Raw genomic sequence first — 115,343 nt, forward strand, 5'->3', positions numbered from 1 at the left:
CAGATAACCGGTATGAAGATGGGAATGGGCAGGAGATGGATGATCATGGCCCGCCGGATCGCGCCATGCCGGTGGCGCATCGGCTCGCCAATCATCACCCGGTAGGATGTGGCATCCGGCACCGCGACATAGACGCGAAAGTGCTGCGTATCGGCAAATCCTGCCTGCGCGGGCCATACAAAAGCTTGCACCGGCGCATTTTGCGAGCGCAGCACCACATGGCCCTCAGGGTCCACGATCTGATAGGCCAGCGCCCATGCCCCTGCCCCCGGCACCACCGCAACCGTGCCAGTGGGGGCGGCATGAAGCTGGGTTACGATCGCACTCTGCAACCGCTCGGATACCTCCTGCAGCGAGTTGTCCAGCCGCTCGATCATTTCATGATGCGTAAAAAACCCGATGGCAACGCCAAGTGCGAGCAGGCTGATGATGACAACAGCCAGCACGCTGCTGATGATACGGTTGGCGAGGCTCCAGCTTTTCATGCCCCGGCCCCGGCAGCCAGGCAGTATCCGCGCCCGCGCACGGTGCGGATGACCGCGTTGCCCACCTTCTTGCGCAGGCGGCTGATGAAGACCTCGATCGTGTTGCTCTCCACATCATCTCCGAACGCATACAGGGCGGTTTCGATCTGGCTGCGCGAATGGATCATGCCCGGCCTGCGCGACAGCAGTTCCATGATGGCCCATTCCCGCGCCGTCAGCTCAAGCGGCGCGCCATTGCGCCGCACCACGCGGTTCTGCCGGTCAATCGCAACATCCCCCACGCACACCGGCGCTGCGTGCCGGCGCGGTGCGAAACGCCGGGCCACGGCGGTGATCCGGGCCACGAGTTCATCAAGGTCGTAAGGTTTGACAATATAGTCATCCGCCCCGTCAGACAGACCGGCGATGCGGTCGCTGATCTGGTCCTCGGCCGTGGTGATGAGCACGGCAATGTCGAGGCCGCGCGCCCTGACACCGCGCAGCAGGTCGCGCCCGCTGCCATCCGGCAGGCCAAGATCGAGCAGCATGAAGTCATAGGCCACCGTTGCCAGGGCGGCGCGGGCCTCCTCGATGGTGGTAAACCAGTCCACCGCATGGCCCGCCTGCCGCACGCGCTCGAGCACCGCCGCCCCCAGATCGGTTTCATCTTCAACAATGAGGATACGCATCAGCCCTGCTCCCTCTCGCGCATGACCCGCGCGTATAGTGATGGCAGCACCAGCAGGGTCAGCAACGTGGAGGACACCAGCCCGCCAATGACCACGCTGGCAAGGGGACGCTCCACCTCCGCCCCCGCACTTTCGGAGAAGGCCATGGGAAAGAACCCGAGGCTCGCCACAAGGGCCGTGGCCATGACAGGACGAAAACGCGACTGCGCGGCAGCAAAGGCCGCAGCAGCCACCGTCATGCCCTGCCGGCTCAGCGCCCCGATGCTGCTGACCAGCACCACCCCGTTCAGGATCGCCACCCCGAACAGCGCAATGAAGCCGATCCCCGCCGAGATGCTGAAGGGCAGTCCGCGCACTGTCAGCGCCACGATACCGCCGGTTGCCGCCACCGGCAGGTTGACAAAGACCAGCAGGGCAGGCCTGACCGCGCCAAACGCCACAACCAGCAGGGCAAAGATCAGCCCCAGCGCCACCGGCAGCACGATTTCAAGCCGCAGCACCGCCGATTGCAGGTTACGGAACTGGCCATCCCACTCAATGGTGTAGCCTTCGGGCAGCCTGACATCACGGGCCACGCGGGCCTGCGCTTCCGCCACGAAGGAGGACAGGTCGCGCCCGCGCACATTGGCCTGCACCACCATGCGCCGGCGCACCCGGTCGCGGCTGATGCGCGGCGGCCCGTCAACGAGGTGCAGATGGGCCACCTGCCCCAGCAGGACACGGCCCTGCCCATCAAGCCGCGGCACCCGCAATGCCGCAATAGTGGCGGGTGAGGCAACCTGCCGGGGGTCAAGGCGCACCTGCGTGCTGATCATCGCATTATCAACCATGACCGCGCGGCCGATATGTCCGCCCACGGCTTCCACCGTGTCGAGAATATCCTGCGTGGCCACATTGCGGCCTGCTGCCTGGGCACGGTCGATGTCGATCACGACCAGCGGCACGGTGCCATCGCCCGCGGGCGCCACGTCCGCCGCCCCCTTTACCGATGACATGACCCCCGCCACCCGGTCGCCCAGAGCGGAAAGCTGGCCCAGGTCATCACCATAGATCGAGACGGCAATCTGGGTGCGCACGCCCGAAAGCAGGTCGTCCATGCGCATCTGCACGGGCTGGCTCCATGAATACAGGGCATCGGGCAGTTCACGCCGCATCGTGTCATCCATCGCGGCCACAAGCCCCGCCTGCGTGCGGGCGGTTTTCCATGTGGCGGGATCATTGAGGAAAATGAAGCTATCCGTCTCGTTAACGCCCATCGGGTCGGTGGGAATGGCGGATGTGCCGGTATTGCTGATCACCGCCCTTACTTCAGGAAAGCGGCGCAGGATCCGCTCCTGTTCTGTTACCGAGGCCAGCACGGTATCGAGCGAGGCCGAGGGCAGCCGCGTGGTGGTGACCGCCAGCGCCCCTTCATCAAGTTGCGGAATGAACTCGCCTCCCAGCCGGGTTGCCAGCAGCACCGATAGCGCGAAAACCGCCAGCGTGCCGCCAAACAAAATGCGTGGATGTGCCTCGCCCCACCCTACCATGGCCGCGTAAGGCCTGCGCAGCCACCCGATCAGCTGCGTATCCCCCCGTGGCCGGACCGGCCCGAGCGCAAGGGCGGCAAGCACCGGCACGCAGGTAAAGCAGTAAACCAGCGAGGCCAGCAGCCCCATGATGACGGTCTGCGCCATGGGGCGGAACATGTGGCCCTCGACGCCCTGCAGCGTCAGCACGGGCAGGTAGACCATGATGATGACAAGGATGGCGAAGCTGACCGGCCGCATGACCTCGCGCACGGCACTGACCACAAGTGCTGCAAAATCCGCTTCTGGTTCGCTTTCGCGCCGCGCGAGGATATGCTCGACCACCACCAGCGAGCCATCGACGATCATGCCGAAATCGATCGCGCCCAGACTGAGCAGGTTGGCCGAGATGCCAAACTGCCGCATGCCCGCCATGGCGCAGACAAGGGCCAGCGGAATGACCGAGGCAATGACCACCGCCGCCCGCCAGCTCCCGATCACCACCACCAGCACGCCCACCACCAGCACGGCACCCGCCAGCAGGTTGTCGCGCACGGTGGCGATGGTCCGGCCCGTAAGCGTGGCGCGGGTATAATATGGATCGAGCGTGACCCCCGCAGGCAGTGCGCGGCGAATGGCGGGCAGCGCGTGGTCGATGGCGGCAAGGGTGGCGTTGGAACTAGCCCCGCTTTCCATCATGACCACGCCAATCACGATCTCGCCTTGTCCATCACGCGTTACGGCGCCCAGCCGGGTGCGTGCGCCCAGACCCACGCGCCCGAGGTCGCGCAGCCGCAGCACCGAGCCATCGGCATTGCTGCGCACGGGAATGGCGCCAAAATCCTCCACGCTGCGCACAAGCCCCCGCCCGACCACGATCTGCTGCTCGGCATGACGGGTGATCCATCCGCCGCCTGCCGCCGCATTATTCGCATCCACCGCGCGATAGACTTCCCCTACCGACAGATTGGCCGCGATCAGGCGCGCCTCGTCCAGTGTTACCGCATAGGTCTCTTCCGCCCCGCCATTGACATTGACATCCACCACCCCAGGCACGAGGCGCATCTGCGGCACCACGGTCCAGTTCATGATGCGGTTCAGGTCCATCAGCGTGCGGCCCGGCCCCTTTATCTGGAACTGCATGATCTCGCCCATCCCCGTGGTCAGCGGCCCCATGCCCAGACTCACGCCAGGCACCGAAATGGCGCCACGGGCCTGCTGCAGGCGTTCATTCACGCGGGTGCGGTCAAGGTTGATATCCGTTTCATCATCGAACTGAACATACACCACCGACACCCCGCCGCGCGAGACGGAACGCAGGTCGGTCACGCCGGGAATGCCGGTCAGGCTGGCCTCGACGGGAAAGGTGATGAGCTTTTCCACCTCCTCGGTGGCAAGGCCCGGGGCCACGACCGAGACCAGCACCTGCCGGGGCGAAATGTCGGGCACCGCCTCTACCGGCAGGTCCATGACCGCAAGCCCCCCTGCCGCAAGCACGAGGCCAAGCACGCCCAGCACCACCATGCGCGCGCGCAACAGGGCTTCAAGAAACCGGGTGCCCATCAGTCGGCATCCATTCCGGCCAGACCGATGATGGATCTGAGCGCGAAACTCCCCTGCCCCACAATGGGCTCACCGCCTTGCAGTCCGCCCTGAACTACAGCCTGACCGCCTTCTTCCAGCACCACCATGACCACGACCGGCGCGTAGGTTGCGCTGTCAAGGCGCCTGAAGACGACACTCTGGCCATTGATCTCCTGCACCGCTGCCGCTGGCACCACGATGCCGCCTGCATCCTCATGCGTCTGCAACGTGGCATCGAGCACGGTGCCGGGCATGAGCCGCCGCGCGGGGTCCGGCACGGCACTGATGACGCGCACCAGCCCGGTCAGGGGGCTGGCCACGCCATCGACCGTCTCGATCTGCGAGGTCACGCTGCCCTGCGCCGTCTGTGTCACCTGCGTGCCGCCGGGCTGCACCCGCACCGCCTGTTCCGGCGGCAGGTCGGACACCAGCCAGACGCGCGAGAGATCGGCAATGCTGGCCACATCCATTGCAGGCGTAAGGTCACCGGCCAGCGATGTATCGAGCGTCATGACCGTTCCATCAAACGGGGCGATGAGGGTGGATATCTCGTCGGTGCCGTCATGCTCGGAGGATGAATTGAATTCCTCGGCAAAGCGGTGACCCAGCGTATCCACATCCGCCTGCCGGGCGCGCACGGTGGCCTGGGCCTGCGCCAGCGCATCCTGCCTGCGGCGCAGTTCGGCCACTGATACGGTCTGCCCGGCCAGAAGACGCCCGCGCGCGCAGGCGCTTGCAGCATCATCACGCGCGGCGATGGCGGCAGAAAGTGCTGCACGCAGCTGTATGGCCTGCAGGCGGGCGACATGCAGGGAATGGTCCTGATAGCGCAGCAGCCCGTCGCCACGCCGCACCACCTGCCCCGGCTGCACGAGCACCTGCACCACCTTGCCCGTGCCTGCGGGGTGGATATGCACGACCCGCACCGCATCGGGCATGACCCGCGTCATGACCGGCAGGCTCGCGACAAGGTGGCCGGGTTTTGCAACCGTGATGGCAAGCCCTTCGTTCACGGCAGCCTTTTCATCCATATGAACAACTGGCGGCAGGGCGGGCGGCCCGTCCTGCGCCCAGGCCGTGAGGGGCGCGAGCATGAGGAACATCGCGCGGCAGGCGGGGGCGAGCCTCATGGCACCACGCCCGTGGCAATCAGCACTCGGATGCTGGCCACATGCCATTCCACCTCGGCCCGCAAGCTGGCCAGAAGCGTGTTGCATGCCGCCTGCCTTGCCTGCAGTGCGGTATCGAGGCTGGCCTCGCCCACGCGCCAGGCGTGCTCCTGCGCCACGGCGCGCTGCTCCATGCTGGCCGCCGCCGCCGCACTGGCCTGGCGGGTGGCGGTGGCAGTGATCAGCCGCTCGCGCACGCGCATCATTTCCAGATGGACCATGCGCCGCGCCTGCACCTGCTGGCTGGTGGCGGCGGCAAGGCGGTTACGGGCCTCGGCCATCAGCGGGGCATTGCGCACCTCGCTGGGCAGCGGAATGCTGAAGTTCAGGCCCACGCGGTCATCCCACGGGCTGCCGAACTGTTTTTCATGAATGGCGTCGACCCCGATTTCCGGATTGGGCATGAAGGATCGGCGCGCCAGCTTCATGTTGGCCTCGGCAGCCTCCACCGTATGCTGCGCGGCGCGGACACGGGGGTCATTATCCTCGATATCGCGCGGCGCGGTAAAACGCGCGCGGCTGACATCGCTGCCGCCATATTGCGTAATATCGGGCATGGCAGGCTGGCCGAGCAGCACGTCCAGCCCCGTGCGGGCGTTCTCCTCCTCCTCCTGCGCAAGGGCCAGTTCGTTGCGGGCGTTTTGCGTGCCGGCTTCGGCCAGTTGCCGGTCGGCGGCGGAGAGTTCACCCGCGCGGCTGGCCCGGCCAACGCTGGCGCCCATGCGGCTCATGGCCTCGTACAGGTCGCGGGCAGTGGCAAGGCGGGCCATGGCCATGCGTTCAACTGCCGCTGCATCAAGCACACGGATGGCAAGCGCCATATGCGCCACATTGAGCTGCTCCGCCAGCGTGGCGGCTTCCATGCTGGCTACCTTGCGCGTCGCACTCCGCTGCCCCGGCAGCCATAACGGCACCGACACCCCGCCCTGATAGGTGGTGTAGCCCAGATTGCTGCCCAGGGCATGATCATCCATGTATTCACCCGAAACGGTCGGCCCACCCGCAAACCACGACCCTGCCGCACTGGCCCGCTGCGCGGCTCCGTGCTGGCCCACCTGCAGTTCGGTCCGGGTCGGGTCAATGGCCCATGCCATGCCCACGGCATCATGAAAGGACAGGGACCGGGCAGGCCGGGCCGCTCCCTGCCCGCTCGTGGCAATCACCATCACAGCGGTCAGGCACACAAGTGAGGCCGGGCGCATGCGGGGCCAGCCTTCATGGAACAACGGGGCCTCCTGCCTTTATGCGGGCGGCCAGATCATCCCACATGCGCTGGGTGGCGAGATTGATGTCGTTAGAGACCGCAAAGGGCGACTGGCTGCGCGACAGGATGGACAGGCCCATCCGCTCCCCGATCACGAACTGCCCACGCGAGAACAGCATGACCGAAATCGACCCCTGCTGCCCCTGCCCGATGGGGCGGATGACCGACACCCGCAGGTGCGGGGCAGGCTGCGCGATGTTGAGAAAGGCCGCATGCACATCCGGCGCCGTGGGGCAGGCCACGCTGCGCAGCACCGCCTGACGCAGAACGGAATGGGGATAGCCGCCATACAACCCATCGACATGCAACCTGATGCCTGCCGCCTGCCCTGCGCAGATCAGGTCCGTCTTCGCTGCCGCAGGCGCGGTCCATCCCCACGCCATGAAGGACGCAAGCAGAACCGGAAGATAACGTAGCTTTACGCGCATGATGGCCTGTCAGGCTCCCTCTGTCGGTCAACGGTGCCGGGCACCGGGCAGGACAGGTTTAGGGCGCGAAGCTGACGTGAACCTGAACGCGGACTGACAGAAGCACAATGCGGGGCCAGCCCTGCCGCGCCCCTGAAAGCAGCGGTCAAGGCGGTTGCTACTTTCATTAAAGGCAGGCAGAAGCCTGTAATCGTGGCGGACAGGCAGGTGCCGGTCGCAGGCAGCGTTTCCTTTTAGGGCAGATTACAGCCCCAGAGCGGACAGCCCCGGATGATCATCAGGGCGGCAACCGTGAGGCCAGTGAAACAGCCGGTCCTGTGATGTAATCGGCAGGTCGTTGATGGATGCGAAGCGGGACTGCATCAGCCCCTCCGCATCGAATTCCCACAACTCGTTGCCATAGGACCGGAACCACGCGCCCGTGCCATCATGCCACTCATAGGCAAAGCGGACGGCCATGCGATTGTTCCGAAAACCCCAGAGTTCCTTGATCAGGCGGTAATCGTGTTCCCGGTTCCATTTGCGGCTCAGGAACGAGATGATGGCCTCGCGCCCATGAATGAATTCCGTGCGGTTGCGCCACTGGCTGTCTGGTGTATAGGCCTGCGCCACCTGCGTGGGGTTCTGGCTGTTCCAGGCATCTTCAGCAAGCCGGACCTTGAGGGCCGCGGTCTGCGCGTCGAATGGCGGCAAGGGGGGACGTGACATGCAGAAACTCCTTATATGCAATACAAAAACAGGCGTGTGAGAGGAGTGTGGTTCCTGAACCGCATTGACGAAATGACAATGATCCCTCATTTCAGGCCATGACCCGTGCCATCGGCTTTGTGCTCTATCCCGATTTCCAGTTGCTTGACCTGTCCGGGCCCGCCACGGCGTTCGAGCTTGCCGGGCGTATCAGCGGGCAGGAACATGAGCTCAAAATGCTCTCAAGCCATGGTGGGCTGGTGCAGTCATCTGCCAAAATTGCCGTGCAGACTTTGCCGCTCGATGCTGCAGGCATGTTTGACACCCTCATCACCGTTGGCGGCGAAGGACACGGCACGGCCATGCACTGCCCTGCCCTGCGCGCCTTCCTTCAACGCCACAGCAGCCGCACGCGCCGCATGTGCAGTGTGTGCTCCGGGGCGTTCGTGCTGGCTGCCGCAGGCCTGCTGCAGGGCCGGCGCGTGACCACGCATTGGCAGCAGGCGCAGAAATTCAGCCAAATGTTTGCCGATATCAGGCTCGAGCCTGATGCCATTTTCATCCATGACGGGCCTGTGTGGACCTCGGCTGGCATCAGTGCAGGCATTGACCTTGCCCTGGCACTGATAACGCAGGACCATGGGGAAGATATCGCCCGCCAGACCGCCCGGCAGATGGTTGTGTTCCATCGCCGCCCCGGCGGGCAATCACAGTTTTCGGCCCTGCTGGAAATGGGAGGAGGTGCGGCGCGCTTTGATGCCCTGCTGGGCTGGATACGCGCCCATCTGTCGCAACGCCTGACCATAGAGGTGCTGGCAGAGCGGATGGCCATGAGCCCGCGCCATTTTTCCCGCGCCTTTCAGGCCTCTGTCGGAACCAGCCCGGCAAAGGCGGTTGAACGGCTGCGTGTAGAGGCGGCGCATGAACGGATCGTGCATTCCGCAATGCCCATCGAGGCTGTTGCGACCATCACGGGATTTCATGACCCCGAGCGCATGCGGCGGGCGTTCGTGCGTGTGTTCGGGTTGCCGCCACAGGCCATCCGTCGCGCGGCACGATGACCGGGTTCAGGCAGATGGGCACCCTGCCTGCGCCAGTAATGGCATGACCGCCACCTCGACCAGCACGACCGGGAAACCTGATGCGACACGTCCCCCAACTCATGATCGTGATGCTCTCGTGTCTCGCACTTCTGCCAGTCGTGGCGCGCGCGCATGACCGTTCCCCTCAGGACATGCCAGCCGTCAGCACGGACAAGGGCCGGAGCGAGCGGATTTTCAGCCTGCCGCTGAGTGATGGGGCGCAATTACGGGTGCTGTTTGCCACCCCGGCCAGACCGCGGGGAGTGATCATCATGCTACCCGGCGGGGCGGGTGATCTCGGCCTTGAAGCAGATGGCCGCATCCGGCACGGCGACAATTTTGTCGTGCGCACGCGCGGCCTGTGGAACCAGCGAGGCTATGCCGTGCTCATTCCCGATACGCATGAGCATGCCAGCCTCAGGGGCCAGCGTAGTTCTCCCGCCTATGCCCGCATTGTTGCGGATCTCATCGCCTTCGCGCACCAGCAGGGGTCTCAAGCTGTTTTTGTGCTTGGCACGAGCCAGGGCAGCATCGCGGCCGTCAATGGCGCGGCCCATGCGCCAGCAGGCAGTATTGCCGGTGTCGTGCTGACGGAATCCGTGTCCGTCATGGGGGGCAGCAGGGAAACGGTTGTCAGCGCTGATCCGCAAAACATACACGCACCCGTTCTTGTCGTGGCCAACCGCAATGACCGGTGCAACGTGGCGCCCCCCCAGGCCGCCCGGCAGATTGCAGATGCCATGACGGCCAGCCGGGACATACATGTGCTGATGGTGGCGGGTGGCACCACCCGATTAAAAAAAGCCTGCGGCTCACTTACCCCACATGGTTATTACGGTATTGAAGCGCAGGTAATTGACGCCATCAGCCAATGGCTCGATACCCACGCCTGATGCGCCATCCTGGCACTGTAAGTGCTGCCTTTGGAGCAGCCTGAAAATCATCGGGCCATTTTGGGTTAGGCCTTGATTTCAGGGCGGAATTAACTACTCGAAAAAATGCAGTGCGTCATATGAAATCAGATGCAGAAAATGCATGACTGGATTTACCGACAAGCGCTGGTCTTTCATTCTCCAAATCCATATTTGCGCCTGAATAATTTTTTCGTGAGCAATGCGGATGAAAAATACCGGTCTTTCGGCAGGCATGATGCTGGCGTTTGCGGCATACGCTTCGTTTTCGATCAGTGATGCCTATTCCAAGCTGCTGGCAGGCCGGATCGACCCGTTTGAGGTCGCGTTTTTTGGCGGTGTCTTTGGCCTGCTGCTCATCCCCTTCATCCGGGGGAAAAACGACTCCTACCGCGACCTGTTCGTGGTCCCTAATCCCATGATGTGGCTGGTACGGGCGCTCTCGACCTTTGCCGCCACGGCGGCGAGCGTCGAGGCCTTCATGCTCCTGCCCATGCCGGAAGCCTTTTCGCTCATTTTCCTCATGCCGCTTTTCGTGACCGTCCTCTCGGTCGTGCTGCTGCGCGAGAAAGTGTCCACGCTGGGGTGGCTATCGGTCATCGTGGGCTTTATCGGCGTGCTGATCGTGCTGCGGCCCGGCCTGCGCGCATTGCAGTTCGGGCATCTGTGCGCCCTGATCGCGGCAGCCGCCAATGCCGTGGGCGTCATTGCCTACCGCCTGTCGGGTCGCAACACGCCGCGCCTGTCCATGTTCAGTTCCAGCCTGTGCGGCCCCCTGCTGGGTAACGGCATGCTGATGCTGGCCCATGCAAGCTGGCCGCAGGGCAGCACAATCTGGATGTTCCTGTTCGGCTATGGCTTCCTGGCCGCACTGGGGCAGTTGCTGATGATGATGTCCGCTACCCGTGCCACGGCCAGCGCAATCGCCCTGCCGCAATACAGCCAGATGCTGTGGGCCGTGGCCTTCAGTTTCTATGTCTTCCATGAACCGCTTGATAACTGGACCTTTGTGGGCATTGCGGTCATTACCGCGTCAGGTCTGTTCAAATGGGCCTATCCACGTCTGATCGGCAGGATGGTACCCATGCGGCACCAGCAGGCTGCATAAAAACTGTTTGCAAACCACGCATTGATAAAAGCATTTTGAATGCCGCCTTTTCTGAGAAAAGGCGGCATTTTTCATGATGGCGTGCCAGCCGGGATGCCAGTAAAAAACGGTTGGCGTGGCAGATGAAGAGGCGCTGGACCTGTGGGCATCTGTGCTTCGGGCAGCCAAGGAGCGGATCGTGCTCCTGTTTACGCAAAAACGTGTCGCAGCTTCTGCGTGTGCTTTCCCCGATGTCCTGATTGATGACCATGAACCGCGCAGGCCGGGATGATAGCGTGCGAAATTACCCGGCCCGTGACGGCAACAGATGCTTTCTGGTCATGGGCAATCGGATACCGATGTCTTTCGTGATGTATTAATGTTATTTTATTATGAATTACAGGTTATGAACATAATAATTATGTTAATTCCATACCATTTTCATGGACAGTATCAGTAATGAAAAATATATTATCTAAAGTTATTTTTCAGGTGTTTTTAGATGACAAGATATTTTCCGTTTGCTCTGGTTTCAGTTCTATGTGGCATCTGGCACACATCCGCATGGGCAGGTGAGTGCTATAATCTGGCCAATCACGAACCATCAAAACTGACCGGAACGCTTGAATACGTCATGTTTCCCGGGCCGCCAAATTATGAAGACATACAAAAGGGCGATACACCTGAACCCGAATATATATTAAAGCTTCAGGACCCCATATGCATTACTGGCGATGATTCTGCTGATCCGAGCAACCATTTTCAGGCCGTACAACTGTCTTCTGAAAAAGAAGAACCATTTCGTGCATTCCTCCATAAAAATGTGACGGTGCAACTCACAAACCAGATGGCTGCAGAAACCGGGCACCACCATGAACCACTCGTTGCAACGGTAACTTCCATTGCACCGGCACAGGCAAAGCCCATGGATTTTACGGATGAATACGGAACGGCGGCCACGACCATACGGGCCTTCTATACAGCATTGCACGATGCGCAGGGGGCTGATGCCGCAGCCATGGTCATTCCCGAAAAACGCACTACGGCGGCTTTTTCACCATCAAATCTTACCAGATTTTATGGGAGCCTGACCGACCCGATAAGCGTGCTGGATATTGCACAGGAAAATGACAGCACTTTTATTGTGCATTATCATTACGTAATAAAGTCCCGGGTTTGCGATGGCAGGGCAACAGTCACAACGACCATGCGCAACGGACAGAATTTTATCCAGGGCATCCGGGCCATGAATGGCTGCTAGAGCAGATCCTGCTTGAATGCGTGCATTCAAGCAGGTGAAGATGCTCGTAAAAGCAATAAACCAGTGCATTTCCACCGAACCGGTTTTCGGTGGAAATGCTCTAGGCTCAGGACTTATTCTTTGAAACAGAAGATGAATTTTGCTGCGATCTGGATGGCGGACAGGCAGGCTCTGGTCATCACACACGGCATGCAGCTTCGCGTTAAGACTACTTTTCTTGAGCAGCAAAGGCGCTTTCTTTGATCGACCCGCCTGTTCACTCAAAGCCGCAAAGATCCGGTCAAAAATGCCCGAGCCGCTCCAGCGGATGAACCAGTTGCGAACCATATGCTCCCGGCACATCCTTCCACTAAAGCCCGTTACGGATCACAGACATGATCCCACTGAACATGAGGCGATCATCCACGAGAACCTGTGAATTACAGAACACCGCACAATGCAATACACCAATATGGCCTGATCCTGGTTCAGGCCATATGGTTATTTCTTTTCAGCCTGACCGGAGACCGCCTGTTCTTCGCATGCCCTGCGCATTGCGGGCATGATCTTGCGGGGCTGCCTGAACCATGTTTCCAGATCCTTGGGTGCCATGGGTTTGGCGAACAGGTAGCCCTGCATGACATCACAGTGCAGGCTTTCCAGAAGCGCGTATTGTGCTTCCGTCTCCACCCCTTCGGTCACGACAGTCATGCCCAGACGGTTACCGATGCCGATCACCGCTGTTGTCACGGCCTGCGCATTGGCATCGTGCTCAAGATTCATGATGAAGCTGCGGTCAATCTTGATTTCCGTCAGCGGCAGGCGGGTCAGCCGTGACAGCGATGAGTAGCCCGTGCCAAAATCATCCATGGACAGGCCGACATTCAGGGCACGGATGGCGTGCAGGACATCCATCGTATCCTTGTTTTCATCCATCATCACGCTTTCGGTAATCTCCACCGTCAGCCGTGCCGGGGCAATGCCAAACCGGGTCAGCAGGTTCGAGATCATTTCGGGCAACTGACGTTTACGAAAATGACCGGCTGACAGGTTGACCGATACGGCCGGAATCATGATCCCATCGCGGTCCCATGCCACGATCTGGCGGCAGGCTTCTTCCAGGCACCATGCGCCAATCGCCTCGATCTGTCCGGTATCCTCCGCAACTGCAATGAAACGGGATGGGAAAATATTGCCCAGATGCGGATGATGCCAGCGCGATAGCGCCTCCACGCCATAGAGCGCGCCAGTTTTGGCCTCGATCTGTGGCTGGTAATGCAGGTTGAGCAGTCCCTTCGCCAGGGAATCACGCAAGGCGGAACCAAGGACAAGGCGGTCCTGTGCCGCGGCATGGTCCTCTGGCGTGGCAACGCGGAATGTACCGCGGGCATCTTTCTTGGCAAGGCGCATCGCGGCTTCGGCATGACCGATCAGGGATTCACTGTCGGGCCCGTTTTCGGGGAACATGCTGATGCCCGCACTGATCGACGCGGTAATGAAGTTGCCCCCGATTTCAATGGGTTCTTCCATGCCCGCGATCAGCCTCTCGGCAAATGCCGTGGCCGGAGCCGCCTGTGTATCGGGCAATATGATGACGAACTCATCCCCGCCTGCGCGGCTGAGGATATAATGGCTCCGGCACAGGCTCTTGATCCGTGCCGCCACTGCCTTGAGGAAGTCATCGCCATTGGAGTGACCAAGCGCATCGTTGATATCGCGAAAGCGGTCAAGGTTGAGCATCAGCACGGCAAAATGATTGTCACCCGGTTTGCCGACAAGGTTCCTGAGGATTTTATGGATGGCGGTCCGGTTCAGGAAGCCGGTCAGCGGGTCATAATTGGCCAGCTGGGAAATATGGTGACGTGCCTCATACTGCTCGATCAGCACACTGCAGAAGGGAACACAGCCCGCCACGATTTTCTGCGGCCAGTTACTGACCGTGCTGGTATTGCGTGAAAACAGCGCGAATATGCCCGATATCTTGCCACTGCAGGCCTTGATGGCGGAGGCCCAGCAATTATGCAGACCCAGAGAAACCCCCAGCGAGCGGTAGCTTTCCCATACAACGGTGGCCGCCTCGTCAAGGTCATTGGACAGGGCCATGATGTCCGCATCAGAGAGCGTGACGTTTTCGAGTGCTGCGGCATAGCGCCGTGGCAGGCCGGGGCCCGACAGCACATGAAGCCGGTGGTCTTCATCGATCAGGACAAGGATGGCGACCGTGTTGGGGATGAAATTTTCCACCTCCCGGCACACAAGGTCAGCCACGTCCTGGATCTGCATATCGGTTGAAAGGGACTGGAACACTGTATTCTGCAGGTCCAGCAGTTTCTTGCGATGGTTTTCTTCCGTTACCGCCTTGATGGAGGCGAGGTAGTATTTTTTGCCTTTCGGGCCAGCCTTGCTTGCAGAGAGCGTCAGTTCCCCGGTGATGTAATCACCGTGCCTGTTCTCGAAGATGATTTCGCGCGTTGTGCCGACACTAGCGTCAAGATCTGCCGTGCTGTTACTGGCGGCGGGGGCATCGTGTTCATGGCAGCCGAAATCCGGCACCAGTTTCCGCACGTTCTGGCCACGGACTTCATCCTGCGCATAACCCCAGAGTTTTTCCGCCCCTTTATTAAAAAAGATGACGTCATTCCGGTCGTCCGTCACGATGATCGCTTCGGTCGCGTCAATCAGCAGGGTCAGGGCGGCATCACCCGATAATGCCGGCTTTGGAGAAGGCGGGGGAAGGAGCAACTTGTTCATGATGATAGGCCACAGTTCACAATTTGAAAGGCAGGGTGCCTGCCTGCATGAGGTAGAAAAGGCATACGGGGCGCTCTGACATCAGGCCGGTTGCAGCCCCAGTGTTTCCGCGCAGGCAGGGCGGCCGATCAGGAATCCCTGCCCTGCCACGCAGCCCTCGCCACGGAGCACTTCAAGCTGCCGGGGCGTTTCGATCCCTTCCGCCAGCACGGCGATGTTCATGGTACGGCCAAGCGCCAGGACCGAGCGGACAATGGCGGCGGCATCGGAATTGGTTTCGATCCCCTGCATGAAACTGCCATCAAGCTTGATCCGGTCGAACGGGAAGGAGCGCAGCGTATCAATGGACGAATAACCCGTGCCAAAATCATCCAGCGCGATTGAAACACCGAGTTCCTTGATCCGGCGTACGATTTCAAGCGCACGCTGCTTGTCATCAATGATTGAAGTTTCCGTTAACTCCAGCTCGAGCCGAGCGGGAGCAAGGCCGGTTTTTTCCAGCGTTTCCTTGACCAGCCGATACAGATCAGGATGAAAGAACTGCACCGGAGACAGGTTGACCGCCAGCTTGAACGGAACCTCCCACTTCGCGGCCTGTGCGCAGGCAGTCTGCAAAACCCATTCACCCAGCGGGATAATGAGGCCGTTTTCCTCGGCAACCGGAATAAACCGGGCTGGCGGCACGTCTCCGCGTTCGGGGCTGGTCCAGCGCAGCAGGGCCTCGTAGCCAAAGACCTCGCCCGTCGCAATGGCGGTCTGGACCTGATAGTGCAGGCTCAGTTCGCCTTTTTCCATTGCCGTCTTCAGGTCCGCCGCAAGCGCGCGCGCTTCGCGAACCGTTTCATCCATGGCAGGCTCGTAATAGGCAACGGTGCGCAGCGGGTCCGCCTTGGCGCGATACATGGCAAGATCGGCACGGGTTACAAGCGTTTCCTTGTCGGTCGCGTCTTTGGGGAACAGGGCCAGCCCTACGCTGCCGCCGGTTGTGACTTCGTAATCCTCGATCGGGATGGGCAGGTTGATGGCTTCCTCGATGCGGGCAACAAAGGCCTTGAGTTCATCGGGGTCGCTCGTCAGGTGGACTGCTGCAAATTCATCCCCGCCCAGACGGGCCACGAACTCACCTTCGCCCAGCATCTCGGTAAAACGGCTGGCAATGGTGACCAGAACGACATCACCTGCGGCATGTCCACGCACATCATTGATTTCCTTAAACTTGTTAAGGTCAATTCCGATCAGCGCGAACTGTGTTCCCTTTTCTTTTGCATCCTCGATCACCTGATCGAGATGATCGTTGAAGCTGACACGGTTGGGGAGCGATGTCAGGGCATCATGCAGCGCCATCTGCCGCATGCGTTCATAAGATTCCGCGCGCGTTGCATCATCAATCGAAAAACTGTTGCCGCCTGTCGCCACTAACAGAAGGGTCGTAATAGCCAGAGCCACGCCAAGCACGACAGGGGCATTGCCAGTCGCCATAAGCTCGGCGGACATCATATGCGTGCGCATGGCGGACACGCCGATAAAATGCAGCCCCGCGATAGCCGCGACAAACAGGACCGTAGCCAGGAATTCACGATGCCGGTTCGTGCTACGCAGCAGGCATTGCAGGGAAAGTGTACCAAAAGCAATGCCCAGCAACAGGGACAGCGCGATTGTTGGCAGGCTCCATGCCATATGCTCGCCAAATTCCACGGCATACATGCCTGAATTTCCACGGCATACATGCCTGAATAATGCATTCCGGCAATAGCAAGGCCGAGCACGGCGCCGCCGAGGGCTGGCCCCATCCGGCTCCTGCTGGTGGTGGCGATGACGGTGGCCGCCAGCACGCCCGCCGCAGCAGCCACAAACGAAAACAGCGTAAGCGGAATATTCAGCAGGCCCGCAACACCCGGCATATACGCCAGCAGCGCCAGAAAGTGGGTGCACCATATGGTCGTGGCACCTGCGGCCGCACATTGCAGGTACCATGAATGATTCTGCCGCCCTGGGGTCGCGGCAATGCGCGCCATGATGCGAACAGTAATCCACGAACCCGCGATACACACAATAAGGGCGGAAATAAGAAGGGGCATGTTGGAATCCATCACTATTTTATACAATTGCAACACGGCATCATTCCATTGGGGAGCGCATGGTTAAGTATAGATACCGCCCGCATGGCGGCATAAATTCCCGTCACGCCAGATGGTATTTATTTACATAACTGATATATTATTGCTTATTTTTATTTTCTTATATTTTGGAACGGGTCTTTTTCATGATCTATATCATCTATTCCTGATATAAATAAATTGCTGTACGCGGTCTGCCTCTTTTCCGATCGCCGATCCGGGCATCTTCATACAAATCAAAAAAAAGTGATGTAATATTTATTCAATGTAGTATAATTAGTTTTATTGATTTTAAACCGTGTATTTTTATTTCTTTTATGTTGTTACGTAACAAACCAGTCATCCATATCCCTTGTTTTTCCAGTATATTCCTTCTTCCTGATTGTTTCCATGCAGGAGAACGGGCAGCAACCGTTTGCAAAGCACACAGTTCCATCACCAATTTTTTTAATATGTTTTTTGCAGGTGGCGGGCCTGCATACCCCCCCCGGGGGGTCATACCCATTCACGACATTGATGAACGACATGCCCTGTCAGATTCGAGCCATCTGGACAAAGCTGGCAGGATGACTGCCTTCATACGAGCTCGCAATCTGGAACACTCGATGAACCAGCGTAGTAATTGCCACGACAATGCCGTGTTGGAGAGTTTCTTCTCACCGCTCAGGCGCAAACCCAGCCGGCGTCGAACCTACAAAACACGTCAGGAAGCCGGGCAGGCAGGATTGGACAGGGACCTGTCGACTATGGCGCCCTGTGGTTCATGGAATATCCGGCTTGAGATAACGGCTGCAGCGCTGCCCGGTTTGTGGCACGTGGTAGACAATGTTGCATCAGGGCGCGGTATCAGGCGGTGTGCGCGGGTTTTGCGCAGTGGAAGATAACGTATCACCTACCGGGAAATTGGTGCGTGTAAAACTGTCCAGGCTGCCCAGCGCAAGCAGGATGGACAGCCAGAACAGACCACCAATGGCAAAAATAAAAGCCAGCGCCGGGGCCCGCGTAATACGCATGAAGCCGTAGGCAACCAGCAGCGCCATCAACCCGGCACAGGCGCCAATGCCTCCGTTCACACCTGCTGCGGTCAGGAACAGTTCCACCGCCAGCAGCACGAGCAGCGCCACCCAGCATGACAGGATGCGGACCATCACACCCGCCCGATCAGGTAAAGAACGGGGAAAAGCAGGACCCAGACCAGATCGACAAAGCTCCAGTAAAGACCGACAACCTCCACTGGCATGACCCGGAGCGGCCTGCCCCTACCCCGGTAAATTTGTAGACAGACCCAGGCGATCAGCCCGATCCCCACCAGCATGTGCAGACCATGCAGTGCGGTAGAGAGGAAATAGAAGCTGTAGAAAAGCTGCGCCCCACCGGCCTGTGGCCCGCCAATGGCAAATCCGGGTCCGGGGAACAGGTGCTCACCAAGTTCCGTATGCCATTCCCATCCTTTCAGGCACAGAAAGGTCACACCCAGCGCGGCCGCACCCAGCCCGGCTCGGATGATACCACCCGCGTTTTCGTTGCGTGCGGCTTCCACACCAAGGGTGTAGAGCATGCTACTGGTCAGCAGGAGTGCAGTGTTGATGCCGCCAATCGTAAGGCTGGTATGCCTGACCCCCAGCGCCCAGCCTGCGGCATGGGTGTGGGAATAGACCACAAAAATCAGGAACAGGCCGCCAAACAGCAGTATTTCACTGGCAAGGAACAGCCACATGCCAGCTATTGCCGTTTCATCGCGGTGCTGCGGGCTGTCATAGGGTTCAAGGTGGTCAGACATGCGGGGTCTCCACACGCGGGGCGGCATCCGGGTGGTCCAGCGTGGCGTAATCATAGGCCTCACTGGTGACAGCGGGGGGCGTGATAAAGTTCTCCACAGGCGGGGGGGAAGATGTTCGCCATTCCAGCCCGGTTGCCTGCCATGGATTATCTGTTGCACGCGCACCGCGGAACAGCGCCCAGGTGAAGTAGATCAGCGGCAGGATATAGGCCAGTGCGAGAATGCTGGCTCCGGCGGAGGACAGGACATTCAACACCTGAAACTGCGCAGGATAGGTCGCATACCGGCGCGGCATGCCCTCATAGCCCAGAATGAACTGGGGGAAGAATGTCAGGTTGAAGCCAAAGAACAGCAGCGCCGCCGCCGTGCGCCCCCACATTTCGGGGTACATACGCCCTGTTATCTTGGGCCACCAGTAATGCAGCCCGGCAAAATAGGCCGATACCATGCCGCCGACCATGATGTAGTGAAAATGCGCCACCACGAAATATGTCTGGGTCAGATGCACGTCACTGGCAAGGGAAGCCAGAAACAGCCCCGTCAGACCGCCAACCGTAAAAAGCCCGATGAACCCCATGGCGTAAAGCATGGGCGCATCGAGCCTTATGGCCCCCCCATGCATGGTGCCCAGCCAGTTGAAGACCTTGATGGCCGAAGGCACTGATACCAGAAAGCTCAGCATGGAAAATACAACCGCTGCATAGAGCGACGTTCCAGCCACGAACATGTGGTGCCCCCAGACCAGAAAGCCAATGGCTGCAATGGATATGGAAGACCACGCCACGAACCGGTAGCCAAAAACCGGCTTGTGGCAGAATGTGCTTACGACTTCGCTGATCACGCCCATGCCCGGCAGGATCATGATGTAGACCGCCGGGTGGGAGTAGAACCAGAACAGGTGCTGGAACAGGAGCGGATCGCCCCCCAGCGCGGGGTCAAATACACCGACATGAAAGAAATGCTCGAATGCCAGCAGGAGCAGCGTGATGCTCAGCACCGGGGTTGCCAGCACAAAAATGACGCTGGTGGCATAAAGCGCCCAGAGCATGAGCGGCAGCCGGTACCATGTCAGCCCCGGCGCACGGAGCTGGTGAATGCTGATGATGAAGTTCACCCCCGTGGCAATGGAGGAAAACCCGCTCAGGAACACCCCCGCCACGACCGGCAGCACGCGGCCTTGCGTATAATCGGTGGAAAGCGGGGTATAGAAAGTCCATCCCGTTTCCAGCCCGCCACGGAACAGCCCGTAAACCACCAGCCCGCCCGCCATGATGAACAGATACCAGCTGATCAGGTTCAGGCGCGGAAAGGCCAGGTCCTTTGCCCCCAGCATGAGGGGCACGAGAAAATTGCCAAGCGTGACCGGTATGGACGGCACAAGGAACAGCCAGACCATGACAATGCCATGCATGGTAAACATGCGGCTATAGGTCTCATCGGACAGGATGGCCCCGGTGGGGGAAATCAGGTGCAGCCGGATCAGGGCCGCACCAACGCTGCCAAGTATGAAAAACGCGGTGATCGAGGCCATGTATAACAGCGCGATCCGTTTATGGTCGGTTGTCAGCAACCATGAGCGCACCGTGCCATCCTGCCATAGATAGCTGCGCTGCGTGGTATCCGGGCCAGATATGGGTGCCATGTGTCAGTCCCCTTTGCGCGCGCTGACGGCCGATACCCCCATGCCCGACGACCGGGATGGCGAGAGGGTCTGGATATAGGCAATCAGGGCCGCTACATCCTCCTCCCCCAGCACGCCGCGATAGGATGGCATCCGGGTAGCATAGGTTGCCGCCTGCCTGCGCGCGGGCCCAGTGTGAAGGATGGCATCGTGCAGGAACGCGTTATCCACCCGCATGCGCTGGCCATCCGCGCCGGTAACCTCGCTGCCATACAGCCCCACCATGGACGGCGCGCGACTGGTATCATCTGCACCGGGGGCATAAAGCTGTGATACATGGCAGCCGCTGCATCCGTTGTGGATGAACAGGGCTTCCCCCTTTGTCGCAAGGCTGCCGCTGGCAGGGGTCTGGCCCAGCCAGTTGGCATAATCGGTCGGGGTCAGGACAATCAGGGTGCCGGTCATGCGCGAATGCCCGATGCCACAGAACTGCGTGCAGTAAAAACGGAATGCCCCTGCCTGTGTCGCGGTGAACCACAGGCTCTGGTACCGGCCGGGCAGCACGTCATGCTTGATGCGCAGCACCGGAATCGAGAAATCATGAATAACATCTTCCGACGTGAGCAGAAGTTGCACCGGCCGCCCCAGAGGCACATGCAGCGCATTGATTTCACGCTGGCCACCGGGATACTGGACCTTCCACATCCACTGCTTGCCCGTCACATAAATCTGGATGGCACCCTGTGGCGGCTGAAACCCCACCACGTAAAGCCGTGCCGCCCACAGGAACAGTGCGAAGAAAACAGCCAGCGTGGTTGCGGTCCAGCCAATCTCGAAACGCCAGCTTTTATGGGCCACCGTCTCCGCCGACACGGGCACCCTGCTGCCAACGCGGAAGCGGATGATGTTGAGCATCATCAGCCCGAATACCAGCCCGAGTACCGCCAGGCTGATGAGCAGCAGCCCCGCCAGCAGGATATCGACCCGGCTGGCATGGGCCGATGCTTCGGGCAGCCAGTTCATCGCCGCCCCCGCCAGTGCGCCATGCCCAGCAGGGTAGCCAGCATCAGCACGGTCAGCACGCCACCAAGTTTCAGCAGTTTTTCCACTGCCAGCGTATAACGTCCGGTCGTTTCATCGTAATGAAAACACAGAAGCAGGATGGGAGAGGCACTGGCCTGCTCGCCGCGCGCGGCGTGGACCACGGCCTGCCTTACGTCACCCGGCCGGTAACCGATACCCAGCACATACCCCGATACAATGCCTGCCGGGGTTATGAACACCAGCCCCATGGGGTGCAGGTACTGGTGCAGTTTTTCGTCATAGCGCGCGTGAAACCCCACCGCGCGCGACAGGCGCCGGATGCTGGCGGGCGCACCGGTCACGAAATGCCATCCCTGCCCCGCCCCCGGGTCGGGAAAACGCGCCAGATCTTCCGCCAGCGCCTGCCGCGCCGTAAAGCGTGTTTCCGCCGGGTCGATGCTGACAACCAGCAGCGTGTAATCCGCTGGCGTTTTCAGCCCTCCTCGCGCCAGCGCGTCCAGCAGGTCGGTGCGTTCAAGCTCACACATGTTGGGACAGGCATAATATCCCATTGATACAATGGTCGCCCCACGGCCCAGAAAGGCCCTGAGTGGCCGGGTCTGGCCAGACGTATCGGTAAAGGTCGCATCAAGCGGCAGTACTGTGCCCTGCCGTGGGGTAAAAGCCAGTGCCTGCAATGTATCCTGCGCCGCGGCAGGCTGTATCCACCATGCCGTTACGGCACAGGCCAGCACGACTGCCAGCACCATGCCATGGCGCAACAGGGGCGCATGGTACCCCATCATGGTGCAGCCTGCGTGTCTGCCGGCCAGCCGGGAATGCCCTCGCGGGCAATTTCCTGCATGGCCTGATCAATCGGAATATGGCCGATACCCCCGTCCGTGTCCGTCCAGCCGAAACTGTTCAGGGCGTGTTCCTCACGTGCTGCAAACGCCGCCATGTCCGCTACCGGATCGGATTGCAGCCGGGGTTCGGCAACGACCGGGAAAGGCGGCTTGAGCAGGCGATCAAGTGATTTTTGCGGAAACAGCATATCCGCCGCCACCACAAGCCCGCCCACCGCCAGACCGATGGCCAGCCCCCCGATCATGACTGCGCGGAAGGAAACATCGCGTGTTTCATGCCCGGATGGCGGTGCGCCAGATTGGGATTTCTGCTCAGGCATGGACATCTTTCCCCTCGGGTCTGCGCGCTGAGAAAGGCACCTGTATCGTGGGGCGGAAAGCCAGAAAAATGCTCGCACTGCCAAAGAAGGCAAGCGACAGCAGCACGGGCAGAACCACGTATGCGGATGACAGGCCAGGCAGCACCAGCCAGAAATTACGCACTACCTCTATGCCCACCAGCAACCCGGCCACTGCAATAACGACAGGCCGCAGCGCCTGTAATCGCGGCAGGGCCAGCAGCACAAACGGCAGGATAAAGTGCAGCCCCACGATACACAGTGCCACCAGCCCCCACCCGCCGCGCAGCCGCGGGCCATACCATGCGGCCTCCACCGGCAGGTTGGACTGCCACACAATCAGGAACTGCATGAAATCCAGATAGGCCCATAGCACCGTAAGCCCCAGCAGCAGGCGCGCCAGATCCCGCAATTCCGCCGTGTTGGCCTGCGCTGCATCCAGCACGATCCCGATCGCGAACGCCAGAAGCACGGCCCCCGCAGAGGCCACCAGTCCGTAAGCGCTGGAGCAGAAATGCGGATCAAGCGATTCCGTAAGGTCGATTGCCGCGAAGCCTGATGTAAAACCCAGCACGATCAGCCCGGCAGGTGCCACCCGCTCCAGATCCCGCCCACGCAGGCAGATCACCCCCAGTGTGCCCCACGCAACCACATAGATTGCCACCCGTGCCAGCGCGGCAGGCATGTTGAGATAGAAGCCGTTTGCCAGCGGCATGGCCCTGTCCGGGTGCAGCCACGGGTACAGGTAGCGTGCGCCCAGCATCACGCCCCCCAGCGCGGGCAGGCCCAGCGGGAGCGTCGCAGTTCCGGCGCGCAGGGCAGGATGCAGGATTTCCCCCCAGCGCCCGCCCGTAAGGGCATGCACCAGCATGAGCGCCATGCTGCCCAGCGGCCAGCCAAGCCACGCCGCCCCGACGGCAAGCCATGCGGGAAATGCGGCGGCTGGCATCCAGATGGCAGCAACCACTACGCCAGCCAGCGCAACAGGTGCCACCACAAGTGTGCTGTACCGGGCGCGGTTCATGGCCGGGTAGCCCGCTGGGCAGGGGTCATGTCGGCCAGCATGGCCTGCTGGCTGCGGCGCAGCGCGTACAGATAGGCCACGATGGCCCAGCGGTCATCGGGCATGATCCGCTGGGCAAAGCCATACATCACGCCCTGCCCCGATGTGATGATGGCATAAAGCTGCTCCGGTGTGGCGCTGCGTGTCGGGGCGGCAGCAAGGGGCAGCGGTGCGGGAAAACCCCGCTGCACCACCATGCCGTCGCCCTGCCCCGTCTGTGCATGGCACGGTGCGCAGAAGGCGTGGTATTCACTACGCCCGCGCTGCAGCAGGGCCAGGGTCAGGGCTGGCGCAGGATGTGGAGCGTCGTGATATTCTACACTGTCCTGCACCACATCCGCCGGCGCGCTGCGGGCGCTGGCATAAGGGTTTTCCTTGTGCTGTTTTGACATGTCATCGCACCCGGCAGCCAGCAGCAGCAGCGCACCGGGAATCATGTGCAGCGGCCACGGGCGCTTCATGGGCCGATTTCCTCAATTCTCAGCGCACCGTGGCGGGCGAGCGTATCGCGCACCTGCCCGTTATCGGCCCCGCGCACCACAGCCACATGGCCGCCTGTCATAACATCCTGCATGCTCCCGGCCTCATCCACAGGGTCGTAAAGACGTGGCAGGCGCACGGCTATGAAGTAACCGATAATTCCCGCCAGGATGGCCCCCATGACCGCGAGTTCAAAACTGGCCGGGATGTAGGAAGGCCATGAAAAATCTGGCCTGCCGCCAATATCCTGCGGATAGGCCAGTGTCGTGGCATAGACCTGCATGCCAAAGCCCCCCACGCCGCCCACCATACCTCCACCCAGCATGACCAGCGGCAGGATGGAGGATGTGCCCATCCCGGATGGTGGGGCCGCCCCATAGGTTTCAACCCTGCAGGCCCGGTCGCGCCGCAGTTCGACCGCAGCCTCATGCAGCGCGCTTTCGGTAGCGAAGGCCGCGATGATCATGGCCGGTTACCGAGCATGGTGCGCATCTCGGCCATGGCAAGCATGGGCATGAAGCGCACGAGCAGGAGAAAGGTTGTCAGGAACAGCCCGATACTGCCAGCCAGCAGGCTCCATTCCCACACGGTGGGCGTGTACTGCCCCCAAGCGGAAAGAAGCTGCGTGCGTGCAAGACTGCTCACGATGATCTGGAAGCGTTCAAGCCACATGCCGATGAGCACGCCCAGACAGATCAGCCATATCACTGGCTGGTTAAGCCTGACCGTTCGCCACCATAACAGTTGCGGGAACACTATATTGAGCACGATCGTGCCCCAGTAGATGGGTGCGTACAGGCCATGAAGCCGGAAGGCGAACATGACCCTGTCTGCCGAGTCTGGCCCGTAATATGTTGAAAACACATCCATCACATAGGCGTAGGCCACGCACAGGCTGCTGGTGAGCAGCAGGCACCCCAGTATGTTGATGTGCCGCGACGTGATGTAGGGCTGCAGCCCCATGGCCGGGCGGAGTGGTATGACCGCCATCAGCACGATGGCAAAACCCGACAGGGCGGCCCCGAATACAAAGAACGGCGGAAACTGGGTTGAATGCCACCCCGGCGTGGCACCCCCCGCAAAATCCATGCCGACAATACTGTGAACAGAGACAACCAGCGGCGCCATCAGTGCGGCCATGACCCCATAAACAGGCTGGTAATGCCGCCACTGCTGCCCCGAGCCACGAAACCCCAGCGCCAGCACCCCGTAGAACACGCGCTGCCAGCGCTTTTGCGCCCGGTCGCGCAGGGTGGCCAGATCAGGCAGCAGCCCGAAATACCAGAACACGATCGAGCACAGCACATAGGCCAGGATGGCAAAGAAATCCCATACCAGCGGACTGCGGAACTGGGCCCACAGCCCCATGGTATTGGGATAGGGAAACAGCCAGTAGAAAAAACGTGGCCGCCCCAGATGCAGGATGGGAAATATGGCCGCGCACAGGGCAGCACACAGGGTCAGGCTTTCGGCCAGACGGTTGAGCGAGGTACGCCACGGTGCGCGCAGCAGGAAGAACAGGGCCGAAATGAACGTCCCGCCCGAGGCAATGGCGATCCACCAGACGTAATTGAGGATGTCAAACCCCCACGCCACGGGCCAGTCGATGCCCCATATGCCCAGGCCCGCATAAAACAGCCACGCAACGGAGATGACACCCATGCCCAGCAGCGACAGGGCAAAGCCAAGGCCCAGCCACCACCATAGCGGCGTCCAGCCCGCCTCGCCCTCATGCAGGGTGGTGGCGCAGATATGTTCCGTCAGGGAGTGTGGTGTCTCGTTGGGGAAGATGAACGGATCATCTTCCATCCCGGCACCGGCTTCCCCTTTCATGACGGGATGGCCGGATTGCGGTTGAGGATACGCCCCTCATAGGTCACGCGCGGGTGCGTGCCCTGTTCGGGCAGGGCGGCATAGGTAAGCGGGCTGGCCTTGCGGCGTGTCACTTCGGCTGCGGGGTCGTTGATATCCCCGAAGCTTATGGCCTGTGTGGGGCATGCGGCCTGACAGGCGGTGACCACATGCTCGCCTGTTCCATCGCGATCGGCGGCAATGCGGGCCTGGGCAATGCGCTGCACGCAGAAGGTACATTTTTCCATAACACCCCGCGCCCTGACCGAAACATCGGGGTTGCGGCTGATAGCGGGCCTGCTTTCGGTTGCAGCAAAAGCGAAATAATTGAACCGCCTGACCTTGTAGGGGCAGTTGTTGGAGCAGAATTTCGTGCCGATACACCGATTATAGACCATGACATTCAGGCCTTCAGAATCATGCGTCGTGGCTCCCACCGGACAGACGGTCTCGCACGGAGCCTGTTCGCAATGCATGCAGAGCATCGGCTGGAAGAACGTATCGGGCGCCTGCTCCGTTCCTTCATAGAAACGGTCAATCCGCAGCCAGTGCATCTCGCGCTGGCGCAGCACCTCGTCACGGCCGACCACGGGGATGTTGTTTTCCACCTGGCAGGCGGTTACACACGCGTTGCAGCCAATACAGGCATTGAGGTCAATACTCATGCCCCAGGCCACCGGCGCATCGGGTTCACGGCGGTACAGCGTGTCCTGTGCCTCTGGCGTGCCTGCAAGGAAATCCGGGCGATCATGAAACTGTGCCAGCGTGCCACGCCGCGCCACGTCGGATGGGGCGGCATCAATAAGCGTGGCGTGATGTTCCGTGCTCGCAACAGCCACGCTGCCCCCGCGCGCTGCCTCGATCCGCACAGGACCAGTTGCATCACGGAACGGATAAAGATCGCAGCCCACGTTGCTGCCCGTCTCGCCTGCATGGCGGCGGCCCCACCCCAGCAGCCCGACCACACAGCCTGTCGCCTGCCCCGGCTGTATCCATACGGGTAGCTGCGCGCGGGTTGTGCCGCAGGTCAGGGTGACCCTGTCGCCATTATGCAGGTTCATGGCCTGCGCCATATCTGGCGGGATCAGCAGCGGGTTGTCCCATACCACCTTGCTCAGAGGGCGCGGAAGTTCCTGCAGCCATGGGTTGCTGGCCCCGCGCCCATCCCACAGGTAAGGATCAGGTCGCAGCAGCAGCACAGGCCCTGCGGGCGTGCGGGGAAAAGCAGGCGACGCCACGCGTATCGCAGCCTGCCGCAGGGGGGCATCCACCCGTCGTGAGGCCGTTCCCGTAATGATCCCGGCCGCAAGGGCATCATGCCAGTCACGCGATGACGGAAACTGGTCGCGCCATGTACCGCGCACCATGTCCATGGCCGGGCGCAAGGGCTGGCCCAGGCAGGCATGGAGCGCGCTGAGTGCGTTCATCCCGCCATAAAGTGGCATGGCCTGCGGCTGGATAAGGGCAACGGTGCCATCATGCCCGCGTGCGTCGCCCCATTCCTCCATCGCATGCGCAAGGGGCACATGCCAGTGTGCGGCCAGTGAAGTCTCATGCGGGCGGTCTGACAGGGCAATGCTGGTGGGCACATGCTTCAGTGCCGCGGCAAAGCGGGGTGACTGGCAGGCCGGGTTTACGTCCAGCATCAGCAACGCCTGAACCGCACCACGTTCCATATCATCCATCAACGTCTTCAGGGAGCCAGTAGGAACGGCGGGCTGGTACAGGGAGGATTCGGCAACATTGAACACCTGCCCCCGTCCGCCCAGTGCTTCGTTCATGGCCAGTACGGCAGCCTGTGCTTCGGGCGGGTAATCGGGGCCGAGGTGCACGAAAGCCCGGCCGGGGTGGGCACGCAGGTCAGCCACCACGGGAGCAAGCCAGTCAGGCCCGCCCGATGGCGCGTCATTCTGTAAAATCCGGGCCGACAGGCGCCCGATCACCTCATTCATCATGGCGGGTGCTGCAATGAAGCGATGGTCCGCCGCAACGCCTGTCAGTGACGGTGTGGGCTCCACCGCATAAAGCCGGTTCATGGTGCTGTTGACCGGATTGCGGCGCGCGGCAAAGGCGCGGGCATGGCTCAGGTGCCCCGGTGCGCTATCGAGCAGGTCACTATCCAGTGCGAGCAGCACATCCGCCTGCGCCGGATCGACAATAACCGAGGTCGGCAGGCCATAAGCCAGACCAAGGCCCCGTGTTACGTTCTCACGCCCGATCGCATCCCATTCATGCCATACCGCGCCGGGAAAAGCGGCAAGAACCTGCTCGATCGTCCGGCCCAGCGTGGGAGAGGTGACTGTTCCGGTCAGGATACGCAGGCCCTCGCCCGCCTGTGTGCCATCAGGGCGCCGGGTCATGGCAGTTGCGCGCATCTTCTGCATGGCAGCGGCCAGATCCGGCCATGAGGTCGGCATGCCTTTGTGGAGCGGGCCCGTGGCGCGGTCGGGATCATAAAAATCGTACACAAGCGCCTGGGCCATCACATCAGTGGCACCCAGGCTGCTGGGGTGGCCGGGATTGCCCTCTACCTTGATCGGCCGCCCCATCTGGTGTGTGACCAGAATTCCCTCCGCATAACCATCACGCACATGAGCCGTGGCGTAAACATTGGGCAGACCGGGCACCACACCTTCCGCCGCGCGCACGGCCGAGACGAAACCCCGGTCAGGCGTGCCGGGGTCACAGCCAGCCACCCCGCCACTGGCCAGCGCAAGCCCCAGCAGCCTGAGCATGCGCCGCCGGTCCAGCGTGTGCGACAGCACGGATTCAAGCTGGGGAAAATGGCGGATGAGCGCCCTGTCCGACATTTCGATAGCGCTGCGTGGCGCTTTCCCTACCGGTGGCATATCGAGCATTCCGTAAGGTTGCGCCTGCCAAGATGGTACCGTGCCATCAGGGCGGCTGGACCCGGTGTACCGGGATCGCGATGCCAGTCCATGTCGAATATGTTTTCCGCCGGGCGCAGGTTGGGACCGGGGTTGCGATGGCAGTCCACACAGAACTGCATCGTGAGTGTCCTGGCCTTGTAGGTCAGTGGCATGGCAGCAACATTGCCGTGACAGCTTTCGCAGCCTACCCCTTTGGCGACATGAATGCTGTGATTGAAATAGACATAGTCCGGCACATTGGTCACGCGCTGCCAGGTCATGGGAGTGTTCCTTAGCAAACTGTCGCGAACAGCCGCGAGCACTGCGGCATTCGTCCAGATCTGTGAATGGCACGTCATGCAGGTAAAGGTTGGTGGCAGGCTGGCCTGCGCGCTGCGTTCAACGCTGCTGTGGCAGAAGCGGCAATCAAGCCCCAGGCCTGCCACATGATGCTGGTGGCTGAAGGGAACCGGCTGTTCGACAGCCCAGCCCACATGCCGCTCATAATCGGAATACGGCCATGCAAACCACAGCAGGCACACACTTGTAACTACACAGGCAATGGCGGCGAGGCATGCCGTCATGATGATATTGGCGCGGGGGGTAAACGGTGCTCCCATCAGTCTGCGTTCCATCTGTGATGGCGACCTTCCGGACCTGGCTTTATCTGGTCACAGGCGGGCACGCTGCACGCTCGGGGTATCCCCCGGACAGAACGTCACTGCCGAAAAAAACGATCCCATCACAAGGCGGTGAATACTGCGCATATTCCGTCATGGGCAAAGCATACATCTGAAAATACAGCCTGTATGGCAATGCTACCCCGGTTACGAGGTATGATTATAAATTGTCTTTCTGCGGCAACTTGCGGACAGCAGGCCACGTTCACAGGCATGATTCCGATACCAATACAGGAGCGGATCATGAGCCTTAATGACAGGTCGCAGGGCGAGCCACCACCGCTGGCTGACAGAAGCCTCAAGCCCCCGTTCGCTACCCCTACGGAACGAAAACATGGGCTGCTGACGACGCTCATGGTGATTATTTTTCTGGGAGGGATAGCACTCGGGTGTCTGTTCTCACCGCATATTCCACTACCTAAATTCTAGCGCCTGTCAGACCTTGAATGACAGGACAGGCTGTATGACTATGTGCAATGAGCATGATGCCGTCTGTCTTTTCTGATTAATCCCGGAACCGCTGATCGAGAAGGTCTGCCCGGAAAGAACGATCCTGAAGTCGTCTGCCCGGATTAGGCTTACAGGTTCCGGCATCTGGTCGAAAACCTGTGAGCAAGGCACGGAGAGTGGCGGGCTGTGGCAACCCGATACGAGAAAACAGCCGCATCCTTCCTCTCCGTCCTTCTCATCGCTGCTACAGCAGACCATATCAGGACCTGACATCCGGTACGAATGACATGAGGCAACTGTAACCAGTTGCCCCTTCTTCCCGACAGGATGGATGCGCTGTTTCATATATACCCGATATCAGGCAGCGGCATGCTGGTTTACACTCATCCCGGCAATGTCCGTCAACTTCTGATCGGCGGATTTTTCTTCTTTAAGTGTCTGTTCCAGAACAGCCGCGCAGTCGGTGCGGCCAAGTTGCCGGGCATAGGCAATGAGGCTTCCGTAACGGGTTATTTCATAATGCTCGACAGCCTGGGCAGCCGAGAGCATGGCGGCGTCACGGACCTCGGGATCATCGCAATCGCTGATGATGTCCTTCGCCTCGGCAATGATTCCATCCATTGCCTGACAGGTCACACCTTTGACGGACTGGCCATGCATCTCGAAAACCTGCTCGAGCCTGCGTACGTGTTCGCGTGTTTCCGTCAGATGATGCTGGAACGCGGCCTTCAGTTCCGGTTCAGTGGCCTCTTCCGCCATGGTGGGCAGGTTTTTCACGATCTGGTTTTCGGCGTAATAGATGTCCTGAAGGGTATGCACGAACAGGTCATCAAGGGTTTTGATCGGTTTTGAGAACAGGCCCATTGATTTTCTCCATTCTCGAAAAGATGCTGCTCGCCTGATCGGCGCACGATCGTCGATGCATTGAGCGGAGCATTCAGATTCCGGGGGACGGCAGCAGATCGCTGACGTCCCCGGTATTCAACACCATGTCAGGTGTTCTTGTGGCTCTGCTGACCAGCTTTCACATGCTGTTCATGCGTGCCGCCCCGGGTGCCGGTGCCGTGTTCACCCTCGCCCTTCTCACCGTGCGATGTGCCGGTGTTCTTGTGGCTCTGTTCGCCGGCCTTGACGTGCTGTTCATGCGTGCCGCCGCGGGTGCCGGTGCTGTGGGTACCCTCGTTTTTCTCACCTTGCGACGTGCCGGCATTCTTGTGGCTCTGCTCGCCGGCCTTGACGTGCTGTTCATGGCTGCCGCCCTGATTTGCCATTTGTCCATTCCTTTTTTGCTGATAGGGAACGGTCGTTCAGCCGACCGTCGAACCACAAACTATCCGGCCTGAATTCAGTTTCAAAAATTCAGCAAAAAAATATTATTAAAAATAAAAACAAACGAAACCGGCTATATATACTGAAATTACATTCTTATTGCGAAATATTTAAATTGATGATTATTTCCCATAAATGCACGATAGAGTCACAAGCGGTCTGATGCAGGCTGATAGAGATGACATCCGCAGGAGGGTGGCGGGAGATTACTTTCAGTGCGCGGCATCGGCCTTTACCTGTAGAGCGCAAGCCTATACCCACGCCTGCCGGGTGGATCGCTCCTGGCATGCTTGCAATATCATTGCCGAAAGTTTTTTATGTCACAGTTCCAATATTCATCTGATGTATATTGATATGGGTTCATTCTCCCTACATCGAAACAAAGAATTACCGGTTATGGTGATGCCCGCCAGCCAGACGTCGCGCCAGTAAAAATTTCATGCATCCCTTTTCACGCATGAAGGCGCAACCGACACCCCCCTGATGCCTTAAACCCTTTACTGACCCAGACAAAACCAGATACCCACCGGAGCGATCTCCCATGACCCGTGAGTCTGTCGCCGTCCCGTGTCGCCTCCAGATCAATGGCCAGAACTCCTCTGCGGACCTGCCGCCATCCGTCACGTTACTTGACCTGCTGCGTGAGCGGCTTGACCTGACCGGCACAAAAAAAGGGGGGCGATCACGGCCAATGTGGCGCATGGCGTCGTATCGCATGACCGGAACTGCCCGATATCTGGCTCCAGCCCCATAAAACCGACCGATTTCCATTGCCCGGCCTGCACGCCGGGATGCCGCGCCAGGTCGCGACAGGAAGACTGGTGGGCCCACATAATGCAGCCGTCCCCGCCATCTCAGTTCAAAATGCATTTCCGCTTTTTTACCCTGTTCGGAATAGGCTATGGTCAGGAGGACGGTCTTGCCGCTTCGTATCCTTTACATCACTGCATGGCAGGTAGCAGCATGCACGGGCAGAAAGAACGGAACCAATATTCCCTTTCATGGCTTTTTATCCGAGCAAATGCACTGCATGCGGCCCGGTAATGGCCCCCTGCCCCGTTAATACCGACAGTTCGAGAAAAGGGATGGAACGATGGTGTCCACCGCGACAGCCCTCCTGCTAGCCAGATTTCAGTTTGCCTTTACGGTAGGGTTTCATATCGTTTTCCCCGCTTTTTCCATCGGGCTTGCAGCCTATCTGGCCGTGCTGGAAGGCACATGGCTGAAAACAGGCCGGCAGGTCTATCTCGATCTCTATCAATACTGGCTCAAGGTCTTTTCCATCGTCTTTGCCATGGGCGTCGTATCCGGGTTGGTCATGTCGTATGAATTCGGCACGAACTGGTCGGTCTTTTCACGCAAGGCCGGGCCAATTACCGGTGTGCTCCTGTCATACGAGGTGATGACGGCCTTTTTCCTCGAGGCCGGTTTTCTGGGTGTCATGCTGTTCGGCATGAACAAGGTGGGGCGCGGGCTGCATTTTGCGGCAACGTGCCTTGTCTCGCTTGGCACACTCATTTCCATGACATGGATCCTCGCCTCCAATTCATGGATGCAGACCCCGCGCGGCTATACGATCGAGCCGGGCACGGGCCGTTTCCTGCCGGCGGACTGGCTTGCCATCATCTTCAATCCCTCCTTCCCCTTCCGGCTGCTGCACATGGGGCTTGCGGCCTTCCTGTCGGTGGCCTTTGTGGTGGGTGCAACGGCTGCGGGGCATATGCTTGCCGCCCGCAGGCGGGGCGAGCAGGCCAGCGAGCCGGTGCGGGTCATGTTTTCCATGGCAATGTGGATGGCGACCATCATAGCCCCCCTGCAACTTGTTGCAGGCGACATGCATGGCCTGAACACCCTTGAGCACCAGCCCGCCAAAATCGCTGCTATGGAGGGGGACTGGACATCGGAAGACCATGCGCCAGAACTGCTGCTCGGCATTCCCAACATGAAGACGGAACATACGGATTATGCCGTGGGCATTCCGCTGCTCGGCTCCCTCATCCTGACCCACAGCCTTGATGGCAAAGTGCCGGGAATGAAGGATTTCCCGGCACAGGACCGGCCGCCTTCCTATATCATCTTCTTTACCTTCCGCATCATGGTGGCCCTTGGCATGGCCATGATCGGCATGGGGCTGTGGTCGCTCATCCTGCGGCGGCGGGGGCGGATCTATGACAGTGCAGCCCTGCACCGTGCGGCTGTCGTCATGGCGCCGGTGGGTTTTGTGGCGCTGCTGTGCGGCTGGGTTACGACCGAGGTCGGGCGGCAGCCCTGGACTGTCTATGGCCTGCTGCGCACAGAGAACAGTGTCTCCCCCCTTATGCTGCCCAGCATGGCCCTGACCATGACGGCATTCGTGGTGGTGTATTTCTTTGTATTCGGCTCCGGGCTGATCCTGCTTGTGCGCATGCTGCGCCATGCACCGCAGACCGGCGAGCAGGGCCCCACTACGGAAAATTCAGCCTCCGTGCTGGGTGCGCGCTCCCACCCGCACGAACTGCCGGGCCACGATACGCCACATGGTTCCGGCCCGGCCTGACACCCCCGTAAACCGCTATCAGGAGATGGAGCATGGACGGCGCAGCATACTGGCTACCTGTAATCTGGGGCGTGATCCTGGCGGCCGCGATCATGATCTATATCGTGCTCGACGGGTTTGACCTTGGCATCGGCATCCTGTTTGCCTTTGAGCGCAGGCGCGACAGCCGTGACATCATGGTCAACACCATTGCCCCGGTATGGGATGGGAACGAAACCTGGATGGTTTTTGGGGGAGCCGTGCTGTACGGGGTCTTTCCGGGGGCCTATTCCACCCTGCTGCCTGCCCTTTACCTGCCGGTCGTGACCATGCTGCTGGCCCTTATCTTCAGGGGGGTCGCGTTTGAATTCCGCGTCCTGACCCGTATCGGCGCAGGTAGCCGCTCAGCCTTCTGGGACTTCGGGTTCATGGCGGGTTCGGTCATTGCCGCGTTCTGTCAGGGGGCGATCGTGGGGGGCGTGATACAGGGCGTATCCACCACCGAAGGTTCTTTTTCCGGTGGCCCGGTAGACTGGCTGACCCCGTTCAGCGTGCTGTGCGGCATGTCAGTCGTGCTGGGCTATGCGCTGCTGGGGGCCTGCTGGCTGATCTGGCGCACGGAAGGCGCACTGCAGCAGCATTGCCGCGTTTGGGCGTTTCCCCTGGCACTGGCGCTACTGGCCTGTATCGTGGCCGTAAGCATATGGACCACACAACTGCACGCCCCTTACCTGCGGCGCTGGATTGCGTGGCCCAATATCCTGATCGTGGCGCCGGTGCCCATTCTGGTTGGTGTGCTGACAGCCATTTTCATGTGGGGATTACGCAACCGGCACCACATCACGCCCTTTTTGTGCACGCTGGGGCTGTTCTTCCTGTCGTTTTCCGGGCTGGGCATTACGGTATGGCCCCATGCCGTGCCGCCGGGGCTGACATTGTGGGATGTGTCCTCTCCGCCATCGAGCCAGGCATTTGAACTGGTGGGAACAGCCATCCTGCTGCCTGTCATCCTTGCCTACACGGTTTATTCCTACCGGGTGTTCCGTGGCAAGGTCACGGCAGATGACAGCTATCACTGAGGCAGGCACCGTGCGCGATCTCCCCTCGCCCGCAAAAAAGCAGACCACGCCCGGCCCGCTTGGCAGGCTGGGGTGGTTCGTCCTGATCTGGGCCACCAGCACGGCTGTTGTCATGCTGGTGGCCGAGGGGCTGCATGCCATGATCCCGCATTGAAAGGATGGAGCCATTTTCCGTACCCCGGTCAGATCACAGGCGTCCGTTCCAGCGATGTGGCATGACAGGACATGCTCCTCATCCGGAACAGAAGGATTTTTGCGGAACATGCCATGCCTTGCGCCATATCGCGGATGGTCACATGGCTGGTGAACGTCATATAGGATGACTGGACGATGTGTCCGGTTCGTTACCGGCAGGACCGCCTGCCCCCATACTGCCTCCGCCCATGTTTGCGCCTTCCATGCCGCCTGCGCCGCCGCCTTTTGCGCCACCATCCTTACCCCCTTCCCCCTTGTCACGACCGCCTGAAGCCGACGGACGGCTCGGCCCCTGCCGCGGAAGCTCCAGATCAGACGGGATGCGTTCAATATCCAGGGCCTTACGGATGAAGTTGCGCAGGGATACAACCAGATCATGTGTATGGACATTGCGGCCCTGCACCAGTTCGGATGCCGCCCTTACCGCCAGACGGACATGCTCCTCAGTGCCCAGCAGGATGATGTCGGACAGAGCGGCCTCGACAGCATCGCGAATGCGCCGGGCACGTTCTGAATTTCCTGACAGTTCGAGCGGCGCCATCTCCTGGCCACTGGCTTCACGAGATTTTATTTCTTTCAGATGGATCGGGCTGACACTCAGGTCTCCTGTAAATGAGCCCCCCAATGTTTTGTAAGCCGCAATCAATGTTCTGATACGCTCGTTGATCTGTCGGTTCAGGCGCTCCCTGCGCTGCTGGATTGTCAGCATCATGACCAGGCGGATGCCCACCCCGAGCAGGGTCAGTAATACGAGCCCGATAACCGTTATCAGGGCACTATGCCATGAACTGAAATCTACATTCCGCAAGGTGGTCTCCTTCTGGTTTGCCCTGATATACCCAAAGCGGCTGTTCCCCTGCCCTATTCGCTCCCCGTCCTGTTCCGCGAAGCGGCCTGACGCACCATTAACCCGACAACCAGCACGAACGCGAGGAACATGAAGCTGCTGCTCACGCTCAGGCTGGCACTGATCGCGCCTTTGTAGGCCTGCGTTACGTCTCCATGCGTGGCGGGGGAAAGCGTCTGGATCGCGGCCATGCCTTTTTCCAGAAATTCGGGCACGTCGATTTTTTCTGGCAGGACCTGAAGCCGGTTCTGCAGGGTCAGCGCCATCACGCCGCCCGAAAGCGCCACGCCAAGCGAGCCGCCAAGCGCACGGATGAAGGACATCATGGCCGTGGCGATACCGAGTGAACCCGTGGGCACGGCATTCTGGATCATGACCGTCGCATTGGGCATGCCAATTCCCATGCCCACGCCAAGACATCCCAGACTGAGCAGGAAGAACAAGGCAGGCGCGCCATGATGGGCACAGACCGCAATCAGGGTAAGTGCCGTGAATTCGATACCAACACCAACACAGAGCAGGAGCGTGTAGCGTTGCGTTCTGGATGAAACATATCCGCCCAGCACCGAACTGATCATCATCGTGCCCACCTGCGGCAGCATCATCAGTCCCGATGCCGCTGGCGTCTCACCAAGAACAAGCTGATAATAAAGGGGCAGGAAGATCATTGACCCCATCATGGCAAAAGACATTATCCCGGTCGCGGCGACGCATATGGAAAAAGTCGGAATACGCAGCAGGTCCAGACTGATGAGCGGCTCGGGCGCCCGTCGCTCCTGCCAGATGAACGCAACAAACAGAAGCGTCGCGCCCCCGAGAAGGAGAAATGTGAGCGGCGATGTCCATGCCAGAGTGGTGCCAAGGGCGTTGAACAGCAGCAGGAATCCTGCCGTGGCCATGCTCAGAAGGGCCGCGCCGGGATAATCGATGCGGGGCCTTGCCTCGGTCCGGCCAGCAGGCAGGCTCAGCATGATCAGCCCGAACGCGAGAAGCCCGATCGGCAGATTGACAAGAAAGACCCATCGCCAGGACAGCGCACCTGTCAGCACACCGCCCAGAAAGGGCCCCGCGACACTGCTGACCGCAAAGGCTCCGGTAAACAGCCCCTGATAACGCCCGCGCTGCTGGGGGGATACCATGTCGCCAATCACTGTCTGCGACAGTGTCATCAGGCCGCCTGCGCCCACGCCCTGAAGGCCGCGGAACACAATCAGCTGCCACATGTCCTGCGCAATGCCGCAGAGCAGCGAGGCGCCAAGAAACGAGCCTATGCTGAACGCCAGCAACGGTCGCCTGCCGAACATGTCGGACAGTTTGCCATACATTGGCGTAGCGATTGTGGAGGTGAGCATGAACGCCGTAACAACCCACGACATATGCGCCAGGCCACCAAGGTCGCTGACAATCGTGGGTAACGCAGTCGAGACGATGCTCTGGTCGAGCGCGCCCATGATCATGGTCAGGATAAGGCCGATGAAAACCAGCCGGCGTGTCGAAGGGCTATAGGCAGATGCCGTCTCTGCCACGGAAGATGACTGCACGAAAAAATCCTGTGATGACAAAAATGGGCTGCATGTCGCTGATGACGAACGCATGCACTCCCGGTTGCTTCAGTTATCGTAGCAAAGCAGGTTTGGCGCGATTCAAAATATGGCTTGAGGCGACTGATCCCGGACCGCACTGGCAGTGCGCCATAATAACCACATCTTCCGCAACGGGCAGCGCTGGGGCACGCATTTCTTTCAGGCTGACCCGGTCATTCTCCATGAATCAGCGCCAGAACAATTTATAATTATGTTAAGAGCGATAATGACAAAGCGGTTTATGGGACCCTGAAAGGTACCTTGCAACCCCTGCATTACCCTCCCCACTTCAATGCTTTATTTTCCGATACCGCCAGCGCAGGCTTTCATGAGTTCAAACCCGTTCTGCACGGCGGCCCCATATGCGGTGTTGTCATAAATCGTCCAGACCTCGGTGCCACGTGCGGCAAGTGCGGCAATGACTTCTGCATGGGCCTTTACGGCTGCCTGCGTATAACGTGACTTATAGATGTCCGGGGTGCCATGCAGCCGGAAATAGGCAAGCCCGCTCCAGCCGCCCGGTTGTGCCGCTGGGGCCGGGCGGGCGGGATCCGCTGCGACGCGTGATATCTGCAGCCCTGCCAGCATATGGTCTATCGCTGGCTGGAACCAGCTTTCATGTCTGGGTTCCACAACGATGGGCCCGGAAAACCTGCCCCGCAGATCATGGAAGAAACGCACGGCAATATCCCCGGAATAGGCAAAACTGGGGGGAAACTGAACCAGAACGGGGCCGCGTTTTTCACCAAGGCCATCCGTTTCCTCGGCAAAGCGGTCGATCAGCGCCTGACAGTCAACCAGACGGCGCTCATGCGTGATGGTTCGGGGCAATTTAACCGAGAAGCGGAACGCAGGCGGCACGCTGGCTGCCCAGCGCATATAAGTCGTGCGGCGGTGCGGGCGATAGAAGCTGGTATTGATCTCGACTGTCGAGAAATAAGAAGCATACCGTTCAAGTTGTGTGCCGGTAACGGGTAGCTGCAACGCTTTAGCCATCGGTGAAAAGGACGACCAGCCCGCAATACCGACCCGAATGGACATGACCTCTTCCTTCCCCATCAAGGCAATAACGGATTATCATAACCGGGTTTACAGCAATAAAGCATGTGAACGTGACGATATGAGGACGAGCAGGAGTCGAAGCATAACACGCGTCATCCCTCACACCCCTGCGCGGCACAAACCCGATCGGCATACGGATGCCATGTTCACTCACGCAGCCATTTTGTCATCCTGAAGTTCGTAAATGGCACATCGTGCTTAATCTACGGTTTAACCCCATCGCTCAAAAAAGAGGATGCCTCTGCGGTCAGGCGGGCTGCGGGACTCCTGATGTATTCAGCATCAAAACGCGTTTAACAACAGGAATATCCGTGTCACAGCAGGCGACGTATATTTTGCACCACATCATGGCGGACACGCTCGGCAAGGGCAGAGGGCAACAGGTCGAAGCCATGCACCGCATTTGCATAGACAATGAGGTCGGTCGGCACGCCCGCCTGCCACAGGCGATGGGCAAAGGCCACATCTTCATCACGAAACAGGTCCAGCGCGCCAGTAACGATGAACGTTGCTGGCAACCCGGACAGGTCGCGCATGAAAGCAGGCGACAGATAACCAAATCGCGGATCATCAGCCGCCAGCTCTCCCCGCACGGCAGACCATGCGTGCTGGTTCTGGGCGCGCGTCCATACGAATTCCCCTGTCATGGGATCATCGCAAGGGGCATCCACCCCGCCTGTACGCAGGTCCAGCATCGGGTAGATCAGGACCTGCGCGCGCAGTCTTACCTTGCCACGATCACGGGCCAGAAGGGCCGTGGCAGCCGCCAGGCACCCTCCTCCACTATCGCCCATGACCATGACGCGATCAGGATCAATACCCAGTGTGGCTGCATGGCCGTGCAGCCACACCAGAGCGGCATAGACATCTTCCAGCCCACCGGGGAAAGGCGTCTCGGGTGCAAGCCGGTAATCAACCGAGACGATCAGGGCCTCTGTCTGCGCTGCCAGCCGGGCGAGCATGCCGGCCTGCATGTCGGGCGTGCCCGCAATCATGCCACCGCCATGGACATAGAGAATGGCCGGCATCGCTCCCCTATTTTCTGACGGCCGGAACATGATGACCCGAACATCGGGCGCCCCATCCGGCCCCGGAACCAATCGTGCCTCGTAATCGACCGATCCGGATTTCAGGAGAGCCGTTGTTCCCTTCACCAGATCATGGCGGAATGCCTCAAGATCGCCCCGCCCGGGACCAAAGGATGGAAACAAAGCCACCTTGTCACGCTGCTCTGCGTCGACCAGACCAAGGGTAGTCATAAGGCGAACTCTCCATCTCTCTTACCAATAAAGGCGATCATAGAGAGCCATTTCCCAGGGCGACAGTGGTCCTTGCAACACATTGAATTGTCCACAGCCCGGCACAAACCCGCTACAGGTTCAAAATGGTTGCAGGCACCATTATTGCCGGATTTTTCCAATCGCCCTCAAACCAAGGCCACAGATAAACATCATAATGACACCCAGCGGAACCAGCCACGTAAAAGCGATTGTCGCGCCATAAGGGTGCCAGAACATCATGAGGCCGCAGACCGTAACAACAGTCATGACGAAAGCAGGCAGAACCTCCCGCGTGAGCGCGTGCCTGCTGAACATGGCAAACACAAAAGCCCCCAGCATCGCCCCGTAAGAGCATGACGCCACCGACAGCCCGAATACAACCGCAGGCCCATGACTATGGGCAAATGCCAGTGCGGCAAGAACGAGCACCGCAGCCCACAGCAGGGTCACCAGACGGGCGAACGCCAGCGCCGACAGGCCTATCCGGCGCGCCAGTGCGCGGCAGGGCGTGGCAAAATCCAGCACTGTCGCGCTGGTCATGGCATTGAGCGTGGCGGACAGCGAACCCATGGTCGCGCTCAGCAGGCCTGCAATCAGCAACCCGGCCAGTCCCGGTGGCAGGTCATGCACGATAAAGGCAGGGAACAGCGCATCCGATGTCTGCAGCCCCATTGCAGAGAGCGGTTTTTCATCATTGCGCGCCCAGAGCAGCATGCCCACGAGCGACAGCATGGCAAACAGGCACCCGACCATGACGCCACTGCCAACCAGCGCCTTTCTGGCATCACGCAGGTTGCGGGCGGCCAGCACGCGCTGGACCAGCAACTGATCCGTGCCATGCGATGCCATGGCCATGATCGCTCCCCCGATCATGGCCGCACAAGGGGTATAGGGATCAAGGAAATAGCGGGGAGATTTGTGGAACAGGTGGAACCTGTTGGAATGGCGCAGCGCATGGATCTGCAGGTCTGTGGCATGATGGTACAGCAACCCCAGACAGACCGCCGTTCCCACTCCGTAGACGGCAAGCTGTATGGCATCGGACCACACAACGGCCCGCAGCCCGCCAGACAGCGTGTAAAACAGCGTGAGGCCCATAATGAGCAGCATGATCACCCATTGCGGCAGGGGAAAATTCATGGATGCCAGGATGGCTGCAACCGGCAGCATGCCTGCAAACAGCCTGATCCCCTCCGCCAGCACGCGCATGACCAGAAACGTGGCCGATACGGTACGCTCCATCGCCTCCCCGAACCGATGGCCCAGATACTGGTAGACACTGCTGACCTGACCGGAAAAATAACGTGGCAGAAACAGCCATGCGACAAGCGCGCGGCCAATGACATACCCCACCGCCAGCCCCACGAACACCATGCCGCTACCATAAGCGATGCCGGGTATGCTGATGATGGTGAGGGTCGAGGTTTCGGTTGCGACAAGAGACAGGCAGATCACCCACCACGACAGGTTATGGCCACCGCCAACATAGGTGGAAACGGAATTCTGCCGCCCCGACAGGGCGAATGCAATGAATGGCAGGGTCAGGCAATAGATGCAGATAATAGCGATGTCGATTGCGGACATACCGGTTCCATCGTGTCAGAAAGGCCGATCATATGACCGGATTAATACCATATGAAAGCCAGAAAATATTCGGTATCGAAACATATTTCTGTATCCATGCGACTAAAATCTACAATCTGGCATGTTTTTTTCACTGAATTTGAAAGATATTTTGCATTTCTCCCCCGTCACACGCGCCTCCACGCCGGTCTTTATCAAAACGGATCGTTGTCACTGCAGGGGCGTAATGGTATTATTCCTGTATCAGGCATCTGGCATGCCGTCTGTTAACGGACCCTTTGCACATGCATGTTTTTCCGGTCGGCACCCGGCTGAAGCGCCGCCATGTCCTGATGCTGGCCGGTGCCGCAACGGTTACGGCCTGCGCGCCCCATGCGCGTGGCGCCCGCCACACCGGCCCCGACATGAGCGGCGTGGACCGCAGGCTGCAGCAGGCCGTGACCCAGGGCGAAACGCCAGGGGTTGTCTGCGCCATCGGTCACGATCGGCAGATCGTGCATCGGGCCGTATATGGCAGGCGCGCTGTCACTCCCGCGGCCGAACCCATGACGTGGGATACGGTATTCGACATGGCATCCCTGACCAAGGCGGTCATCACCGCGCCCAGCGTCATGCAGTTGTGGGAACAGGGTCGGTTCAGGCTGGATGATCCTGTCTCGCGTTATCTGCCGCAATTCGCGGCGGCTGGCAAAGCCACCATTACCATCCGGCACCTGCTGACCCATTATTCCGGCCTGCCGCCCGATCTGGACCTCAAGCATCCATGGCAGGGGCGCGATGCCGCGTTCCGCCTGACCATGGCTGCTGCCCCTTCACAGCCGCCCGGCAGGAGCTTCATCTACAGCGACATCAATTTCATCACGCTGGGTTTTCTGGTTGAAAAACTCTCGGGCATGACGCTCGATGCCTATGCCACGCGTTTCATCCTGACCCCGCTGGGCATGCGGCAGTCACGTTTCCTGCCGCCTGAAACATGGCTGCCACGCATTGCCCCCACCCAGCCGGATGAAAACGGCCAGATGCTGCGCGGGCAGGTGCATGATCCCTCCGCCCGCCGTATGGGGGGCGTGGCCGGGCATGCGGGCCTGTTTTCCAACGCGGATGACATGTGCCTTTATGCGCAGGCGCTGCTCGACCGGCGCGCAGGCAGGCCCTCAGCCTACCCGCTGCAACCCCGAACCCTCATGCTCATGACAACCGCGCAGCAGCCGGAGGGAAAATCCGACCTGCGCGGGCTGGGATGGGACATTTCCACGCATTATTCCTCCGTCCGGGGGGACAGGTTTCCCCTCGGCTCCTTCGGGCATACCGGCTTTACCGGCACCTCGCTGTGGCTTGACCCCGGCAGTGACAGCTATGTCCTGATCCTGACCAGCCGCCTGCACCCTGCAGGCCACGGCAATGTCGTGCGCCTGCGCCACGATGTGGCCACCGCAGCAGCCCTTGCCCTCATCCCGCAGCAGGGGTGAGCCACTTCGCATCCCCCTTCCCTCCCGGAGTTGATGGTATATGACACAACACAGCCGCGCCCCCATCCTGCCCATCACCACAGAAGGGCAGGACCCACGCTATGCGGATGTAGATGTGTGGCCCGTGGCGTCCGTGCTGGATGCGCTGGTGGAATCACAGTTGAGCGCCATTGCCGCCGTGCGCGCCGCGACACCGGAACTTGAGCGCGCCGTCAATACCGCCCTGCCGCGCCTGCTGGCGGGGGGGCGACTGTTCTATGTGGGTGCCGGCACATCAGGGCGGATCGGCATGCAGGACGGGGTGGAACTGCTGCCCACCTTCGGCTGGGCGCCAGAACGGCTCGTGCTGCTGCTGGCGGGTGGAAATGATGCCATCTATCAGGCAGCGGAAGGGGCTGAAGACCGCGAGGACATGGCGCGGACAGACATCCTTGCCCACAATCCCGGCCCTGATGATGTGGTACTGGGCATCGCGGCAAGCGGTTCTACGCCCTATACCTGCGCGGCTGTTGCGGCCGCGCGCGCGGCGGGCAGCCTGACCATTGGCATCGCCTGCAATCGTGGCAGCAGGCTAACAGATGTCGCGGATCTGGGCATTACCGTGGTGACAGGGCCGGAAGTCATTTCCGGGTCCACCCGGCTCAAGGCGGGCACGGCGCAGAAAGCCACCCTCAATCTGATTTCCACCACGCTCATGATCCGCATGGGCCATGCCTATCGGGGGCAGATGGTGGATATGCGGGTGGTCAACGCCAAGCTGCGCCAGCGGGCCTGCCGCATGGTTTGCAACCTGAGCGGCAGCACCGAACAGCAGGCCCTGAGCGCGCTTGAGGCCACGCGGTTCAATGTCAAACGTGCTGTCATGATCTGTTCCGGCATTCCCACTGACCAGATCGAACCACTGCTTGTAGCCCATGATGGCAACCTGCGTTCGATCCTTGGGCAGGTGCATGGGCCCGATGAAGGGTAGCATGACACCGGAACAGCTTTTTACGGCACTGACCCCCAGCCCGCATGACAGGAAGCCCCTTTACCTGCAGGTAGGCGACCGGTTGCGTGACATCATTGCCAGCGGCGCGCTCAAACGCGGTGATGCCATGCCCCCCGAGCGTGAACTGGCAGAGCGGACCGGAGTCTCGCGCGTGACCATCCGCAAGGCATTTGCCGAACTGGTCGGCGCAGGGTTTCTGAGCCAGAAGCCCGGGGCGGGTACGTTCGTATCAGGCCGGAACGAACAGCCCCTTTCCGTCCTCCAGGGCTTTTCGGAAGATATGCACGCGCGCGGGTATGAACCCGGCTCGATCTGGCTGGACCGGCATGTAGCACGTACAAGCCCGGATGAGGCCATGGCACTGGGTATAGCGCCCACAGCCCGTGTCATGCGCCTCAAACGGATCCGGACGGCCAATGGTCGGCCCCTGGCGGTCGAGACAGCCGTCATTCCGGCGCATTATCTGGATGACCCCGACAGCGTGGGAAGCTGCTTTTATGCCGTGCTCAGGGAACGTCATCTTCTGCCGGTCAGGGCGCTGCAGCGCATCCGTTCACGTCTGGCTCTGGTTCATGAAGCCGAACTGCTGCATCTCGAGCCCTCCAGCGCCATACTGGATATTGAAAGGCGATCCTTCCTGCCCGACGGGCGGGTGCTTGACGTCACATTCTCATCCTATCGTGCCGACCTTTATGATGTCGTGATGGAACTCAGAACTGCGGAAATACAGGCATGAATCGTATGCTCACGGTCATTGGCCTTATGAGCGGCACGTCGCTTGATGGGGTAGATGCTGCTGTCATCCGCACGGATGGTGAGCGGATTGAAGGATTTGGGCCGGATCTGAGCCTGCCCTATCCGGCCGCCCTGCGCCAGCGTGCCCGAAAAATTCTGGATGCAGCCCCTGCTCTCTCCCCGCACGACCCGGAACTGAAAGCCGTAGAGCACGAGATAACCCGGCACCATGTTGATGCGGTACTGCAGCTTCAGGCTCTTGTGCCAAAGGTCGATCTGATCGGTTTTCATGGCCAGACCATCCTGCATGACCCTGCTCACCACCGCACATGGCAGATCGGGGATGCGCAGTTTCTGTCACACGCAACGGGGCTGGCTGTCATCCATGATTTCCGCAGCGCTGATATCGCAGCCGGTGGCGAAGGCGCGCCGCTGGTGCCATGGTTTCACGCTGCCCTGCTGCAAGGCGTGCCCCGACCGGTCGCGGTGCTGAATATCGGGGGGGTTGCGAATGTAACGCTGGTTGATGCGGACGGCACGATCCATGCCTGTGATACCGGCCCGGGCAACGCCCTGCTTGATGACTGGGCCCTGCGCCATACCGGCACGGCATGTGACGTGGATGGAAGACTGGCCGCGATGGGCACGGTCAGCCAGACGATTGTGGAAGACCTGCTGGCTGATCCCTATTTTGCCCGCCCTGCCCCGAAATCGCTGGACCGGCAGACATTCGCTGCGGCACTCGACCGGGTAGCGGGCTGCACGCCAGCGGATGGGGCGGCCACGCTTGCCGCTTTTAGCGTTGAAGCCATTCGGCGCACGCCCCTGCCCACGCGGCCGGCGCACTGGTATGTCTGTGGTGGCGGGCGGCATAATCCCGTTCTCATGCACGCAATGCGGACAACGCTCGGGGCTCCGGTCGAACCCGTTGACAGCCTTGGCTGGAACGGGGACGCGCTTGAGGCGCAATGTTTCGGTTTTCTTGCCGCACGCAGCGTGCGCAGCCTGCCGCTATCAGCGCCCACCATTACGGGGGGGCCCGATAACCTGCCCGGCGGCCGCCTGACCTGCGCGGGCCTTATGCCCGTGCCCTCATGGATATGTAAAACCGGGGCAGCGTAACCTGAACAGCCCCGGCTCTACCGGTCAGAGCAATCCCGATACCGCAGCCTGAGCGCTGAACAGATCTTTCTCCGGTAAGTCCGGGAGCTGTTCAATTATCAACATGAAAGCAGCGGCCGCTGTCGTTATTGAGCTTGTCCGGTCGAAAGTGGACGGGTCGGGCAGGCTTGGCTCATGCCGAGGCCCTTTAGGGATTGTTATATTATAACGTAACATATAGGTTTGGCGGATCGCAACCGAATGAATGGTATCCGTCATGCGCGAAAGACTTCCGGTAACAGTTCTTTCCGGCTTTCTGGGAGCTGGAAAGACGACGCTTCTCAACCACGTGCTCAATAACCGCGAGGGCCGGAAAGTCGCGGTGATCGTCAATGACATGAGCGATGTGAACATTGATGCGGACCTGGTGCGCGAGGGCAGCGATCTGTCCCGAACGAACGAAACGCTTGTGGAGATGAGCAATGGCTGCATCTGCTGCACGCTGCGTGATGATCTGCTGCTGGAAGTAAGGCGCCTCGCGGAAGAAGGCCGCTTCGATTACCTGCTGATTGAATCGACAGGAATTGCGGAACCCCTTCCGGTTGCGGCGACATTCGAGTTCCGTGACGAGGCGGGCGAAAGCCTGTCTGACATCGCGCGGCTGGATACGATGGTAACGGTGGTCGATGCCGTCAACCTGCTGAAAGATTACGCTTCAACGGATTTCCTGCGCGATCGGGGCGAGACGGCAGGCGATGGGGACGACAGGGCGCTGGTTGACCTGCTGGTCGAGCAGATCGAGTTTGCCGATGTCGTGGTGCTGAACAAGGTCTCGAGTGCAACTGCGGCGCAGCGCAAGGCTACACGGCAGGTTATCCAGGCCCTGAACGCCGATGCGGATATTATCGAAACGGACCAGGGCGTCGTGCCCTGCACGCGCATTCTGGATACGCACCGCTTCGATTACGATCGGGCCCATAAACACCCGCTGTGGTACAAAGAGCTTTTCGAATTTCGGAATCATGTTCCCGAGACCGAGGAATATGGCATTCACACCTTTGTCTGGCGCGCCCGCCGCCCGCTGGTACCAGAACGGTTCAAGGCTTTTATCGACCCTGCGTGGCCGGGCGTGATCCGGGCGAAGGGCCATTTCTGGCTGGCGACCCGCCCGCAATGGGTGGGTGACCTGGGGCAGGCCGGTGCACTCGTGCGCACGCAGGCCATGGGGCGCTGGTGGGTGACAATACCCAAAAACCAGTGGCCGGAGAGTGATGAATGGCGGGACCTGATCCTGTCGAAATGGCACGCGGTTTATGGGGACCGCCGGCAGGAAATCGTGTTTATCGGCACACCGGAGATGGACGATACTGCCCTTCGCGCGGCTCTGGATGCCTGCCTTGTACCGGAGCTTGATCTGGAGCGGTTTGACCCGCTGCTGTTTGCCCATCTGCCTGACCCATTCCCGGCCTGGGGGAACGGAGAAATGGCGGATGCGTAGGCTGGCGGATAACGAGCGGACCTTACGGCACGAGATGTGGCGGCGGTATGAGGGTAATGACTGGGCAGCCTTTGACGCGCTTCCCGCAGCAATCCGCAAACGGGTGGCAGCGCATGCCTATGATGCCTGGTCGGTCAATGTGATGATGCTGTGGCAGCATTATAAAAGGCTCTATGGCCGCACGACGCGCGCCGAGCGGGCACTGATCCGGTATCTTGACTATTGCGAGAGGTTGGAACGGGAAGCTTTTGCGTCACGCTACAGCGAAGCCTACGGCATGGACCTGCCTCATGATGCAGCACGTGTGACAGTTCTGAGATCAAATTGACATCTCACCACCATATGCGGCTTTGATCCATTTCTGTGTGTGTCTCCATCATATCCGGCGCGTGGTCCGCTTTCCGGCGTTGAGCGTATGGTCCGGCTGTCGGGAATGGCTGTTGTTGATTCTGCCTTACGGCCAGCGAGCATTATTTTTTTGATACATCAGGGGGATCTGGCCTGCGCGCAGATGTCATCCCTCATGGCTGCACCAATCAGGGGCTATCTCGGCAACTTTCCATCCTCGTTTACACAGTACGGAATACCGTCCTTTCGGGCAGGGCTACATACTGTCACAGGTCGCTTTCTCCACTGAAAAAACTTGCCTGATCACACCGCAACTTTCCCTTTACACACGCGTATAAGCGACTGGCAGCGTATCGCGGCATTCCATGCATCCGGCCGCAATATAGCAGGGGGCCTGCATGCCCCCTCATGAAGCCGCGACCGGTTATGACCTGTCAATGCGAACAGCATAATACAAATTGCCTCCGTTCAAAATAAAACGAAAAGAAACGGAATAGCCAGTTATGGAAAACATTTCCAACATATGGTCCATCTTTTCGTATGCCATGGTCATAGGAATACTGCTGGCTGGCATGCTTGGACTGTCCTCCATCACCGGCACAAGGCGAAACGGCAGGAGCATGGGCCGTTCCATGTCCCAGCCCTTTGAATCCGGCATCGTGCCCACGGGGTCGGCGCATCTGCGCCTGCCTGTACAGTATTATCTGGTGGCCATGTTCTTTGTTATCTTTGATGTCGAAACGGCCATTCTGCTGACATGGGCAACAGTTGTAACAGAAACGGGGTGGATCGGTTATGCCGCGGCCCTCGTCTTTACTGTCTTTTTGCTCATTTCTCTTGTCTATCTATGGCGTGCCGGAGCACTGGACTGGGGACCACGGGTCCATCTGCGCCAGGCAACGGATACGCAAAAGGATCATGCATGATGAACTGGTCCCTTTCCTCCCCCCATGCTGCCGGTAACACCCAACCGGCGCCCAGCTTCAGTGAGACTGTCCGCCGCAATCTTGTCATGGGCCGTTTGCAGGATTTTGTGGCATGGGGGCAGAAAAACTCCATCTGGCCGCTGAATTTCGGCCTGTCATGCTGTTATGTGGAAATGGCGACGGCGTTCACCAGCCGGTTCGATATTGCCCGCTTCGGTTCCGAAGTCCTGCGGGCCACGCCACGTGAAGCCGACCTGATCGTCATTTCCGGCACCGTGTTCGTCAAGATGGCTCCGGTCATCCAGCATCTGTACAACCAGATGCTGGAGCCACGATGGGTCATCTCCATGGGTTCATGCGCCAATTCCGGCGGCATGTATGATATTTACAGTGTCGTGCAGGGCGTGGACAGTTTCCTGCCGGTAGATGTGTACGTGCCCGGCTGCCCGCCCCGGCCCGAAGCATTGCTGGAAGGCCTGCTGCTGCTGCAGAAATCCATCGGCACGCAGCGCAGGCCCCTTAGCTGGCTGGTGGGCCCTCAGGGGGCTCAACCTGTAACACCCCCCAGCCTGCGCGATGAAAAACGCGCCGGGCGCCAGGCCATGCGCGACCTGCGCACGCCCGACGGGATCTGACGCCATGGCCACCCTTCTCTCTCCTGCGCGCGAACAGGGCCTTGCGGATATGATTTCGCATCATCTCCCCAATGGTTTACTGGCTACCCAGACTGCGCATGATGGCGTGCCCACCCTCTGGATTACGGCTGCTGACCTGCGCCCCGTCCTTGGCGCACTGAAGGCATCGGCCGCCGCATCCCTCATGCTGCTCGACCTGACCGCCATAGATGAACGTCAGCGCACCCACCGTAACGGACAGCCACAGGCCGCATTCACGGTCGTCTATCATCTGATCTCGCTTGCCACCCGCACGGATGAGGTACGGATCAAGGTGCCCCTTGGTGCAACTGCCCCTGCCCTTTCCAGCATCTGTGACCTGTGGCCGGGCGCCAACTGGTATGAACGCGAGGTCTGGGATCTGTTTGGCATTCACTTTCACAACCATCCCGACCTGCGCCGCATCCTGACCCCGCCCACATGGACCGGGCACCCCCTGCGCAAGGACCACCACGCCCGCGCCACAGAAATGCCGCCCTACAGCCTGACGGAAGAACACGAGGCACGCGAACAGGACGCCATGCGCTTTGACCCCGCCGCCTGGGGCATGCGGCGGCATAGTGACCACAGCGATTTCATGTTCCTCAACCTCGGCCCCAACCACCCCAGCGTGCATGGGGTCTTCCGCATCATGCTGCAGCTTGAAGGCGAGCGGATTGTCGATGCCGTGCCCGATATCGGCTTTCACCACCGCGGCGCGGAAAAAATGGGCGAACGCCAGTCCTGGCACACCTACATCCCCTATACCGACCGGGTGGACTACCTCGGCGGGGTGATGAACAATTTCCCTTACGTGATGGCGGTCGAGACACTGGCCGGGATTACCGTGCCGCCACGCGCGCAGATGATCCGCGTCATGCTGGCGGAACTGTTCCGCATTGCCAGCCATCTCGTCTTTTACGGCACTATGGCGCAGGATGTGGGGCAGCTTTCGCCGGTGTTCTACATGTTTACCGACCGCGAGCGCGTATTCGGCATCATCGAGGCGATCTGTGGCTTTCGCATGCATCCGGCATGGTTCCGCATCGGGGGCGTGGCCATGGACCTGCCCGATGGCTGGCAGGGCCTGATCCGCGCCTTTGTGCACGACCTGCCGGGGCGGCTGGATGAATACGACGCGATGGTCATGCGCAACCCCATCTTCCGCGCCCGGACGAAGGGAATTGGCGCCTACAGCACGGCGGAAGCCATTGAATGGGGTGTTACCGGCCCGGGCCTGCGCGCCACAGGGCTGGCATGGGATTACCGCATGCATGCGCCCTATGCCTGTTACGACCAGCTTGAATTCGACATTCCCACCGGCACCCATGGCGACTGTTACGACCGGATCGCCGTGCATGTGGAAGAAATACGCCAGAGCCTGCGTATCATCCGCCAGTGCGTGGACAACATGCCCGCAGGCCCGGTCAAGGCGGATCACCCGCTGACAACGCCGCCACCCAAGGCGCGGACGATGCATGACATCGAAACGCTGATCCACCATTTCCTCAGCGTAAGCTGGGGGCCAGTCATTCCACCGGGGGAGGCACGGGCCAGCATCGAAGCCACGAAAGGCGTAAACACCTATACGCTTGTCAGCGATGGCGGCACCACGTCATACCGCACCCGCATCCGCACGCCATCCTTTGCCCACCTGCAGATGATCCCGCTGCTCAGCCGCGGCATCATGATCGCGGACCTGATCGCGATCCTGGGCAGCATTGATTTCGTCATGGCCGATGTTGACCGTTGAAAATCCCCTCCCCGTCCCCATGCGGAGGGAAATCCTTGCTCTCGCGGCGCAGGAACTGCACCCGCGTGGGGCGGGTGTCGCGGCACTCAGGCTGGTGCAGGCCCGCTTTGGCTGGGTCAGCACCACGCATCTGCGCGAGGTGGCTGTCCTGCTGGGCATGTCGGCCGATGATCTGGATGGTGTCGCCACCTATTTCAACCTGCTGTTCCGCAGGCCGGTCGGGCGGCATGTCATCATGCTGTGTGACAGCGTTTCATGCTGGATCATGGGGCGCGAACCCCTATGCGCCCATCTGTGCCGGAAACTGAACATAAGGCCCGGCGAAACCACGGCGGATAACGCCATTACCCTGCTGCCCACGGTCTGTATCGGGCATTGCGACCACGCCCCGGCCATGCTGGTGGACAACACCCTGCATGGAGACGTGGACACGACCACCCTCGACCACCTGATCGACACGCTGAGGGACACGCCATGACACCCCCTTCCGAACGGCCCCTGACCGCCATGATCGACCCTGCCGCAGGGCCACCGGACTGTACAGCGTATGAACACAATGGCGGCTGGCAGGCCACGCGCAAGGCATTGAGCAGCCTTGCCCCGGCCGAGATCATTGACATGGTAACACGCTCAAAACTGCGCGGGCGGGGGGGCGCAGGCTTCGGGACCGGGCAGAAATGGAGCTTCGTGCCGAAGGAACCCGCAACGGATCGCCGCAAATACCTGATCGCCAATGCCGATGAGATGGAGCCGGGAACCTTCAAGGACCGCTGGCTGCTCGAAGGTAATCCCCTGCAACTGATCGAGGGCATGATCCTTGCGGCCTACGGCGTGCAGGCTAGGCATGGCATCGTTTTCCTGCGTGGGGAATATGATCTGGCCCGCACCCGCCTGCACCGCGCGATCGGGGAAGCACGGCAGCAGGGCTGGCTGGGCGAGAATATCCTGGGCTCCGGCTTCAGTTTCGACATCCACGTCCATTCCAGCGCCGGGCGCTACATATGCGGCGAGGAAACCGCCCTGCTGACCGCGCTGGAAGGCCGCCGGGCCACACCGCGCAGCAAGCCGCCCTTTCCCCAGACCGGCGGCCTGTGGGGCGCGCCAAGCGTGGTGAACAATGTCGAGACACTGTGCAACCTGCCCCACATCATCGCCAACGGGCCGGAATGGTTCGCGGGCCTCGGGCTGGGAGAGGATGGTGGCACCAAGATCTATGGTGTCAGCGGCCGGGTGGCGAAACCGGGCGCATGGGAGCTGCCCATCGGCACGCCGCTGCGCCAGATCATTGAGGAGCATGCGGGCGGCATGCGCGCGGGCTACCGGCTGCGCGCCCTGTTGCCCGGCGGGGCATCCACCGCTTTTCTCGACGCAGACGCCATCGATGTTGCGATGGATTACGGGTCGGTGGAAAAGGCCGGCAGCAGGCTTGGCACCGGCATGGCCATCATTCTCGATGACCGGACCTGTCCCATCGGCATGATCCGCAACCTCGAACATTTCTTTGCACAGGAATCATGCGGGTGGTGCACCCCGTGCCGTGACGGGTTGCCATGGGTGGAGCGCCTGCTCGATGCGATAGAGGACGGAACAGGACAGGAGGAGGACATGGACCAGCTTGGCCGCCATGCCCGCATGCTCGGCGCTCCGGGCCGGACCTTCTGCGCCCATGCGCCGGGGGCTATGGCGCCTCTTGCCAGCGGGCTCAAGCTTTTTGCCGCCGATTTTGCAGCCCATATACAGCAGGGCCGCTGCCCGCAGCGGGAGGGAGCGCGACCATGACCTCCATCCGCATTGATGGCAGGGACTGCCCCACCCGCACCGGCATCAACCTGCTGCAGGCCTGCCTGGAAGCGGGGGCCAACCTGCCCTATTTCTGCTGGCATCCCGAACTCGGCTCCGTAGGCGCGTGCCGCCAGTGCGCCATCAAACAGTTCAGCGGGCCCGATGACACGAAGGGCCGCATCGTGATGGCCTGCATGACCCCCGTCAGCGAAAACACCATCATATCCATCGACGACCCGGAGGCCCGCGACTTCCGCGCCAGCATCATCGAATGGATGATGGTCAACCATCCCCATGACTGCCCGGTGTGCGAGGAAGGCGGCGAGTGCCACCTGCAGGACATGACGGTCATGACCGGGCACAACACCCGCCGCTACCGCTTCACGAAACGGACCCACCGCAACCAGGACCTCGGGCCATTCGTGAAGCACGAAATGAACCGCTGCATCGCCTGCTACCGCTGCGTGCGCTTCTACCGTGATTACGCGGGCGGGGACGATCTGGCGGTCTTTGCATCACATGACAACGTATATTTCGGCCGTGCCGAAGATGGCACGCTGCAGAACGCCTTCAGCGGCAACCTGGTGGAAATCTGCCCGACCGGCGTATTTACCGACAAACCCTTTTCCACCACCTACACCCGCAAATGGGACATGCGTGGCGCGCCCTCGGTCTGTGTTCATTGCGCGGTGGGCTGCAACACCATTGTCAATGCACGCGAGGAAACCCTGCGCCGCGTTCTCAACCGCTACAATACGGATGTCAACCGCTACCTGCTGTGCGACCGGGGCCGGTTCGGCCACGGTTTTGTCAACGCGCCGACACGTATCCGCACGCCCCTGCGCGGCATGGGCGGACAGCAGGTGTCCATTCCCGTGACGGATGCCCTGACAGCCTTCGCACGTATGGCGGCACAGGGGCGGATCGTGGGGATCGCCTCCTCGCGCGCTGCACTCGAGACCTGTTTCAGCCTGCATGCGCTGGTGGGGCCGCAGCATTTTTCTACCGGCCAGACGCAGCACGAACAGGACTGTGCGGAACTGGCCCATACCCTGCTCACCCGGCATCCCGGCGCCCTTCCCACCTTGCATGAAATGGAAAGTGCCGATGCCGTTGTGGTGCTGGGCGAGGATGTATGCACCACCGCTCCCCGACTTGGCCTGTCGCTGCGGCAGTCGGGGCGGCAGGCTTCCCTCCATACGGCGGATGATGCAAAAGTGCCGCGCTGGATGGATGCGGCGGTGCGCACGCTGGGGGCCGAATGCCCATCCGCCCTGCATGTGCTGACACCCGCGCCAACCGGCCTGGACGATGTGGCCGCACAGGCCCTTCGCGCCGCGCCAGATGATATCGCCCGGCTGGGCTTTGCCATCGCCCACGCGATCGATCCTGCCGCCCCGCCGGTTACGGACCTGTCGCAGGACGACACGCAGCTTGCCGCGCGCATTGCGCATGCGCTCATGTCAGCGCGCAGGCCGCTGGTCGTATCGGGCATGCAGTATGGCTCTCGCCCGCTTATGCAGGCCGCCGCCGGCATTGCCGCAGCCCTTGCGCGCACCACGCCTGAAGCAGGCCTGTCGCTGGTGCTGCCTGACTGCAACAGCATGGGACTGGCCATGATGGGAGGGCTGCCGCTGGAAACGGTGATGGAACAGGCACGGGCGGGCGAAATTTCCACCCTGATCATTGCGGAAAATGACCTGACCCGCCACCTCTGCCCATCGGATGTAGCGGCACTGGTAGCGGCAGTTCCCGATATTGTCGTGATCGACCATACCGCAACACCGCTATGCGAGCAGGCCAGTCTTGTGCTGCCCGCCAGTGCCTTCAGCGAATGCAGCGGCACGCTGGTCAGCCAGGAAGGCCGGGCGCAACGCTTTTTTCAGGCGGTTTTTCCTCCAGCCCCCATCCAGACCGGCTGGCGCTGGATGCAGGCGCTGGCCCGCAGCCTTGACCCGTCCACGCTCCATATAACGGGGCTGACTGGCTGGCGGGATCTCGATGATGTCCTTGCTGCACTCGGGGAGGCATTCCCCCCTCTTGCCCCTGCGGCACAGGCCGCACCGGGGGCGGATTACCGTATGGATGGCCAGAAACTGCGCAGCCAGACCTACCGCGCCAGCGGGCGGACCGTCATCCGTTCCTTCATTAACGTGCGCGACCAGCCACCACCCCTCAGCCCGGACACCCCGTTCAGCAGTTCCATGGAAGGGGCCTTTGGGCCGGACATGCCTGGCCCGCTGGTTTCGGGCTATCAGGCGCCCGGATGGAACTCGGTTCAGGCGCTCAACCGTTTCCAGCATGAAATCGGCGGCCCGCTGCGTGGGGGCGCAGTTGGCATCCGCCTGTTACCCTGCGCCAGCCGTGATGACACAAACCCGCCGCCCTATGCCTGCGTCACGGATATTCCCGCCCCCTATGCGGCACGGGTGGATAGCGTTCTGGTGCTGCCCGATACGCGTCTGTTTGGCAGTGAGGAACTGAGCCTGCTCTCTCCGCCCGTCATGGCGCGCGCAACCGCGCCAGCGCTGGGCCTGCCTGCCAGCATGGCGACGTCAGGCCGCATGGTGCTGCATCTGGATGACGGACCACACGTTCTGCCCGTGGAACCCGTGCCCGGATTGCCCGCGGGCCTTGCCCTGTGCCCGGCGCACATGGTGGCACGCGCGTTGCATTTCCCCCGCATGGCCCGGCTGGACATGGTGCCCGATGAGGGAGAGCGGTCATGACATATGCAGCCATTTTCACCATCATTCTCACGCCAGTTATCATTCTTGGGCTCGCCACCGTGCTGACATGGGTCGAACGCCGCCTGCTGGGGTTGTGGCAGGACCGGTATGGCCCCAACCGTGTGGGGCCGGGCGGCATGTTCCAGGCCGTGGCGGATGGCACCAAGATCCTGTTCAAGCAGGACTGGATACCCCCTTTTGCCGATCGGAGCATATTTGTCGCGGCACCTGCCATCGGCATGATGACGGTCCTGCTGTCCTTTGCCGTCATTCCGGTCACGATGGGCATGGGCATTGCGGGCGACATGAATGTCGGGCTGCTGTTCGTTCTCGGCATGATGGGGCTCGGAGTCTATGCGGTGGTGCTGGCCGGGTGGTCATCCAACAGCAAGTATGCGCTGCTGGGTGGCATGCGGGCGGCAGCGCAGATGATCAGCTATGAAGTCTTCATGGGACTTTCCCTGCTGGGCGTGGTCATGATGGCCGGGTCGTTCAACCTGCGCGCCATCGTGGCAGCACAGGCGGGGCTGTGGTTCATCATTCCGCAATGTCTGGGCTTTGGCGTGTTCATGCTGGCCGGTATTGCGGAAACACACCGCCTGCCCTTTGACCTGCCCGAAGGGGAAAACGAACTCGGCGCGGGGTTCCATACCGAATATTCGGGCATGAAGTTCGGCATGTTCTTCATTGCCGAATATGCCGGCATCGTTCTGGTCTCAAGCCTTGTTACCACGCTTTACCTTGGTGGCTGGCGCGGGCCGTTCCTGCCCCCTGCCATGTGGTTCACGCTCAAGACCGGGGTCATGGTGATATTTTTCATTCTGCTGCGTGCAGGCCTGCCCCGCCCGCGTTACGACCAGTTGATGGCGCTGGGCTGGAAGGTCCTGCTGCCGCTTTCCCTGTTCAATGTCATGGCAACCGGAACCATCCTCATGCTGCGCGCGTCTTGATGACACGCCTGATGCAAAGGCATCTCCCATGCTTGATACCCTGCGCACCCTGTTCCTGACGGCGCTGCATGCTTTCCACCGGCGTGCGACCGTGCAGTATCCCGAACAGCAGCCCTACCTGCCGCCACGCTATCGCGGGCGGATCATCCTGTCACGCGAGCCCGATGGGGCGGAGCGGTGTGTTGCGTGCAACCTGTGCGCCGTAGCCTGCCCGGTGGACTGCATAAGCCTGCAGAAAACCGAAGCCGACGGGCGGTGGTACCCGGAATATTTCCGCATCAACTTCTCACGCTGCATTTTCTGCGGTTTTTGCGAGGAAGCCTGCCCCACCTATGCCATACAGCTCACGCCCGATTTTGAAATGAGCGAATACGCGCGCCCCAACCTCGTTTATGAAAAGGAAGACCTGCTGATAAGCGGGACCGGCAAATATCCCGATTACAGTTTCTACCATGTTGCAGGCATTCCCGTTCCCGGCAAGCCGCGTGGCGCGTCCGAACACGAACGCCCGCCGGTCGATCTCCACTCCCTGCTGCCGTAACCCCCATGCATACCCTGGCCCTTCTCGCCGCTGGCGTGGCCCTTGTGGGGGCGATCATGGTCATTACCCGGCGGGTTGCCGTGCATGCGGTGCTGTACCTGGTCGTGACGCTGCTCGCGCTGGCGGCGGTGCTGGTCATGCTGGGGGCGTCCTTCGCCGCAATGCTGGAGATCATCATCTATGCCGGCGCGATCATGGTGCTGTTTGTATTCGTGATCATGATGCTCAACCTGGGCCAGACAGACAGCGCGCGTGAAAAGCAATGGCTGCGCCCGCGCGCATGGTGCGGACCGGGAATTCTGGCCACCATCGTGTGTGCGGAACTGCTTTATTGCCTCAGCCCGCTATCCGGGCCTGAGCCCGCTCTCACACCCGTTACGGCGCATGATGTGGGGCTGAGCCTGTTCGGTCGTTACGTGCTGGTGGTCGAACTGGTGTCGTTCCTGCTGCTGGCCGGTCTGGTCTCGGCCTTTTACATCGGGCGCAACCGGGCGGGAGGGCACTGACATGCCTGTCTTTTCCTTCAACGATACCCTGCTGCTGGCCACAGCCCTGTTTTCGGTCGGGCTGGCAGGCGTTCTGGTCCGGCGCAACATGGTGTTCATGCTGATGTCGCTGGACATCATGCTCAATGCCACAGCCCTCGTATTCGTGGGCGCAGGCGCGCGGTGGCATGATGCGACAGGACAGGTGATGTTCGTGCTGATCCTGGCCCTCGCCGCGGTGGAAACGGCGGTGGGGCTTGCCATCATCGTGTGCCTGCATGGCCGGGGGCGCCCCACTCTGGATGCCGATACTGGCAACCTTATGGAGGGATAGGACCATGGCACCCTTCCTGATCTCCCTCCTTATCCTCTGTCCGCTTGCTGCGTCCCTGCTTGCATTCATGTCGGCCCGGCGCATGGGCGCGCGCGGTATCGGGCTGGTTGCCTGCACCGGGGTGGGAAGTTCCGCCGTCGTCAGCATCATCCTGTCCGTCATGCTCCTGTCCGGGCCGGTGACAGGCGTATTGCAGGTGACGCTGTGGCCATGGATGCATATGCCCGGATTTTCAGCGGATATCGCCTTCATGCTGGACCGGGTTTCCATGATCATGATCCTGATCGTCACGGTCGTGGGATTGCTGATCCATATCTATGCTGCCCGTTACATGCGCGACGACCCCGGAATTGCACGCTTTTTTGGCTGCATGACCCTGTTCGTGGCGTTCATGCTGGTGGTGGTGCTTGCATCCGACCTGCTGTGCCTGTTTATCGGGTGGGAAGGCGTGGGGCTGTGCTCCTATCTGCTCATCGGGTTCTGGTATGACGATGCTGCCAATACCGCCGCCGCCCGCAAGGCCTTTTACATGACACGCATGGGAGATGTGGCATTGCTGTGCGGCCTGCTGCTGCTGGCAACCGCAACGGGGGGTTCCCTGCGCATCGGAACCGTGCTGGTGGCAGTTGCGAACGGGCAGCTTGCCCCGTCTGGCGTCAACATGGCGGCACTTTTCATACTGGTGGCGGCTCTTGCCAAATCGGCGCAGATCCCTTTCCAGACATGGCTGCCAGATGCCATGGCAGGGCCGACACCAACCTCCGCCCTGATCCATGCCGCCACGATGGTGACGGCCGGTATCTATCTGATCGCACGGCTGCATGATCTGTTTGCCATGGCGGTACCCGTCATGGCGCTGACGGCCGTGCTCGGGGCGCTGACACTGCTCATGGGGGCATGCACGGCGCTGGTGCAGTCCGATCTCAAGCGTATCCTTGCCTGGTCCACGATCAGCCAGCTTGGTTACATGTTTCTTGCCCTTGGGTGCGGGGCATGGCAGGCGGCGCTGTTTCATCTGATGACCCATGCCTTCTTCAAGGCGCTGCTTTTCCTGACGGCGGGCGCCATCATCATGCGCGCCCATCATGAACAGGATATTTTCCGTCTCGGCGGCCTGCGCCACACCATGCCGGGACTGACCACAGCCTTTGTTGCAGGCGCATCCTCGCTGGCTGGTCTGCCACTGGTCACGGCCGGGTTCTACAGCAAGGAAATGATCCTGTCGGGTGTATGGCCCGCCCATTTCAACCTGACGCATGGATGGACCCTGAGCGGGCCCCCATTATGGGGGATGGCCCTGCTGGGGGCCTTCCTGACCGCGCTTTATATTTTCCGCTGCGTATTCATCGTCTTTTGCGGGAAAGCGGGAACCGGGACTGCGGGCCGGACATCACGTCTCATGAGCATTCCGCTGGGCTGTCTCTGCGTTCTCTCCCTGTGCGGCGGCGTTATTGAAATGCCCGATACACTGCCTTCCCTGCACCTGTTGCGTGCCCTGCTGGATCCGACAGCAGTGCTGTCGCATGCGCATCAGCCTGGCTGGCTTGTGCTGGCAGGCGCAGGGGTGCCGCTTGCCGGGCTTGGGGTTGCATGGGTGTTGTGGGGGCGTTCTTCGCCTGTCATGCGCGAAATACCCGGGCAGGCACCCGTTATCCGTCCTGGCCGCACGGGCCGGGGCATGGATGCGCTGTATCACTATGTGTTCGTGCAGCCCTTTTGCCTGCTGGCATGGCTGACGCGGCTTGATATCCTCAATCATGCCGTTACCGGAACAGGGCTGTTAATACAGGCGGCCAGCGCCCGAATGTTCAGGGTACGGGCCGATTTTCTGGGCATGCTGGCCATACAGGCAACCCGCCTGATCAGATGGGCGGGTCATCTGCCGGGGCTGCTCCACAATGGCCGCGTGCGATGGTATGCGGCATGGATCGCAGGCGGCCTGTGCGCGGGTCTTGCCATGGCGGTGCTGTCATGAACCCCCTGCCCGCCCTTGTACTGCTGCCTCTCATGGGTGGGGTTCTGGCCTGGGTGGCCGGGCGCATGCGGCACCCTGTCAACCCCTCCACGCACCATGCATCATGGTGGGTGGTGCTTGCGACCCTGAGCGTGGAAACACTGATACTCGTCATGGTCACATTCGCCCATCGTGCCCATGCGGGGCCATGGCTGGAGCATTTTTCCATGCCATGGATCCCGGCCATGGGCATTGCGGTCAGGCTGGACATGGACGGTCTTTCCCTATCGCTGATCTGGCTTTCGCTTATCCTGTGCTTTGTGTGCCTGTTCCTTGCCACACGTCAGGTCACGGCCCATGTCGGGGCATTCCATTTCCTGTTCCTTGCAACCCTTGCGGGCATTATCGGAACCTTCCTGGCGACCGACCTGTTTGTGTTCTTCTTTTTCTGGGAACTGATGCTGGTGCCGATGTTCGTGCTGATTGCCGCATGGGGGCATGAGGACAGGCAGCGCGCCGCCATGAAGTTTTTCATGTTCACGCAGGGCAGCGGACTGCTCATGCTGCTTTCCATACTGGGTCTGGTCATTGCGCATGACCGGCAGACCGGCGTGCTGACATTCGACATCTTCGCGCTGGCCCGGACTCCGCTCTCTCCTGCCCTTTCCATGCTGCTCATGCTGGGGTTCTTCACCGCCTTCGCCGTCAAGCTCCCGGTCGTGCCGGTGCATGTCTGGCTGCCCGATGCCCACACGCAGGCACCCACGGCAGCCAGCGTGCTGCTTGCGGGTATCCTGCTCAAGACCGGGGGGTATGGCATGATCCGCTTCAATGTCATGCTGTTTCCCGATGCAGCCAGCCATTTCGCGCCCATTGCCATGGGGCTTGGCGTTGCCGGCATCCTGTACGGGGCGTGGCTGTCATGTGCGCAGGATGATGTCAAACGCCTGATCGCCTACAGCAGCATCAGCCATATGGGCTTCGTGCTGCTTGGCATCTTTAGCGGTTCAGCCATGGGCATGCAGGGAGCGATCATGCAGATGCTGGCCCACGGATTGGGCACGGCAGCCCTTTTTGTGATTGCAGGCGCCATTCAGGACCGGCTGCATACACGCGACATGAATCGGATTGGCGGGTTGTGGGCAGCCATGCCGCGCCTGTCCGGCACGGGACTGTTCTTTGCCGTGGCATCACTTGGCATGCCGGGACTGGGTAATTTTACCGGCGAGTTCCTTGTCCTGCTGGCGACATGGCATGTCAGCCCGGCCACCGCGACGCTGGCGGCCATAGGGCTTGTTCCTGCCGCCATTTATGCGCTGCGCATGGTCAACCGCATATTTCTGGCAGCCCCCCGGGCAGGCCTGCCTTCGCTGGAGGACTTTCCGCTCCGGCATATGGCGGTTCTGGCCTGCGTCATGACCTTCCTGATCATGCTGGGCCTGTATCCACAGCTTTTCAGGACATTTTCCGCCCCATCCCCCCTGTCCGTTACGGCCAGCCAGGAGGATCACGCGCCATGACCGGGCATGATGTTTTCCTGCCAATGCCACTGATGGTGGTTTCTTTAGGCATCATGATCATGCTTGCTGCTACGGCGTGGCGGCGTTCGGTAGAGCGCAGCTTTGTGGGTGGCATGGTGTCACTGCTGCTGGCCCTTGCGGTCATGGGGCACCATACGGGCAGAATGCCTGATACGGGTGGCAGCCTGTTCATTCAGGACCGGTGGACAGGCTATACAGCCATCCTGATCATATTTTCCAGCCTGTGCATCCTGCTCATGGCATGGCGGGATGCGGGGCATGACCGAACCACGCTGGTGGATGAATATCCCCTGCTGTTCATGCTGGGCACGCTTGGCGCGCTGGCCATGGTATTCAGCGCAAATTACATGTCCTTTTTCCTGGGGCTGGAAATACAGGGCATCTCTCTCATAGGGCTTGCGGCCTTCCGGCACCGCTCCTTCATGCAGGGGTGCGAAGCGGCGATGAAATACCTGATCCTGTCCGGGGTTTCTTCCGCCATTCTCCTGTTCGGTATCGGTCTGGCCTATAGCATTACGGGATCACTGCGGTTCATGGCCCCTATCGTGGCCGGGGATCTGCCTGCCGCCCTGCCCGTTGCCGCCACGGTCATGATCCTTGTCGGCATGTTCTTCAAACTTTCTGCCGTGCCCTTCCATATGTGGCTGCCTGACGTAATGGAGGGCGCACCCGTTCCTGTAGCGACGTTTTTGGCCGTGGTCTCTAAAATTGCAATATTCTCGTCGCTTGTGCGCTATTTCGGCACGGGAGACCAGCCGCCCTTTTTCGATGACATCCTGTCTGTCGTCATTACCCTGACCATTCTGGGCGGCAACCTGCTTGCATTGCGCCAGACCAGCCTCATACGCCTTCTGGCCTGTTCATCCATTGCGCATGTGGGGTATCTCCTGATTGCTTTTCTCTGCCCCGGCCACCTGCAATCGGGGGCCATCACCTTTTATCTTCTGGCCTATACCGCCAGTACATTGGGCGTTTTTGCCACCATCACCGCCTTTGCCATACATGAAGGACCGGATGGCACGGCTATCATGCAGTGGAAGGGACTGTTTTTCAGGCGCCCGTTTCTGGCTTCGGCCATGTCGCTCATGCTGCTTTCGCTTGCGGGTATTCCGCCAGGCATCGGCTTTTTTGCCAAGTTCGAAATCGCGGCAACCGGCGTTGAATACCCGCGTGGCCTGCTGCTGTGCGTACTCATGATCGGCAGTATTATCGGGTTGTATTATTACCTGAACATCATCCGTATGATGATGGCAGCCCCCTCTTTACCATCCCCCCGCCTCAACCGGCACGCCCGCCCGGAACTGACGGCGCTTGTCATCGTTCTGAGCATGATCGTGGTCATCGGAGGGCTTTTACCCGCCCGTGCCATCCATTCGCTTCTGCCTGCCCCCACCGTCCCGCCTGCAGTGCAGGACAGGATGGCGCCTTGACGGACCTGCTTTCGATTACCCAAAACATGGAAAGGGTTCTCCCATGTCTTCTCGTGTCTTTCACATTCTGGCGCAAAAAGGCAGTACGGTCATTACCGTCAGGGCAGATGACCCCATTCTCGGTGTCGCCACCACGCTGGCGCAGCATAATATTGGCGGAGCCCCCGTTCTTGATCCTGATGGACAACTCCTTGGCCTTGTATCGGAAAAAGGGATTGTCAACGCGCTCTCCCGGCACGGTGCGGACATACTCACCCTGACAGCAAGGGATATCATGACAAAGGATATGCCGACCGCAACACCCGAAGACAGTATTTATGATCTTGCCTGCCGCATGACATATTCCCGCAACCGGCATGTGCCCGTTCTGGAAAACGGCAAACTCGTCGGGCTGGTCAGGCATTGGCGATATTGTTAAGCTGCGTGCCGAAACTGCAGAACATGAAGCTCAGGAACTGCAGGACTACGTAACAGGCAGCGACCATGGGGCTGTCCAGCCACCTGCTGACACGCCCCTCCACCAGTGCGGGGAAAAGAAAAACTGATCCCTATACTGCCCTTTGGGGCCACAGGTCAGCCATTCACTGCTCCAAGTGGTCGTCGCGCGGCATGAAAATCCGCCCATGGGTCCGTACGCTGCGAGGCAAGCCGTTCCATGGTATTGCCCAATGTGAACTGGGCCGGGCCGGTAAGGGTGTCCAGTTCCGCCCAGCTTACCGGCATCGAGACCGGGGCGCCGGGACGTGCACGGGTTGAATAGGGTGCCACCGATGTCGCCCCGCGCTGGTTGCGCAGGTAATCAAGCAGGATCCTGCCATGGCGCTTTACCTTGGAAACAGTCGTAATAAAACGCTCAGGGCTGTCAGCCGCCATATCCTGCGCCAGAGTATGGGTAAAGGTCTTTACACCTGCCCAGTCGGCCACGGGCTCAAGCGGGGCGATAACATGCAGCCCCTTGCCGCCAGAGGTCTTGACGAAGGCCGCAAGCCCGGAGGCTTCAAGCCGCACGCGCATTTCCCGTGCGGCTGCAATGACAGATGCCCATCCCACGCCCTCCCCCGGATCAAGATCCATGACCAGTTGGTCGGGTTGCTCCCAGTCGCGGCATGAGGCCTCCCATGGATGAATTTCCAGTGCGGCTCCCTGCACCAGCCCCATAAGGCCATCAAGATCATGGATACCGATCAGATGGCCGTGCTGCGCGTTCTGCGGATCATCAAGCGCTACGATATGGGCGTTCATGCCCTTCCATACGTTTTTCTGAAAAAAGCATGGCCCCTCGATCCCTTCCGGGCAGCGCAGCAGCGCCAGTGGCCGGTCAATAATGAACGGAGCCATGCGTGGCCATACAGCTTCATAATAATCGGCCAGCCCTGCCTTGGTTACACCGCCGTCCGGCCAGTAAATCCGGTCCGGATGGGTCAGCGTAACAGCATGCGCGGTTCGGGGCGCAGGTGTTTGCATGCCAGGCCTCCTGCGTTCGTTCTTCTGTGCGGAACTGTTGTTGCGCATGGCAGGGCAGGCTGTTGGCATCCCTGTCAGAGGATAAGATTTTTTACGGGCATTTCCACAAGCTGTAACTGTGGTGTCTTGCCGCCCTGCCATGTGTTGGCACCCGGCACGATCTGCGGCGTCGGGATATCGGCACGGTTCTCTTTTTCGCTCCGGGTGGAAATATCGAAACGCCTGTCCCGATCATCGAGAAAGGACTGACGGATCTGGCCGTCTTTGGTAAAGCCCATCATCAACTGGGGAATACCCAGAGGCAGGTCATGGTCCCGGTCGATCTGCCAGGTGTGCCATGTCTTGCCATACGTGGTTACGAGATCGGCCATGAACGCATGCTCGCCGATATCGGGCACGCCGGGGGCGACAAGCATGCCGGATTTCACCTCGTAGTGATGGCTATGCCATAATTTCTTTTCTTCTTCGGGGAGTGTCCTGAATATTTTTTCACTCACGATATATTCAATGCCAATCAACCGGGCATTTTTCTGGTTGGCTTCATAAATCACGCATTGATGGAAGCCCTCGCTCAGATGCGTGCAGAAATGGTTGGCCTCCACCTGCCGGCCCATATCATCGGCATAGAAATGAAAACCGTTCAGATACGCGCTCATCGCATCAATCGGTTTCTTGGCCTGCAATGTGTCCGCCGCCGCATCGAGCGCATCGCTGCGCAGCGATGTGGGGCCGCCGGGAACGGGAGCCAGCTTTTTGTCCGCCGCACCGGCCCTGCGCCCCGCAATTGCCGAAAGGGGTGCCGCGACAAGGGTTGCGGCCAGCGTGCGATTGAAACATCGGCGGCAGGTAAAGTTATGAAGGAACGACATGGTCTGTCCTTTCATGCAACAGGAAGCATGTGCCGCTATAAAGCACCCCCATCTGCTGAAGTTTCGTGTCAGATATCGTGCGCATTATAAAGAACGTTCCAGTGAAGATTTAAAAAAAAAGGCGACACCCGGAAATTTTTATCAACGCATTATTTTCAGACAGTGCTTCATGAATGCCCGGTGCATGCCCCAAAACGGCACGAACATACAGGCAAGGGGATCTATTTCCCTTTCAGCCCGGCATGGTCGCCCCAGTCACCTCCCATGGCCCGTACAAGGTCGATGCCACTCATGAGGCGACGCGTATTGACTGTAATCAGGTCTTCACGCGCCTGTAACGCCGCCGTCTGGGCGATGACAACCTGCAGGTAGTCAACGGCGCCTTCGCGGTACTGCACACCTGCCAGATGGTCGGTGCGCGTTGCCGCCACGACGCCCTCCTCCTGCCGCGTGGCGGCATCGGCCAGATGGTTGAGCAGCGCAAGCTGGTCTTCCACCTCACGGAAAGCCGTCAGGGCGGTCTGCCGGTAACTGGCTGCAGCCTGTGCATATTGCGCATGCGTGAGTGCCAGATTGGCAAACCGCCGCCCGCCATCAAATATGGCCAGCGTGGCCAGCGCCGGGCCAAACGCCCATACGCCACTCCCGGCCGAGGCCAGCATGCTGGTCGTGGTTTCCGAACCACCCGTCGCCCCCAGCGTGATGTTGGGAAAGAAAGCAGCCCGCGCCACGCCGATCCGGGCATTGGCCGCCGCCATATGCCGCTCCGCCGATGCGACATCGGGCCTGCGTTCCAGCAGGTGGGCGGGTGCGGTTATGGGAATGAGCGGCACGGGCGGCAGACCGTCTGCTGGCGGGATTGAAAAGGTGGAAGGCTGCTCACCGATCAGCACCGCAATGGCGTGTTCCGCCAGCGCGCGGTCGGCCAGCTGCTGTTCAAGCTGGGATTGTGTCGTGGTCAGCTGTGTGCGCGCACGGCCGACATCGAGCTCATTCGCGGCCCCTCCCACAAAACGTTTCGTGGTCAGGTCCAGTGCTGCGGAATAGGCTGCGATGGTCTTTTGCAGCAGGCTGATGCGGGCATCCAGACCGCGTAACTGGAAATAGTCATCGCCCAGTTCGCCCTCCAGGCTGAGGCGGATCGATGCAAGATCAGTCGCACTGGCCTGCGCGCTGGCCCGCGCCGCCCTGACCAGATTGCGGATGCGCCCCCAGATATCGGGCTCCCATGAAACGGTGCCACCGGATTCATAGTCATGATATTCGTAATAATTGCCGGTGGCCGGAAAGAGTGCGCGTTCATGCTGCGCGCTGGCGGTTGCATCAATCTGGGGAAAGAAATCGGCCCGCGCCCGCCTGACCAGCGCCCGCGCCTGATCATATCGCGCCACGGCGGCGGCCAGTTGCGGGCTGCCGTGTTCGATCCTGTCTTCCAGCCGGTCCAGAACCTCATCGCCCATGACCGACCACCACGCCCCGCGCTGCACGGTATCGGCGGGCCGTGCCGGGGTCCATATGCCAGCTTCCCTGAATGTGGCGGGTGTGTTGGGCAGCGTGGGCCTGTGGTAACGGGGGGCGAGATTACAGCCGCACAGCAGGACCGCGAGAAGCAGGACCGCCCTGCCCCGCTCACGCGCCATGCCTGCCCTCACGCGGTTTGACGGGATCCCCATTATCAATATCATCTGGCGGGTTGGTGATGACCCTGTCCTGTGGCGCAAGCCCCGTAACCTCAAGCTCGGTCCCGAAATCGATCAGGATCGCAACCGGCTGTATCCTGACATGGTCATGTTCATCCACCACCGCCACGGTTGTACCGTCCCGGCGAAAGAGCAGGCTGCTTGCGGGTATACGCACGCTCGGCGGCGCCTGTGGTGCGGGCGCGTGAAACGTAAAGGCAATCTGGGCGTAAGCCCCCGGTTTGAGAAGATTTTCCCCATTATCATAGACAAGCTGGACCAGCATCGTGCCCGACTGTGAGTCAACCGCATCCGAAGAATGCAGCAGACGGGCATCAAACTGCCGGTTGCGGTAATCGGGCACCGTAAAATGCGCGACAAAGCCCTCATGCATCCGCGCGGCATAGGCCTGTGGCACACGTACATAAAGCCGCAGGCGGGTCACGTCCGATACGGTAAAAAGTGGCTGGCTGGCAGCCGTTCCCGCCACGATCAGCGCACCGATATCGGTCGCACGGCTGGTGACCACACCGGTAAAAGGGGCGATGATGCGCTTGAAGGCCGAGAGCGTTTCAAGCCGTTCAACTTCTGCCGCGGCTTCATGGCGCGTGGCCTCGCTGGCGGCCAGATTGCCCCGCCGCTCATCCGTTTCCTGCTGGGATACGGCATTCTGGGCATTAAGCCGGTCCCACCGGCGTGATGTGATCTGGGCCAGATCGCGCTGCGCGGTCCGGGTGCCCAGCGCGGCCCGTGCGCCTGCAAGCTGCAGATCGACATCAGGCGTGTCAATTTCCGCCAGAAGCTGGCCTGCTTCCACCTTCTGCCCGATATCGACATACCATTGCCGCAGGTAGCCGCTGGTCCGTGCATAGACCGGCGCGCTGTACCACGCCTGCAGGATGCCGGGCAGGACCAGCGTATCAACAGCCTGACCACCCGGATGCACGATGTTCACGCTGGGCACGAGTGCTGCAACATTGGTGGCATGCAGATGGTGGCGTTCATGGATGCGCGTAATCGTGCCCGCCACAAGGATGAGCCCGAAAATGCACGCCCCGCCAAGAATGATCCAGCGCAGGCGGGGTCCGGGCCCGGCATGCATGGCCGTATGGGTCTCAGCCATGGGCACGTGCCCCGTCATGGCCGTGGCGTGCACGCCGGTCATAGATAATGGCGAAAAGCGTCGGCACAAAAAACAGGGAGGCACAGGTGGCGAATAGCAGGCCGCCAATGACAGCCCGCCCCAGCGGCGCATTCTGCTCGCCTCCCTCGCCCAGCCCCAGCGCCATGGGCAGCATGCCGATCACCATGGCCAGCGCCGTCATGATGACGGGCCGCAGGCGGGTACTGCCCGCCGTCAGGGCCGCCCTGAGCGCATCCCCATGTTCCGCCAGTTGCTCGCGGCAGAAGGTGATGACAAGGATGGAGTTGGCCGTCGCCACCCCCATGCACATGATCGCCCCCGTCAGCGCGGGCACGGAAAGCGGCGTATGCGTTGCAAACAGCATCCAGCATATCCCCGCAAGCGCTCCCGGCAATGCAAGGACAACAATGCACGGATCGGTCCAGCTCTGGAAATTGATGACAATAAGCAGATAGATCAGCACGATCGCGCCAAGCAGGCCAAACCCCATGCCCGAGAAGGCGGTTGTCATGGCCTGGTACTGGCCGCGCAGCGTAACCGTAACTGTATCGGGCCGGTCGTGTTCAAGCCGGTGCAGGGCTGCCTGCACGTCCGTGGCAATGGCGCCGAGGTCGCGCCCGTCCCCACCGGCAAAAACATCGACCAGCGAACGGATGTCATACTGCGCCTCGACCGGTGAGGTCGTGCCGCGCGTAATCGTGCCAAGGGCACCGAGCACCTGCACCTGGGCAGCTGAAACCCCGGTTACCGGCAGGCCGATGATATCCGCCAGCGAACTGATCCGGTATTCGGGCATCTGCACCGCAATGGGGTATGTGACCATGCTGTGCGGGTCCAGCCAGTAAAGCGGGGCGGTCTGCACGGTTCCGGCAATGGAGGTGGCAATGGCGGTGGTGACATCACCCTCCGTCAGGCCAAGCTGGTTGATGCGGGTACGGTCGGCATCAAAACGCAGTTCGGGGTAATGGCCGGGCTGCTGGATGCGCGCATCGACCAGGCCGTCAATGCGGCGTATGGCGCGCAATATGCGGCCTGCGAACTGTCGCGTCTCATCGGGGTTGGGGCCGGAGACCTGAATGTCGATCGGTGCCGGCACGCCAAAATTGAGGATCTGGGTCGTGATATCCGATGGCAGGAAGGCGAAGCTGGCCTCGGGGAATTCCCGAGGCAGTTCGCGGCGCAGGATACGGATATACCGCTCGGTCGGGTGATGATTTTCCTTCAGCGCGACAAGGATGTCCCCATCCTGCGGCCCGATGGTGCCTGATGCATTATAGGCGGTGTTGATGGCGCTGGTGGGCAGGCCGATATTGTCGGCGATGGAATCAATCTCACCTGCCGGAATCCGCTGGCGGATCTGCTTCTCGATACGCTGGAACAGGGCCGATGTCTCTTCTATGCGCATGCCTGTGGGGCCGCGCACATGCAGGGTCATCGTGCCTGCATCGACCTGCGGAAAAAAGTTGCGGCCAAGGAACGGGAACAACCCCATGCTCAGCACGGCAAAGCACAGGAAACCGGCCACAAACCAGCCACGATGGTCCAGAATGCTTTGCAAAAGCGCACTGTAGCGGACACGCAGCGCCTCGAAATACCGCTCGAAACCATGCTGGAAGCGTGTGACGATATTCTCCTTATGCTGCCTTGCATCCTCATGCGGGCGCAGCAGGAACATGGCCATGGTCGGCACGAGCGTGCGCGACAGGATGAAGGACATGACCATGGCGAACATGACCGACAGCGCCATCGGCACGAACAGGAAACCCGCGACCCCCGGCAGGTAGAACATCGGCACGAACACGATGCAGATGCAGATGAGCGAAAGAAAGGCCGGGACAATGATCTCCCCCGATCCATCAATGATGGCGGCATGTACGTCCTTGCCCATTTCCAGATGGCGCTCGATATTCTCGATCGTGACCGTCGCCTCATCCACCAGAATGCCGACAGCCAGCGCAAGGCCGCCAAGTGTCATGACATTCAGCGTCTCGCCCAGCGCGGACAGGGCTGCAATCGCCCCCATGACCGATAGCGGGATGGATGTCGCCACAATCAGCGTGGACCGCCACGACCCCAGAAAAAGCAGGATCATGAGGCTGGTCAGCCCCGCCGCAATCGCCCCCTCGCGCATCACCCCGTTGACGGCGGCCCGGACAAACAGCGACTGATCGTTGACGGGGCGGAGTTTGAGCTGCTTTGGCAGGCCGCGTGTCGCGTCAGGGATCATCGCCTTGATCCCCGCCACGATGGCGATGGTGGAGGTGGCGCCCGATTTCAGTACGGTCATGAGGGCAGAACGCTGGCCATCGACATGCACCACGTTCTGCTGGGGGGTGGCCCCATCACGCACATGGGCGACATCGCGCACGCGCACCACGGCGCCATTGACCGTGCGCACGGGCAGCATGTTGAGCAGGTCAACCGAAAGGGGCGCGTTGTTCAGCCTGAAATTATACTGATATTCTCCAATCTTTACAAAACCTGCGGGGGTGATCTGTGTCTGTGTGGTCAGAGCGTTGCCTACGTCCTGTGCCGATACGCCACGGGACTGCAGCTTGCCGGGGTCGAGATCCATCTGGATCTGGCGCACGCGGCCGCCATAGGGGTATGGCAGGGCAGCGCCCGGCACCGTTACCAGCCGGTTACGGATGAAGTTGAAGCCGTAATCATAAAGCTGCTGTTCGGTCATGCCTTCGCCCGACAGGGCAAGCTGGACGATCGGCACGGTGGAGGCATTGTAGTTCAGGATCAGCGGCGGGGTGGTGCCAATGGGCAACTGGCGCAGGATGGTCTGGGCAATGGCGGTGACCTGCGTATTGGCAATGCGGATATCGGTGCCGGGCTGAAAGAATATCTTTATCACCCCGATGCCCGTCAGCGACTGTCCCTCGATATGTTCGATATTGTTGACCGTGGTGGTCAGCGTGCGCTGGAACGGCAGCACGATGCGCCCGGACATGTCCTGTGGTGAAAGATTGCTGTAGGTCCACGCCACGGCAATGACGGGAATGCCGATATCGGGAAAGATGTCCTCCGGCGTGCGGATGGCGGAAAGCACGCCGGCCATGGCGATCAGGATGGCCATCACGATAAATGTATAGGGACGGGCAAGTGCCAGTTGAACAATTGCATTCATGCCACCTGCCTGCCCCCCTGTCTGCCATGAGGCCCTGTAATCCATATGCCGTCCGGCTTCAGATAACGCCCGCGGTACCGGCCGGTTTGTGGTGGAATACAGATAATTTTTCATCAGGGCGGGGGATGAAGACCGGATGGCCTGATAAAATGAAAGCTTTGAGGTGCCGCATTTTTTTAAGCGACACTGCTCATGATAGCAGGACTTTGCGGGCAGCCATCGGGCGAAAGCATGCCCTTCGCACCGATACAGTAACGGTTGCTCCATGAAATTAATTTTATTGTAATAATATAAACAACAGTTCATTAAATATTGAAAATAAACAAGAGCCTGATTTGTAATGAAAATTATTTTAAATCTTATCTGTTCATACTTTGTAAAAAAACGCTGTATCTGTCGTTCAGGCACAGCCCGCGGATTCAGGCGGGCCCGTCCATCACCCATCATGCTGGAGTGTCCCTGTCATGCCCCCTGTGCTGCCTGAATATTCCTGACCCGCGCCTGCCCGCTGGAGCGATCCGGCGGGACAAACTGCGCCATTAATCTGGCCTGCATGAAGCCGTCATGCGCCCATTCCCGGCGCATATGACAGTCAAGAATGCCATAAACGCAATAAAACCGCATGCGAACACTTATGCGGTTGTTCGTGATACAGGGAATTACCCATCCCATGAATGCCATCGTAGTCACTGCACTGCGTCGGCCCTATACCTTTGTGGTGCTTTCGATCCTGATCGTGGTCTTTGGCATCATGTCGGTATGGCGTACGCCGACGGATGTGTTCCCCAATATCCGTATTCCGGTCGTGTCCGTCGTCTGGACCTATGGCGGCATGCTGCCTGAGGAATTCGCAGGCCGGATCATCTATAATTACGAACTCATGGTGACCTCGACTGTCGAGGGCATCGAACATATGGAAAGCAGTTCGTATTACGGGCGCGGCATCGTAAACATATACTTCCAGCCCGGCACCGATATTGGCAAGGCCGAGGCTGAAGTCACCGCCATTTCCCAGACGGTGATCAAGCAGCTGCCCGAGAACATCCCCTCACCCATGGTCATGAGCCTTGATGCCTCATCCGTGCCGGTGCTCACGCTTCAGGTCACGTCGGATAAACAGACCCCGTCCGACCTGTTCAAGCTGGCCATGATCCGCGTACGGCCGCTGCTCGTTACCGTGCCGGGTGCGGTGGTGCCTCAGGCCTATGGCGGCATGGACAGTTTTGTGATGGTGGCGCTGAACCAGCAGCAACTCCAGGCGCATCACCTCTCGGCCATGGATGTACAGAACGCCTTGCGCGGGCAGAATATCGTGCTGCCCGCAGGCGACCAGAAAATCTCGTCTACCGACTGGATGGTGCAGACCAACGCCACCCCGCGCTCGATGAAGGAACTGGGTGATATCCCGGTCAAGCGCGTGGGCAATGCCGTGATCTATGTGCATGACGTGGCCGAGGTCTATCGCGGCGGCCACCCGCAGACCAACCTCGTGCTGGTCAAGGGCAAGCAGGGTGTCGAGATCGTGGTCATGAAAAGCGGCGATGCCTCGACGCTGGATGTGGTCGCGGGCGCCAAGGCCCTGCTGCCACGCATCCAGAAACTGCTGCCGCCCGATGTAAAGGTGAGCATTCTGGGCGATGCCTCGGTGTTTGTTAAGGATTCCATTTTTGATGTGGTGCGCGAGATGCTCACCGCCGCCTTCCTGACCGGCATGGTGGTGCTGCTGTTCCTGGGTTCATGGCGGCCCACGGTCATCATAGCCACCTCCATTCCGCTGGCCATACTGTGCGCCATCATCGGGCTGCACTGGGCGGGGCAGACCATCAATGTCATGACGCTGGGCGGGCTTGCGCTGGCGGTAGGCATTCTGGTCGATGACGCCACGGTGATGATCGAGAACATCGACGCGCATCTGGAAATGGGCAAGACGCTGGAACCGGCCATCATCGATGCCGCCAACCAGATTGTCATCCCCACCTTTGTCGCCACCACCTGCATCTGCATTGTCTGGCTGCCGCTGTTTGGCCTGAGCGGGGTTGCCGGCTGGCTGTTCATGCCCATGGCGGAGGCCATCATCTTCGCCATGATTGCGTCGTTCATCCTCTCGCGCACACTGGTACCGACCATGGCCAAATACCTGCTGGCCGGCCACAGCGTGGCAGGGCATGGGGATTCCCACCACTGCCAGCCACAGGTCCATAACCTGCAATACCCCAAGCGGCTGCCCGAGCGCTTCCAGCAGGCGTTCGAGCGCGGGTTCAATACCTTTCGTGAACGCTACGGCGCCCTGCTTGAACGCGCCATCGCGCGGCGGGGGCGGTTCGTGGCGGTCTTTCTGGGTGTGTCGGTCTGCTCGCTGGGGCTGTACCTGATCGCGGGGCGCGACTTCTTCCCCGAGACCAGATCCGGCACGCTGCAGATGCACATGCGCGCACCTTTAGGCACCCGTATCGAGGTGGCGGGCCGCGAGGCCTCCCTGGTGGAGGACCGGGTCAACGCGCTCTTCCCCGGCAAGGTGGAGAGCATGATCGAAAACTGCGGCCTGCCCGAAGGCGCGCATAACCAGGCCTTCATCCCCACGCCAACCATCGGCACACAGGACTGCGACATCACCATTGCGCTCAAGAATGAGGAAACCCCGGTCTGGGATGACCGCGCCATCCTGCGCCGCGACCTCTCGGCGCGTTTTCCCGGCACGGTGTTCACCTTCCAGCCCGCCGACCTGACGGCCAAGATCCTGAATTTCGGCTCCCCTGCCCCCATCGACGTGCAGATTTCCGGCCCCGACCTGCGCGATAACTACGACTACGCCCGCCTGCTCGTAAACCGCCTGCGCGGGGTGCCGGGTGCTGCCGATGTCGTGATCCAGCAGACCATGAAGACGCCAACCCTGTTCGTGCAGGGCAACCGCACCTTCGGCCAGGCCACCGGCATGACGGAAGCGGACCTTGCCAATAACGAACTCATGACCCTGTCAGGCAGCCAGACGGTGGACCCGCAATACTGGCTCGACCCGGCCACGGGCATCACCTTCCCGCTCAATGTCTATGTCTCGCAGGATCAACTGACGCATTTCAACAACCTCATGACCATTCCGGTCGACAAGGGCGATGGCGACCCGCAGGGGCGGCACATGCAGCTTCTGGGCGGCATCAGCGATGTCAGCGCCACCGGCACGCCGGGGCAGGTCTCGCACTTCAATTCCATGCCTGAGGTGGACATCTATGTTTCCGCCGAGGGGGCGGATCTGGGGCAGGTCACTACCGGCGTGCAGCACGTGCTGGACCAGACGCGCGACAGGGTACCCTCCACCGCCGCTGTGGTGGTGCGCGGCCAGACCGAAACCATGCGCCATGCCTATATCGAGCTTGTGTTCGGGCTGGTGGTGTCGGTGCTGCTGATCTACCTGCTCATCGTGGTCAACTTCCAGTCCTGGCTGGACCCGTTCATCATCATCTCGGCCCTGCCCGCAGCTCTTGCAGGCATCGCCTGGGCGCTGTTCCTGACCCATACGCGCCTGTCGGTGCCGGCATTGACGGGCGCCATCATGTGCATGGGCACCGCCACCGCCAATTCCATCCTTGTGGTGTCCTTCGCGCGTGAGCGGATCGAGGAGCATGGCGATGCGCTGCGTGCAGCACTCGAGGCGGGCTATGGCCGCATCCGCCCCGTGCTGATGACGGCACTCGCCATGGTGATCGGCATGGTGCCCATGGCCATGAGCAACTCCCAGAACGCGCCGCTGGGCCGCGCCGTGATTGGCGGACTGCTGGTGGCCACCGTGTCCACACTCCTGTTCGTGCCCTGTGTTTACGCAATCCTGCATAACCGCGCCCCCCGCAACCGCGAGGAACTGAACTGATGTCCACCCGGGAAACCCGTAAGATGCTGATGCTGGCCGGTGCCACGATCCTTGTGGGCTGGTGCGGTTACCTGCTGGTCGGGCGCATCCACCATGCCACCGTCCTGCGCCATGATGCGGCAGAGGCCTCCGTGCCCGATGTAATGGTCATAGCACCACGCAGGGAGGCCCGCCATGTCAGCCTCGACCTGCCCGGCACGATCGAGGCCTGGTACCAGGCCCCCATTTACCCACAGGCCTCGGGCTATGTGCATATGTGGTACAAGGACTACGGCGCCCGCGTGGCGGCAGGCGACGTGCTGGCCGAGATCAACACCCCCGGCCTTGATGCCCAGTTTGCGCAGGCGCAGGCCGATCTTCAGTCCTCACAGGCCAAATATGACCTTGCGGTGGTCACCGCCCAGCGCTGGCGGCTGATGGGCCGGTCACAGGCGGTATCGGGCCAGTCGGTCTCGGTGCAGGACGCCAATGAGAAATCGGCCTCGGCTGATCTCGAAGCCGCACGCCACAACCTTGACCGCTATGCCGCCCTTGAGCGCTTCAAGGTCATTGTCGCCCCCTTTGATGGCGTGGTGACGGAGCGCGACATCAACGTGGGCGACTACGTGCATGAAGGTGGCGGCAACCTGAACGCCACGGGCGCGGCCAGCGAGCTGTTCAGCGTAGCGGATACGCACCAGATGCGGCTGTTCGTCTCGATACCGGAGAACATGTCCTACATTCTCCAGCCCGGCCTGCACGCAAGCGTGCGGGTGCCGCAGTTCCCCGATCGTACGTTCGAGGCAAAATTCCTGACCGTATCGGGCGGCTACGACCCTGACACCCGCACCAGCGTGAGTGAATTCGTGATTGATAATTCCGACCACGCCCTGTGGCCCGGCACCTTCGCCGCCGTGACCCTGAGCGCGCCCGAGCAGGCGGCCCATCAGGCCATTCCCACCGGCGCGCTGGTGTTTCAGGAGCATGGCATGCAGGTGGCCGTGGTGGATGGGCAGGGCCGCGCGCATTTCCATGACATAACGGTGGGCCGCATGGGCGATGGGGCAACGCAGGTGCTCTCGGGTATAAACCCTGATGACCGGATCATCGACAACCCGCCCGCCGACCTGCTGGAAGGCGAGCGCGTGCATGTGGTCCAGCCCGCTGCCGGATACAGCAACGACACCGATGAAAAGGACGATGAATGATGGCCCCTACCATTCACCGCGCCACGTTTATGGGGGCGGCCTGCGCCGTATCGCTGCTGTCACTGGCGGGGTGCGACCTTGCGCCCGCCTATCATGCGCCGCATTACGTCATTCCGGCTACATGGCAGGGCCAGGCCCCGTTTGGCGTGGCCCATCCGATGGATGACACCATTCCAGCGCAGTGGTGGCAGAGTTTTGCCGACCCCGAGCTTGATACGCTGGAGGAAACGGCCATGGCCCATAACGGCGACCTGCAGGCCGCCAGCGAGCGCTTTTTGCAGGCGCGTGCGATCGTGAGCGAGGCGCGGGCCGACCTGCTGCCGCATTTTGGCGTGGCCTTTGGCGGCAGCAACAACAAAAGTTCGGCCGAGCGGCTGTTCCGCTACAAGGGGCCGATTACGGATTCCGATGAGTTCTATGGTGGCATGGCCTCATGGGAGCCGGATTTCTGGTCCTCCATCCGCAACCGCGTGCGCCTGCAGAAGGATTATGCCCAGGAACAGGCCGCGCAATACGCCGCCGCACGGCTGAGCCTGCAGGCCGAACTGGCCAGCGATTACTTTACCCTGCGCGGGCTGGATGCGCAGGCGGCGATCTATACCCAATCGATCCGCTATTATGAGGAATCCCTGCGCGTTACCCAGACCCGGCTGGTGGATCAGGCGGCCTCCCGGCTTGATGTGGCGCGTGCGCAGAACCAGCTTTACACCACGCAGGCCCGCCTGCTCGACATTCAGGCCCAGCGCGAGGTGATGGAGCATGCAGTGGCGGTTCTGGTCAATGTCGCGCCCTCATCCTTCCATCTGGCACCCGATGCCCACCTCAATGCCACCCGCTTCGCGCTATCCGCCCCCCTGCCCTCAGACCTGTTGCAGCGCAGGCCCGACATTGCCATGAGCGAGCGCCAGATGGCGCAGGCCAACCGGGCCATCGGCATTGCGCGCGCGGCGTTCTACCCACACGTATCCTTCCAGATGAACGGAGGCTTTGATGATAACGGCTTTAACCTCGCCAACCTGGCCAACAGCATGTGGTCATATGGCGCCACCGTGACCATGCCGGTGTTTGAAGGCGGGCTGCGGCGCGCGCAGTTGCAGCAGAGCTGGTCCGCCTACCGCGAAACGCGCGACCATTACCGCGTGACAATTCTCAACGCCTTTCGCGATGTGGAGGATGGCCTGTCACGCACCAACCGGCTTGATAGCGAAAACGGCCGCCTGCGTGCCGCGGTGGGCGCTGCCAGCCAGACGCAGGACATCACCATGAACCTGTATAAAGGCGGCCTTGCCACCTATCTCGATGTGCTGATCGCGCAGGTCAGCACGCTTGATGCCCGCATACAGCAGGCCGAGATCCAGACCCGTTACCTGCAGGCGCAGGTCGGCCTGATCCGGGCCAGCGGCGGAGGATGGAACGCCGCCAGCCTGCCCGCGCCCGACAAACTGTTCTCGGTCGACCCGCTACAGTATTCCGGCCTGCATAATGCACGCCCTGCAGGTGATGTGCCACCACCCCACAGCCACGGCCCCGACCCGGATGACAACCTGACCGGGCCTATCCTCTCGCCGCATGCCGGCCCGTAAAAAACAAAGCATGCAGGGGCAAAAAAACACCCCCTGCATGCCCTGGCTGAAAATAGGCTCAGGAAAATTTTTCCCCGACCATGTCCTCGCTTTTTGCCCACAGCGCCTCGGCATGCGCGGGATCGACCGCATAGGCCCGCACGCCCGCACTGACCAGACTGACCGCCTGGTCATCGGGCACGACCGGGCTTACGTGGCAGTCTTCACAGTAATGGCCGCCGACGACGCCCGCTTCCGCCACCGCGCCCGCCCAGACTGCCGTGGCCGCCCCCTGTGGAATGGTCTTGAACTGGAACGGCGGCTGGCCTGCCGCGGCAGCCTGTTCGTTGATCCTCGCCACCATCGCCTCAATGCCGCCTGCTGGCATATAACGCGTCAGTTCGGTCAGGATTCCACCGGGATGCACCGCCGCAGCGCGCACGCCGCGTGCACGGTGCCGTGCGTCAAACGCAACGGCAAACAGGATATTGGCGGTCTTGGAGCGCCCGTAGGCGATGAACGGGTCGTATGGCGTCTGTTCAAAATTCGGGTCTTTCAGATCAACATCCGCAAAGCGGTGTCCGGCCGAAGATACATTGACCAGCCGGGCGCCGGGGCGCATCAGCCCCGCAATCCGGTTGACGAGAACGAAATGCCCCAGATGGTTGGTGCCGAACTGCGTCTCGAACCCGTCCTTCGTATGGCCGAACGGCGTGGCCATCACGCCTGCATTGGCGATGACCAGATCGAAAGGCAGACCGGCTGCGTTCAGCTTATCGGCGCAGGTGCGGACACTGCCCAGATCCGCGAGGTCCAGGGCGACCAGTTCGAAACGCCCTCCCCCACGCGCCGCGTCCGCACGGACCTGCGTGGTGGCATGTTCTGCTTTTTCCAGATTGCGCGCAGCCCCCACCACATGGGCGCCATGGGCTGCAAGGGCGCGTGCGGTTTCAACGCCCAGACCCGCGGAAACGCCGGTTACAAGCATGCGTTTGCCCTTGAGCGATACGCCGGAGAGGACCTCTTCCGTTGTCGAGCCTGCGCCAAAAATCTGTGTCATGGGTGGAACTCCCTGAAAGAATGCATCCGTTTTTTGCCGAAATGGCATGCGGGATGTTATGTGGAGTGTAGCTCCGCTTGATATATGCGGAGGACATCTCCGTTTAACAAGAGGGAAACCGGTGACCGACGAAAAAAAGCCACGCCGCCGGCCGCGCAGCGATGGGCAGCGCAACAGGGAAAACCTGCTGAACGTGGCCAAGGCCGCGTTTACGGCGGGGGAAGTCGATATTCCCCTGGATGAGGTTGCCCGTCGTGCTGGCGTGGGCATCGGCACGCTTTACCGTCACTTCCCCAATCGTGATGCGCTGATCGAGGCGGTCTATCGCGCTGAACTCGACCGCCTTGCCGGTGCGGCCCCGGTCCTTGCCGCGAAACACCCGCCAGTGGAAGCACTGCGGGCATGGATGCGGCTGTTTGTTGACTATATTGCCGCCAAGCTGGTGATCGCCCCTGCCCTCAACGGGCTGGCAGGCGGCACGGGCACGCTCTACGCCCAGTCCGGCACCGTTTTGCAAAATGCGATCGACGGGCTTGTGGCAGCCGCCGTTGCCAGTGGCGACATCAGCGCGGATATCGAGCCGGTTGACCTGCTCCGTGCCCTGGCCGGGGTTTCGAACTATGCGGCCGGTCCCGGCTGGGAGAACAGTGCGAAGCGCCTTGTCGATATTCTCATCGCCGGATCACGGGCATCGGGATCGTAATGCTGCGCCATGCCCAAGCCGATCCGATCACTCTATCGGGCCTCTTCCTTAAAGGACAGACAGGGCGACCGGCGCTTCGCCCGCCCTGCTCGTAAACGGTGTGGATATGCACCATCAGGAGACAGGCGGCAGACCTGTTTGCGTGAAAGCAGCCCATGATACCGGGTGATAAACCCAGACCTCACGATCTCTGGTTTGCGAGAAACTGCGTCGTCTTTTTTGGCAGATCCCATTCCTGCCTGCAGCGGGAGGTGCCCGCGGCGCAGTCTCTCATTTTCACTGCGATACGCACTTACTTTGTATTGCGAACATATATAAATCATCAAAAATATAGAATAAGTAAAATTATTCACGAACTTGTGTCATTCATGAATTAAATCTTTCCCATTTGTAAATCGATACACATCCTGTTCCGGACAACCGAACCCGTGGCTGCAAGGGCCTCGGGAAGGGAGAGCAGACAATGTGTGTCATCACGACATGCGCCAAGAACGAGAACAAGTCTGCAATAACATGGAACAACTTTCCTGCCCATATCAGGCTGCTGGCCGTTATGGTGGGAATGCTGTTCATCGGTTGCATGCTCACTTCCAAAGTATTGGCCCAGACAGAAACCGCGAAGACCGCCTTTACAACCCATTACGAACCCGCCGCCTTTCCCATGACCGAAAGCGGACAGGTGGCGATCGGCCCCCTCGTGCCCATGCTGACCGCCTCCCCTCACCTGTTGGGGGACTGGGGCGGCATGCAGCCATGGCTGACAAATCGGGGCATATTCCTCAATGTCACCATCAATGAAGAATATATGGCCAACATTACCGGTGGCAAACAGCGTGCCAACGTTCTGGCCGGTCAGGTCGCCGGTGCGCTGGACATAGACTGGCAGCGCCTGGCAGGGATTCCGTCCTTCTGGACCCATATGCTGGTCGTCAATGGGCACGGAAGCAGCCTGTCCAACGCCATAGGGGATTCGGTCACCAATCCTGAAGAAATCTATGGCGCGCGCGGCAACGTGGTCGCCCATCTGGTGGATATGTATGCCGACAAGGGCTTCCTGCGCGACCGCATCATCCTGTCGGTCGGTGTCATACCAACAGGCAGTTTTTTCAATCAGGATTATCTTGCCTGTTCGTTCATGAACGTATCGGTGTGCGGCAACCCCGCGCCATCCAAATACGTGCCGGGCGGCCGGGACTGGCCTTCGGGCAACCTTGGCGCGGTGCTGCGGGTGCGGCCCACGCTGCGGACCTACATCATGGGCGGCGTCTTTGCCGTCAGCCCCCATGCCTACAATGGCGGCATATCCGGCTGGGCGCTGGGGCAGGACGGGCTGGGAAAGCTCTCATCCCAGGTCGAGATCGGATGGAGCCCCTCCTTTGGCAGGCACCACCTGCTGGGGCATTACAAGATTGGGTACTGGTACGACAATTCCCGTTATCCCAACCTGTATACCGACATAAACGGCAATTCCTTCCAGGCAACGGGCCTGCCGCGCCGGTATGAATCCGGCATGAATGCGGCATGGCTCATGTTCAACCAGATGATCCACCGCAGCGGAGACGGGCTTGCAAACGGCCTGATCGTGATCGGGGGTGTTGATTACACACAGGGCAGCCAGGTGGCCATGCGCGATCATGAATGGATCGGCCTGCTGCAAAGCGGCACGCCCTGGGGCCGCCCGCTCGATCAGATAGGCGTCATGTTCCAGTATATGGAAATGAGCCACACCGTGACCCTGCAGCAGGAATCCTCGCTTGCGCTCGGCCTGCCCTACCTGCCCAACCAGTGGGGCGCCGTTTACGGCATACAGAGCCATGAAAATGTGTGGGAAGCCTTCTACAGCATCCATGTAGCGCGGGGCACGGCCTTCCAGCCGGATTTCCAGTACCTCCAGCGCCCGGGTGCCACAACCACCTTCCATGATGCGGCGGTGATCGGCTTCCAGTTCACCACCAATCTCTGAACCCTGCCGCACAGTAAAAAAACACCGGACATATGAAGCGTTACTGAAAATAACAAAAAAGGAATGCAGCATGACGGAATACGTTGGCGCAATAGACCAGGGCACAACCAGTTCCCGGTTCATGATATTCGACCGGAAAGGAACCGTGGTTTCCGTTGCGCAGAAGGAGCATCGCCAGATCTATCCCAAGCCCGGCTGGGTTGAACATGACCCCATGGAAATTCTTGAAAACACGAATGAAATGATTGGCGCGGCCATGGCGCGCGCCAATCTGGGTGCGGACAGCCTGGTATCGGTCGGGATCACCAACCAGCGCGAGACCGCCGTGCTGTGGGACAGGACAACAGGCCAGCCGCTGCATAACGCCATCGTATGGCAGGACACCCGCGTGGACCAGCTGGTCAGCGAGTATGGCCGTGACGGGGGGCAGGACCGTTTCCGCGCCATTACGGGCCTGCCGCTGGCAAGCTATTTTGCGGGGCTGAAACTGCGCTGGCTGCTCGATAACGTGGAAGGCGCACGCCAGAAAGCCGAAAGCGGGCAGGCCCTGTTCGGTACGATAGACAGTTGGCTTTCATGGAACCTGACGGGCGGGGTGAAGGAGGGCATCCACATTACAGACGTGACCAATGCGTCACGCACCCAGCTCATGAACCTGAAAACCTGCGCGTGGGATGAGGACATGCTTGCAGCCTTTTCCATTCCCGCCGCCTGCCTGCCCCGCATCGTTCCTTCCTCACAGGTTTACGGCACGATCGTCATCCCGAGCCTGCAGGGCACGAAACTGGCCGGCATACTGGGCGACCAGCAGGCCGCGCTGGTGGGGCAGACCTGTTTTACACCTGGCGAGGCCAAGAATACCTATGGCACCGGCTCGTTCCTGCTGATGAATACTGGCACCGAGCCGGTCCAGTCCAAGGCAGGACTGCTGACAACGCTCGCCTACCAGTTTGGCACGGAGGAACCGCGCTACGCGCTGGAAGGCTCCATTGCCATTACAGGCGCGCTGGTGCAGTGGCTGCGCGATAACCTGAAGCTGTTTGACCTGGCCACACAGATCGAGCCGCTGGCCCGCAGCGTGGCGGATAATGGCGGGGTCTATATCGTTCCCGCCTTTTCGGGCCTGTATGCGCCCTACTGGAAGGAAAATGCCCGTGGGGTCATTGTGGGGCTGACCCGCTATGTCACCCGCGCGCATTTTGCACGCGCAACGCTGGAGGCAACGGCCTATCAGGTGCGCGATGTGGTCGCCGCCATGGAGGAAGACAGCGGCATCATACTGAGCAGCCTGAAAACGGATGGCGGCATGGTGGCGAACGAACTGCTGATGCAGTTCCAGGCCGATATCCTGAACGTGCCGGTCGTGCGCCCGAAGGTGGTGGAAACCACCGCACTCGGTGCGGCCTACGCCGCCGGTCTGGCCGTGGGGTACTGGAAAAACATCGATGACCTGCGCGCCAACTGGGAAGTGGACCGCACCTGGCAGCCTACCATGCCGCCGGAGCAGCGTAGCCGCTACCTGGCGTGGTGGAAAAAGGCAGTAGAGAAATCCTTTGACTGGGCAGAATGAGCTGCCCCCTGAGCACAGACAAGGAAACAGGCCAATGAACAGGGAATTCCTGGGCGAGCTGATTTCTGAAGCGCTTGCCGTATTCATCATCATCGCCTTTGGCGATTCCGTAGCGGCGATGTATCTTCTCTATGATCCCAGTCCTTACCTGCAGGCCTACTGGGGAGTGTGCATTGTATGGGGGCTGGGAGTGACTGTTGCCATCTATGCCACCGGATCCGTATCGGGCACGCATGCCAACCCGGCAGTTACCCTTGCGCTGGCAACTTACCGCGCCTTTCCATGGAAAAAGGTGGTGCCCTACTGGCTTGCGCAGACCGTGGGCGGCTTTTTGGGGGCGGGGCTGGTTTACGCACTGTATTACCCCGTCATCAACCACTTCAATGATGTACACCAGCTTACCCGCGCGGGTGGTGGCGGGGCGGGCGTGTTCTTTACCGCACCCGGGCTGGGCATAACCGTATGGCATGCCTTCAGCGATGAAATCATCCTGACCGCCATACTGGTATTCGGCATCTTTGCCATTACCGAACAGTATAACGAAATGGCGCCGGGTGCCAATTTCGGTGCGCTGATCATAGGTTTTCTTGTCGCGGCCATTGGCGCTTCCATGGGGTATCTTGAAGCATGGGCCATCAACCCGGCCCGTGACCTTGGCCCGCGACTGTTCGCCTATATGGCCGGCTGGCACGAAGCCGCCCTTCCCGCAGCCGGGCATTACTGGTGGGTGCCCGTTGTCGGGCCGCTGATCGGGGGGCTGGTGGGGGCCACGGCCTATGAATATCTGGTATTCCCCTTCCTGCCCGCGCAACTGCGTGCACAGAAGGCACGGCAAAGCCAGATCGACGCGGAAAGCGTTATCATAGGGGAGTAGACTTCCCATACAATCCTGCCCCCTCCGGTGTGGGGGGGCAGGATTTCAAGGGCGGACGGTCAGGAAATCCTGCCCTTGTACTATTTTGGGGCGCGGCAGTGCTGGCGCGGAACCTGTAGGTGTCATGTCCACCCTCCAGGACATGACAGTGTTGGATCAGCCGATCAGGGAGCGCCGTCGTCATCCCGGGGGTCACCAAAGACGTGTTCACTGAAGCTCGGACTGGTTGTGATGATGACACTGGTGCGCTGAAGGCAAGATAACTGGGCTCATCGCGGATGACGAGATCCGGACGGAGCAGCCTGTCGACAGTCTGTCTGGCCCGGCTGGCGGTTTTTTCCTGTTCAAGAGCATTGACCAGAAGCTGGCCTTCTTTCGATGATGCATGGTCGCCTTTATGACCAGGACGGTCGCCATAAGGGTTTTCCCGGATCCCGGGCGGCTGATCAACACGACATTTTCGGTATCCGCGATGAAATCCCCGCCACGGAGCGTGGCAGACCACAGGCCCGGTATCAGTCAAGGAGAACCCCAAACAGGTCCTTGATGAGCCGGGTGGTCTTTGTCTGGTAGGCTATGGAGCGTATTTCGCGTTCCACCTTCAGGTTTTTTGATCAGCCCCTTCTCCCATCCGGTTGCCGGACTGCAGCGGGTCGCCTCGGACGGATAATGGCTGACCCGGGCCATGAAGCGCAGACTGACCCGACGCGCCTTGCCCGAACCAACCCGTTCCACAACGGTCTTCATGTTATCAAAAATACGCCGTCGCGACACGCAGCCCGGCACGGAGAAGACCTTGATGAGGGCTGTAAAAAGCATCTCGTGGGTTGTGCAGGAGATAGGCCCGGAGCCTGAAGGCCCTGGTGAAGGACAGTGTGGTGCGAACGCCGTGCACTCACCGCCCGGTCTTCGCCCCGGTTAAACCGGAAGGCTTCCCCGGACAGGAAACGTATGGGTACACAATGTCATGACCCGTTAATGTCGTGCCTGACTGAACTACCCGGAGCGGGAAGCGCGGATCATGGTGTGGCAGGAAAAAACACCGGCACGACCATCATCTTTCCTGCCCCGATGCATGAAGGCACCGGGGCAGGACAGGGTCAGGAACGAAACGCGTCCAATGCCGGATTTTCCCCGTTCATGTGCTCCATGAGTAGCATTGATACAGGCACAGGTTCGACCGAAGGCATGCCTTCCCCTACCACGCGCAGGCATAATGCCAGCGACAGGGCCCCGGCATCTGGATGGCCCAGGCTGCGCGTGCCATGGGTGCGGGCGCGCCCCATGCGCGGCAGCAGGTCACGCGTGCCGTCGGCCGCCTTCTGCGCTGCATCCGCTGCCGCCTGCCATGCATCGCGCAGGGCGCACCCACGGTCGCACTCACGTTCCAGCGCTTCGACAAAGGGGACCAGCGCGTCCATGAGCGTCTTGTCGCCAACCCGCGCCCGCCCCAGTTGCATGATGCGTTCCATCGCGTACCGGGCGCCGTGAACCAGTTGCGGTGCATCGGGCACCGATACATCATCCAGCGCCGTGCTGAAGGCACGCAGGCCTTCCCCCCACAGGGCGCCTGATGTGCCGCCCGCGCGGTCGGCCCATGCATCCGCCGCCGCCGCCAGTACGGTCGCGGCCCCCGCGCGGGCCTGTGCTGCCTGACGGGCCGCCTGACGGGCCGCTGCCGACCCGCGGGCCATGCCCTGCCCGTGATCGCCATCTCCGGCCACGGCATCAATACGGCCCAGTTCACCCTCTGCCGCAGCCAGCGCCTGTGCCAGCCGCGCCATGGTTTCCGCCACGCACAGGCCGCCACGCCGGCCCGCCGGGGTTCCAGCCTGCGCATACACGACAGGAGGCTCATCCTCCATCACGCTGTCAGTTGCATCGGGCTCACCCGTAATGCCCGCATGGCGCAGGACTGCCGTCTCGACCGGCGCGCGCCAGTAGTGCTCCAGTTCCTCATCCAGCCATGTCATGGTCAGGGAACAGCCCGCCATATCAAGACTGGTCACATATTCACCCACCAGTGGCGCAATAACGCTCAGGCCTGCCTGCGCGAGCAGGGGGGCGAGCGCTTCCCACAACACAAACAGTTCCTCATGCTTGGTGCTGCCCAGTCCGTTGAGCACGATTGCAACCCGGCGGGGGGCGTCAGCAGGCAGTTCCGCCAGAATACGGTCAAACAGCACATGCGCCAGTTGCGCGGGTGGCGGAATGTCCTGTTCATCTATGCCCGGCTCACCATGCACGCCAAGGCCAAGCGCCATGCGGTTTTTGGGCACATGGAACAGCAGGTCTGCCTCACCAGGCAGGGTGCAGCCTTCAAACGCCACGCCAAAGGTGCGGGTCTGGCTGTTGGCGCGCTGGCCTACTGCCTCGACGGCATCAAGGTCCAGTCCGGCTTCCGCTGCGGCGCCAACAATCCGGAACACCGTCATGTCGCCTGCAATGCCGCGCCGGCGGGCCATGTCACCCACCTCGGCGCTGGCCACGTCATCGGTCGTGGCCAGCAGGCGGGTGTCGATCCCTTCACGGCGCAGGCGCTCCGCCGCAATGCCAAAGTTCAGCACATCGCCCGCATAATTCCCGAATCCCAGGATCACGCCCCCGCCGCGCTCGGCCCTGCGCGCCACGGAATAGATGGCCTGTGTGGATGGCGAGGCAAAGATGTCCCCCGCCACTGCCGCATCGGCAAAGCCGGTGCCGACATAGCCATTGAAGGCGGGGTAGTGACCTGAGCCTCCCCCCACAACCACCGCTACCTTGCCCGCCCGGCCGGGTCTGGCCCGCACGACCCCACCGCGCACCATGCGCACGATGTCACGGTGGACAAGGCTGTAGCCATGCAACGCGGACTGGGCGAATTCGGAAGCATTGCCGCAAATTCTGGTCATTTGCATATATCCTCAGCTAACAGGAAACGTCGTAGCAGGGCACGGTCATGCCTCACGGTGCAGGTAGCGACGCGCCAAAGAATCAAAGGAGATGGCCAGCACCACAATTCCGCCGCTGACCACCGACTGCCAGTAAGGCGAGATGCCAAACAGCACGATGATGTTCTCGATAATGCCGATGATGACGGCACCCAGCACCGCCCCCACCGGGCTGCCCAGGCCGCCCGTGGTCGCGACACCGCCAATAACGGCGGCTGCGATGGGGGCCAGCACCCACGTATCACCAATGGAGGGCTGCGCCGTGCCCAGGCGCGCCACCATCAGGATCCCGGCAAGGGCTGACAGGAAACCCGCCGTGGCGAAGGCTGCGATACGGATGGCGTCCACCCGCAGGCCCAGCATGCGGGCGGCCTCGGGGTTGCTGCCAATGGCATAGACGTACCGCCCGACTGGCGTGCGCACCATGACAAAGGCCACCACGCCCAGGCAGGCCAGCAGCACAATGAAGGGCACCGGCACGCCATAAACCAGCCCACGGCCCAGAAAGGAAATGTCAACGGGCACGCCGGTAATCGCCACCCCCTTGGTCGCGACCAGGATCGCGCCGCCATACACACCCGCCATGCCGATGGTCAGCACCAGCGAATGCAGCCGCAACTGCGTGATCAGCACGCCATTGAGCATGCCGCACGCCGTGCCCAGCAGCAGGCACAGCACCAGCGACAGCCATGGGTTCAGCCCCGCCTGCACCATCAGCATGCCGCCCGTAATCCCGGCAAGCCCGCCAATAGCCCCGACGGACAGATCGAGTTCGCCGAGGATCATCAGGATCGACTGCCCGATCGTGACCAGCCCGATAAAGGCCAGGGCGCGGGCCATGATCATCATGTTGAAGCCGGTCAGGAAATGCGGCGACAGCAGGCATGACACGCCAAAAATCAGCACAAGGGCCGCAATGACGCCACCGAGCGGGTTGCGCATGCAGCGTGCGGCCAGCCTGCGCAGGGGCGGCAGGCGTGGCGGGGTGGGCGGCGTGGTGGGGAATGTGGTTTCAAGCGACATGACGAACCTCCGGCGCGCCAATAATCGCGCCCACAAGTGTATTGATGTCGGTCGTGGCCTGATCGAACGAACCGGTGATCTGCCCGGCATGCATGGTGATGATGCGGGTGGCGCAGCGTTGCAGCTCCGCCATTTCAGAGGAGACGAGAATGATCCCCACCCCCTCTTCCGCCAGTTGCTGCATGATGCGGTAGATCTGGAACTTCGTGCCGATGTCGATGCCCTTGGTCGGTTCATCAAAGATCAGCACGCGCGGCCTGCGCGCCATGGCACGGCCGATGATCGCCTTCTGCTGGTTGCCACCCGACAGGTACATGATCTTCTTTTCCGCCGATGACGTGCGCACATCGAAGCGCTCGATGGCATCCGCCACCACACGCCGCTCCCGGCCCGATGAAATGACGCCACCGCCCATGATCTGGTCCATGACAGATACGGCAATGTTCTCGCGCACGCTCAGCAACGGAAAAATGCCGTGATGCCGCCTCTCCTCAGGCAGATAGAGCATGCCCATCGCCACGGCCCGGTCCGGCCTGCCGCGCGGGATTTCATGCCCGTCGAGCACACATCGGCCTGCCGTTGCGCGGTGGTAGCCGAACATGGTCTGCATGAGTTCCGACCGCCCTGCCCCCACCAGTCCGGCAAAGCCCAGTATCTCGCCCCGGCGCAGGGTGAAGGATGCATCCGTAAAACCGGGGCCGGACAGGTGCGCCACATCGACGATGACATCCTGTGTTCCCGACGCGACCTTGGGCTGGAAGCGTTCATCAAGCTGCACGCTGTTGCCGGACATGAGGCGGATCAGTTCGCCTTCATCGAGGTCCGCCATGGGGTAGGTGCCCACACTGCGCCCGTTGCGCAGCACGGTGACCGTATCGCCCAGCGCGAAAATCTCCTCCATCCGGTGCGAGACGAACACGATCGCGCAGCCTTCATCGCGCAGCGTGCGCAGGATGGAAAACAGGTGTTCCGTCTCGCTCGATGTGAGCGAGGAGGTCGGTTCATCAAGGATCAGCACCCGGAAATCCCCGGCGCTGGCCGCGCGCGCGATCTGGAGCAGCTGCTGGTCGGGCACGCTGATATGGCCCACCTTCTGCCCCGGTCGGGCATGCATGCCAAAGCGGGTCATGAGCTTCTGCGCTGCCGCTTCCATGGCCGTGCGTGACACGGTCATGCGCCCGAAACCGGATTTGGCGAAGGGCATGAACATGTTTTCCGCAACCGTCATGGTGGGAAACAGGCTGAGTTCCTGCGGCACATACGCCACGCGGGCAAACAGGGCGTGATCGGCCAGCGCATCATGGCCCTCTATGTCCACGCGTCCCGCATCCGGGGTCACGAGGCCGGTCAGCACCTTGATCAGCGTGGATTTTCCCGCGCCATTTTCCCCGGCAAGGATATGGACCTTTCCTGCTTCCAGCGTCAGGTCGATATGGTCCAGCGCCACAACGCCGGGATAGGTCTTGCGCAGGGATGAAACGTGGAGAACCGTCATGGTCGTTACTCCATCAATATCCGGAAAGATCAGATGTTCTTCCTGGTCAGGACATCTATGCCGGTATCTATGTATTTGGGCGTCTTCTGGCCCAGCGCGCGCTGCCATGCGGCGATGACCGCCCAGTAGCCCTGCATTTCTGGCCGGCTGGAGGCGGATGAATCCGCCACCCCGTCACGGATGAGCTGGATCATGTCGTTCAGGTTGTCCAGACCCACTTCCCTGACCTTGCCCGTGCGCCCGCTTTCACGAATGGCCTGGCCGATGCCCACCGGGCCCGCTGCATCGCACGCCACCCATCCGGCAAGATCGGGATGGGCCTGCATGATGGCGGAAGCCTGTTTCTGCGCGGTTTCGATACTGTCGTTATCAATACCGGTCGCGACCACCTTGATCTGCGGATATTTGGCAAACGTTGCGCGTTCGCATTCCGCGCGGCGGGTATGGTTGGGGGCGGTCGGCACGCCGATCATGATCGCGACCTCGCCCTTTTCCCCGATCAGCCCCGCCAGGCGCTGTGCCGCGATCGTGCCCTGTTCACAGAAATCGGCCCCCACCGCCGTGATGTCCATCCCTTCGGGCGGGAGGGAGTCAAACACCGTCATGGGCACCTTTTCATCCACGGCCTCGAGCATGGTGGCGTGGTTGCCCTTCTCATCAAGCAGGTCGAGGATCAGCCCGTCGGGGTGGGTTGCGATTGCACGCTCGATGATATCGTTCTGTGACGAGACATCAGCCGTTTCAGGCGCGCGGTATTCAATTTCCACCTTGCGGCCCGTTGTCTTCCCCAGCAGGTCGGCCGCCGCCTGGGCGCCGGTATTCACCTTGTCAAACCATGGGTGGACCGTTTTGGGGATCAGCACGAAACGTAGCGGTGCATGATCATCTGCCGCCCGTGCCGCCATGGGCGCAAGCAGCAGTGCCGTGGCAAGAAGAAAAGCTGTTTTCATTTTTATTGTTCTTTCGCTTCACTGCTCATCTGGCTGCACCTGCAGCCAGTATTCAGCAGGTGGTAACGGCGGGCTCTGCGTGGGTATATTTCTCTCCCAGCGCATCAATACCTGCCACATTACGTGCCGAGGGGCCGTGCGGGTCAAAGGAGCAGGCCAGCCAGGCATTTACGATGCTCTTGGCAACCTCCGGCCCGATGACACGCGCGCCCATGGTAATGATGTGCGCATTATTGGACAGGGCGGCCCGTTCGGCGGAATAGGTATCGTGGGTCAGGGCTGCGCGGATGCCGGGTATCTTGTTGGCCGAAATACAGACCCCGATCCCGGTACCGCAGCACAGGATGCCCCGATCGAATTCTCCCGACATGATGGCCTGCCCCACCCGCTCGCTCAGGCTGGCATAGAGTTCGCTGCCACCGCCGGGGGGGGCAGACATGTCCAGTACGTCGTGCTTGCCCTGATCCTTGAGGTACTGCGCAAGCATTCCCGCCATACCGTTACCGGCGCTATCGCCACCAATGGCTATACGCATCGCTATTCTCCCATTTGGGTAATGGAGTGTATTTTTATTCAGGTTTTACTGTGTCGATGGCGCATAGCCGCGCCACCCGCAGTGTAACGCCATGATCGAGCAGGCGGTCACGCATTGCGCGATCAAGACCGTCATCAGTTATCACCACATCGAATTCGGACAGGTCCGCCAGGCGGTTCAGCGCATTGCTGCCAAACTTCGTGCTGTCGGCCATCAGCACACGCCGGTCTGCACTGCGCATGAGCGCATGCTTGGCTTTTACGATATCCTGTTCCTGATGATAGGCATTCACCCCATGCACGGCGGATACGGACATGAACAGGGTGCCCACCCGCAATGCCCCGATCGCCTGTTCGCACATCAGCCCGAAAAACGCGTCAAAGGTGGGATGATACCGTCCCCCCAGCGCCATAAGGCTGATGGCTGGCACGGCCGCCAGAGTGGAGGCAATGCCAAGGCTGTTGGTGACCACCGTCAGGTCGCCCATCGTGGCCAGGTGATCGACCATGCAGCATGCGGTCGTAGAATCATCCAGCGCGATGACATCACCGGGCACGATCATGCCTGCGGCCAGCGCTGCCATGGCTTTCTTTTCACGCATGGCGCGACGCCTGCGGTACAGCATGCTGCTTTCGGCAATGCCATTGGGCAGGGTGGTGACGCCCCCATGCACCCGGCGCAGCAGCCCCTGTGCCGACAGCGCCTGCAGGTCACGATGGATGGTCATGCGACTGGTTTCAAAACGCGTGACCAGTTCATCAATCTCCACATTGCCACGGCCCATGACATAATCGACCATGGCGCGCCTGCGGGTGGCGACGGTGCCGGTTTCAGCCAGATGCAACATGTTCATGTGCCACGCTCCCGATAATCTGCCTGAAATCAGCAACGCTCCACGCTGCACGACCAATAAAAACACCATCTACATTGGCCAGCCGTGCATAACTGCATGCATTGGCCTGTGTAACGCTGCCGCCATACAGCAGGGGTATCTCAAACCCGACTTCCTCCCCTGCCATCTCCACCAGCACCGCGCGCAGCCGGGCATGGGCACCTGCAACAAACGTGGCATCCGCTGCATGCCCCCCTGCCCCGATGGCCCAGACCGGCTCATACGCCACCAGCACCTGCCGCATCAGGGCGGGGGAGACGCCATGCAGCGCAATGCGCAACTGGAGGGCGAGCACCTCATGCGTTACACCAAACGCGTGTTCCTGCGCCGTATCACCAATACATACCAGCGGGCGCATGCCGTGGCGCAAGACGGCATGGACCTTCAGGTTGACGGTCCAGTCCGTTTCACCAAAATGGGCACGGCGTTCGGAATGGCCGATTTCCACCAGCGTTGCACCACATTCGGCCAGCATGGCGGGTGAGATTTCTCCCGTCCATGCACCTTCATCCTCCCAATGGGTGTTCTGTGCTCCCACCATGACGGATGTGCCGTCCAGTATGGCGCAGACATCCCTGAGCGATGTAAAGGGCGGGATGACAAAAGGTTGCACGCCTGCGGGCGGATGAAAGGCGGCCAGTGCGCGCGCGGCATCGATGGCGGCGGCCGGCCCCTTGTTCATTTTCCAGCTGGTACCAATCCATAACGGTCTGGAATGCATCACGGGTCTCCATATCTGGCAGGATGCACATACATAACAGTTAACATGATATATATATCATAAGTGGCGTTATCGTTGCGCCATACCGGGCAGGAAAACGTTCACATTCTCATGATATTCAGAAATAAATGAAATAATACCCGAACGTTCCAAAATAAAATTCAGGAACACAAAGTATAGGATGTAGTTGCGCTCAGCCCATGCCTGCCGGAGCATCCAGCAGCATGTTTTCGGTAATGCAGCGGTCAGCGCCCAGCGGGCGTTCGGCACGCTGCCCCTTGCGGGCCAGGCCATCATGATAGAAACAGGTTGCTTCCTCTGGTAGCAGGTCGCCATCCGTTACATGCCGCATGGCCTGCACCAGCAGCAGCGGATCATCGGCATCGACAATCTTGCGCCCGAACAGGGCTGCGCGCGCGCCACAATTCTGGGCCTGATGCAGCAGTTCAAGACAGTCCCGTGTCGTCCCGCTGCTGCCCCCCATGATCCCTACCACCATGCGGGGATCGAAGGCGCACAGTTCGCTCAGCGCAGCCGCGCCATTGAAGGGAATTTTCAGGAATTGTGGCCGTTCCGCCTGCCGCAGGCCCGCAAGGGCGCGGATAATCATGTCATTGAGGAAGAAACCCCGGTCCGGTTGCGCAATCTGCCCTTCATTGGGGTTGAAGACTTCAAGGAAATAGGAAAAACCATGCACCTGCGCATCTTCACGAAAGCTGCGGAAGCATTCCAGCGCATGCGCATCATGTTCCGCATTACCGTTGAAGGTCATGGAATACAGGCCAAGCCGGGTCTGGGCCCCGGCCAGTGACGCGCTGCGAAAAGGCACGGAACGCTGGGTGGTGTAGGGGCTGCCCCGCCCGCGCCACAGGTCGGTAGTATCGTTGGCACGGATGGCAGGCTGCACGCGGCTGTCGTTAAAGGCACCTTCCTGCACCAGCGTTTCCAGGGTGGAGGCCGAAACCAGCATGATATCGACAACATCGAGTTCCAGCATCGCGCGGATATCATCTAGATACTCCTCCCGGCAGCGATAGGGCGACAGCGCGCCCATGGTGCGGTTACGCCCCATGGCGCTGATGCCTGCCGCCATATCGGCATCCTTGGCATCGGCCAGGATAAAGTCGGCGCGCGTATCGGTTCCGGTGGCCATGCGGGCAATCTTAGTTTCATAACGGTTCATTGTTCAGGCTCCGATCGGTTCAGGCTGCATGGATTTGGGGGCAGTCATGCGGGCGGCGAGATGATGCCGCGTTTCGGCTTCCTGCCAGGCCTCACGGGCCTGACGCTGGACTGTGCCCGCATCCCACCCAAGGGCTTCGCCCGCGATGTCTGCCACCTCGTGCGTAACGTCAGGTGTTAACGCGCCGGACAGGGCAATGGTGGTGCGGCGGTAGACAATATCCGCCACATGCCGGACCTGTTCATGGCGTGCGATGAACATGATTTCCCGACGCGTATAAGATGGCAGGCTGCGCAGCGGCGCATCGGGCGCAAAGCCGCAGAACCGCGCAATTTCCCCTGCCTGCGTGCCATAACGGCCAAACAGCACGCGTGCGCGTTCACGCGCAATGTCGCTGGTCATGGCAAAACGGTCGATATAGGTTTCAAGGTCTGTGGGGCGGGGATAACCGCGCCCGCCCCCGATTGGCACAGACCGGGTGGAAACCTGCCGCACCCGGCCCAGACGGGGCAGGATGGTGTCCGCCACTTCCTCCGCCAGGCCACGGAATGTTGTCCATTTTCCGCCCACCAGCGAAAACAGTGCAATCGTTCCCAGCCGGTCCTCATGCACGATATGGTCACGGCTGATCGCGCCGGGGTCGGATGCGTTACTGGCCGGCAGGGGCCGCACGCCACTGTAGCGGTAGATCACGTCGGACGCGTCGAACCGGAAACCTGAAAACAGGGCGCCCAGCATATCCAGCATGTAGGCCTGTTCCGCATCGGTGCAGATGGCCTCATCCGGGTCAGAGACAGGAATGTCGGTTGACCCCACCAGCACGTGGCCCAGAAAGGGATAGGCCAGGCAGATACGCCCGTCCGGCGTGCCGAAATACACCATGTTCCCGCCCAGTTCGCGCAAAAGCCCGTCATGGCGCAGCACCAGGTGCGACCCTTTGGTGCCGCCGATATAACGGGTGGGCACGCCGAGGGCGGCATTGATCTGGTCAATCCACGCACCACCTGCGTTGACCACGACCGGCGCCCGCGCCTGCCATGACTGCCCGCGTGGCTGGTCATGCAGAGTCACAACACCATCATGAAAAGACTCAACATGGGTATAGGTCGCGACACGGCAGCCTTCCTGCGCGCGCAATGCATCGTGTACGCATTCATAACCCAGCCGCTCGGGCTGGCTGATTGCCGCGTCATAATACTGCGCGCAGGCCATGACGGCATTGCTCATATGGGGCCAGCGCGCGCGGGTCTGCCTGCCTGAAAACAGGCGGTGCCGCGGCATGACGCGGGCATGACGGCCAAGGAAATCATAGATCTGCAGCCCCAGTTCCAGCACCAGCGCACCCCGGTCCGTCATCTTGCCACCCAGCCGCAGGAAGCGCCGCACGGAAGGCACGATCCCGCCAGACCATGACCGGACGGGCACGGTAGTGGGCAAGGGATGGACGACATGCGGCGCATTGCGCAGCAGCAGGTTCCGTTCCAGCGTAGATTGCGCGACCAGGCGGAACTCCCCGGTTTCAAGGTATTTGATCCCGCCATGGATCAGGCGCGAGGGCGCGCTGGAGGTACCGCTGCAGATATCGCCCCGGTCCACCAGCAGTACACTTACTCCCTGCACGGCCAGTTCACGCATCAGCCCCGCGCCATTGATCCCGGCGCCGATGATGATGACATCATAATCCTCTACGGGAGGCAGGACGGTACTCATGAAGGAATCCCTCCCATGGCTGTCGCATGGTGAGCCTGCAGATGCATGGCGGGATGGGCCCCCGATACACGCTCTGGCTGTGACGGTGCCCGGGGCGACGTATCATACAGCGCGCGCCAGAACGGACGCATGGCCTGCGCCAGTTCTACATAACGGTGATAGATTGCATCGTACGCAGCCACCTGTGCCGGTTGCGGGGCGTAGGTCTGGCGCGACACATCCAGCCCCGCCACGGCATGTTCGAGATCCGGCTGCATGCCAACCGCCACCGCCCCGGTCAGGGCGGCGCCCAGTGCCCCTGCCTCCCGCACGCAGGAGACATCAACAGGCATGTCCAGCACATCGGCAAAGAGCTGTGCGATTGCGGGCTGCCCGCTGCCGCCACCAGATATGCCCACGCGCGTCACGGCGCCCGTCTGACACAGGGCGCTGACATGCATGCGGTGGTTGAACACCATGCCTTCCACCATCGCCTGCAAAAGATCGGTCCGGTCATGCCATGACTGCACGCCAAAAAACGACGCGCTGGCGGGAGCCGCATAAGGGGAGCCAAACAGGAAGGGATGGAAAAGTGGCACCGTGCGCGCGTGACGGGTAGCAGTCAGGCGTTCTTCCACCTCATGCATCAATATTTTCGTGGCATCCCCGTTTCCGGGCATGAGCAGGCGTGCCATCCATTCCAGATTGCTGGACGATGCAGGCGAGATCGCCATGCAGTTCCACAATCCCCGGCGGTAGCCTGCACGACAGGCCCAGCCCTCCCCCGTGACGGGCCTGTCGCGGAATACCTCGTTGATGGAAAACGTGCCGGCGGTTAGCGACATGTCGCCGGGCTGTGTATGGCCCATCCCCACGGCGGCGGCCGTGACATCATGCAATCCGGCCGAAACTGGCGTGCCCGCAAGCAGGCCCGTTGCCGCAGCGGCGCTGGCCGTGACCGTTCCGGCCCGTGCACAGGAATCCAGCATGGGCGGCAGGCAGTCCTGCATGGCCTCCAGCCCGAGGATATCGAGGATGGTGGCGCTGTACTGTTGCGTATGCAGATCGGTAAAGGCCGTGCTGGCTTCGGTTATGTCTGTTGCGATTTCCCCCGTCAGGCACAGCCGGATCCAGTCCTTGGCGAACAGAATGGACCCGATGGCGTGATAGCGCTCCGGTTCATGCGCCCGTATCCATGCCAACAGGGTATTGGCGGAGTAGGCATAAGGCCGTTGCCCTGCCAGCGGCACGAGCTGATCCAGCACCCCGCGTTGCTGCCAGTGGTCGTGCAGTTCCGTAGCACGGCTGTCGAGCGACATGATCCCGCGCCCGAGCGGGTTGCCCATGCGGTCGAGCAGGAACAGCCCGTCGCCATGTGCCGTGACCCCCACCGCGGCAATGGCCTGACCGTTAAGGCCCGCATCGTCAAGCGCCATGCGAATGGTTGCGGCCACGTCCTGCCATACTTCGCCCATGTCACGCTCAACGTGGTGCGGACGGTCCATGTGCTGGGCCACACGCGTGCGCCCCGTGCCCACGATTTCACCCTCAGGGGAAAAAATGACCGCCTTGGTGGTGGTTGAGCCGCAGTCTATTCCGATGATGAAGTTCCGGCGCATCCTCGACCTCCTGATATCCAGCAGCATGATGACGGATTCACTATGTTATATATAACAAATATAGTGTTATATAACACATATTAATGTGATGCATGATGCCGGGAACCAGATCGGATTGCGTTCAGAAAGCTGGACAGCCATTGTGATGGCCACATTGAATGTGACACCGAAACAGGTATCCCTTACGCTACCCCTTTCCTGTTGACCCTGAGGACGAAGATCGATTTCCAGTATGACCGACAACACGGGCCTGTCACATTTGCCGGTTTCCACCCGATCTGCCCGACGGGGCGACAACACGGCACGCCAGCAACGCATCCTTGACCTGCTGCTTGAAACGGGCAACGCCACCATCGATGCGCTGGCCGCGCATTTTGATGTCAGCCGCATGACCATTCACCGTGATGCCAACGCGCTGGCGCAACAGGGACTGGTGGAAAAGCTGCACGGCGGCCTTGCCCTGCGCAACCGCACCGCTACGCAGAAGACGGTAAGCTACCGCACGGCCCTCGCCAGGGAAGGCAAGCAGGCGATCATTGCCCGTGCCATATCGCTGATCCGGCCGGAACAGATCCTGGTGCTGGATGATTCAACCACCGTGGCCGAGATGCTGCCCCTGCTGCCTGCGCTCGCACCCCTGACCATCATCACAAACGCCATGGGTGTGATCCAGGCGCTGGCCCCCTACCCTGACCTGCGCCTGATCTGCCTGGGGGGTGATTACAACCGGCCCCGCAACGCCTTTTTCGGGTTGATATGCGAGCAGGCGGCACAGGGCCTGCATGCCAATACAATGTTCCTGTCCACATCCGTCATTCATGACGGCACGGCTTTCCAAAACAACCCGGACATCATCAAGATCAAGCGCATCCTCATGGAAATCTGTGACCAGACGGTTCTGCTGGTGGACAGTTCAAAATTCCGCAAGGGTGGCCTCTACCGACTGGCGGGTCTGGATGCTTTCGATCATGTGCTGACGGATGCACAGATCAGACCTGCCATACATGAGAAACTGAAGACTGCCGGTATATCACTGGAAATCTGCCAGCCCGATGACGGGCCCTAGCGCTCCTTTGAAAGAATGCGAGGGATCTCTTTTTGCTGGGCTGTCAGTCAGTCGCCTGCGAACCCGTGCAATGGGGACAGGCAGATTCCAGCCCCGAAACGGGTGTCGTCGCGCATGGCCCCGACTTGCGCTCCAGCACCCTTCAGCAAGGGATCGTTTTTGGGTGCCTGTCCCACATTCCTGCATGATGTCTTTACCCTGCGGGAAATCCAGGGAAGACAACCAGACATGACAGCTACCAAGTGCAGGATGGCCTGCAAAAGGAAGTTCGCTGTAGAGCGTAAATATTCTAAGCCGATAATCTGCATCGGGATGGGTAGGCTTCAGAAGAAACGTCGTCTCGCTCAGATTGGTCCAGTTGGCGAACGCAGCCATTTTCCCTTCAGACAAGGCATCCGCTTTTTCTACCACAGCCAAAGGGTTTCCTCGCAAAGGCACAGAAGAAAAAACGTCAACCTGCTGAAAATCCAGACTGATTATCTCTGCCCGGGAAGAAATATTTTCCATCATTATTTTATCAATTCCTCATCCTGTCACTGCAGAATAAAGTAAATATTTTATTTAAAACCAGAACCATAAATGCAGGGTCATGATATCGACAAGTCGCAACGTTCTTTTTCTGAGGGATGAAGATGATGTGCCAGCCCTTGAAGAGACATCTTCAGCCCGAAATGGAAACCTTCGTGAGGGTCACTCTGCCGGATTTGGTGCCATGCCGAGGCTGCTACCGGATAGCGTAGCAAAAGAGACTGAAAATCCGGACTCTGGTAATGATCCGGGCGTTTTTCGGCAAATGCCTGCTCCTCGATCGTAAAGCCGATGACAAAGTAGAGCGTGGAGAAAGTACCCCAGGTGGCTGTGCGATCATCTGCGCCAACGTCTTTAAGGCTGGAAATCATCTGTGAGCTGATCCGGGCCACATTATCGGACAGCGGATAAGTCCGCGCCAGAAAGCGAGCCCCGTCCCGATGTGCCAGTAAGGCCTGCCTCACCTCGCAGGCAATTCTGAAAAACATATCCGGCCACTTTTCGCCAGTGACCGCAGTCGTGGCCACCTGTTCCAGCAGCGTATCGGCCACGGCTTCGCACAACGCATCCCTGTTTGCAAAATGCCAGTAGAGCGAGGGGACCTGTACACCCAGCATGTCTGCCAGCTTCCGCATTGTCAGCCCTTCCATTCCCCGTTTATCCAGCAGTTGCAGTGCTGAACTGATGACCTGCTCCCTCACAATTTTTGCACTCACGACGTTCTGCCTCCCTCCTTGCCCTTCAAATCTAATACCGTTAGATTGCGAATCTAACAATGTTAGTTTTATGGATTCAGACCATGAAAACTTCGTACGATGTATTGGTTTCTGGCGCAGGTCCCGTGGGTTTGTGGCTTGCCTGCGAGCTGAAGCTTGCCCAGATCGATGTCGCGGTGCTCGACCGCCGTCCTGCCCGCACGACTGAATCCCGTGCACTGGCCATACATGGGCGGACATTGGAAATGTTCGGGCTACGGGGCTGTGCGGAAGACTTTCTTGAAGCCGGTCGGAAAATTCCGCTGATGGAATATGGAGCACTGGATACGCGGCTTGCATTTTCCTCTTTTGAAAGCCGCTTTCCTTTCACCCTGTTTCTTCGTCAGACCAAAACGGAGGAATTCCTGGAAAAGCGCGCTTTGGCTCTCGGTATCCCCCTGCTGCGTGAAACCGAGGTTACTCAGGTCGAGCAGAATGAAGCAGAAGTGCATGTAACCACATCGCGCGGGCCATTTTCTGCCCCCTGGCTGGTTGGAGCCGATGGTGCGCGCAGCCTGGTCCGGCATCAGGCCGGGATTGGCTTTGACGGTTTTGATGGTCGTGTCACCGCGATGCTTGGAGATGTCGTTCTGGCGAAGCCGCCAGAGGAAGGCGGCGTGCTGTCGATGGTGACGTCTCGCGGCGCCCTCATGATGTCTCCGTTGGGCGACGGTGTGCATCATCGGGTTATCGCCATTGATGCGGAGCGGTCGTCGGTGGAAAAGGATACACCGCTCACCGTTGCAGAGCTGGCATCTGCTGCATTGAAAATCTCCGGCAAGGATTATGGAATGGGCGAAGCGTCCTGGCTGTCCCGCTTTACGGATGCCACGCGTCTTGCGTCTGCTTACAGAAAAGGGCGTATCCTGCTGGCAGGAGATGCCGCGCATATTCACGCCCCGATGGGCGGCCAGGGACTGAACGTTGGTTTGCAGGATGCCATGAATCTAGGCTGGAAGCTGGCCATGGTCGTCAGAAAGCAGGCTCCTGACAACCTGCTTGACACCTATCATTCCGAGCGTAGACCGGTTGGTCAGATGCTGTTTGACAACACGCTGGCACAGGTTGCCCTGGCAACCAGCTTCACGCCGCCAAATCTGTCATTGCGAAATACAATGAATGACATCCTGTCTTTCTCCGACGTAAACAACCGCCTTGCTTCGGAGATTTCGGGATTTGGTATCGCCTACGGATACGACAAGGTTGTACCTGAAACCCTACCGGCGCATCTGGTTTCCGGTAAGCGCGTTCCGGATGTCGATCTGGTTGTCGAGAATCAACCAGCGACACTTTATGGATGTATGGAAAAGGGTGAATGGGTGCATCTGGCATTCAGTCCCGAAGAACAGGATGTTCCAGAATGTCCTGAATGGCTGGATCCAAATATTATAAAGCACATCACGGCCTACCGCGTTGATGACAGCCCCGCTTTTTCCGGTGTTTCATCTGTATTGATACGTCCAGATGGCTACGCTCATAGCGTAGCAATGGCGTAAGCAGAATACCTGCCTGCATGCTTCGGGCCTGATAGTCCGGGCCGTTCGTAATATTCCGCATCCAGGTATCCTACACCGAATATTACCATTCCATAAGAAAGCCCTGAAACAAATGACAGACACATTGAATACCCCGGCTCCTTCTGAATCTGTGGACCACGGTGTTTCCCGTTTCTTTCGCAACCAGACCTTTCATTTCCAGACCCTTCGCGCTCTGAATGATATTGCGGCCAATGGTGCCGATCTCAACGAAGTGCTGACAGCAATCAGCGCTATCCCGGATGGCGATACAAAGGCCTGGTTTGACGCATTTTCCGCACTGGCTATCCGCACTGAAGAGCGGATTCCCGCCTGCGCGGATCGGCTCAGCAATGGCCATGCCTGGCTCCGGGCTCATAATTACTGGCGCACTGCCGAATTTCTTCTCCGTTCCGACGATCCGCACCGCAAAATCGCCTGGACACGGGAAATCGCCGCTTTCGATAATGGACTGAAACTCGCTGGCATCGCCTGCGAACGTTTTACCGTTCCCTATGGAACCGGTCACCTTCGCGGCATCCTCTATCCAGGGCCTGACGGATGGCAGAAAAAGCCGCTAATCGTGCTCGTTGGCGGGTATGATTCCACGCTGGAAGAGTTGTATTTCGTTCTTGCCAAAGCCGCATATGACCGCGGTTACGGCGTCCTCACCTATGAAGGTCCCGGCCAAGGCGGCGTTCTGCGCGAATATGGTCTCACTTTTACTCCGGAATGGGAAAAACCCACTGCTGCAATCCTGGATTACTTTGAAGCCACACAGTTCCGTCCGGAGAAAACTGTTCTTGTTGGCATGAGTATGGGCGGCTACCTTGCGCCCAGGGCTGCCGCCTTCGACCCACGCATTTCCGGCGTTGTCGCTTACGATGTCCTGTTCGATATGGGCAGCATTGCAGACCGCTACGCCGCCCTCGCACAGAACCCTGATGCCGCGAAAAACCCTGATCTGGTCTGGGCTGTCGATAACGCCTGCTGGACCCTCGGCGTCAGGACCCTGTCAGAAGCGGTCGAGGCCATAAGGCCCTATACACTCAAAGACGTGGCCAGAAAAATTACTGCTGACGTCCTGATTTTCGTTGGTGAACATGACCACTTCGTCCCTGTCTCTCAGGCCGATGATTTTACAAAGGCCTGCACCGCCGCACGATCTATCGAAACAGTCACCTTCGACACCCTTTCCGGTGGGGCCGAACACTGCCAGCTCGGCGCCCAGACGCTCTGGCACGCTGCTTTCTTTAGCTGGATGATCCAGAAATTCGGCTGAGCCGGTATGCGAAGCCTTTATGTATGAAGCTGACGCACCCGATGATTTCATGGGTCGGGTGCGTATTTCTACAAGATAAAGCAGGCCCTTACATGATGGGAAAATCGCTCGGTCCATGTCCGCTTCGCGATGCATCAATTCGGCCGCTATTTGCCTCTAATGAGGCTGCTACCATTTGCGTCGTCAAACAAACAGGCGACCTTAGGCGTAAGCTTTTCGCTTCTCGCCTATGCTGGTTTCCCCAGATGTTCCCGCATCCATTTGCTCTCCTCGCTGGGGCTGCGATGGAAATGGCGCCTGAAGTCCCGGCTGAACCGGGCGGAGCTGGCCCAGCCGACTTCGGCGGCAACAGCAGCCATCGGCCCCTTACGCCGCGCGATCATCAGCCTGACTTCGTGCAGTCGCAAAACCTTGATATATCGTCGTTTAGAAAGTCATTCACAATCCCGGACTAGGGCCTGTTAGGCCTTGATGTAGTCTGCTGTAGCAGCGATGAAAATGACGGAAAGAAAGGACGCGGCTGTCTTTTCGTATTGGGTCGCGACAGCCCGCCACTCCTTGAGCCTTGCCCACAGGTTTTCGAACAGATGCCGGTGTCTGTAAGCCCATTTTGGACAGGTGACTTCTGGATCATTCTTCCTTGGCGGGATGACAGGACGAGATCCCCGGTTCCAGAGATATTCACGGAATTAATGCGAGGCATACCCACGGTCACAGACGACATAGGTCGGTGGGTACGGCAGATCGTCGAGCAAGGAATAAGCGGATGGCAGTTCATGTGCCTGTCCGGACGACAGTGTGAAGGACAGCGCCCTGCCATGTCCATTCGCGGCTACGCAGACCCTGGTGCCAAAGCCTCCACGTGATCGGCCAGGCACCTCACGATCCCTGAGGCATCCTCTGTATCCCCCTTTTTGGCGGTCCCGGCCGCTTTGTGATGGGCACGGATCGTCGTGCCATCGAGAAAAACCATGCCGAGGGCCTGATCTTTGCCTTTGACCTTTTCAAAGAGGCGCTGCCACACCCCAAGCTTCGACCAGCGAATGAACAACTGTGCGGCAATCCACCAGGGACCAAACCCAGATGGCAGAGCTCGCCATTTTGCACCGTTCTGATGGCGCCAGAAAATCGCAGATATCGTCCGTCGAAGGTTTTTCGGTGGGGTCTTGCCCTTCGGGCGCACTTCCTCGATCAAAGGCTCCCAGACGGACCATGCGGTATCGGAAAAGACAGACTGCATCATGCTCATCATAAACAGTTATGCAGTCCGTTCTGTCATTCAAGGTCTAACAGGCCCTACAATCCACGCCGACGCCATTCATACCTGGGCGGCATCAGCCCCCTCGCTTTCGAAGCAAGGGTGGCGTAATCACTTCCTGACCGGCACAAAACCGTTACAAGTCCAGTTGGCGCTCACGCATTTTTCCGCATTGCCCCCGTTCCTGCTGGGCACGCGCGCCATCGCAACCCTGCCGCTCCATGCGGCAGGAAGCATCGCCGCCTTTTCGGGGCTGCGCGTCTGTCCGGTTCCGGTTGAACTCGGGCGCTACGCGGTGCTGCTGCTGTGGCGGCGCACGGCGGATAATCCGTGGATGCGCCACGTCATCCATGATGCCTTCCGTACGGCGCTGCCCGATGCGTCGCCATGAAAAACGGCCGGGCCTGTCAGGTCAGGTAATCCTTCAGGCGGTAATAAGCACCCACGACGGGCAGAAAATGCTCCGCCACGCCATACATGGGAATGGGCGGCCAGGACATGCCGCGCAACGGGTTGGCCTCTGGATGGCCTGCAATGACATCGGCCATGCGCTGGCCCATATAGACCGACATCTGGGTGCCATGCCCGCTATAGCCCATGGTGTAGAAAACGCCATTCCATTCACCCGCGCGCGGCAGGCGGTCGACGGTCATGTCCACATCCCCGCCCCAGCAGTAATCCAGCCGGATATCGGGCAGTTGCGGGAAAGTGGCCCTGATGGCGTCACGAAGCATTTCACCACTTCTGATATCCGACTTGCGGTCGGATTTGGAGAAACAGGCGCGACCACCGAAAATCAGCCGGTTATCGGCCGAAACACGGAAATAGTTATGGATGTTCTGCGTGGTCACCACATTGCGGTGCCCGGGCATGAGGCCGGTGATGGTGGTGACATCCAGCGGCTCGGTCGCCACGATAAAACTACCAACCGGCATGATGCGCCGCCTGAAGAAGGAGGGCCCGTTGCGGCTTATCCCCGTAGCCATGAGCACGGCACCTGCCTCGATTACGCCATAAGGGGTGGTGACACGGGTTACCCTGCCTTCGCGGCGCAGGCCGGTCATGGGCGTATTTTCAAAAATCCGCCCGCCAGCCCCAAGCACGGCCTGTGCCAAGCCAATGCCGAAGCGCCCCACATGCATCTGGGCGCTGTGCGGGTACAGCAGGCCGCCAAAGAACTGCGACGACCCGATTTCCCCCCCCAGTTCCCCTGCTTCCAGAATGCGCGCATCGGGGTCGACCTGTAAGGCAAGCCGGGCCTGATCCGCGCGCAGCACGTCCATGTGCTGGGCGCGGCTGGCCAGCTTCAGCTTGCCACAGCGGCGGAATGAACAGTCGATCGCATTTTCCGTAACAATGGTCTCGACCGTATTGACCGCCTGGTTGAAGACTTCATACAACCGCGCCGCCGTCGCCTCGCCCAGCTTCCCGCAGGCCATGCCGTAATTGCCCGCAAGGCCATTATTGACATGACCGCCATTGCGGCCCGAGGCCTCCCCGATCACCGGCCCCCGGTCGATCACGACAACGGACGCACCAGACCGCGCCAGCCTGAGGGCCGCGGACAGGCCGCTGAAACCCGCCCCGATGACAACCACATCCGCCTTGCCCGGCAGGGCCGCGTGCGATGTGCCCACAAAGGCCGGGGCGGTATCGAGCCAGTAAGAAGTCAGCTTCATGGAAAAACAGCTCCGAATGCCATCAGGCAATAAGAAATCAGACATGATGCGGCAGGCAAAGGCGCCACTTTACCTTGATGACGGCGCGCGGCCGGATCAGTACCCCATCTTGCGATTGACCAGGCCCACCGGGGTCTCACCATTAAGGTAGCGGCGAATGTTATTGACAATGGCCATGCCCCCGCTTTCCGTGGGTGTGGCACTGGCGATATGGGGCGTGATCAGCACATCCGGCCGGTCCCACAAGGGGTGATCGGCCGGCAGGGGCTCGGGGTCGGTCACGTCCAGAATGGCGGCGGAAAGCTGCCCCTCATCAAGGGCCGCGATCAGGTCATCGGTCACGAGATGCCGCCCCCGCCCGCACTGGACCAGGCTGGCCCCACGTGGCAGCCGCGCGAACAGGTCACGGTTCAGGATGCCTGCTGTCTGTTCGGTCAGCGGCAGCAGGCAGACGAGGATATCAGTCGAGGCGATGAATTCCGCCTGCTCTGCCTCACCGGCAAAGCACCGCACCCCGTCAATCTCACGCGCGGAGCGGGCCCAGCCCTGTGTCACGTATCCCATATCACGCAGGACACACGCCACCGGCACGCCAAGCTGGCCCAGCCCCATTACGCCAACACGAAACGCCGAGGCCGCCCGCACCGAGTGCGCCTGCCACACATGCGTACGCTGCTGGCTGACATAGCGCAGCATGTCACGCTGGATGGCACGGACGGCAAACTGCACATACGCCACCATGCCTTCGGTCAGGCTGGTTTCGATCATGCGCACGATCTGGATGTGCGGCGGGATCGCGGCCAGATCGAACTGGTCGATCCCGGCCCCGACCGAAAACAGTATCTTCAGGTTGGGAAAGCGTTCGACCAGGTTGTCCGGTGGCACCCATGCCGCAAGGTATTCCACCTCGGCCGGGTCACCGATATCGGGCCAGACACGAAAGGGGATATCGGGCAGGTGACGCGCAAACTGCTGCTGCCATACCTGGGCCCGCTCAGCGGTAGACTTGATGACAAATGACACGTTTCTGCTCCTTACCCAAAAGCCTGGCTGCACAGGGCGAAACGCTGCATCGGGCTGGCGCCCGCATTACCGTAGCTGCCATCAGTGCTCATGGCTGCAACAGCATCGACCCGCAACAGGCCGATTTCGTCAAGCCAGCGCGACAGCCCGCAATCCTGCGCGATATCAAGGCGCATGAACTGCCCCGCATGGCTCCCGATCCAGTAGGCGATCATGGCGGCGGCGTAATCGGTGCTGGTGGCCATGACCGGCCCCACCACCATGCCCCAGCCGAATTTGCGGCAGAAGGCGTAACCCGCGATCTCTCCCTCCTGGTCCACGATCACCCCCCTGGCCGTTGCCAGCAGGGCAGTCACCAGTTGGCGGCGATCCATGCCACAGGCCTGGGTATCACATGCCACGATGGCCTCAAGATCGTTCTGCCCGGCCGGGCGCAGGCGCACGCCCCCGGGCAGGGCGATCAGGGGCTGGGCGGCGGCATTGCTCTGCCGCTGCTCGACAATGCCGCAGGGGCGAAAACCCATCTTCTCGTACAGCGGCACGCCGGTAGGTGTTGCGTTGAGGTGAATCACCACGCCGGGCAGCGCATTGCGCGCCTCGATCATGAGCCGCTTGCCGATACCGTGCCCCTGCCAGGCATCCGCCACGATCACCATGCCCAGCGAGGCATGCCCCGCGCCATACCGCCACCACATGATGGTACCGATGATCGCGCCCGTATCGGTCACGGCCACGCGCCCCTCCCCCACGGAAAACATGAACTGCCAGTCCTCAAGACGATGTGGCCATGACAGAGCCTTCGACAGCGCGTACCCGGCTTCAAGGTCGGCCTCATGCATGGGCCGGGTTTCGATCCGGGTCAGCAGGGCGGAATCAGTCATGGTCATATCCCATCATAACGATCATTGTCCCGGTTTCACGGGCTTGGGGTGGCGGGTTCAGGCCCGGGGCGCACCCATGTGGAAGCTCTTGAGTTCCAGGAATTCGTCAATGCCCGGATGCCCGCCCTCGCGGCCAAGGCCGGACTGTTTGACGCCCCCAAACGGTGCTGATTCCATGGAAATGGCCCCCGTATTGAGGCCCACCATGCCGAATTCCAGCGCTTCGCCCACCCGCCAGGCGCGGTCGAGGTCGCGGGTAAAGAAGTAGCTGGCCAGGCCAAACGGCGTGCCGTTGGCCATCCGCACCGCGTCTTCCTCCGCGTCGAAACGGAAGATGGGCAGGACCGGGCCAAAGGTTTCCTCCGAGGCGATGCGCATTTCGGTCGTGACATCAGTCAGCACCACGGGGCTGACAAAACAGCCCGCGACGCTGATGGGGGCGCTGACGTAACGCGCGCCCTTCTCCAGCGCGTCTTTCACATGCGCCTCGACCTTGGCCACGGCGGCGGCGTTGATCAGCGGTCCCATGGTGACCCCCGCCTCCAGCCCGTTACCTACCTTAAGCGCCGCCACCGCCTGCATCAGGCGTTCGACAAAGCGGTCATGAACGGCGTTGTGCACGAACACGCGGTTGGCGCAGATGCAGGTCTGCCCGGCATTGCGGAACTTGCTGGCCATGACGCCTTCAACGGCAAGTTCGATATCCGCGTCCTCGAACACGATGAAGGGCGCATTGCCGCCCAGTTCAAGGCTCAGACGCTTGATGGTGGCGGCGGACTGTTCCATCAGGATCGACCCCACGCGGGTCGATCCGGTAAAGGACAGCTTGCGCACGGTCGCGTTGGTGCTGAGTTCGATGCCCACGGCATCGGGCATGCCGGTTATTACGCTGACCAGCCCGGCGGGCACGCCCGCGCGCTCACCCAGAACCGCGACCGCAAGGGCGGAAAACGGCGTGAGTTCGGAAGGCTTGACCACCATGCTGCACCCGGCGGCAAGGGCCGGCGCGCATTTGCGCGTGATCATGGCGAGCGGGAAATTCCACGGCGTGATCGCCGCCGTCACGCCAACGGGTTCCTTGAGCACCAGCACATGACGGCCCGGCGTGGGGGGCGCGAGGATGGCGCCATCGATACGCCGCGCCTCTTCGGCAAACCATTTGAAGAAGGAGGCCGCGTAACGCACCTCGCCACGCGCCTCGGCCAGCACCTTGCCCTGTTCGATGGTCATGATCCGTGCCAGGTCATCGACATTGTCCAAGATCAGGTCATGCCACGCCATCAGGATGGCGGCGCGCTCGGCGGGCAGGCGCTGCTTCCATTCAGCCTGCGCGCGCGCGGCGGCCTCGATGGCCTGGGTCGCCTGCGTGCGCGTGCAGGCGGGCACATGGCCAATGATCTCGCCCGTGGCGGGGTTATCAACTGCGATGCGCGCGCCATCTGCGGCATCCCGCCACTGTCCGGCAATATAGGCCTGCTGGCGGAACAGGGACGGATCAGAAAGAGTCAGGGTCGTCATGACGTACCTCTTCAGGACTATGGATGACAGGAAGCACGGTGCATTCCGATGCCCCGCTGGTGGCAAGTTCCGCGCTGTTCCTGAAACACGCGACATGCCCGCCATCCGGCAGGGCCTGCACGGGCACCGGGCCGTTATCGCAGGTGCCGGGCAGGCGCCTGTCGCAACGCGGGAAGAAACGGCACCCCTGCGGGCCGGATACCTGTGCTGGGGCCGGATCCGTCGCCTTGCGCCGGGCCACCGCCCCGGCCAGCCATCCCGCCTGCATTTCCGGCACGGACGAGACCAGCAGCCGCGTATAGGGGTGGTGCGCGCCGGTGGTCAGCGACTGGCTGCTGTTATGCTCCACAACCTTGCCACCATACAGCACCGCCACATCATCACACACGGCCCGCACCGCATGCAGGTCATGGGTAATGAAGATGTAGGATATACCCAGTTCGCGCTGCAGTTCAGCCATCAGATCAAGGATGGCGGCGGCCACAACCGGATCGAGGGCCGCGGTAATTTCATCGCACAGCACAAGGTCAGGCCGCGCCGCCAGCGCACGGGCAAAATTGACGCGCTGCTTCTGCCCGCCCGACAGTTCGCCGGGCAGGCGGTCCAGCAGCGCATGGGGCAGGCGCACCATGTCAAGCAGGCGGGCCGCCTCGTTGCGGGCCTCGGCCCCCTTCAGCCCGTGAAAGAAGGTCAGCACACGTTCCAGGCCCGCCCCGATGCGCCAGGCGGGGTTAAGCACCATGTCGGCATTCTGCGCCACGATCTGCAACCGGCGGCGCTGTTCGCGCGTGCGCCGGGCAATGGCGGGGTCCAGTGCCTCGCCGCGAAAGGTGACCTGCCCCGCGGACCATGGCTGCAGGCCCGAGATGGTGCGCGCCAGCGTGCTCTTGCCGCAGCCTGATTCCCCAATGATGCCCAGCGTGCCGCCACGCGGCACCGGCAGGCTGACCTGATCGAGAATGCGCCGCTGCGGCAGGCCCGCCGCGTCCGGTCGGCCATAACCGACAATGACGCCCGACAGGTCGAGCACCGTATCAACCGCCTTTCGGGCCGCGGGCATGGATGCGGTCGCACGCGCCGGGATGCGGCATGCCCCCACGAGTTCGCGCGTATAGTCATCACGCGGGTTGCCCAGTATTTCGGCCACCGGGCCGCTTTCACGTACCTGCCCGTGGCGCAGCACCACCGCATGGTCGGCAATCTGGGCCACCACCGCCAGGTCATGGGTCACGTACACGCCGGTAATGCCACGGTCGGCCAGCACGCTACGGAAGGCGGCAAGCACCTCGATCTGGGTGGTGACATCAAGGGCGGTTGTCGGCTCGTCGAACACGACGATTTCAGGGTCGGTCACCAGCGCCATGGCCGCCATGAGGCGCTGGAGTTGCCCGCCCGAAAGCTGGTGCGGATAACGCGCACCAATCGTTTCGGGTTCGGGTAGCGCCAGCGCGCGGAACAGGCCGATCATCTTGTGCTCGGCCTGCGCGCGCGTCATGGCCCAGTGCACGCGCGCGGGTTCGATGACCTGCTGGCCAATGCTTAATGCCGGGTTGAACGCGGTGCCCGCGTTCTGCGCCACATAACTGATGGTCCGCCCGCGAAACGCCCGCAGTTCGCCCGCCGTCATGGTGGTGACATCATGCCCGGCCACCGTGATCCGCCCCCCGCTTATGGCACAGCCCGCGCGGGCATGGCCCAGCAGTGACAGGGCGATGGTGGTCTTGCCCGACCCTGATTCCCCGATCAGGGCCAGCATCTGCCCTTCGGCCACGTCCAGGCTGACATCGCGCACGATGGGCACCGCCGGTCCATGCCGGCGGCGGCCCACGATCTCCAGGTTGCGCACGGAAATCATATGCGTCATGAACGCCGCCCCGCCGTTCCGTCCAGCACCATGTTGATGCCTACCGTCAGCACCGCGATCACGATGGTGGGCAGCACCACCGCCACGGCGCCATAAACCAGCCCCAGCACATTCTCGCGCACAAGCGAGCCAAGGTCCACCAGCGGCGGTTGCACGCCCAGCCCCAGAAAGCTCAGGTTGCTCAGCAGCAGTACGGCATAGATGAAACGCAGCCCCACATCGGCCAGCAGCGGGCCGCGCATATTGGGCAGGATTTCACGCCAGATGATGAACAGCCGCCCCTCGCCCCGCGCCATGGCCACCGTGATGTAGTCCATCCGCGCGATGCGCAGGGCCAGGGCACGGCTGGTCCGGTAGGCGCCGGGTGTGTAGATCACCCCCATGGTCAGCACCAGTGCGACAAGCGAGTCACCAAACGCCGCGATGACCAGCAACGCGCAGAGCAGGCTGGGAATGGACAGGATGCCATCCATCAACCGCCCCGCCACCTGTTCCACCCACGCCGGGGTGGCCGTGGTGGCGACACCGAGCAGGATACCACACCCGCATGAAAACGCGGTGGACAACGTGCAGATCAGCACCGTGTAACGCACTGCATACAACAGGCGGCTGCCCAGATCGCGACCCAGATAGTCCGTGCCCAGCCAGTGCCGGTGCGATATGGGGGCGAAGACCTGCGTATCGATGATCTGGCCCGGCGCGTACGGGGCCAGGAGCGGGCCAAGCAGGGCCAGCACCAGCCAGAACCCGAACAGCACGCCCACGCGCTGCGTGGCCGAAGGCAGTGACAGGCGCGCCTTCATGCCCCGCGCCCCTTCGGCACCGAGGCCAGCGCCACGATATCGGCCAGCGTGGTCAGGAACAGGTAGGTCAGGCAGAACAGCAGCGCGCAAGACTGGATGATCGGCACGTCACGCAGCATGACGGAATCCACCATCAACTGCGCCAGGCCGGGATAGTTGAAGATGGTCTCGATCACCACCACCCCCCCCAGCAGCGACGACAGGCTGAGCGCTATGGCGTTGGCCACCGGCCCGATGGCGTTGGGCAACGCATGGTACAGCACGATCCGTATGGGCGGCACGCCCTTGAGCACCGCCATTTCGATATAGGGGGCCGAAAACACATCGATCATGCACGCCCGGATCATACGGATCATCTGCGCCATGGTGATGCTGGCCAGCGTGCTGACCGGCATGGTGAAGGTCAGGAAGAACTGGCCCACCGAATGGATGGAGCGGATATCGGACAGCGCGGGCACGATACGGAACTGCACGGCGAACACGAACACCGCCACCGTCGCGATCAGGAAAGCGGGCACCGACACGATACCCAGTGTCAGTACGGTCATCACCCGGTCGAAATACGTATCGCGCCACGTGGCGCAAGCCAGGCCCAGCAGCAGCGCCAGCGGCACCGACACCATCGTGGTCGCGCCCGCCAGCAGCAGGGAGTTGTACAGGCGCGGGGCCAGCATCTCGCCCACCGGGCGGCCCGTCAGCAGCGACGTGCCCGGATCGCCATGCAGCATGCCCGCGCACCAGTGCACGAAGCGCAGCCACAGGGGCTGGTCCAGATGCAGGCTGTGACGCAGGGCCTGTGCCGCGGCAGGGGTTGCGTTCTGCCCCAGCAGCATGTCGGCCACATCACCGGGCAGCGCCGCCGTCATGAAAAAGATGGCCACGACCACAAACACCAGCGAGCACAGCGTCGTGCCGATGCGGCGCGCGACCAGACGTGCCAGACCCGCGTTCATGCCGCGCCATCCGCAAGCCAGACATGGCTCAGGAAATCATAGCCCATCAACTGCCCCGCCTGGCTGGGGCGCAGGCCACGCACGCGGGGGCTGAAGGCATCAAGGCTGGTGGTGAAGGCAGGCAGGCAGATGCCCGCGCCTTCATGGATCATCACCTGCATGTCGTGATAGATCCGGCGCCGCGCGGGCTCATCACGCTGGCGGCGCGCGTCAAGCAGCAACTGGTCGAAACGCGGGTCATGCCAGCGCGATTCATTCCATGGCGCGGTCGAGGCGAAATTGAGCGCGAAGGTCATGTCCAGCGAGGGACGCGGATTGGTGTTACCAAAACCCATGGGGGTTTTCATCCAGTATTCGGTCCAGTAGCCATCGGCGGGCATGCGGCGGATCGGCAGGTCCATGCCGATCTGCTGGGCGGCATATTGCAGCACCACCGCAATATCGACCGAGGCCAGCGCCGCAGGCGAACACAGCACCGGCACCCCTGATTCCATCACCCCCGATTTCCTGAGATGAAAGCGCGCGCGGTCGGGATCGAACACGCGCTGCGGCAGGTCGGCTGCGAAATACCGGTTCTCAGGGGCGATCGGCTGATCATTGCCCAGCCGGGCGAACCCCATAAAGACGGAATCGCGCACCTGCTCGCGGTTGAACAGGTATTTCATGCCCGTGACGAAATCCTGCATCCGCCCCGGCCCCTGATCCAGGCGAATGGCAAGGTCGGTATAGGTGCCGACCGGACTTTCCAGCAGACCGAAGCCCCGCCCGCGCAGCATCCGCACAAGCCGCGGATTGACCGAGGCGATGATATCCACATCACCCGACAGCAGGGCGTTGTGCCGCGACATGTCATCAGAAATGCCGATCATATCCACGCTGTCGAGCCACGGCGCGGGACCACCCCAGTAATCAGGATTGCGCCGGCCCGACGTACGCACGCCAGGCGAAAATTCGGTACAGATGAAAGGGCCGGTACCATTCTCACGCGAAAAATCGGCGGTGCCATCACGCACGATGCAAAAGCCTACCAGCCCCAGCATGGACGGAAAATCCACGTTCGGGCCGTTGAGGGTGACCTGCACCTCCAGCGGGCCGGTGGCTTTTATCTCGGCCATTTCCTGCGCCACGGCGCGCTGCTGCGAGGCCGTGGCGGGGTCCTTGTGCCGCGCAAGGGAATACACCACATCGGCGGCATTCAGGGCCGCGCCATCATGGAAGGCGACGCCCCGGCGCAGGGTGATGTGCCATGTCCGCAGGTCATCGCTTTCGATGCGTTCGGCCAGCGCGGGGCGCGGCGTCATGTCCGCATCCAGCGTGACCAGCCCGTCATAGAACATGTGACCGCGTATGTAGTCGGTCGCCAGCGCAAAGCGGGCGGGATCAAGCGTATCGGCGGTCGAGGCGGCAAGCCCCGCGAAATTCAGGTGCCCGCCCCGGCGCGGCGTCTCACCGCTGACAGTCTGCGCCCGCGATGCACGGGTCGGCAGGGCCGCCGCCGCCAGCCCGGCAGCCGCCAGCCGCAGCACCTGCCGCCGGCCGGGGCCACCTGTCGTACTGGCGTCAGCACGACACCGCCGCATCAGGAAACGGCACCCTTTGGCGGGGCGACCCGCCGACATGACCCGCCCGACGCGCATGCGGGGATCGTCTCGGTCCAGATGCTGGCAGGTATGATGCTGGCAAGTTTCATGAAACGCGTCCCTGCAGGTGCGGCAATGGCGGGTGGGGGGGGGAGCAGGCCTTACAGGCCGAGAACGCCCGGCAGGCCACCGATATCCCTGATCTCGGTATAGCCGTATTCGGGGGTGGAAGGCTCATGCCCACGCGCCACGAACACCTTGTTGCGGATGCCCAGGTCACGCGCGGTCATGAGGTCATAGCGCAGCGAGGACGAGACATGCAGGATGTCTTCAGGCCCACAGCCGAGCGCGTCGAACATATATTCGAACGGGCGCATATGCGGCTTGTAGGCCTGCGCGTCTTCCGCCGTCAGCACCGTATGGAACGGGACGCCGATATTGGCGACGTTGGAATGGATCTGGCTGTTCATCGCGTTGGACAGGATGACCAGCGGGAATTCCTTGGCAACGCGGCGCAGCGGTTCGGTCACGTCGGGCCAGGGGCCCCAGCTTGGCACCGCGTCATAGAACCTGTTGGCTACGGCAACATCGAAGGGGATGTTCCAGCGCTTGCAGGTCCGCTCCACCGCGCCAAGCACGACATAGCGGTACGGCTTCCATGCGCCGAGCACCTCGTCCAGGCGGTAGGCGGCAAAATCTGCCACGAACTGATCCATCCTGTCCGCCGGGATGACATCGGCGTAGAGCTTGCGGGCCGTCTCACCCATTTCAAAATGGATCAGCGTGCCATAGCAGTCGAATGTGATGAATTTAGGCTTAAAAAGAGACATGGCTGGTTAACACCTCACTCCGTATTGTCTGTCAGTAAATCATAGAACCGCCGTGGGGGAACGCCCGTTTAAGCCCCATTCGCAGCATAATATGTCGAATTGAAAACCACTGGGAGCACACTGTGCTTCACGCTCCCCACAGCGGCATAACCCGCCGTTTCTTCATATTATCCAGCAAGATGGCGCGGACCCATCCCGCCCTTCACCCCTGCCCCGCTGCATGATATGGGGCGCGGACACACCATAACGCATGCAGGAGGTGGCATATTGTGCCACTCCCTGCATTCCCCCCGGCACGACATGCAGGGGGCACGCAGCCCTGCCTTACAGCTTGTAGTTGACCTGCAGGTAGTAGAACCCGCCATTATAGCCGATCTGTTCGGCATTCACGTCGTAGCCATAAGCGCCTTCGTAGCGGAACTGCTCGGGCAGCTTGCGCTGCTTGGCGTTGCCGACGTTATTCGCACCCAGCGCCACCCGCCACTGTGGCGTGACCTGGTAGCCGAAAACAAGGTTGGTCTCATAACGCGGCGTGTTGACGAAGCGCATGAAGTTCGTGTTCGAATAGGCATTGGCCCCGGTGTAGTATTCAAGCTCCGAGGTCGTACGGCCGTAACGGATTTCATGCACCGCGAAATCCATCTTGCCGTAATGCCACACACCGCCAAAGATCACCTTATTGCGGGGTGTGTAACTGGTGAGATAGGCCTGCTGCTGCACGTTGAGCAGCGCATTGCCGTTCCCGTCCTCGCTAACATGGCGGACATTGGTCTGGTTGAAGTTGGCTGACACATCCCAGTTGATGCGGCCAAAGCGGCCCAGGCGGGTCAGATAGCTGGCCGTGATGTCCAGGCCGCGTGTGCGCGTGCTGGCCGCATTGGCGTAGTACGACGCCGTGACCGCCTTGGGGGAAATATCCGGCGCGATCTGGAAGCCATTCAGGTTCAGCGCCTCGATCGCGGTGGCGCCGTTATACACGCCCGCCGCCATGATGCGGTCACG

The 115,343-nt window shown here is 60.8% G+C and carries 99 protein-coding genes and 5 pseudogenes (2 of these 104 cut by a window edge); 40 read left to right on the plus strand and 64 right to left on the minus strand.

What is annotated here, in order from left to right; all coding sequences use genetic code 11:
• The 7 genes from FMA36_RS15550 to FMA36_RS15580 all read right to left on the minus strand — a co-directional run.
• A protein-coding gene (locus FMA36_RS15550; protein ID WP_159263195.1) for a sensor histidine kinase crosses the window boundary here: on the minus strand, positions 1–485 show its start. 871 nt of this gene lie to the left of the window's left edge; 485 of the gene's 1,356 nt are visible here — the first part of the coding sequence; it begins with the start codon at positions 483–485; its stop codon lies off the left edge, out of view.
• Positions 482–1,153, minus strand: a complete 672-nt coding sequence (locus FMA36_RS15555; protein ID WP_159263196.1) for a response regulator transcription factor — start codon at positions 1,151–1,153, stop codon at positions 482–484. The genes FMA36_RS15550 and FMA36_RS15555 overlap by 4 nt, the downstream gene beginning before the upstream one ends.
• Positions 1,153–4,224: an efflux RND transporter permease subunit gene (locus tag FMA36_RS15560; RefSeq protein WP_159263197.1), complete on the minus strand. Its 3,072-nt coding sequence runs from the start codon at positions 4,222–4,224 to the stop codon at positions 1,153–1,155. The genes FMA36_RS15555 and FMA36_RS15560 overlap by 1 nt, the downstream gene beginning before the upstream one ends.
• Positions 4,224–5,375 (minus strand): efflux RND transporter periplasmic adaptor subunit, encoded by a 1,152-nt coding sequence (locus tag FMA36_RS15565; RefSeq protein WP_408885630.1) that lies wholly within the window; start codon positions 5,373–5,375, stop codon positions 4,224–4,226. Before FMA36_RS15565 ends, FMA36_RS15560 begins: the two co-directional genes overlap by 1 nt.
• A complete protein-coding gene (locus FMA36_RS15570) occupies positions 5,372–6,580 on the minus strand; it encodes a TolC family protein (protein WP_240906591.1) in 1,209 nt (402 codons plus the stop codon). Before FMA36_RS15570 ends, FMA36_RS15565 begins: the two co-directional genes overlap by 4 nt.
• Before the next feature lie 49 nt (positions 6,581–6,629).
• Complete coding sequence (locus tag FMA36_RS15575) at positions 6,630–7,106, minus strand: hypothetical protein (protein ID WP_240906407.1); 477 nt, start codon at positions 7,104–7,106, stop codon at positions 6,630–6,632.
• A gap of 243 nt (positions 7,107–7,349) precedes the next feature.
• The gene (locus FMA36_RS15580) at positions 7,350–7,814 is read right to left on the minus strand and encodes a nuclear transport factor 2 family protein (RefSeq protein ID WP_159263199.1); all 465 of its coding nucleotides are present in this window, start codon (positions 7,812–7,814) and stop codon (positions 7,350–7,352) included.
• A 98-nt stretch (positions 7,815–7,912) separates the two neighbouring features.
• Between FMA36_RS15580 and FMA36_RS15585 the strand changes: the two genes are divergently transcribed.
• From FMA36_RS15585 to FMA36_RS15600, 4 genes are all read left to right on the plus strand, one after another.
• A complete protein-coding gene (locus tag FMA36_RS15585; protein ID WP_159263200.1) occupies positions 7,913–8,854 on the plus strand; it encodes a GlxA family transcriptional regulator in 942 nt (313 codons plus the stop codon).
• A gap of 80 nt (positions 8,855–8,934) precedes the next feature.
• The gene (locus FMA36_RS15590) at positions 8,935–9,768 is read left to right on the plus strand and encodes an alpha/beta hydrolase (RefSeq protein WP_240906408.1); all 834 of its coding nucleotides are present in this window, start codon (positions 8,935–8,937) and stop codon (positions 9,766–9,768) included.
• Between the two features lie 226 nt (positions 9,769–9,994).
• A complete protein-coding gene (locus tag FMA36_RS15595; protein WP_159263201.1) occupies positions 9,995–10,894 on the plus strand; it encodes a DMT family transporter in 900 nt (299 codons plus the stop codon).
• Between the two features lie 481 nt (positions 10,895–11,375).
• The gene (locus FMA36_RS15600; protein ID WP_159263202.1) at positions 11,376–12,134 is read left to right on the plus strand and encodes a hypothetical protein; all 759 of its coding nucleotides are present in this window, start codon (positions 11,376–11,378) and stop codon (positions 12,132–12,134) included.
• Positions 12,135–12,614: 480 nt separating this feature from the next.
• Here the strand turns inward: FMA36_RS15600 and FMA36_RS15605 are convergent, their stop codons facing one another.
• From FMA36_RS15605 to FMA36_RS15620, 4 genes and pseudogenes are all read right to left on the minus strand, one after another.
• The gene (locus FMA36_RS15605; protein ID WP_240906409.1) at positions 12,615–14,864 is read right to left on the minus strand and encodes a sensor domain-containing protein; all 2,250 of its coding nucleotides are present in this window, start codon (positions 14,862–14,864) and stop codon (positions 12,615–12,617) included.
• 81 nt (positions 14,865–14,945) lie between these two features.
• Positions 14,946–16,568, minus strand: coding sequence for a putative bifunctional diguanylate cyclase/phosphodiesterase (locus FMA36_RS15610; protein WP_159263203.1), 1,623 nt, complete (start codon positions 16,566–16,568; stop codon positions 14,946–14,948).
• Positions 16,569–16,582: 14 nt separating this feature from the next.
• A pseudogene (locus tag FMA36_RS19840) lies at positions 16,583–16,954 on the minus strand (MHYT domain-containing protein); the annotation flags it as partial.
• Positions 16,955–17,243: 289 nt separating this feature from the next.
• Complete coding sequence (locus tag FMA36_RS15620) at positions 17,244–17,486, minus strand: hypothetical protein (RefSeq protein ID WP_159263205.1); 243 nt, start codon at positions 17,484–17,486, stop codon at positions 17,244–17,246.
• A gap of 67 nt (positions 17,487–17,553) precedes the next feature.
• Here FMA36_RS15620 and FMA36_RS19530 point away from each other — a divergent pair.
• Positions 17,554–17,700, plus strand: a pseudogene (locus FMA36_RS19530) (IS3 family transposase); the annotation flags it as partial.
• A gap of 114 nt (positions 17,701–17,814) precedes the next feature.
• Here the strand turns inward: FMA36_RS19530 and FMA36_RS15625 are convergent.
• From FMA36_RS15625 to FMA36_RS15690, 14 genes are all read right to left on the minus strand, one after another.
• Entirely contained in the window at positions 17,815–18,129 is a 315-nt protein-coding gene (locus FMA36_RS15625; protein ID WP_240906410.1) for a hypothetical protein, read from the minus strand.
• A complete protein-coding gene (locus FMA36_RS15630; protein WP_159263207.1) occupies positions 18,129–18,761 on the minus strand; it encodes a cytochrome c oxidase subunit 3 in 633 nt (210 codons plus the stop codon). The genes FMA36_RS15625 and FMA36_RS15630 overlap by 1 nt, the downstream gene beginning before the upstream one ends.
• Positions 18,754–20,403, minus strand: coding sequence for a cytochrome c oxidase subunit I (locus tag FMA36_RS15635; protein WP_159263208.1), 1,650 nt, complete (start codon positions 20,401–20,403; stop codon positions 18,754–18,756). The genes FMA36_RS15630 and FMA36_RS15635 overlap by 8 nt, the downstream gene beginning before the upstream one ends.
• A 3-nt stretch (positions 20,404–20,406) precedes the next feature.
• Entirely contained in the window at positions 20,407–21,405 is a 999-nt protein-coding gene (gene coxB / locus FMA36_RS15640; RefSeq protein ID WP_159263209.1) for a cytochrome c oxidase subunit II, read from the minus strand.
• The gene (locus FMA36_RS15645; RefSeq protein ID WP_159263210.1) at positions 21,402–22,211 is read right to left on the minus strand and encodes an SCO family protein; all 810 of its coding nucleotides are present in this window, start codon (positions 22,209–22,211) and stop codon (positions 21,402–21,404) included. Before FMA36_RS15645 ends, coxB begins: the two co-directional genes overlap by 4 nt.
• Complete coding sequence (locus tag FMA36_RS15650; RefSeq protein ID WP_240906411.1) at positions 22,208–22,591, minus strand: hypothetical protein; 384 nt, start codon at positions 22,589–22,591, stop codon at positions 22,208–22,210. Before FMA36_RS15650 ends, FMA36_RS15645 begins: the two co-directional genes overlap by 4 nt.
• Positions 22,584–23,633, minus strand: a complete 1,050-nt coding sequence (locus FMA36_RS15655) for a hypothetical protein (RefSeq protein WP_159263211.1) — start codon at positions 23,631–23,633, stop codon at positions 22,584–22,586. Before FMA36_RS15655 ends, FMA36_RS15650 begins: the two co-directional genes overlap by 8 nt.
• The gene (locus FMA36_RS15660; protein WP_159263212.1) at positions 23,630–24,133 is read right to left on the minus strand and encodes a c-type cytochrome; all 504 of its coding nucleotides are present in this window, start codon (positions 24,131–24,133) and stop codon (positions 23,630–23,632) included. The genes FMA36_RS15655 and FMA36_RS15660 overlap by 4 nt, the downstream gene beginning before the upstream one ends.
• Positions 24,130–24,618, minus strand: a complete 489-nt coding sequence (locus FMA36_RS15665; RefSeq protein WP_159263213.1) for a quinol:electron acceptor oxidoreductase subunit ActD — start codon at positions 24,616–24,618, stop codon at positions 24,130–24,132. The genes FMA36_RS15660 and FMA36_RS15665 overlap by 4 nt, the downstream gene beginning before the upstream one ends.
• Positions 24,615–25,985, minus strand: a complete 1,371-nt coding sequence (nrfD, locus tag FMA36_RS15670) for an NrfD/PsrC family molybdoenzyme membrane anchor subunit (protein ID WP_159263214.1) — start codon at positions 25,983–25,985, stop codon at positions 24,615–24,617. Before nrfD ends, FMA36_RS15665 begins: the two co-directional genes overlap by 4 nt.
• Positions 25,982–28,861 carry a 4Fe-4S dicluster domain-containing protein gene (locus FMA36_RS15675; RefSeq protein WP_240906412.1) on the minus strand — a complete coding sequence of 960 codons (2,880 nt, stop codon included), beginning with the start codon at positions 28,859–28,861 and terminating at the stop codon, positions 25,982–25,984. The genes nrfD and FMA36_RS15675 overlap by 4 nt, the downstream gene beginning before the upstream one ends.
• Complete coding sequence (locus tag FMA36_RS15680) at positions 28,840–29,493, minus strand: cytochrome c3 family protein (RefSeq protein WP_240906413.1); 654 nt, start codon at positions 29,491–29,493, stop codon at positions 28,840–28,842. The genes FMA36_RS15675 and FMA36_RS15680 overlap by 22 nt, the downstream gene beginning before the upstream one ends.
• Positions 29,494–30,360: 867 nt before the next feature.
• Entirely contained in the window at positions 30,361–30,867 is a 507-nt protein-coding gene (locus tag FMA36_RS15685) for a YciE/YciF ferroxidase family protein (protein ID WP_159263216.1), read from the minus strand.
• A gap of 128 nt (positions 30,868–30,995) precedes the next feature.
• Positions 30,996–31,274: a hypothetical protein gene (locus tag FMA36_RS15690; protein ID WP_159263217.1), complete on the minus strand. Its 279-nt coding sequence runs from the start codon at positions 31,272–31,274 to the stop codon at positions 30,996–30,998.
• Positions 31,275–31,873: 599 nt separating this feature from the next.
• Between FMA36_RS15690 and FMA36_RS15695 the strand changes: the two genes are divergently transcribed.
• The 4 genes from FMA36_RS15695 (at position 31,874) to FMA36_RS19225 (ending at position 35,080) form a co-directional block, all read left to right on the plus strand.
• Positions 31,874–32,086, plus strand: coding sequence for a hypothetical protein (locus tag FMA36_RS15695; RefSeq protein ID WP_240906414.1), 213 nt, complete (start codon positions 31,874–31,876; stop codon positions 32,084–32,086).
• Between the two features lie 339 nt (positions 32,087–32,425).
• Positions 32,426–33,868 (plus strand): cytochrome ubiquinol oxidase subunit I, encoded by a 1,443-nt coding sequence (locus FMA36_RS15700; RefSeq protein WP_159263218.1) that lies wholly within the window; start codon positions 32,426–32,428, stop codon positions 33,866–33,868.
• Positions 33,869–33,900: 32 nt separating this feature from the next.
• Complete coding sequence (cydB, locus tag FMA36_RS15705; protein ID WP_159263219.1) at positions 33,901–34,926, plus strand: cytochrome d ubiquinol oxidase subunit II; 1,026 nt, start codon at positions 33,901–33,903, stop codon at positions 34,924–34,926.
• Positions 34,910–35,080 (plus strand): hypothetical protein, encoded by a 171-nt coding sequence (locus FMA36_RS19225; RefSeq protein ID WP_167518039.1) that lies wholly within the window; start codon positions 34,910–34,912, stop codon positions 35,078–35,080. Before cydB ends, FMA36_RS19225 begins: the two co-directional genes overlap by 17 nt.
• Before the next feature lie 156 nt (positions 35,081–35,236).
• Here the strand turns inward: FMA36_RS19225 and FMA36_RS15710 are convergent, their stop codons facing one another.
• The 5 genes from FMA36_RS15710 to FMA36_RS15730 form a co-directional block, all read right to left on the minus strand.
• Positions 35,237–35,929, minus strand: coding sequence for a hypothetical protein (locus FMA36_RS15710; RefSeq protein ID WP_240906415.1), 693 nt, complete (start codon positions 35,927–35,929; stop codon positions 35,237–35,239).
• 53 nt (positions 35,930–35,982) lie between these two features.
• Positions 35,983–37,509: an MDR family MFS transporter gene (locus FMA36_RS15715; RefSeq protein WP_206065131.1), complete on the minus strand. Its 1,527-nt coding sequence runs from the start codon at positions 37,507–37,509 to the stop codon at positions 35,983–35,985.
• A 339-nt stretch (positions 37,510–37,848) separates the two neighbouring features.
• Complete coding sequence (locus tag FMA36_RS15720; RefSeq protein WP_159263222.1) at positions 37,849–38,592, minus strand: DUF72 domain-containing protein; 744 nt, start codon at positions 38,590–38,592, stop codon at positions 37,849–37,851.
• Between the two features lie 335 nt (positions 38,593–38,927).
• Entirely contained in the window at positions 38,928–39,872 is a 945-nt protein-coding gene (locus FMA36_RS15725; RefSeq protein WP_159263223.1) for an alpha/beta hydrolase, read from the minus strand.
• A gap of 141 nt (positions 39,873–40,013) precedes the next feature.
• Positions 40,014–41,477: a sodium:solute symporter gene (locus FMA36_RS15730; protein ID WP_159263224.1), complete on the minus strand. Its 1,464-nt coding sequence runs from the start codon at positions 41,475–41,477 to the stop codon at positions 40,014–40,016.
• 284 nt (positions 41,478–41,761) lie between these two features.
• Here FMA36_RS15730 and FMA36_RS15735 point away from each other — a divergent pair, with 284 nt between their 5' ends.
• The 4 genes from FMA36_RS15735 to FMA36_RS15750 are packed head-to-tail and all read left to right on the plus strand — an operon-like array spanning position 41,762 to position 45,794.
• A complete protein-coding gene (locus tag FMA36_RS15735; protein WP_159263225.1) occupies positions 41,762–42,946 on the plus strand; it encodes a serine hydrolase domain-containing protein in 1,185 nt (394 codons plus the stop codon).
• 40 nt (positions 42,947–42,986) lie between these two features.
• A complete protein-coding gene (locus tag FMA36_RS15740) occupies positions 42,987–43,916 on the plus strand; it encodes an N-acetylmuramic acid 6-phosphate etherase (RefSeq protein WP_159263226.1) in 930 nt (309 codons plus the stop codon).
• A 1-nt stretch (position 43,917) separates the two neighbouring features.
• Complete coding sequence (locus FMA36_RS15745; RefSeq protein WP_159263227.1) at positions 43,918–44,673, plus strand: GntR family transcriptional regulator; 756 nt, start codon at positions 43,918–43,920, stop codon at positions 44,671–44,673.
• Entirely contained in the window at positions 44,670–45,794 is a 1,125-nt protein-coding gene (locus FMA36_RS15750) for an anhydro-N-acetylmuramic acid kinase (protein WP_167518040.1), read from the plus strand. The genes FMA36_RS15745 and FMA36_RS15750 overlap by 4 nt, the downstream gene beginning before the upstream one ends.
• A gap of 24 nt (positions 45,795–45,818) precedes the next feature.
• On the opposite strand, the gene FMA36_RS15755 is transcribed toward FMA36_RS15750, so the two are convergent.
• On the minus strand, positions 45,819–46,052 hold the full coding sequence (locus FMA36_RS15755; RefSeq protein WP_159263228.1) for a hypothetical protein: 234 nt from the start codon (positions 46,050–46,052) through the stop codon (positions 45,819–45,821).
• Here FMA36_RS15755 and FMA36_RS15760 point away from each other — a divergent pair.
• Together FMA36_RS15760 and FMA36_RS15765 are read left to right on the plus strand one after the other, a co-directional pair.
• Entirely contained in the window at positions 46,039–47,271 is a 1,233-nt protein-coding gene (locus FMA36_RS15760) for a GTP-binding protein (RefSeq protein WP_159263229.1), read from the plus strand. The genes FMA36_RS15755 and FMA36_RS15760 overlap by 14 nt on opposite strands.
• Positions 47,264–47,599 (plus strand): DUF6525 family protein, encoded by a 336-nt coding sequence (locus FMA36_RS15765; protein ID WP_159263230.1) that lies wholly within the window; start codon positions 47,264–47,266, stop codon positions 47,597–47,599. The genes FMA36_RS15760 and FMA36_RS15765 overlap by 8 nt, the downstream gene beginning before the upstream one ends.
• A 5-nt stretch (positions 47,600–47,604) precedes the next feature.
• Here the strand turns inward: FMA36_RS15765 and FMA36_RS15770 are convergent.
• A pseudogene (locus FMA36_RS15770) lies at positions 47,605–47,733 on the minus strand (IS5/IS1182 family transposase); the annotation flags it as partial.
• 389 nt (positions 47,734–48,122) lie between these two features.
• On the opposite strand from FMA36_RS15770, the gene FMA36_RS15775 reads away from it, so the two are divergent.
• Genes FMA36_RS15775 through FMA36_RS15840 form a run of 14 tightly spaced genes read left to right on the plus strand, consistent with a single transcriptional unit; the run spans position 48,123 to position 63,115 of the window.
• Positions 48,123–48,545 carry an NADH-quinone oxidoreductase subunit A gene (locus FMA36_RS15775; RefSeq protein WP_159263231.1) on the plus strand — a complete coding sequence of 141 codons (423 nt, stop codon included), beginning with the start codon at positions 48,123–48,125 and terminating at the stop codon, positions 48,543–48,545.
• Positions 48,545–49,180 carry a NuoB/complex I 20 kDa subunit family protein gene (locus FMA36_RS15780; protein ID WP_159264067.1) on the plus strand — a complete coding sequence of 212 codons (636 nt, stop codon included), beginning with the start codon at positions 48,545–48,547 and terminating at the stop codon, positions 49,178–49,180. The genes FMA36_RS15775 and FMA36_RS15780 overlap by 1 nt, the downstream gene beginning before the upstream one ends.
• A gap of 49 nt (positions 49,181–49,229) precedes the next feature.
• Positions 49,230–50,951 (plus strand): NADH-quinone oxidoreductase subunit C/D, encoded by a 1,722-nt coding sequence (gene nuoC, locus FMA36_RS15785; protein ID WP_240906592.1) that lies wholly within the window; start codon positions 49,230–49,232, stop codon positions 50,949–50,951.
• Positions 50,938–51,429: an NADH-quinone oxidoreductase subunit NuoE gene (gene nuoE / locus FMA36_RS15790; RefSeq protein ID WP_159263233.1), complete on the plus strand. Its 492-nt coding sequence runs from the start codon at positions 50,938–50,940 to the stop codon at positions 51,427–51,429. Before nuoC ends, nuoE begins: the two co-directional genes overlap by 14 nt.
• Complete coding sequence (nuoF, locus tag FMA36_RS15795) at positions 51,426–52,730, plus strand: NADH-quinone oxidoreductase subunit NuoF (protein ID WP_159263234.1); 1,305 nt, start codon at positions 51,426–51,428, stop codon at positions 52,728–52,730. The genes nuoE and nuoF overlap by 4 nt, the downstream gene beginning before the upstream one ends.
• Positions 52,727–55,462 carry an NADH-quinone oxidoreductase subunit NuoG gene (gene nuoG / locus FMA36_RS15800; protein WP_159263235.1) on the plus strand — a complete coding sequence of 912 codons (2,736 nt, stop codon included), beginning with the start codon at positions 52,727–52,729 and terminating at the stop codon, positions 55,460–55,462. The genes nuoF and nuoG overlap by 4 nt, the downstream gene beginning before the upstream one ends.
• Positions 55,459–56,412 carry an NADH-quinone oxidoreductase subunit NuoH gene (gene nuoH, locus FMA36_RS15805; RefSeq protein WP_159263236.1) on the plus strand — a complete coding sequence of 318 codons (954 nt, stop codon included), beginning with the start codon at positions 55,459–55,461 and terminating at the stop codon, positions 56,410–56,412. The genes nuoG and nuoH overlap by 4 nt, the downstream gene beginning before the upstream one ends.
• 28 nt (positions 56,413–56,440) lie before the next feature.
• Positions 56,441–56,953, plus strand: coding sequence for an NADH-quinone oxidoreductase subunit NuoI (gene nuoI, locus FMA36_RS15810; RefSeq protein WP_159263237.1), 513 nt, complete (start codon positions 56,441–56,443; stop codon positions 56,951–56,953).
• Between the two features lie 5 nt (positions 56,954–56,958).
• A complete protein-coding gene (gene nuoJ / locus FMA36_RS15815; RefSeq protein ID WP_159263238.1) occupies positions 56,959–57,459 on the plus strand; it encodes an NADH-quinone oxidoreductase subunit J in 501 nt (166 codons plus the stop codon).
• 1 nt (position 57,460) lies between these two features.
• Positions 57,461–57,772, plus strand: coding sequence for an NADH-quinone oxidoreductase subunit NuoK (gene nuoK / locus FMA36_RS15820; RefSeq protein WP_159263239.1), 312 nt, complete (start codon positions 57,461–57,463; stop codon positions 57,770–57,772).
• A 4-nt stretch (positions 57,773–57,776) separates the two neighbouring features.
• Positions 57,777–59,747, plus strand: coding sequence for an NADH-quinone oxidoreductase subunit L (nuoL, locus tag FMA36_RS15825; RefSeq protein WP_159263240.1), 1,971 nt, complete (start codon positions 57,777–57,779; stop codon positions 59,745–59,747).
• Complete coding sequence (locus FMA36_RS15830) at positions 59,744–61,246, plus strand: complex I subunit 4 family protein (RefSeq protein ID WP_159263241.1); 1,503 nt, start codon at positions 59,744–59,746, stop codon at positions 61,244–61,246. The genes nuoL and FMA36_RS15830 overlap by 4 nt, the downstream gene beginning before the upstream one ends.
• Positions 61,243–62,697, plus strand: a complete 1,455-nt coding sequence (locus FMA36_RS15835; protein WP_159263242.1) for an NADH-quinone oxidoreductase subunit N — start codon at positions 61,243–61,245, stop codon at positions 62,695–62,697. The genes FMA36_RS15830 and FMA36_RS15835 overlap by 4 nt, the downstream gene beginning before the upstream one ends.
• 43 nt (positions 62,698–62,740) lie before the next feature.
• Positions 62,741–63,115, plus strand: a complete 375-nt coding sequence (locus tag FMA36_RS15840; RefSeq protein ID WP_408885633.1) for a CBS domain-containing protein — start codon at positions 62,741–62,743, stop codon at positions 63,113–63,115.
• Between the two features lie 155 nt (positions 63,116–63,270).
• Here FMA36_RS15840 and ligD read toward each other — a convergent pair whose 3' ends face one another.
• The 5 genes from ligD to FMA36_RS15865 all read right to left on the minus strand — a co-directional run bounded on the left by ligD (position 63,271) and on the right by FMA36_RS15865 (position 70,989).
• Complete coding sequence (gene ligD / locus FMA36_RS15845; protein WP_159263243.1) at positions 63,271–64,161, minus strand: non-homologous end-joining DNA ligase; 891 nt, start codon at positions 64,159–64,161, stop codon at positions 63,271–63,273.
• A 74-nt stretch (positions 64,162–64,235) separates the two neighbouring features.
• A complete protein-coding gene (locus FMA36_RS15850; RefSeq protein ID WP_159263244.1) occupies positions 64,236–65,030 on the minus strand; it encodes an OBAP family protein in 795 nt (264 codons plus the stop codon).
• Between the two features lie 221 nt (positions 65,031–65,251).
• Entirely contained in the window at positions 65,252–66,703 is a 1,452-nt protein-coding gene (locus FMA36_RS15855; RefSeq protein ID WP_240906417.1) for an efflux transporter outer membrane subunit, read from the minus strand.
• The gene (locus FMA36_RS15860; protein ID WP_159263245.1) at positions 66,660–67,832 is read right to left on the minus strand and encodes an efflux RND transporter periplasmic adaptor subunit; all 1,173 of its coding nucleotides are present in this window, start codon (positions 67,830–67,832) and stop codon (positions 66,660–66,662) included. Before FMA36_RS15860 ends, FMA36_RS15855 begins: the two co-directional genes overlap by 44 nt.
• Positions 67,825–70,989: an efflux RND transporter permease subunit gene (locus FMA36_RS15865; RefSeq protein WP_159263246.1), complete on the minus strand. Its 3,165-nt coding sequence runs from the start codon at positions 70,987–70,989 to the stop codon at positions 67,825–67,827. The genes FMA36_RS15860 and FMA36_RS15865 overlap by 8 nt, the downstream gene beginning before the upstream one ends.
• Before the next feature lie 670 nt (positions 70,990–71,659).
• Here FMA36_RS15865 and FMA36_RS15870 point away from each other — a divergent pair.
• Genes FMA36_RS15870 through FMA36_RS15880 form a run of 3 tightly spaced genes read left to right on the plus strand, consistent with a single transcriptional unit; the run spans position 71,660 to position 77,621 of the window.
• A complete protein-coding gene (locus FMA36_RS15870; RefSeq protein ID WP_159263247.1) occupies positions 71,660–74,851 on the plus strand; it encodes an efflux RND transporter permease subunit in 3,192 nt (1,063 codons plus the stop codon).
• The gene (locus FMA36_RS15875) at positions 74,851–76,038 is read left to right on the plus strand and encodes an efflux RND transporter periplasmic adaptor subunit (RefSeq protein ID WP_159263248.1); all 1,188 of its coding nucleotides are present in this window, start codon (positions 74,851–74,853) and stop codon (positions 76,036–76,038) included. The genes FMA36_RS15870 and FMA36_RS15875 overlap by 1 nt, the downstream gene beginning before the upstream one ends.
• Positions 76,035–77,621, plus strand: coding sequence for an efflux transporter outer membrane subunit (locus FMA36_RS15880; protein ID WP_159263249.1), 1,587 nt, complete (start codon positions 76,035–76,037; stop codon positions 77,619–77,621). Before FMA36_RS15875 ends, FMA36_RS15880 begins: the two co-directional genes overlap by 4 nt.
• 58 nt (positions 77,622–77,679) lie before the next feature.
• On the opposite strand, the gene FMA36_RS15885 is transcribed toward FMA36_RS15880, so the two are convergent.
• A complete protein-coding gene (locus FMA36_RS15885) occupies positions 77,680–78,660 on the minus strand; it encodes an SDR family NAD(P)-dependent oxidoreductase (protein ID WP_159263250.1) in 981 nt (326 codons plus the stop codon).
• Positions 78,661–78,781: 121 nt separating this feature from the next.
• Between FMA36_RS15885 and FMA36_RS15890 the strand changes: the two genes are divergently transcribed.
• The 4 genes from FMA36_RS15890 (at position 78,782) to FMA36_RS15905 (ending at position 83,770) form a co-directional block, all read left to right on the plus strand.
• Complete coding sequence (locus FMA36_RS15890) at positions 78,782–79,363, plus strand: TetR/AcrR family transcriptional regulator (RefSeq protein WP_159263251.1); 582 nt, start codon at positions 78,782–78,784, stop codon at positions 79,361–79,363.
• A 463-nt stretch (positions 79,364–79,826) separates the two neighbouring features.
• Positions 79,827–81,326: a carbohydrate porin gene (locus FMA36_RS15895; protein ID WP_159263252.1), complete on the plus strand. Its 1,500-nt coding sequence runs from the start codon at positions 79,827–79,829 to the stop codon at positions 81,324–81,326.
• A 70-nt stretch (positions 81,327–81,396) separates the two neighbouring features.
• The gene (gene glpK / locus FMA36_RS15900) at positions 81,397–82,896 is read left to right on the plus strand and encodes a glycerol kinase GlpK (RefSeq protein ID WP_159263253.1); all 1,500 of its coding nucleotides are present in this window, start codon (positions 81,397–81,399) and stop codon (positions 82,894–82,896) included.
• Between the two features lie 34 nt (positions 82,897–82,930).
• Complete coding sequence (locus tag FMA36_RS15905) at positions 82,931–83,770, plus strand: MIP/aquaporin family protein (protein WP_159263254.1); 840 nt, start codon at positions 82,931–82,933, stop codon at positions 83,768–83,770.
• Between the two features lie 207 nt (positions 83,771–83,977).
• Here the strand turns inward: FMA36_RS15905 and FMA36_RS19915 are convergent, their stop codons facing one another.
• The 12 genes and pseudogenes from FMA36_RS19915 to FMA36_RS15960 all read right to left on the minus strand — a co-directional run bounded on the left by FMA36_RS19915 (position 83,978) and on the right by FMA36_RS15960 (position 96,807).
• Positions 83,978–84,223 carry a hypothetical protein gene (locus FMA36_RS19915; RefSeq protein ID WP_408885634.1) on the minus strand — a complete coding sequence of 82 codons (246 nt, stop codon included), beginning with the start codon at positions 84,221–84,223 and terminating at the stop codon, positions 83,978–83,980.
• Between the two features lie 153 nt (positions 84,224–84,376).
• Positions 84,377–84,729, minus strand: a pseudogene (locus FMA36_RS19540) (IS21 family transposase); the annotation flags it as partial.
• A 141-nt stretch (positions 84,730–84,870) separates the two neighbouring features.
• Positions 84,871–86,661, minus strand: coding sequence for a dihydroxyacetone kinase family protein (locus FMA36_RS15915; protein ID WP_159263255.1), 1,791 nt, complete (start codon positions 86,659–86,661; stop codon positions 84,871–84,873).
• Between the two features lie 45 nt (positions 86,662–86,706).
• Positions 86,707–87,723, minus strand: coding sequence for an ABC transporter permease (locus FMA36_RS15920; RefSeq protein WP_159263256.1), 1,017 nt, complete (start codon positions 87,721–87,723; stop codon positions 86,707–86,709).
• Positions 87,713–89,218 carry a sugar ABC transporter ATP-binding protein gene (locus FMA36_RS15925; RefSeq protein WP_159263257.1) on the minus strand — a complete coding sequence of 502 codons (1,506 nt, stop codon included), beginning with the start codon at positions 89,216–89,218 and terminating at the stop codon, positions 87,713–87,715. Before FMA36_RS15925 ends, FMA36_RS15920 begins: the two co-directional genes overlap by 11 nt.
• Before the next feature lie 29 nt (positions 89,219–89,247).
• Positions 89,248–90,168 carry a substrate-binding domain-containing protein gene (locus FMA36_RS15930; RefSeq protein WP_159263258.1) on the minus strand — a complete coding sequence of 307 codons (921 nt, stop codon included), beginning with the start codon at positions 90,166–90,168 and terminating at the stop codon, positions 89,248–89,250.
• A gap of 52 nt (positions 90,169–90,220) precedes the next feature.
• The gene (derI, locus tag FMA36_RS15935) at positions 90,221–90,703 is read right to left on the minus strand and encodes a D-erythrulose-4-phosphate isomerase (RefSeq protein ID WP_159263259.1); all 483 of its coding nucleotides are present in this window, start codon (positions 90,701–90,703) and stop codon (positions 90,221–90,223) included.
• Between the two features lie 34 nt (positions 90,704–90,737).
• Complete coding sequence (locus FMA36_RS15940) at positions 90,738–91,556, minus strand: DeoR/GlpR family DNA-binding transcription regulator (RefSeq protein ID WP_159263260.1); 819 nt, start codon at positions 91,554–91,556, stop codon at positions 90,738–90,740.
• Positions 91,534–92,316 (minus strand): triose-phosphate isomerase, encoded by a 783-nt coding sequence (locus FMA36_RS15945; protein WP_159264071.1) that lies wholly within the window; start codon positions 92,314–92,316, stop codon positions 91,534–91,536. Before FMA36_RS15945 ends, FMA36_RS15940 begins: the two co-directional genes overlap by 23 nt.
• Positions 92,317–92,509: 193 nt before the next feature.
• On the minus strand, positions 92,510–93,499 hold the full coding sequence (locus FMA36_RS15950; RefSeq protein ID WP_159263261.1) for a beta/alpha barrel domain-containing protein: 990 nt from the start codon (positions 93,497–93,499) through the stop codon (positions 92,510–92,512).
• 3 nt (positions 93,500–93,502) lie between these two features.
• Complete coding sequence (locus FMA36_RS15955) at positions 93,503–95,209, minus strand: glycerol-3-phosphate dehydrogenase/oxidase (RefSeq protein ID WP_159263262.1); 1,707 nt, start codon at positions 95,207–95,209, stop codon at positions 93,503–93,505.
• Positions 95,206–96,807: an FGGY-family carbohydrate kinase gene (locus FMA36_RS15960; RefSeq protein WP_159263263.1), complete on the minus strand. Its 1,602-nt coding sequence runs from the start codon at positions 96,805–96,807 to the stop codon at positions 95,206–95,208. The genes FMA36_RS15955 and FMA36_RS15960 overlap by 4 nt, the downstream gene beginning before the upstream one ends.
• 232 nt (positions 96,808–97,039) lie before the next feature.
• Between FMA36_RS15960 and FMA36_RS15965 the strand changes: the two genes are divergently transcribed.
• Positions 97,040–97,873, plus strand: coding sequence for a DeoR/GlpR family DNA-binding transcription regulator (locus FMA36_RS15965; RefSeq protein ID WP_159263264.1), 834 nt, complete (start codon positions 97,040–97,042; stop codon positions 97,871–97,873).
• Here the strand turns inward: FMA36_RS15965 and FMA36_RS19955 are convergent.
• Positions 97,838–98,383 (minus strand): PhzF family phenazine biosynthesis isomerase, encoded by a 546-nt coding sequence (locus FMA36_RS19955; RefSeq protein ID WP_475704527.1) that lies wholly within the window; start codon positions 98,381–98,383, stop codon positions 97,838–97,840. The two genes, FMA36_RS15965 and FMA36_RS19955, sit on opposite strands and share 36 nt — an antisense overlap.
• 77 nt (positions 98,384–98,460) lie before the next feature.
• Positions 98,461–99,117: a TetR/AcrR family transcriptional regulator C-terminal domain-containing protein gene (locus FMA36_RS15975; RefSeq protein ID WP_159263265.1), complete on the minus strand. Its 657-nt coding sequence runs from the start codon at positions 99,115–99,117 to the stop codon at positions 98,461–98,463.
• 83 nt (positions 99,118–99,200) lie between these two features.
• Here FMA36_RS15975 and FMA36_RS15980 point away from each other — a divergent pair, with 83 nt between their 5' ends.
• Positions 99,201–100,652, plus strand: a complete 1,452-nt coding sequence (locus tag FMA36_RS15980) for an FAD-dependent monooxygenase (protein WP_159263266.1) — start codon at positions 99,201–99,203, stop codon at positions 100,650–100,652.
• Between the two features lie 112 nt (positions 100,653–100,764).
• A complete protein-coding gene (locus FMA36_RS15985) occupies positions 100,765–101,952 on the plus strand; it encodes an alpha/beta hydrolase family protein (RefSeq protein ID WP_159263268.1) in 1,188 nt (395 codons plus the stop codon).
• A gap of 227 nt (positions 101,953–102,179) precedes the next feature.
• On the opposite strand, the gene FMA36_RS15990 is transcribed toward FMA36_RS15985, so the two are convergent.
• Complete coding sequence (locus FMA36_RS15990; RefSeq protein WP_276612618.1) at positions 102,180–102,368, minus strand: helix-turn-helix domain-containing protein; 189 nt, start codon at positions 102,366–102,368, stop codon at positions 102,180–102,182.
• Between the two features lie 45 nt (positions 102,369–102,413).
• Positions 102,414–103,192, minus strand: a pseudogene (locus FMA36_RS15995) (IS5 family transposase).
• Positions 103,193–103,382: 190 nt separating this feature from the next.
• On the opposite strand from FMA36_RS15995, the gene FMA36_RS16000 reads away from it, so the two are divergent.
• Positions 103,383–103,601, plus strand: a complete 219-nt coding sequence (locus FMA36_RS16000) for a type 2 periplasmic-binding domain-containing protein (RefSeq protein WP_240906418.1) — start codon at positions 103,383–103,385, stop codon at positions 103,599–103,601.
• A gap of 16 nt (positions 103,602–103,617) precedes the next feature.
• On the opposite strand, the gene FMA36_RS16005 is transcribed toward FMA36_RS16000, so the two are convergent.
• From FMA36_RS16005 to FMA36_RS16050, 10 genes are all read right to left on the minus strand, one after another.
• Positions 103,618–104,889 carry an NAD(P)/FAD-dependent oxidoreductase gene (locus tag FMA36_RS16005; protein ID WP_159263272.1) on the minus strand — a complete coding sequence of 424 codons (1,272 nt, stop codon included), beginning with the start codon at positions 104,887–104,889 and terminating at the stop codon, positions 103,618–103,620.
• A 96-nt stretch (positions 104,890–104,985) separates the two neighbouring features.
• The gene (locus tag FMA36_RS16010) at positions 104,986–105,912 is read right to left on the minus strand and encodes a 2-hydroxyacid dehydrogenase (protein ID WP_159263274.1); all 927 of its coding nucleotides are present in this window, start codon (positions 105,910–105,912) and stop codon (positions 104,986–104,988) included.
• Positions 105,913–105,923: 11 nt separating this feature from the next.
• A complete protein-coding gene (locus tag FMA36_RS16015) occupies positions 105,924–106,793 on the minus strand; it encodes a GNAT family N-acetyltransferase (RefSeq protein ID WP_159263276.1) in 870 nt (289 codons plus the stop codon).
• A 57-nt stretch (positions 106,794–106,850) separates the two neighbouring features.
• Positions 106,851–108,311, minus strand: coding sequence for an NAD-dependent succinate-semialdehyde dehydrogenase (locus FMA36_RS16020; RefSeq protein WP_159263278.1), 1,461 nt, complete (start codon positions 108,309–108,311; stop codon positions 106,851–106,853).
• Positions 108,289–110,175: an ABC transporter ATP-binding protein gene (locus FMA36_RS16025; protein ID WP_159263279.1), complete on the minus strand. Its 1,887-nt coding sequence runs from the start codon at positions 110,173–110,175 to the stop codon at positions 108,289–108,291. The genes FMA36_RS16020 and FMA36_RS16025 overlap by 23 nt, the downstream gene beginning before the upstream one ends.
• Positions 110,172–110,978: an ABC transporter permease gene (locus FMA36_RS16030; protein WP_159263280.1), complete on the minus strand. Its 807-nt coding sequence runs from the start codon at positions 110,976–110,978 to the stop codon at positions 110,172–110,174. Before FMA36_RS16030 ends, FMA36_RS16025 begins: the two co-directional genes overlap by 4 nt.
• Positions 110,975–111,931, minus strand: coding sequence for an ABC transporter permease (locus FMA36_RS16035; RefSeq protein ID WP_159263282.1), 957 nt, complete (start codon positions 111,929–111,931; stop codon positions 110,975–110,977). The genes FMA36_RS16030 and FMA36_RS16035 overlap by 4 nt, the downstream gene beginning before the upstream one ends.
• The gene (locus FMA36_RS16040; protein WP_240906419.1) at positions 111,928–113,568 is read right to left on the minus strand and encodes an ABC transporter substrate-binding protein; all 1,641 of its coding nucleotides are present in this window, start codon (positions 113,566–113,568) and stop codon (positions 111,928–111,930) included. The genes FMA36_RS16035 and FMA36_RS16040 overlap by 4 nt, the downstream gene beginning before the upstream one ends.
• A 104-nt stretch (positions 113,569–113,672) precedes the next feature.
• On the minus strand, positions 113,673–114,341 hold the full coding sequence (locus FMA36_RS16045; RefSeq protein ID WP_159263284.1) for a haloacid dehalogenase type II: 669 nt from the start codon (positions 114,339–114,341) through the stop codon (positions 113,673–113,675).
• Between the two features lie 324 nt (positions 114,342–114,665).
• A protein-coding gene (locus tag FMA36_RS16050; RefSeq protein WP_159263286.1) for a TonB-dependent receptor plug domain-containing protein crosses the window boundary here: on the minus strand, positions 114,666–115,343 show its end. The gene runs 1,743 nt beyond the window's last position; the window shows 678 of its 2,421 coding nt (coding positions 1,744–2,421); its start codon lies beyond the right edge, outside the window; it ends in the stop codon at positions 114,666–114,668.

Origin of the sequence: Komagataeibacter xylinus, from assembly GCF_009834365.1 — a bacterium.
Classification (GTDB): domain Bacteria; phylum Pseudomonadota; class Alphaproteobacteria; order Acetobacterales; family Acetobacteraceae; genus Komagataeibacter; species Komagataeibacter xylinus_D.

Coding starts and splice junctions, on each gene's coding strand:
- FMA36_RS15680 (WP_240906413.1), bottom strand. CDS start 29,493: ATGGGAGCACCGTTTACCCCCCGCGCCAATATCATCATGACGGCATGC.
- FMA36_RS15960 (WP_159263263.1), bottom strand. CDS start 96,807: ATGCGCCGGAACTTCATCATCGGAATAGACTGCGGCTCAACCACCACC.
- FMA36_RS15915 (WP_159263255.1), bottom strand. CDS start 86,661: ATGACCAGAATTTGCGGCAATGCTTCCGAATTCGCCCAGTCCGCGTTG.
- FMA36_RS15695 (WP_240906414.1), top strand. CDS start 31,874: ATGACCCGTGAGTCTGTCGCCGTCCCGTGTCGCCTCCAGATCAATGGC.
- coxB (WP_159263209.1), bottom strand. CDS start 21,405: ATGAACTGGCTGCCCGAAGCATCGGCCCATGCCAGCCGGGTCGATATC.
- FMA36_RS15985 (WP_159263268.1), top strand. CDS start 100,765: ATGACAGACACATTGAATACCCCGGCTCCTTCTGAATCTGTGGACCAC.
- FMA36_RS15870 (WP_159263247.1), top strand. CDS start 71,660: ATGAATGCCATCGTAGTCACTGCACTGCGTCGGCCCTATACCTTTGTG.
- FMA36_RS15895 (WP_159263252.1), top strand. CDS start 79,827: ATGTGTGTCATCACGACATGCGCCAAGAACGAGAACAAGTCTGCAATA.
- FMA36_RS15635 (WP_159263208.1), bottom strand. CDS start 20,403: ATGGCACCCATATCTGGCCCGGATACCACGCAGCGCAGCTATCTATGG.
- FMA36_RS15595 (WP_159263201.1), top strand. CDS start 9,995: ATGAAAAATACCGGTCTTTCGGCAGGCATGATGCTGGCGTTTGCGGCA.
- FMA36_RS15700 (WP_159263218.1), top strand. CDS start 32,426: ATGGTGTCCACCGCGACAGCCCTCCTGCTAGCCAGATTTCAGTTTGCC.
- FMA36_RS15575 (WP_240906407.1), bottom strand. CDS start 7,106: ATGCGCGTAAAGCTACGTTATCTTCCGGTTCTGCTTGCGTCCTTCATG.
- FMA36_RS15980 (WP_159263266.1), top strand. CDS start 99,201: ATGAAAACTTCGTACGATGTATTGGTTTCTGGCGCAGGTCCCGTGGGT.
- FMA36_RS15775 (WP_159263231.1), top strand. CDS start 48,123: ATGGAAAACATTTCCAACATATGGTCCATCTTTTCGTATGCCATGGTC.
- FMA36_RS15925 (WP_159263257.1), bottom strand. CDS start 89,218: ATGACGGTTCTCCACGTTTCATCCCTGCGCAAGACCTATCCCGGCGTT.
- FMA36_RS15730 (WP_159263224.1), bottom strand. CDS start 41,477: ATGTCCGCAATCGACATCGCTATTATCTGCATCTATTGCCTGACCCTG.
- FMA36_RS15560 (WP_159263197.1), bottom strand. CDS start 4,224: ATGGGCACCCGGTTTCTTGAAGCCCTGTTGCGCGCGCGCATGGTGGTG.
- FMA36_RS15720 (WP_159263222.1), bottom strand. CDS start 38,592: ATGTCCATTCGGGTCGGTATTGCGGGCTGGTCGTCCTTTTCACCGATG.
- FMA36_RS15660 (WP_159263212.1), bottom strand. CDS start 24,133: ATGAAGCGCCCGTGGCCGCTGCACATGATTCCCGGTGCGCTGCTGCTG.
- cydB (WP_159263219.1), top strand. CDS start 33,901: ATGGACGGCGCAGCATACTGGCTACCTGTAATCTGGGGCGTGATCCTG.
- FMA36_RS15665 (WP_159263213.1), bottom strand. CDS start 24,618: ATGATCATCGCGGCCTTCGCTACCGAAAGCGCGCTGCATGAGGCTGCG.
- FMA36_RS16040 (WP_240906419.1), bottom strand. CDS start 113,568: ATGCGCGTCGGGCGGGTCATGTCGGCGGGTCGCCCCGCCAAAGGGTGC.
- FMA36_RS15630 (WP_159263207.1), bottom strand. CDS start 18,761: ATGTCTGACCACCTTGAACCCTATGACAGCCCGCAGCACCGCGATGAA.
- glpK (WP_159263253.1), top strand. CDS start 81,397: ATGACGGAATACGTTGGCGCAATAGACCAGGGCACAACCAGTTCCCGG.
- FMA36_RS15965 (WP_159263264.1), top strand. CDS start 97,040: ATGACCGACAACACGGGCCTGTCACATTTGCCGGTTTCCACCCGATCT.
- FMA36_RS15920 (WP_159263256.1), bottom strand. CDS start 87,723: ATGTCGCTTGAAACCACATTCCCCACCACGCCGCCCACCCCGCCACGC.
- FMA36_RS15865 (WP_159263246.1), bottom strand. CDS start 70,989: ATGAATGCAATTGTTCAACTGGCACTTGCCCGTCCCTATACATTTATC.
- FMA36_RS15945 (WP_159264071.1), bottom strand. CDS start 92,316: ATGCATTCCAGACCGTTATGGATTGGTACCAGCTGGAAAATGAACAAG.
- FMA36_RS19225 (WP_167518039.1), top strand. CDS start 34,910: ATGACAGCTATCACTGAGGCAGGCACCGTGCGCGATCTCCCCTCGCCC.
- FMA36_RS15585 (WP_159263200.1), top strand. CDS start 7,913: ATGACCCGTGCCATCGGCTTTGTGCTCTATCCCGATTTCCAGTTGCTT.
- FMA36_RS15690 (WP_159263217.1), bottom strand. CDS start 31,274: ATGGCAAATCAGGGCGGCAGCCATGAACAGCACGTCAAGGCCGGCGAG.
- nuoJ (WP_159263238.1), top strand. CDS start 56,959: ATGCATACCCTGGCCCTTCTCGCCGCTGGCGTGGCCCTTGTGGGGGCG.
- nuoK (WP_159263239.1), top strand. CDS start 57,461: ATGCCTGTCTTTTCCTTCAACGATACCCTGCTGCTGGCCACAGCCCTG.
- FMA36_RS15940 (WP_159263260.1), bottom strand. CDS start 91,556: ATGAACATGTTGCATCTGGCTGAAACCGGCACCGTCGCCACCCGCAGG.
- FMA36_RS16025 (WP_159263279.1), bottom strand. CDS start 110,175: ATGACGCATATGATTTCCGTGCGCAACCTGGAGATCGTGGGCCGCCGC.
- FMA36_RS15655 (WP_159263211.1), bottom strand. CDS start 23,633: ATGAACCGCGCCCGGTACAGCACACTTGTGGTGGCACCTGTTGCGCTG.
- FMA36_RS15725 (WP_159263223.1), bottom strand. CDS start 39,872: ATGACTACCCTTGGTCTGGTCGACGCAGAGCAGCGTGACAAGGTGGCT.
- FMA36_RS15645 (WP_159263210.1), bottom strand. CDS start 22,211: ATGATGGGGTACCATGCGCCCCTGTTGCGCCATGGCATGGTGCTGGCA.
- FMA36_RS15905 (WP_159263254.1), top strand. CDS start 82,931: ATGAACAGGGAATTCCTGGGCGAGCTGATTTCTGAAGCGCTTGCCGTA.
- FMA36_RS15830 (WP_159263241.1), top strand. CDS start 59,744: ATGAACCCCCTGCCCGCCCTTGTACTGCTGCCTCTCATGGGTGGGGTT.
- derI (WP_159263259.1), bottom strand. CDS start 90,703: ATGCGTATAGCCATTGGTGGCGATAGCGCCGGTAACGGTATGGCGGGA.
- nuoI (WP_159263237.1), top strand. CDS start 56,441: ATGCTTGATACCCTGCGCACCCTGTTCCTGACGGCGCTGCATGCTTTC.
- FMA36_RS15565 (WP_408885630.1), bottom strand. CDS start 5,375: ATGAGGCTCGCCCCCGCCTGCCGCGCGATGTTCCTCATGCTCGCGCCC.
- nuoF (WP_159263234.1), top strand. CDS start 51,426: ATGACACCCCCTTCCGAACGGCCCCTGACCGCCATGATCGACCCTGCC.
- FMA36_RS15760 (WP_159263229.1), top strand. CDS start 46,039: ATGGTATCCGTCATGCGCGAAAGACTTCCGGTAACAGTTCTTTCCGGC.
- FMA36_RS15750 (WP_167518040.1), top strand. CDS start 44,670: ATGAATCGTATGCTCACGGTCATTGGCCTTATGAGCGGCACGTCGCTT.
- FMA36_RS15555 (WP_159263196.1), bottom strand. CDS start 1,153: ATGCGTATCCTCATTGTTGAAGATGAAACCGATCTGGGGGCGGCGGTG.
- FMA36_RS15745 (WP_159263227.1), top strand. CDS start 43,918: ATGACACCGGAACAGCTTTTTACGGCACTGACCCCCAGCCCGCATGAC.
- FMA36_RS15885 (WP_159263250.1), bottom strand. CDS start 78,660: ATGACACAGATTTTTGGCGCAGGCTCGACAACGGAAGAGGTCCTCTCC.
- FMA36_RS15685 (WP_159263216.1), bottom strand. CDS start 30,867: ATGGGCCTGTTCTCAAAACCGATCAAAACCCTTGATGACCTGTTCGTG.
- FMA36_RS15765 (WP_159263230.1), top strand. CDS start 47,264: ATGCGTAGGCTGGCGGATAACGAGCGGACCTTACGGCACGAGATGTGG.
- FMA36_RS15850 (WP_159263244.1), bottom strand. CDS start 65,030: ATGTCGTTCCTTCATAACTTTACCTGCCGCCGATGTTTCAATCGCACG.
- FMA36_RS15675 (WP_240906412.1), bottom strand. CDS start 28,861: ATGCTCGATATGCCACCGGTAGGGAAAGCGCCACGCAGCGCTATCGAA.
- FMA36_RS19955 (WP_475704527.1), bottom strand. CDS start 98,383: ATGATGGAAAATATTTCTTCCCGGGCAGAGATAATCAGTCTGGATTTT.
- FMA36_RS15780 (WP_159264067.1), top strand. CDS start 48,545: ATGAACTGGTCCCTTTCCTCCCCCCATGCTGCCGGTAACACCCAACCG.
- ligD (WP_159263243.1), bottom strand. CDS start 64,161: ATGCAAACACCTGCGCCCCGAACCGCGCATGCTGTTACGCTGACCCAT.
- FMA36_RS15740 (WP_159263226.1), top strand. CDS start 42,987: ATGACACAACACAGCCGCGCCCCCATCCTGCCCATCACCACAGAAGGG.
- FMA36_RS15880 (WP_159263249.1), top strand. CDS start 76,035: ATGATGGCCCCTACCATTCACCGCGCCACGTTTATGGGGGCGGCCTGC.
- FMA36_RS15840 (WP_408885633.1), top strand. CDS start 62,741: ATGTCTTCTCGTGTCTTTCACATTCTGGCGCAAAAAGGCAGTACGGTC.
- FMA36_RS15605 (WP_240906409.1), bottom strand. CDS start 14,864: ATGAACAAGTTGCTCCTTCCCCCGCCTTCTCCAAAGCCGGCATTATCG.
- FMA36_RS16015 (WP_159263276.1), bottom strand. CDS start 106,793: ATGACTGATTCCGCCCTGCTGACCCGGATCGAAACCCGGCCCATGCAT.
- nuoH (WP_159263236.1), top strand. CDS start 55,459: ATGACATATGCAGCCATTTTCACCATCATTCTCACGCCAGTTATCATT.
- FMA36_RS15875 (WP_159263248.1), top strand. CDS start 74,851: ATGTCCACCCGGGAAACCCGTAAGATGCTGATGCTGGCCGGTGCCACG.
- FMA36_RS15570 (WP_240906591.1), bottom strand. CDS start 6,580: ATGGTGATTGCCACGAGCGGGCAGGGAGCGGCCCGGCCTGCCCGGTCC.
- FMA36_RS15650 (WP_240906411.1), bottom strand. CDS start 22,591: ATGCCTGAGCAGAAATCCCAATCTGGCGCACCGCCATCCGGGCATGAA.
- nuoL (WP_159263240.1), top strand. CDS start 57,777: ATGGCACCCTTCCTGATCTCCCTCCTTATCCTCTGTCCGCTTGCTGCG.
- FMA36_RS15580 (WP_159263199.1), bottom strand. CDS start 7,814: ATGTCACGTCCCCCCTTGCCGCCATTCGACGCGCAGACCGCGGCCCTC.
- FMA36_RS15955 (WP_159263262.1), bottom strand. CDS start 95,209: ATGAGTACCGTCCTGCCTCCCGTAGAGGATTATGATGTCATCATCATC.
- FMA36_RS15835 (WP_159263242.1), top strand. CDS start 61,243: ATGACCGGGCATGATGTTTTCCTGCCAATGCCACTGATGGTGGTTTCT.
- FMA36_RS15735 (WP_159263225.1), top strand. CDS start 41,762: ATGCATGTTTTTCCGGTCGGCACCCGGCTGAAGCGCCGCCATGTCCTG.
- nuoC (WP_240906592.1), top strand. CDS start 49,230: ATGATTTCGCATCATCTCCCCAATGGTTTACTGGCTACCCAGACTGCG.
- FMA36_RS15620 (WP_159263205.1), bottom strand. CDS start 17,486: ATGGGTATGACCCCCCGGGGGGGGTATGCAGGCCCGCCACCTGCAAAA.
- FMA36_RS15590 (WP_240906408.1), top strand. CDS start 8,935: ATGCGACACGTCCCCCAACTCATGATCGTGATGCTCTCGTGTCTCGCA.
- FMA36_RS15950 (WP_159263261.1), bottom strand. CDS start 93,499: ATGAACCGTTATGAAACTAAGATTGCCCGCATGGCCACCGGAACCGAT.
- nrfD (WP_159263214.1), bottom strand. CDS start 25,985: ATGAAAGGGGAAGCCGGTGCCGGGATGGAAGATGATCCGTTCATCTTC.
- FMA36_RS15930 (WP_159263258.1), bottom strand. CDS start 90,168: ATGAAAACAGCTTTTCTTCTTGCCACGGCACTGCTGCTTGCGCCCATG.
- FMA36_RS16005 (WP_159263272.1), bottom strand. CDS start 104,889: ATGAAGCTGACTTCTTACTGGCTCGATACCGCCCCGGCCTTTGTGGGC.
- FMA36_RS15755 (WP_159263228.1), bottom strand. CDS start 46,052: ATGACGGATACCATTCATTCGGTTGCGATCCGCCAAACCTATATGTTA.
- nuoE (WP_159263233.1), top strand. CDS start 50,938: ATGTTGACCGTTGAAAATCCCCTCCCCGTCCCCATGCGGAGGGAAATC.
- FMA36_RS15860 (WP_159263245.1), bottom strand. CDS start 67,832: ATGGCTGAGACCCATACGGCCATGCATGCCGGGCCCGGACCCCGCCTG.
- FMA36_RS16030 (WP_159263280.1), bottom strand. CDS start 110,978: ATGAAGGCGCGCCTGTCACTGCCTTCGGCCACGCAGCGCGTGGGCGTG.
- FMA36_RS16045 (WP_159263284.1), bottom strand. CDS start 114,341: ATGTCTCTTTTTAAGCCTAAATTCATCACATTCGACTGCTATGGCACG.
- FMA36_RS15625 (WP_240906410.1), bottom strand. CDS start 18,129: ATGGTCCGCATCCTGTCATGCTGGGTGGCGCTGCTCGTGCTGCTGGCG.
- FMA36_RS16035 (WP_159263282.1), bottom strand. CDS start 111,931: ATGAACGCGGGTCTGGCACGTCTGGTCGCGCGCCGCATCGGCACGACG.
- FMA36_RS15855 (WP_240906417.1), bottom strand. CDS start 66,703: ATGGGGATCCCGTCAAACCGCGTGAGGGCAGGCATGGCGCGTGAGCGG.
- nuoG (WP_159263235.1), top strand. CDS start 52,727: ATGACCTCCATCCGCATTGATGGCAGGGACTGCCCCACCCGCACCGGC.
- FMA36_RS15610 (WP_159263203.1), bottom strand. CDS start 16,568: ATGTATGCCGTGGAATTTGGCGAGCATATGGCATGGAGCCTGCCAACA.
- FMA36_RS15600 (WP_159263202.1), top strand. CDS start 11,376: ATGACAAGATATTTTCCGTTTGCTCTGGTTTCAGTTCTATGTGGCATC.
- FMA36_RS16020 (WP_159263278.1), bottom strand. CDS start 108,311: ATGACGACCCTGACTCTTTCTGATCCGTCCCTGTTCCGCCAGCAGGCC.